This window comes from Natronorubrum marinum (genome assembly GCF_052040125.1).
Lineage (GTDB): Archaea > Halobacteriota > Halobacteria > Halobacteriales > Natrialbaceae > Natronorubrum.
Window position 1 is genome coordinate 1,345,475 of the sequence record NZ_JBPPFV010000001.1, and the last position, 111,610, is coordinate 1,457,084.

Sequence of the window (111,610 nt, forward strand, 5' to 3'; positions counted from 1 at the left end):
CTCGTCCTCGTCGTGGCGGTCTATTCTCGCGAAGCCGACGCGTTCGAACTGAACGAGTTCGTCGGGTTCGAGGCCGGCGACACCGGGTTCGGCGTGGCCCCGGACGTCGCCATCGGGCGTTCGCATGCGGACCGCGACGCTCTCGTCTGCGGGTACCCAGTGGACGACGTCGACGTCGCCCTCGCGAACCACGTCGATGTCCTCGCCCGTGTACTGGAGCACATCCCGCGTGAACTGGAAACAGCCCAGACCCTTGAGCCAGATCCGCTCCTCGCGCTGGGGGAGGTCGTCGTCCTCGAGCATCACGGAGGCTCCGACGGGGATCTCGCGGACGCCGCGCTCCTCGTGGTTGGGATGAAGCGGGGGGTTCGCCTCGTCCGGCGGGCTGCCGCCCAGCGGAACCTGATTGCCGTCGCGGACGAAAAAGCGCCGGTCCGTCTCCTCGTCGATCAGGTCGCGATTGTTCGCGTAGATCGCGCTCATCGCGAGGTCGACGTCGCTGGTCGAGGTGCCGAGTCCGGCCATCGCCTCGACGATGGCGTCGCCGCGAATCCCGCGGCGACGGAGGCTCTTGAGCGTCGGCGCACGGGGATCGTCCCAGCCGTCGAGTTCGCCCTGCTCGATCAGTTCCGAAATCGTCGACGTGCTCATCTTCACGTCGTAGGCGTCGATCTGGACGTGGCCCCAGTGGACCACTTCGGGATAGTCCCAGCCGAAGTAGTCGTAGACGAACTGCTGGCGCTTGGCGGAGTCCTGCAGGTCGATCCCGCGGATGATGTGGGTGACCTCGAGCAGGTGGTCATCGACTCCCGACTGGAAGTCGAGCATCGGCCAGCAGCGGTAGTCGCTGGCCTCCTCGCGCGGGTGGGGCGTGTCGATCATCCGGAAGGCGACCCAGTCGCGCAGTGCGGGGTTCTTGTGCTCGATGTCCGTTTTCACGCGGAGGACCATCTCCCCGCTCTCGTACTCGCCGTCGATCATGGCGTCGAACTCCTCGAGGACGGTCTCTTCGTCCTTGTCGCGGTGTGGACACGGTTCGGCGCTGTTCTTCAGTTCCGAGAACTCCTCGCCGGAACACGAGCAGGTGTACGCGCCGCCCAGATCGATCAACTCGCGGGCGTGCTCGTAGTAGGTCTCGAGGCGGTCGCTGGCCCGATAGGTCGCGTCGGGTTCGAAGCCGAGGTAGTCCAGGTCCTCGAGGATCGCGTCGTAGGCCTCGAGATCCGGTCGTTTCGTCTCGGGGTCGGTGTCGTCGAAGCGGACGCAGAACCAGCCGTCGTACCGTTCCTTGTAGCTGCCGATGACGGCGGGCATCCGGGCGTGGCCGACGTGCCACGGACCGTTGGGGTTCGGCGCGACGCGCATCCGAATCTCGTCGTAGTCGTCCGCGTTCGAGAGGTCGGGCAGGTCGTGTTCGTCTTCCTCGTCCTCGGCCTCGATCTCCGCGAGTTCCTCGGGAGCGAGTTCCTCGAGTCGCTCGCGCTTTTCGTCGTAGGAAAGGTCGTTGACCCGGCCGATGACGCCGCCGGCGATGCCCGGAATCTCGTCGCCGTGCTGGCGAAAGTCCGGGTTGTCGCCCATCAGCGGCCCCATGATCGCACCGACGTCGGCGTCGCTCTCGTGTTTGACCGCGTTCAACAGCGCGTGTTTCTCCGCCTCACGCTCGACACGCTCTCGTAGCTCGTCGTCCATTACCGAGACGTATTCGGTCCCGGCCCAAAACCTCCGCGATGTGCGTTCGGTGTGTCCCCACGATAGGCGTTCGGTGGATTTTCGCGATGATCGTTCGGGATGTCCGGTGATACTGTCGCCACGACCGATTTGATCGAGCAGACGACTTAATCGAGCGGACCCACCCCTCAGTGCCGATGTAAGTCGTGCGAAAACGTACGCTGTGGACAGTTTACCCCGAATATCCGAATTTGTCGATTGCTGCTAGGAGACTGCTTCCAAAGCCTATAAATAACATATCTACGATATCGGTCATACGAGAGTCACGGCAACTGGATTGTGACATCGGTCACAAAGTGTCCACCCGAATCGGGTGCGATCGACCGCTTATCCGTTCCGTCGTGTTCGTTTGTGACTGCGGTTCTGAATCGAGTGTTTCAGCGTTTCTCGTCGACACTCGTGGCCCATTTACACCGGCACTCTGGGGTGGGTGTGTTCCGCAAACGGAATCTACACCGGCACTCCGGGGTGGGTGTGTTCCGCAAACGGAATCTACACCGGCACTCCGGTTAACTTACACTGGCACTGGAGGGTGGACATGATGGGCCCACAAGCTCTGAAGTTTCAATTTACAAAATCTACACCGGCACTCCGGTGTGTTTACACCGGCACCGAGGAGGTAGGGTTAAGTACCGCCTCGAGCAAACTCGACGTATGTCAGGATCTGAGTCCTTCTTCGACAACCAAAATCGTATCTTTGCGAACAAGGACTTACTACGGATCTCGCATCTCGTCGAGGGCGACCGAATCATCGGTCGACAGGACGAACTCAATAGTCTCGCACAGGCGCTCAAAGACGCTGTACAGGGCCAGACCCCGAACCACGTCCTGATCTACGGCAAGACGGGCACGGGAAAATCGCTCTGCTCGAAGTACATCACGAAGGATCTGCGCTCGAGCGCTGCGGAAAACGACGTCTCGATCGGTGTCGCCTACATCGACTGTCTCCAGCACACGACGGAAACCCAGGCCGTTCGGACGATCGCTCGCGAACTCAACAATCAATCTATAACGGGAGTTACGATTCCCGCATCGGGTCTGAGTACGGGCGAGTACTATCGGCGGCTCTGGAACGTCCTCGACAGTCGGTTCGATGTCGGGATCATCATCCTCGACGAAGTGGACAAACTTGGCGACGACAACATCCTGATGCAGCTCTCTCGAGCCGTCGAATCCGGCAAGCTCGAGGACAGCACGCTCGGAATCATCGGGATCAGTAACAAAATCCGGTACAAGGAGGAGCTGAACGAGCGCGTCAAATCCAGCCTGAGCGAGCGGGACTACGTCTTCCCGCCCTACGACGCGAACCAGCTCCGGGCGATCCTCGAGTCACGCAAAGACGCGTTTCAGGACGGCGTGCTCGAGGATTCGGTAATCCCGAGAGTTGCGGCGCTGGCCGCGAAAGAACACGGGGACGCGCGCAAGGCGATCGACATTCTCCGGTACGCCGGCGAGATCGCCGACGAGAACGGCCTCGATACCGTCACCGAAAGCCACGTTAATCAGGCCCACACTCGAGAGGAACAGAACCGGCTGGCAGAACTCATTTCGAAGCAGCCACCACACTCGAAACTGCTCCTCCAGGCGCTCGCGTTTCGGACCCAACAGGCTCCGGAAGACGACCCGGCGGTCCCGACGTCGAACATCTACTCGACGTACGAAGTGCTCTGCCAACAGGAAGGCGCCGATCCGCTTCGAATCCGGCGAGTCCGCGAGTTGCTCAGCGAACTGGCGTTTCTCTCGATTATCGAGCAGACGCGGAAGGGACGCGGCCACGGGAAAGGCGCGCACACGATCCACGAACTAGTCGACGATCCAGAACTGGTCCTCAAAGCCTGCAAATCGGTGTAGCCGTATCCCACTGTACCGACGGCTCGTCGGTCAGTCACACTCACGACGCGAAGTCGGCTGAGAGATACGTCGGCACGTCATCCGGGAGCAAAGCGGCGAAAAACCGATCAGTAGCCGCGTTCGATCAGGTAATCCGCGAGTTCGCAGAGCAGGTGGCGGGCCTCGTTGTCCGGGAGGACCTCGAGTCGCGCTTTGCCCTGATCGACGAGGTCGCGGGCCGTCTCGTTCGCATAACTGATCGAACCGGCCTCCTCGAGTTCGGCGACGGCGTCGTCAATTTCGGCCTCGGTGACGGCGTCGACGTCGTTCGTGTCGACCAGCCCCTCGATGTCGACGCCCTGATCGCGGGCGTGGACGGTGATCAGCGTCTGTTTGTTCTCGACGAGGTCGCTGCCGCGTTGTTTCCCGAGTTTCTCGCTCGGGACGGTCAGATCGAGGACGTCGTCCTGGATCTGGAACGCGCGGCCGATGTCGAGCCCGTAGCCGTAGAGGGCGTCGATGGTCTCGTCGTCGGCGCCGAGCAAGATCGCGGGAAGACACGCCGACGCTGCGTACAGCACGGCCGTCTTCTGTTCGACCATCTCGAGGTACTCCTCGGGCGTAACGTCGGTTCGGTTCTCGAAGGTGACGTCGAGCGACTGGCCCTCACAGATCTTCGTACAGGTCGTCGCGAGGATCCCGAGCGCGTCGACGGTTCGATTGGGTTCCGCACCCGTCTCGAGCATGATCTCGAACGCCTTCGAGTAGAGCGTGTCGCCGGCGAGAATCGCCGTCTCGAGGTCGTACTCCTTGTGGACGGCCGGTACGCCGCGACGGAGGTCGTCGTCGTCCATGATGTCGTCGTGAATCAGCGTGAACGACTGGATAACCTCGACGCTGACGGCGGCGTCCATGAGGTCGATCGTGTCTCGCGGCGGGCCGCTCGAACTATCCGCGGAACGTGGTTCCGCGCGCTCCCCATCGAGCGTGGGAAACGCGCGGTAGTCCTCGCTGAGCGGCTCGGCGTCGACGAGCGCCTCGCCCGTGGCCAGCAGCACCGTCGGTCGGAGCCGCTTCCCGCCGGCGTCGAGCAGGTACCGCGACGCCTCGTAGAGCCGTTCGGGCCGTTGGATCGGTAACTCCTCCGGGATGGCCTCGTTGACCTGCTCGCGGCGCTTCCGAACCGCCTCGAGCACCGCCTCTTCTCGTGCCTCTGGGGTCGTCATATCAGTCGACAAGCTGGATGAGGTTGCCGTTTCGCGTTACGTGAACGTCCCGGCCCATCTGGTAGCCTTCGCTCTCACAGAGGTTGACGTAGCCGGAGAAGCCTTTCAGGTCCTGGTGGGCGGGGATGATGTTCTGTGGCTGGAGTGCGTCGAGCATCTCGTAGTGGCCCTCCTGGTTGAGGTGGCCGGAGACGTGGATATCGTCGTAGATGCGAGCGCCCTGCATGCCGAGCAGTTTCTCGGCCTGGTAGCGCTGGCCCTCGTTGGTCGGCTCCGGAATGACGCGGGCGGAGAAGACCACCTTGTCGCCGTCGTCCAGTTCGTACGGCGTCTCGCCGCGAGCCATTCGGGTGAGCATCGCACGCGGTTCGCCCTGGTGACCGGTGACAACAGGCAGGAAGTTCTCCTTGCCCTCGTTCATGATCCGTTTGAACGTTCGGTCGACGGACTTTCGGTGACCGAACATCCCCAGATCGTCAGGGAAGTCGACGAAGTCGAGTCGCTCGGCCGTTCCGGAGTACTTCTCCATCGAGCGACCGAGGAGGACCGGCTGCCGGCCGATGTCCTTGGCGAACTCGACGAGGCTCGTCACGCGGGCAATGTGGCTCGAGAACGTCGTCGCGACGATCCCACCGTCGTAGTCCTCCATGCTGTAGAGAACGTCCCGAAGGTGCTCGCGCGCGACGTTTTCGCTGGGCGTTCGCCCCTTCTTGTTCGCGTTGGTACAGTCCTCGATGTAACAGAGCACGCCGTTGCCCTCGCGCCCGATTTCACGGAAGCGCTTCATATCGATCGGGTCGCCGATGACCGGCGTGTGGTCCATCCGTTTGTCCAGTCCGTAGACGATGGCTCCTTCGGGCGTGTGGAGGACCGGATTGATCGCGTCGATGATCGAGTGGGTGACGTTGACGAACTCGAGTTCGACGTTGCCGGAGTCGCCGATCGACATCGTCTCGCCGGCGTCCATCTTGATCAGGTCGTTCTCGACGCCGAACTTCTGCTCGCCTTCGATCTGCTGTTTGACGAGTTCGATCGTAAACGGCGTCGCGACGACGGGTGCGTCGTATCGGTGAGCCAGTTTCGAGATGGCGCCGATGTGGTCCAAGTGACCGTGGGTCGGGACGATGGCCTGCACGTCGCCCTCGAGATCGGACATGATTCGGTCGTCCGGAATCGCACCCATGTCGATCAGATCGAGGCTGTGCATCCGTTCGGTTTCGACGTTGTCGTGGATCAGCACCTGCGAGAGGTTCAGACCCATGTCGAAGATAACGACGTCGTCACCGGCGCGGACGGCAGTCATCTGCCGTCCGACTTCTTCGTAGCCGCCAATTGTTGCAATTTCGATTTCCATGGTTCGTTGTACTGAAAGCCGCGTGATGGACTCTCGTCGAAACGGTCCGCGGACTCCCGGTCGTACGGCCCCGGCTTCTTGCAGCGCGTCGGCCATCCCGCTATGCGTACGGGGAGGAGAATCCCCTCCAAACGGCCCATAACACCGCTATGAGCCCCGAACGCACTTGCCCGCGGGTTTCGCTACGTAGCTGTACACACCGGTACGGTATAAACTCCGTGGGTTTTTGCGTCCGCGGCGACGGTGAGGGGAACCAACGAGCGGGCGGCCCTCGACGTCGAACGCAGACGAGGTGTCGGTGCTCCCGATAACTCGACCCGTCTCCGTACGGAGACGAGACGCGGTGGAGTCGTACGACCCCTTCTCGATAGCTATCGATCGTCGTACGAATAGCTATATTTAGAGTAGTGAAAATAATATAAACAGTCATTACTGACTGGGTTGGCGTCACGAGATGCATGGTTGATCAAGACACGGTTGATACTAACAGACACGATTCGTCCGTCTCGAGACGTACCGTCCTCCGATCGTCGGGAGGGATAGTCGCAGGCGCGGGAGCCGTCATCGCGGGGTCGTCGACTGCAGCCGCCGGCGACAAGAAAGACGGGTGCGACAATCCGCCGTGGACGGTTCCACGCGTGACGACTCGCGATCACTTCGACACGTCCGGTGGCGTTCACCTCACCGACGGGAACGACGTTCACAACGTCGAGTACGCCGGCGATGACATCCCCGGCGTCCACGGGGCTGCGAGCGAGGAACTGCTCGTGTTCGTCCACGGCTGGAACAACACCGACGAGGGAGCAGTCTGTACCGTCGGCGACGCGGCGTCGACGTTTACGACCGAAGGCTACCAGCAGCCGGTCGTCGGCTACTCCTGGGACGCGGATCACGGCTGGTACGACGCGACGGAAATCGCCGAGCGAAACGGCGCGAAACTCGCCAACTTCACGTACTCGTACAAAAACGCTAATCCCGGGGTTCGAGTGCGATACGTCGCGCACTCGCTCGGTGCGCGGGTCGTCCTCATGGCGCTGAAGAACCTCCACGCGTGGGACCGCCTCGAGGACGTTACGTCCGTCTCAATTCTGGGCGGAGCGGCCGACGACGAATCGGTTTCGACGGCGGGAACTTACGGCGAGGACATCGCCGCGGCGGCCGGACGGGTCGACAACTACTGGATGGACGACGACGACGTGCTCAACTGGGCCTACGGCGTCGTCGAGTTGGGCGAAGCCATCGGCAACGACGGCTGCGACGGAACCCCGCCGGAGAACTACACGGACCACGACGTCGGCTACGTCTCCGGCCACAGCGGCTACTACGCGGCGGACGGCTGCATCCACGAGGTGATCGCGAACTTCTGACGGGCGCAGTCGAAACCTGCGCCACCGGTACAACCGAGCGCTGTTTACCGCAGATTAATCGATTTTCGTCCCTGCGTCCGACCCGTCGAGAAACGACTCTAATTCCTCGAGTCCGAAAATCGACGCTTCGACCTCGAGATCGAGCAACGCCTGCACCTTCGCGGCCATCCCGCCAGTCACGTCGGTCGCGTCGCTGCCGCCCAGTACGGATGCGACGTCCTCGTAGGCCGAGATTCGATCGATGACCGTCTCGTTCTCGTCGAGCACGCCGGGAACCGTCGAACAGAGGCCGATTCGGTCGGCTGCAAGGTTGTGAGCCGCTTCGGCCACCAGTTCGTCGCCGCTGACGACGGTCGCACCTGCACCGGCGTGTGCGACCATGTCGCCGTGAAGGACCGGAACGAACCCCTCGGCGAGCAGCGTCTCGAGCTGTCCGGTCGGCAACTCGAGTTCGCCGTCGCCGTCGCGATGGGCCGCCGAAAACGGGTGCACCGGGACGGCTTGGACGTCGCGCTCGAGGAGTCGGCGCAGAACGAACTGGTTCAGCGTCTTCATCGCGCCGTGAATCTCGAGCGCCGCGGCGGCGTCGTGCGTTCCGTCGGTCGTACTGACACCGTGCTTGCTGGCGTTGTGGTGGCCGAAACTGCCGCCGCCGTGGACGATCACGAGACCGTCTGCGAGTCCGTCGGTCTCGTTTCGGAGTGCGTCCGCGATCGCATCGGCGGCTCCCTCGATCGCTTCGCCGTCGAGCGTTTCGGGCCGGTCCTTGTCCGTGATGACGCTGCCACCGAGTTTCAGGACGATCATTCGAGGCGCTTCACCCCTGTATCGGCGAGTTCGGCGCGGAAGGCGTCCTCACAGCCCGGCGTGTACGACAGCGCCGTCTCGGTCTCGTCGGTCGGATCGAGCGCGACGATACAGCCGCCGCCGCCCGCGCCCGTCAGCTTCGCACCGTAGGCGCCGGCGTTTCTGGCCGCCCAGACCATCGAATCGAGCGAACGCGAGGAGACGCCCAGCGCGGACAGCAGCCCGTGGTTGAAGTCCATCAGCCGACCGATCTCCTCGACGTCGGCCGCGGCGAGCGCTTGCTCGCCGTTTCGAACGATATCCCCGATCGATTCGACCGTGTCGGCCGCGAACTCGTACTCCTCGCGGAGACCGCGAACGCCCGCGACGAGTTGCCCCGTGTCGCCGGCCCCGCCGTCGAAGCCGACGACGATCGGCAGGTCCGGAGCCTCGAGCGAGCGACAGTCGTCGCCTTCGACGCGGACGGCCCCGCCCGTTGCCGAACAGAACGTATCGGCTCTGGATGCCTGTCCGCCCTGCACCTCGTACTCCGTCTGGTAGGCCCGCTCGGCGAGTTCCTTGGTCTCGAGCGTCGTTCCAAGTTCGCGGGTGCCGGCGTCGATCGCGGCGACGGCGACGGCCGCCGACGAACCCAGCCCCGCACCCAGCGGAATGTCGCTCTCGATCGTCACGTCGAAGCCGACCTCGTCCTCGCCGGTGACATCCCGGACCTGTTCGATCGCGCCGTCGACGTACCCCATCGCCGCGGTGAGTAGCGACTCCCGGACGTCCACGTCGGGCGGTCCGTCGGCCGTCCCGCCGTACTCGACGGTAAAACCGTCCAAACTGAGGTCCTCGGCGTGAATGCGCAGTTTGCTGTCCGTCCGTTGCTCGACGCCGACCCGCGCCCGTACCTCGATGGCACACGGAACTGCAGGCTCGCCGTAGACCACCGCGTGCTCCCCGAATAAGTACACCTTCCCGGGAGCGCTCGAGACTGCCATAGCCGGCCGTTCGCACGACGACGGGTAAAAGCTATCTTCTCGCGGCCGCTCCACCGATCACCTGCGAGCGCGCTCGCTCGGCCGCGGTAGCCGGATTTAAGCCGGTGTCCGCGCTACGCGGTCGTATGTCTCTCGTCCTGCCGAGCGAACTCGTCGTCGATCGGTTTCTCCCGACGATTCGGGCTATGCTCGCGACCCGACTCGCCAACCGCGGCATGACTCAACAGGAGATCGCGGCCAACCTCGGGGTCACCCAGGCCGCCGTCAGCAAGTACGTGGGCGGCGAGAGCGGCGGCGACGACCGCTTTCGGGACCACCCCGAAACCGTCGCCACGGTCGACCGGATCGCCGACGGACTCTCGAGCGACGAGATGGACGGCTACGACGCGCTGGCCGAACTTCTCGCACTCGTCCGCAGTCTCGAGGACCGCGGCCCGATCTGCGAACTCCACGAGGAGGAGATGCCAGCCCTTCGCGGCCTCGGCTGTGATCTCTGCGTTCGCGGACTCGATGCCGACGTCCGGGCCGAACGCGACGTGCTCGCCGACGTGCGGACGGCCGCGCGAACCCTCGCGGCGATTCCCGAGATGGCCGACTACGTGCCGAACGTCGGCACTAACGTCGGGATGTGTCTGCCCGAACCGCGGGACGAAACCGACGTTGCCGCGATTCCGGGGCGGATCTACTCGATGGGTCGGCGGATCGAGATTCCCGCGAATCCCGAATTCGGTGCGTCGAAACACGTCGCCACGGCTCTCCTCGCAGCTAACGCGGTCGATTCCGATGTCCGGGGTGCGATCAACGTCGCGACCGACGAAGGACTTCTCGAGGCCGCCGGAGAACTAGGCCTGGAACCGCTCGAGTTCGACGCCGACTACGAGGAGCGCGGGGTCCACCTCCGGTCGCGTTTCGAGGACCGGGGTGGGGTTCCGCTCGTGGCCTACCACGAGGGGGCGTTCGGTATCGAACCGACGACGTTCGTGTTCGGGTCGACGGCCGGCGACGCAGCCCAACTCGTGGACGAACTGGTCGCGATTGCGTCGTCGTAAGTATTGACCTGGGCTATCGGAACCGAGCCTGTATATTCCCGAATCGATCTCGAGTTCGTCGTTTAGTGGCTCGAGTGCACGTCCCTGCTCTTGCGGATATCCGTCGTTTTATCAGTTGTGACGGATTCTCACTCGTCGCTTGCACCTCGAAACGAGCGTATTCGCCCTCGAGTTCGGTCTCGACGACGAAGATCACGGTGAGTATCTCCGATACCGGTTCGACGAACGCGGTGGGTCCCACGAATCGACTCTCATCGGGGCACGCGTTCGGGGTCGAACCCACGACCGGCGTGTTCGACACGACGGCGGTTGACGCAGTCGAGGTAGTCGATGAACTGCTCGAAACGATTCATCATCGTCATACATATCGTTTAGGCCGACGCTGATCGACAGTTGCGACGGGTTTCGAGGCGGCAGCCAACGACGAGTTTCTGGTACTGTCAGCACGATTGTAACCGTTATAATTATCAGTTAAACAATAACTGGTACAGTTTCGCGAGCAGGTACGATTCTAAGACGCCGATAGTAATCCATGTCAGCTGTATAGAATTATCCGTCTTAGAACGAATGGATATCATCATCACGATCCAGCACGCGGCGAACGTCCACTTCTTCAAGCACGTCGTCCGTGAACTCGAGACCGCGGGACACGACGTGTCCGTGTTCGCCCGCGAAAAAGGAGTTGCTGGACGCCTTCTCGACGCCTACGATATCGATCACGAACTACTCTGTGGGGAACCCGACGGCTGGCTCGGATTGGGACTGACGCAACTATCGTATGAAATACGACTGCTCCGACGGGCGCGCGCTATCGACCCGGCGTACATCGTCAGCAGTCACGGTATCGCCGCGACGCACGTCGCCACGCTGGTCGGCGCGGAGAGCCACGTTTATATCGATACCGAGACGGCGATCAACACTGGTAACCGACTGACCCTCCCGTTCACGGACGCACTCTACACGCCCGAGAGCTTCCGCGAGGAGTACGGCGACGACCACGTCACCTACCTCGGCTACCACGAACTCGCCTATCTCCACCCGGATCGGTTCGAACCCGATCCGTCGGTCCTGCGTCGAAACGGCGTCGATCCCGACGAACGGTACGCGGTCCTCCGGTTCGGCGCGTGGAACGGCAACCACGACGTCGGCAAAGCGGGAATCTCTCCCGAGGGCCGTCGCGAAATCGTCGACCTGCTCGCAGCCGACGGACGGGTGTACGTCTCCGCGGAGGGCGACGGATCGATCCCCAGCGGTGGCGAGTCGCTCCCCGTCCCGCCCGAAGCGTTCCACCACCTGCTCGCGTTCGCCGACATCGTCGTCGGCGAGGTCGCGACGACCACGCTCGAGGCCGGCGTGCTCGGGACGCCAACCGTTCGCATCAGCCCGTTTGCCGGATCGAACGAGATGGGAAAGTTCCGAGAACTCGAGGAACGCGGACTCGTCCAGTCGTTTCACACGACTCACGAAGCGGAGGGAATCGAGGCCATCGAGCGGCTCTCCTGCGATCCGACCGCCGCCGAGACGTGGGCGGACCGACGCGAGACGCTCCTCGAGGAGACGATCGACGTCAGCGGCTACGTGCTCAGTCAGCTTCTCGAGGACGGCAACGAATCGTCTCCGGAAACGGGAACGCGGAGCGAGCCTGAACCAGCAACGGGAGCGCGGATCGGGCCCGATCCAGCAACGGACGAACGCAACGAGCCGATTTCGAACCGATGAGGACGACCATACGCGTCTTGAGTCTCACCACGACCGACTGGCGCAGCTTCTATCAGAGTCAGCTCGCCGCACTCGACTCCGTCGACGTCGAGGTGACGACCCTCCCCGTTCCCGGCGAACACCGCGCACGCGAGGACGACGTCGAGCAGCGGACGCCGGTCGATTACGCCAGCTACCTGCCGCAGGTACTCCGAGAAGCGGGCGACGACTACGACCTCGTCCACGCCAACTACGGACTTACCGTTCCGTTCGCCGTCGCGGCGTCCTCGCTCCCACGAACTGAGTTGCCCGTCGTCTGTACCCTCTGGGGCGGCGAGTACCGCGACAACCCCTACGCGTCGCTCATCGAACGGTTCGCCGCTCGAGCCGACGAGATCGTCGTCCCATCGAACGCGATGGCCGATCGAGTCGACCGGTCCTGTCACGTGATTCCGTTCCCCGTCGACACGGAACAGTTTCGCCCGATCCCGCGGACCGAGGCCCGCGAACGCGTCGGCTGGACGACCGATGAACGGATCGTCCTCTTCCCGTACGCGCCGTCGCGAGAGGAGAAGAACTACCCGCTGGCCAAACGCGTCGTCGACGGACTCGAGGGCGACGTCAGTCTCCGGACCGTCGCCAACGAGCCCTACGAGGACGTGCCGTACTACCTGAACGCCGCCGACGCTGTCCTGCTCACGTCGCGATTCGAGAGCGGCCCGATGACGGTCAAGGAGGCCGCCGCCTGTAACACCCCGGTGGTCTCGCGGGACGTCGGCTTCGCTCGGGAGGTGCTCGCCGACGTCTCTCACTCCGCCGTCGCAACCGACGAGGATGCACTTCGTAACCGGTTAGCCACCGTGCTCGAGACCGCCGAACCCTCGGATGGGAGAGCGCAAATCACCGGGTACGGCACCGACGAGATGGGAGCGCGGCTCCGAGCGATCTACGAGCGCTGTCTCGAGAAGCCGACACCGGGGTAGCGCCTTTCGTTGCTACGGTCGGTTGAGTCCATCGCGACGGCGTGGTCGGTTGACTCTCGACTAATAGCGACGAACCGGCCGACTCAGAAGCCGACGACGACCCGATACGGAATGCCGAGCGCGAAAACCGCGATCAGCGCCGTCGTCGCGAGCACGACCGGGAACGGGATCGTCTTCTCTTCGAAGTCGAACAGCGAATCGAACATACTCTTTCGTTGGAACGGTTCCCACGTAACTCTGTTGTTCGCGAGCGTATCGAATTGGCTTCGCCAAGCCAGGCTGCCGACGAGAACAGTTGGCAGCGCTCCGTCGTCACAGTCGCTCTATCTACGAATCGGCCACCGAAAAACGAACAGTATCCGAATTCGAACGCGTTAGACCATACTCTCGAAGTCCTCGAGCGAGTAGGACGGCTCTGCGCCGCGCTTGTCGAGGACTTCGTTCGCGAGGAGCCAGTAGACGACCGAGAGGGCCTTGCGACCCTTGTTGTTCGTCGGGACGACGAGGTCGACGTTACTGACCTGGTTGTTCGAGTCACACATCGCGATGACCGGGATACCGACCGTGATGGCCTCCTTGACGGCCTGGGCGTCGCCGATCGGGTCCGTGACGACGACCACGTCGGGTTCGATGTAGCCGTCGTACTTGGGGTTGGTCAGCGTGCCCGGGATGAAGCGGCCGGTGCGGGCGCGAGCGCCCACGGCCTCGGCGAACTTCTCCGCCGGGAAGCGACCGTACTGGCGCGAGGACGTGACCAGGATCTGCTCCGGGTCGTAGTTCGCGAGGAAGTCCGCGGCCGTACGGATCCGACCGTCGGTCTTCGAGACGTCCAGCACGTAGAGACCGTCGGTTCGGACGCGGTGGATGAACCGCTCCATGTCCTTGGTCTTCTGCTGGGTACCGATGTGGACGCCGGCACCGAGGTAGTCCTCGACGGGGATGAGGAGGTCGGCCTCCTCGTCGCTCATGACGTCGTCGTCGAGCGTCGGCCCCTTGTCTTCGGGCACCTCGTCGGTCACTGGTTCTGCGTCGGCGTCGGTCTCCTCGACCTCGGCGTCGGCGGGCTGTTCCTCGGCTGGCTCGACGTCTTCCTCGGGATCGGCGGCGGGGCCAGGCCCTTCGGCTGGCTCCTCGTCGATCTCGTCTTCGGCGGCGTCGAGCCCTTCCTGGGTTGCGTCGTTATCTGTCATGTCGCGTCGTCTGCGATTCTGATGAGCTCGTTGAGCTTGGCGGTTCGCTCGCCGCCGACGGCACCCGTTTTGATGTAGGGTGCGTCGGTCGCGACGGCGAGGTGTGCGATCGTCGTGTCCTCGGTCTCGCCCGAGCGGTGGGAGATGACCGAGTCGTAACCGTTCTGGGTCGCGAGTTCGATCGCGTCGAAGGCGTCGGTCAGCGTCCCGATCTGGTTCGGCTTGATCAGGATGCTGTTGGCCGCGTCTCGATCGATACCCTCGATGAGCCGATCCGTGTTCGTGACGAACAGGTCGTCACCACAGATCAGCGTCTGATCGCCGACCTCGTCGGTGAGTTCGGCGAAGGCGTCGTAATCGTTCTCGTCGAGTGGATCCTCGACGTAGACCAGATCGTACTCCCGGACCAGATCGGCGATGTACGCGATCTGTTCGTCCATGTCGCGGCTGACGCCTTCCGACTCGTACTCGTAGGTCTCCGACTCGTCGTCGTACATCTCGGCGGCCGCGACGTCGAGTCCGAAGCCGATACCGAAGCCGACCTCGTCTTCGACCTGCGAGACCGCCTCGTCGACGATCTCGAACGCCTCCTCGTCGTCGATCGACGGCGCCCACGCACCTTCGTCGCCCTTGCCCGATGGAACGCCTCGTTCCTCGAGCAGATCGGCGACCGCGTCGTGGACGGCAGCGTTGGCGAAGACGGCGTCTTCGACGTTCGGGGCCCCGACGGGGGCGACGAGGAACTCCTGAATGTCGGTCGCGTCGGCGGCGTGTTCGCCGCCACCGACGACGTTGCCGAGCGGGATCGGGAAGTTCTCGCCGCGGAACGCACCTCCGAGGTGCTGGAACAGCGGCGCGCCGAGGACGTCGGCACCGGCTTTCGCGGCGGCCATGGAGATGGCGACCGCGCTGTTGGCGCCGATCTCCGAGAAGTCGTCCGTGCCGTCCGCGGCGCGGAGGATCGAATCGACTTCTCGCTGGTTGCCCGCGTAGGCCTCACCGACGAGTCGGGGGACGGCGCGTTCGCGGGCCGCGGCGATCGCCTCGTTGGCGGGTCGCTCGACGGCCTCGTACTCGCCCGTGCTGGCACCGCTGGGTGCTGCAGCGCGACCGAATCCGCCGCTCTCGGTGACGACGTCGGCCTCGACCGTCGGGTTGCCCCGCGAGTCGAGGATGCGACGCAGCCGAACGTCGGTAATGCGCGTCATTTCCGGTCGTACCCCCGCTTGACGGTAAACGGCAGGACGCCGGCATCGTACTCTTCGGCGGCGATGAGGATCGGTTCGGTCTGCTTCGTCTCGATCAACACCGGCGCGCCGTAGGACACCTGCAGCGCTCGCGCGCCGAGGATGCGTGCTTTCTCGTAGCGATTGTGACGTTCCTGTTGCATGTTACTGGTATGGAGAGACGACGTCGACCAGGTCGGTGTGACTGACGAGCATGCGCCGACAGCAGTAGCGGTCGACGCCGAGTTCGTCGAGGACCTTCTCGGGGTCCTCGTCGCCCTCGTTCGCTCGCTCGTCAAACTCCTCCCAGTGTTCGCCGACGACAGTGCCACAGGTGAAACACCGGACCGGTACCATCATGTTTGAATCACCTTAGCGGTAGGACTTCTGGTAGCGAGCCCGAGCGCCGGGGCCGCCCCACTTCTTCGGTTCGGACTGTCGAACGTCGTTGACCAGCAGCGAGCGGTCGAACTCCATGTAGGCGTCGCGGAGCTCCGCGTCGTTGCTGTGCTGGACGATGCCGCGCGCGATGGCGGTGCGGACGGCGTCGGCCTGACCGCTGATCCCGCCACCCTCGACGCGAACGTCGATGTCCATCTCGCTGCGGAGGTCCTCGCCGGCGATGCGGAACGGCTCGAGCATCTTGAGGCGGGACATCTCCGGTTCGACCAGTTCGACCGGCTTGGAGTTGATTCGGACACGACCCTCGCCCTCGCGAACGGTCGCGCGAGCGACGGCGGTCTTCTTCTTTCCACTCGTGTTCGTTACCATGTGACGTTAGCACCGAGTTGATCGGAGACTTCGCCCAGGTGGACGAAGCGGATGTTCGACAGGCGATCCAGCGACGTGTCCTCGAGAATCTCGGCCTCGCGGTCGTCGTCGTCCTCGTAGGGGTTGCCGACGTAGACGCGAACGTTCTCGAGTGCCTCGCGACCGCGCGTCTTCTTGTACGGCAACATCCCGCGAACGGAGCGCTTGAAGATCGTGTCCGGTCGCTTCGGGTAGTAGGGTCCGCGGTCGGAGCCCAGCTGGATGCGCGTGCGGTAGTTCTCGAAGATATCCTCCTTGTCGCCGGTGATGACGGCATCTTCGGCGTTGACGATCGCGATGCGTTCGCCGTCGAGTGCGCGCTGTGCGACCTCGCTGGCGACGCGACCGAGAATGCAGTCGCCGGCGTCGACGACGACGTCCGCGTCGAACTCTGCGATACTCATCGAATCACCCGGACGTTGGATCCTTCGGGGTTCTCTTCGAGCAGTTGCTCGAGCGGTACTGGCTCGCCGACCTGATCGATCTTCGTCTCTGCGGACGAAGAGAAGTTGACGGCGGCCACGGTGACGTTCTTCTGTAGTGCGCCGGAGCCCAGCACTTTGCCGGGAACGACGACAGTCTCTTCTTCGCGTGCGTATCGCTCGATGCGGCCCAGGTTCACCTCTGCGTGGGTGCGTCGGGGCTTCTCGAGTCGATCCGCAACGTCTCGCCAGACGTCGGCGTCCGCTTTGCGGGACGTCGACTTCAGCTCGGCGATGAGATCGTTGAGCCTCGGATTAGTTTTGCTACTCATTGGTTTCCTCCAAATACTGCGGGCTCGAGAGCGAGCACGTGCTCGCGGCCTCGAGCGATCGTGGAATCGATATCGGTTCGATCGGACCGAGCGAGAGGCCGACCGCGATTGGTCGTCTCTCTCCGGATCGATCGACTGCTGAGAAGTGGATGCAGGGAGCAGGATTTGAACCGCCGGGAGACGGTCGGTTTTGCAACCGCTCGACTCCCGTAGCTCAAATCTGTCGTTCCATTTTCACGACTCTTCCGGTCGGTCGAGTCGGAAAAATGCAGGGAGCAGGATTTGAACCTGCGGACTCCTACGAGACAGCGCCCTGAACGCTGCGCCGTTGGCCTGACTTGGCTATCCCTGCTCGCACTTCTGTCTATCCGTCGCCCCTTCAAACCCCTTTCGATTCCAGTGGACGACGCCGCACCAGTCTCGTCGCTCGCGGCGCTGGCGAACGGGCGTGCGTCCGTGTGGGTGTGGGGGCGATGAATCATCGTTACAGCTGTACTGCGTCTTCGAGTTCGGTCGCACGCGCCTCGATCGAGTCGACGGCTCGCGTGACCAGTTCTTCGACCGTAAAGGAGCCGTCCGTCTCCACGCGGAAGACGAAGGCGTTCGGGACGTCCTCGACTTCGACCTGCTTACCGGGGTACCGGTTCGAGAGATCGTGGTCGAACTCGCTGGTCGGCACGAGTTCGCCGTCGTCTTCGATGACACCGCGGACGATCTGTGACTCCTGCTCTTCGAACTCCGGCAGGTCGTCGACGACCGACACGCGCTGGAGGTGTCGGTACCCGACGGCGACACCGCCCTGATGTTTCGCGTGGTTCTTTCCGCGTTCGAGCACGGCGTCGGCCTCGGCCTCGAGGCGCTGGCCGTCTTTGAGCTCGATGATCGGCACGTTGTCGTCCGCGGGCTGGACGAGGTCGTCGCTCGAGACGAGATCGCCCGAGTAGGCGGTGGCCGGCCCTTCGACGTCGATCGAGAGCGTGACGGTGTCGTCCTCGACGAACTCGCCTTCCGGCGGGGTCGTCAGCGGGACGAGCCCGAGTCGGAGCGCGAGTTGCTCGTCGAACATGACTGACGAGTTCTCGACGAACCGGACGGTGTCGATCGCCATCGTGGGGACGTCGGCGACCATCGCGCGACGGATACCGTTGGCGAACGCGGGCGTCACGCCGCGGACGAGGAAGCGTGCGTCACGATCCTCGCGTTCGACGAACTCGACGTCGTACTCTGCTGTCATGGGTTAGTAGCCGCCCTTGCCTTTCGGTGCGCGCGATCCGTCGTGCGGGATCGGCGTGACGTCTTCGATGCGGCCGATCTCGATGCCGGCACGGGCGAGCGCGCGGATCGTCGCCTGTGCACCTGGACCGGGAGACTTCTGTAAGTTACCGCCGGGGCCACGGACCCGAACGTGCAGGCCCGTGATGCCGGCCGCCTTGACCTCTTCGGCGATGGACTCGGCCATCTGCATGGCCGCGTACGGCGACGCCTCGTCGCGGTTCTGTTTGACCGCCGTCCCACCGGAGGACTTGGCGATCGTCTCCGCGCCCGTGAGGTCGGTCACGGTCATGACGGTGTTGTTGAACGATGCGTGTACGTGGGCAACGCCCCACTTGTCGTCGTCCTGGCTCATGTTATTGTCCCTCCGCTCGTTCCGGGTGGAGATCGTCCGCGAGTGGGCTGTTCTCGTCGAACGCGACGAGGTCCTCCTCGTCGACGTCGACGACGTACGACGGGATGCAGTGACGCTGCTCCCCGATCACGATGTGGCCGTGGATGATGAACTGACGCGCCTGCTGTGGCGTGTTCGCCAGTCCCTTGCGGTAGGCGACCGTCTGCAGTCGTCGCTCGAGGACGTCTTCGATCTCGAGCGACAGGATGTCGCCGAGTTCGTCGCCCTCGTCGAGGACGCCGACGCGTTTGAGCCGACCGAGGAACTCCTCGGAGCGGCGGATGACGACCTCGTCGTCCTGGGCCTGGCCGAGCAGCTCTCGAGCCTCGCGCCGGTAGGAGCGAAGTTCGGACTGTGCTCGCCAGAGCTCTTCTTTGTTCGCGAGTCCGTAGCGGTCGAGCAGGGAGTGCTCGGAGGCGATCCGTTCACCCTGATACGGGTGGTTCGGCGTCTCGTACTGTTTGGTGTCGGTTCCGAGCGGCATTATTCGTCATCCTCCTCTTCGGCGGCGGCTTCCTCCGCCTGCTCTTCGCGGATCTCTTCGACGTTGACTCCGATGGTGCCCTCCGTACGACCGGTGGACTTGGTTCGCTGACCGCGAACCTTCTGGCCGCGCTTGTGGCGCGAGCCCTTGTAGGAGTCGATCATCTTCATCCGGTTGATGTCGTGCTGACGGGTCAACTGGAGATCGTTGCCGATCTCGTGGGTCGTTTCCCCGGTGTAGAAGTCCGACTGGCGGTTGGCGAGCCATTCGGGCACTTCGTCAGCGTAGTTCTCTACCTGTTCGACGACGGTCTCGATGACGTCGTCGTCGAGTCGACCGAACGTCGCTGTTCGATCGACACCCGCTTCGTCGGCGATGAGTCGGGCGGTCCGGCGACCGATACCGTTCATCTCCGAGAGCGAGCGCTCGACGGACTTCGTCCCATCGAGGTCGGTCTGACCGATGCGGACGAAGTACCGAAGATCTTCGTCGTCCTGTTGTTCTTGAGGTTCTTCCTCGCTCATGTGTCGTGTATGGTTGTCTGGTCTGCGCGCGTTGCAAACGCAACTGGCGAAAGCGCGCCAGCGTGTGTTGAATACTGACGTCAGTTCGTCAGTATATCCGACGTTGTGGCGGGGATTCGAACCCCGGAGGCTTGACGCCACATGGTTAGCAACCATGCGCCTTGGGCCGCTTGGCTACCACAACACCGTGTCTCTATCATCGCCCTCCCGGACTCGGGGACTGCTCCCCTACACGTATTGCACCCGAATTTACCCCCGACGGGTACTTAAGCGCAACGAAAGGTGGCCGCCGGAAAGCGACGCTCCTCGGCCCGGCCGACTCTCGTTTGCTCGAGTCGCTTTGCGTCCGGAACCGACCGGCCGCAACCGACGGACCTGTCTCGAACCGACCAACCGAACGCGATGAGTCAATTTATTATCATACGGCCGTTAGCTGTCGGCAACTGGTGTCCCGATCGAGCCTCCTCCGTCGAGTAGGCGTCGCAGCCTGTGCGATCGTCGCCATCGCGCTCGTGGCGGCGACCATCCGCTCGCCCCTCGAGACCGGCGGCGACGGCACGGGCGGCGGCAGCGGAGGCGGCGAAGGGGACGGCGTCGGTCAGCCGGCGCCGCCGGAGAGCGCTGTCGACGGGGGTGTGCCGGCGTTTCTCGAGTACTTGATCGTCCTGTTGCTCGTCGTTCTCGCCGTCGCGATCGTCTGGTATCTCCTCGCCCACCGACGCGAGGCGGTCAAGGTGATCGCGATCGGATTGGTCGTTGTCTTGGTCACGGCGGTGCTAGTGTACGCCATGATGGCGGTGCTACCGTTCGCCGCGGGCGAGTTCGAACCGCCGGAGCAGTTCTCGGCTAGCGGGGAGGGCGGAGCGGGCGAGGGCGGCTCGTCCGGGTCCGAAGAGGAAACCCAGATCTCCATCGGGCCAATGGTCGTCCTGCTGACGCTGCTCACGGCCATCTTCCTCGGCGGACTGCTCCTCTCTCGAGATTCCGGCGGGGCCGAAGACCGACGGTCCGGCTCCGGTCTCGGGGACGACGACCCGCGGGTCGACGGGGAGACGACCGCCGCGGTCGCGACGGCCGCGGGAGCGGCGGCCGACCGACTCGAGGAGACCGACGAGTTCGACAACGCCGTCTACCGCGCCTGGCAGGAGATGACCCGGCCACTCGAGGTCGATCGACCCGACTCGAGCACGCCGCGGGAGTTCGCCCGCGCCGCGACCGACGCCGGAATGGACCGTACTGACGTCGACGAACTCACGCGGTTGTTCGAGGACGTCCGGTACGGTGACGCGCCGACCACGCCCGAGCGGGAGGCCCGGGCGATCGAGATGCTCCGCCGGATCGAAGCCGAGTACGCCGACCTATCGGGTGCGGACTCGAGCGACGTGCAGATCGATCCGCAGGCCGCCGAGGAACGTCGATCCCGGGGTGAGGATCGGTGAACGCCGCTCGCATTGCGGTCCTGTTCGGGAGCGTCATGTTCCTCGCGGCGATCGGCGCGGTCGTCGGGGTGTTCGATCTCGGATTCGCGAGCGAGACCATCGTCCTCGTCGGACTCGTCGCGATCGGTATCGGGCTCGTCGGACTCTCCCGCGCGCACGGCGACCACCATCACGCAGGGACGCCCGACCCCGAGCGACGGACCGAGGTCCCGGTCCCCGGTCGATCGCTCACCGACGCAGTCGATTCGTTTCGCGGAATGAATTCGAGCGACATCATCGACAGCAACCGGCTCACTGCCAAGCTCAGGACGGCTGTAATCGCCGCGCTGACACGCTTCGAGGGGCTCTCCGTCGAGGAGGCGGTTCGACGCGTCGAGGACGGTACGTGGACCGACGACCGAACGGCGGCGGCCTTCCTCTCGAAGTCCGAGGAACTCCCGCCGCAGTCGATCCGGGAACGGCTCACGGGTCTCGTCAGCCCGTCCGGCGAAACCAGGTACCAGACCGGTGTCCGACACGCGGTCGCCGCGATCGTCGCCCTCAGCGCCGACCCGTTCGCCGACGGGGGCGACGGCTCGAGCGTCGACTCCGAGAGCCCGACCGCCGAGTTTGGTCGCCCAATCGACGATCGGGACCGATCGTCACTGTCCACGTACGACCGCTGGTCCGTCTCCCACGCTCGGTCGCGGTCGAACCGCCGAACGACGACCGACTCGGTCGAGGGCGTTACGGCCCGTCGCCCTCGCCCGACCGGACACTGGTCCGGCGTCGGTGCCGTCGCGCTCCTCGCAGTCGGCATCGGCGCCATCGCCGAATCCCCGGCCGTCGTCCTCGCCGGCGTCGTCGGCGTCGGCTACGCCGGCTTCGCCCGCGCCGTCGAACCGCCAGCGCTCGACATCTCCCTCGAGCGAACGGTGAGCGACGACGATCCGGAACCCGGCGACGAACTCGAGATCACCCTGACGATCACGAACGAGAGCGGCGCGTTCGTCCCCGACCTGCGACTCGTCGACGGCGTCCCCCCCGGGATGGCGGTCACTGAGGGGACGAGTCGGCTCGGAACCGCGCTGCGACCGAGGGAGTCGGTGACGCTCGAGTACGCCGTCACCGCCCGGCGAGGGAGCCACGCGTTCGATCCCGCACTCGTGGTTACCCGCGACCTCTCTCGGTCGACGGAACGCGAGCAGTTCGTCGGCGCCGAGACGACGATCGTCTGCGAGCCGTCGATGCGTCCGCTGGCGTCGGCGGTGCCGCTCCGGGACGCGACGGCGGCCTACGCCGGTCGAATACGGACTGCAGAGGGTGGTTCCGGAACGACGATCCACTCCGTCCGAGAGTACCGTCGGAGCGACCCGCTCAACCGGATCGATTGGAACCGCCGCGCCAAGACCGGCGACCTCGCGACCCTCGAGTTCCACGAGGAGCGGGCGGCTCGCGTGGTCGTGTTAGTCGACGCGCGGCTGGCCGCCTACCGCGCGCCGCGGCCCGACGCGGCCCACGCCGTCGATCGATCGGTCGACGCGGCAGGTCGGATCGGCGCGTCGTTGCTCGCGACAGGCGAGACGGTCGGTCTCGCGGCCATCGGGCCGGTCGACCGCGATACAACCGGACGGTCGAGGGGGGATCCGTGCTGGCTCGCGCCGGGATCGGGACGCCACCACGAGGTGCAGTTTCGGGAGTCCCTCGCAACCCATCCCCAGTTCGCGACGCTCCCGCCGGACGGCAACTGCCACTGGCGCCGACAGCTCCGGACGATTCGCCGGCGGCTCTCCGGCGACAGTCAGGTCGTCTTCCTGACGCCGCTGTGTGATAACGCGTCCGTCGAGATCGCCCGACAGCTCGAGGCCCACGGCCATCCGGTGACCCTCGTCAGCCCGGATCCGACCGCCGATCGAACGGCCGGACAGCAGCTGTCGCGCGTCGCCCGTCGCGTCCGAACGATAGACCTCCAGCGGGCGGGGATTCCGGTCGTCGACTGGCCCGACGACGAGTCGCTGGATACCGTGTTCGCACGCTATGCGGGTGGTCGTCGATGACCGAGGGCGGAGCCGATGGGGAGGGCAGAGCGGGAGTTACTCGGCGACCCACCGTCCTGCTGAGCATCGCCGCGGCCGTCGCTGCCTCAGTCGGCGTCCTCTCGACCGCCGTCGGCCCGTCCAGTGCGATCACGTTCGGTGCCGTCGGTGCGGTCATCTTCGCCGTCGGACTCGTCCGGTCGCGTCGATCGGCGCTCGACGCCGGCGCGCTCGTCATCTTCGCCGGAATCGTCGTCGGCGGGCTCGAGCAAACGGCGGTCGAACCGACCGTCATCGGGACGGTCGCCGTCGTCGTCGCGTGGGATCTCGGTCACAGCGGCGTCGCCCTCGGAGACCAACTCGGCCGCGAAGCGCGGACGCGCAGACTCGAGACGGTCCACGCCGTCTCGAGTCTCCTAATCGGGCTGTTCGCGGGGATGGTTGGTTACGCAATGTACGTTGCGGGCGGCAGCCAACCGGTCGCCGCGGCCGTGTTGCTGTTGCTCGCCGCGATCCTGCTGGTCGTCGGTCTCGGAAGACGGCGCGACCGCTCTGCCATCGGAAATCGATCGAATCGCTCGCGAAACCGGTAACTCGCTCGAAACGGTAGTCCGGCTCGACGCTCAGATCTCGGCGTACTCGCCGACATACTCGTCGTTGAGCTCCCACTCTCCGTCGCCGTTTCTGACCATGTATTCGCCGTAGTAGGGAACCCGGTTCGCGACGACCTCGCGGAACGCCTCGCGGATCTCGGGTTTGGTCATCTCCCCCATCGGCTTCAGGTCGTCGTTGCGATTAAGACAGCCCTTTAGGTAGCCTTCGTGGGTGACACGGACGCGATGACAGTTCGCACAGAACGTGGCGTTCTCGACTGGATCAACGATTTCGACCATGCCGACGCCGGGTGAATCCGGCGTGAGTTCCTCGATATCCGCCGCGTCGCTGCCACCGACCCAGTAGCGCTTCCGGTCGTGCATCTCGCGGTGTTCGATCTCGACGGCCTGCTCGGCCAGCCAGTCGTGGACGCGCTGGATGTCGATGTTCCACTCCGGTTTGCCCGTCAGTTCGGGCATATACTCGATCAGCTGGAGCTGGAGCCCCTCGTTTTCCGCGACGTGGTCGACCATCTCCGGCACGTAGCCCGCGGTGTGCTCGAAGACGACCATGTTGAGTTTGACCGGATCGAGGCCGGCCTCGAGCGCCGCGTCGACGCCCTCGAGCACCTTGTCGTAGGCCCCGCTCTTGGTCACCGCCGCAAAGTCCTTCGGATCGAGCGCGTCCTGAGAGACGTTGACTCGCTCGAGACCAGCGTCGACGAGGGCCTCGGCGCGACCCGGGAGGAAAGTCCCGTTGGTCGTCAGCGAAGTCTCCATCCCGTCTGGCGTTCGTCGGATGATCTCCTCGAGATCCTGTCGGAGCATCGGTTCGCCGCCGGTGAACTTGACCGCGTCGACGTCGAACTCCGCGGCGACCTCGAGGAAGCGAACGACGTCGTCGGTCGACATCTCGTCGTCCTGCGGATCCATCGGTCCGCGGGTGTCGCCCAGTCCCTCGTTGTGACAGTAGACGCAGTCGAAGTTACACCGATCGGTGAGGGAAACCCGAACCCCGGTTACCTCCCGCCCGAACTCGTCGGTGAGCATACCACCCGATTGCAGGCGGATCCGCTTAAGCACGCTGGGTGTTCTCACGGTCACGCAACCGATTTTGGTTTCATTCGTGACAGAGAGCGGGCTATTTCTCCGTTGCCTCTCAGTTCGGGTCGTCGAGGCGCAATCGATCTCGGTTTCGAATCGATTACTATTTGGGATGGACGTGGTAGTGGCCGCCATGAGTACGATCGCAGAGTTGACGATTCCCGCCGAGGAGTTCGCGCTCAGAGAGTCGCTCGAGGCCACGGATCCCGTCGGTGTCGAGATCGAACGAGTCGTCGCGTACGATCCCGACTACGTCATGCCGTACGTCTGGTTCGACGGCGACGAATCGACCCTCGAGACGCTCGACGACGCGCTTGCGGACGATCCGAGCGTCGACGAGTACGAACTCCTTACCGACCTCGACGACGAACGGCTCTACCGGCTGAACTGGGTGGACGACGTCACCGTCATCATCCACCTGTTGACCGAGGAAAAGGCGACGATCCTGGACGCGAGCGTCGAGGGGACCCACTGGCGGTTCCGAGTGCTCTTCCCCGAACGCGACTCGCTCTCGAGCACCTACGACTTCGCGACCGACCACGGGCTGACCGTCGATATCCGGAAGATCCACCAGCTCGAGGACGACAGGCACGGCCTCTACGGGCTGACCGACGCCCAGTACGAGACGCTGGTCGAAGCGCTCGACCGGGGCTACTACCAGATTCCTCGCGACATGGACATGGAGACGCTATCGGACGAACTCGATATCTCCCATCAGGCGCTCTCCGAACGGCTCCGGCGCGCCCACCAGACCCTCGTCGAGGAGGCCATTGACGTCGGTTCCGGAGACGAACGGTAATCGCATGTTGTCGTCGCTCGAGCGGATTCCAATCGGTCGAGCGTGGCCGGAGGCGGTCGGCACAAGACCTACCCGACCGACCGTCGAACGCTATCGCATGGACGAGGACATGCTTGAGGACCAGCGCCGCCTCGTGGAACTCATCGAAGCGGAGGGCTGGGACGTGACGGATCTCGAGATTTCGGCGTACGACAGCCCGTGGGCCGACGAGGACGATCCCGAGGCGACGGTGACGATCACGGCGCGAAAGCCGTACGAGAGCGAGGACGGTGACGGTAACGCGGACGATGAAGACGACGACAATCCGTTTCGGTTGAAATAACGGGGACGTGCCTTTCGACTGAAGCGATTCGGAGAACGTCGTATCTCCGTTCCGATCCGTCCCTCACACCGTATTCGAAATGAAACTCCTCCTAGTAGGATCTAGTCAGACGACACTCACACACCGTGATCGAAATGAAATCCGGCCGGCGTATCCGGTTTTTGTCTCGTGAGCTGGCATCGATGATGGAAATACCGATTCAGCACGAGACTTCGCGCAATTCATCTCGATTGGGGTGCTCGAACACCGGTCACAGGGCTCCCTATTTCGCTATTGCCGGTCACTCCCCCCTCCATTTCTCCATTTCATTTCGATCACGGTGTGGGACTGGTCCGGTACGGCCAGACGGTCTCTCGCCCTACCGATTTCATTACGACAACGGTGCGCTCATTTCGACCACGGTCCGTTTCGGCTTTCATTTCGCACACAGTGTCTTCATTTCGGAGACGGTGGGCGTCTGAGCTTCATTTCGACAACGGTGTCTTCATTTCGCCGGAAGTCGACTCGCTTCGGGACCGACGCGGCTGCGCCGGATCATTTCGAGTACGGACCCTTCATTACGACCACAGTCCACTCATTTCGAAAAAGGTATTGCAGCTTCGTGAGCAGTGCCGATAATGGATCAGGAGCCATCGACTGCTCGAGGAGACGGGAACGACGATGGGACGACCCACTCCCCCGAGTCGTCCATCGTCGATAGCATCCTCGATGGCGAACGGAAGACCGTCTTCGAGAACAAGCGACTCGTCGACTCGAATACGATCGTCGATCACGATCGGATCTACGGTCGCGACGAACAACTCGCGGCCGAAGCGCGCGCGTTTCGTGACACCCTCGACGGCGAACGCCCCCCGGATCTCTTACTGTACGGTCCGAGCGGTACCGGGAAGAGTCTCACCGTAAAGGCGGTCGCCGAGAAGGTGAAAGAACGCGCCACGCAGAACGAGATCGCCTTCGACTTCGTCGCCGTGAACTTCAAGACGATGGAGTCGCACTCGCTGGATCGCGCCGTCTGGAAACTCGGGCATCAGACCGCGAACAAAGCCGGAGTCGCGTGGGACATCCCGCGAAAAGGCGTCTCCACCGACGCGAAATACGTTCGGTTCTACGAGATCGTCGACCGACATTTCGACGCGCTCGTCTTTGTTCTCGACGAAATCGATGCGCTCACCGGTCGCGTCGGTGAAGACGAGCCCGCGTACTCCCGGTTGCTGTACAGCCTGAGCCGAGTGATGGCCGAACAACACGTGGATACGCTCGTCTCGACGGTCGTGATCACCAACCATCCCAAGTTCCGCGAGAACCTCGATAGCCGGACCGATAGCTCGTACAATCCGACCGGAATCCACTTCTCCGACTACGACGCGACCGAACTCATCGAGATTCTCAACCGTCGACGCGACGCGTTCAAGGAGGGTGCGCTCGACGACGGCGTCATCGAGCTAGTCGCCGCGTACGGGGCGAAAAACGAGGGGGACGCACGGCGGGCGATCGACCTGCTTCGCGACGCGGGCGAAATCGCGAACCGGAACGGGGAGACGAAGGTCACGGAGCAGCACGTGCACGCAGCCAACGATTCGGTCGTAAAAAACCGAGTGCTCGAGATGGTCGGCGGAATGACGCTCCAAAAGAAGCTCTCGCTCTACGCCGCGGCGGTCGTTGCGGACGTGAATAACGGGGCCGCTCCGAGTCCGGCAGTCTACACGCTGTATCGAGAGATCTGTCAGCGAACCGACCGTGACGTCTATACTCAGGAGACGGTCAACAGCCACATCAACAAGGCGGGAACGTACGGCGTTCTCGAGAGCGAGCGAACGAGCGGCGGATTCAAAAGCGGCGTCCACCTCGTGTTCACGTTCACGGAACCGGTCGAGGCCGTCCTCGAGACGCTCGAGGAAGACGATACGTTCGACGAACTCGATCTATCGATCGCTCGCTCGATCGCACGCAACTCGCTCCGCGACTCGTGAGACGATCTGCTGTACCCCTTTCTCGGAGGACCGCAAAGTCACCCTGCGGTCGCTCCGGAACCGACGTACGGCGGTCCGTCTGTGGTGCTCCACGTCGTACCCGACGGTAACTCTCGAGTCGGGGGCAGTAACTCCCGAGTCTAAGCGATGATTCTCGAGTCGGGGGCAGTAACTCCCGAGTCTAAGCGATGATTCTCGAGTCGGGGGCAGTAACTCCCGAGTCTAAGCGATGATTCTCGAGTCGGAGGCAGTTCTCTCGTCCGTATCGAACGAAGAGCGGTCCGACGTTGCCGTCACCCCTTGATGTTACACACGGGGAACGTCCGCGCTACCCTGTCGCCGATGCCGAGCTCGTCCGAGACGCGGACGACCTCGTCGACGTCCTTGTAGACGCCCGGTGCCTCCTCGGCAACCGTCGCGCCCGACTGCGCTTTGACGTAGATCTGGTCCTGGTCCTCGAGGTCCTGCTGGACGTCGCCGCCCCAGAACTCGTTTTTGGCCTGCGTGCGGCTCATCAGCCGCCCCGCGCCGTGGGCCGTCGAGCCGAACGTGAGCTCCATCGAGTTCTCGCCGCCCCGGAGGACGTAGCTGCCGGCGCCCATGCTGCCGGGGATGATGACGGGCTGCCCGACGTCGCGGTAGGCCGCCGGGACTTCGGGGTGGCCTGCGGGAAAGGCCCGCGTTGCGCCCTTGCGGTGGACGTAGAGTTCTCGTTGTTCGCCATCGTCGTTCACAGTGTGCGTCTCCTTCTTCGCGATGTTGTGCGCCACGTCGTACAGCAGCTCCATCTCCATCTCCTGCCACGAGCGGTCGAAGACGCGCTCGAAGACCTCCCGCGTGCGGTGCATGATCAGCTGGCGGTTGACCCACGCGAAGTTGATCGCCGCGTTCATCGCGCCGTAGTAGTCCTCGGCGAGCTGCGAGCCGGCCGGCGCGGCCGCCAGCTCCTTGTCCGGGAGCTGGTCGAGGAGCCCCTGGTGTTGTTTCTCGATCTTGCGCAGGTAGTCGTTACACGTCTGGTGGCCCAGTCCGCGCGAACCGCAGTGAATGAGGACGACGATCTGGTCCTCCTCGAGGCCGTACGCCGCGCCCACGTCGCCGTCGAAGACGTCGGTCACGCGCTGGACCTCGAGGAAGTGATTCCCCGACCCGAGCGAGCCGATCTGGTTCTTCCCGCGGTCCTTGGCCTTCTGACTCACCTTGTCGGGATCCGCGCCCTCGCGCATTCCCTCGTCCTCGCAGTGGAGCAGGTCTTCTTCGACGGCGTGGCCGTTCTCGAGGGCCCAGTCCACCCCGCGAGCGAGGATCTCGTCGACGGTGTCGACGCCGGCTTCGACGATGCCGCCGCCGCCGAGACCCGACGGAACGTTGGTAAATAGCGAGTCGACGAGCTCCCGTTCGTTTCCTTGCAACTCGTCGTAGGTCAGATTCGTCCGCATCATCCGGACGCCGCAATTGATGTCGTAGCCGACCGCTCCCGGTGAAATACAGCCGTTCTCGGCGTCGAGCGCACCGACCCCGCCGACGGGGAAGCCGTAGCCCTGGTGGCCGTCGGGCATACAGATCGCGTAGTTGGTGATTCCGGGTAGATGGGTCGTGTTTGTGATCTGTTCGAGCGTTTTGTCGTCCTGAATCTGCTCGAGGAGCGCTTCGCTCGCGAGCACTCGCGCGGGGACGCGCATGTCGCCCTCCTGTGGGATCTCCCAGACGTACTCACGCACTTGCTCGAGCGTGATGCCGTCGGCGTCGAACGTGGTATTGCTCATACGCACAACTGGACGCCGGACGGTGAAAGAAGTTCGTCTCTGCGGTCGATCGAACAGGGGCAGGTCCGTCAGTCTCCGCCGGTGGGAATCGCCTCGAGTTCGTCGGCGTCGGTCGCGACTCGCTCGAGATGGCCGTCCACGGCGTACGGACCACCGCCAGTGATGAGCAAGACGGAGGCCATCCCGAACAGCGTAACGTGGGCGAGCACGGGATCGTCGGGGAGGGCAAAGAGCGTGAGCGTAAAGACCACGATCGCCGTCCCGGCGCTGGCGCGGGTGAACAGGCCGGCGATCAACGCCAGTCCGAGGGCGACTTCGGCGAGGCCCGCGCCCAGGACCCACAGCTCGGGGCTGGCGGGGACGGTCGCAGCGAGATCGTAGCGATCGACGACCGCGAGCGCGAGGCCCGGCTGAAGGAGCTTCTGCGTCAGGCCGAGATAGACGAACGTCGATCCCAACCCGAGTCGGACGACAGTCGGCAGGTATCGTCGATAGCCGTCGACCCGCTCCTGTAGCGTTCGCGCGCGGTTGGACACCGGATCGACTCGCCCGTAGACGGTCCCCCGCGTCCCCGCGACCCGCTGGAGGACGTGATCGGCGCTCGGCCGGCCGCTCCCGATCAGGGCGACAGCGAGCAGGCCGCCGACGAACTCCAACTGCAGGAGCAGCGTGGGCCAGATCACGACGCCCACGAGATAGGCGGCGAGCGCGACGAGCGCGACGACCCGCGTCGCGAGTCCGAACAGCAGACAGAAGCCCAGCGCCACCTGCAGAATGCGCAGATCGACCTCGAGTGCGGGACTGATGAAGTAGCCCGCGAAGCCGGCACCGATCAGCGGGATTCCCAGCGAGATGCGCAACAGCCAGGGGACGTAGTCGGTGTACTCCCCCATGGCCGTCTGGAACGCGGCAAGGTCGCGCTGGAACGGCCGGAGGCGGAGATAGCCCGCGACGACTGCGACGACGACGAGCGCGCCCGTAAGTAGGGGACCAACGACGAACGGGTCAGTGAGCGTGTCGCCGAAAAACGTCGCGACGTCGACGTCGCGTTCCTCGTCGACGACGTACTCCTCGTGTGCGGTTACCGTTCCGACGGCGATCAGCGTGAAGAAAGCGATACCAGCTGCGAGATGTCTCGACACGCGGCGGCGTCTCTGAACCACTACCAGGCGTACAGCGTCGATCGTGAAAACACGTCTGCTGTTCCCGCGTGCGAAACAATCAGGGACGAGTTCCGGTGCTGTTCGGAGACGGACGAGTTCCAGCGTTGACGGGTTAGACGTCGAAGACGACGTAGGCCTCCCAGCCGCCTTCGTCGGACGCATCGGCATCGACTCGCTCGAGGCGCATCTCCGAGTAGGTCACGGCCTTTACCTCGCGGGCGTCGACCTCGTCCAACGGGACGCCGCGCGTGCTGGCCTCGAGCGTCCACTCGGTCTCACCGTCACCCGATGTGCCGGCTCCCGCACCGTTCTTGGTGGCCGTCTCGATCCGCTCGACGCAGTGGTCGACCGGCAACGCCGCCCGCACGTCCCGTTCGTAGATCAGTTCGTCGAGGTAATCGAACAACAGGGCCTCGCGATTTTCCGCGCTGATGGAGAGCGAAAACCGGTCCCCGACCTCGTCGGGAATCTCGTCGGCCGAGGCGGCCGCGAGCCCGTCGGCGACCGCGGCGAAGACGGCCTCGAGCGTGTCACCGGTCGCGGCGACCGCGACGTCCGCTGTGTGGTCGCGGAGTTCGAATCGTCCGTTCTGTGTTCGTGTCATCGGTTGCTGGCTACGCGTTCGGAGACTGGGATGGTATGCTCGTCGGTCTCGTCGAGAATAGCGCCGAGTTACGATCTCCCCAGCACGTGGTCCCACCGATGCATACTGATCGACGAGCGATCATCCGACCGATTTTCGAATCGAGTCACTCGTTTGCCGGTACGAATCGCCGAGTGCCGGTGGAATTATATTGACGACGCTGGTAGGGTGAAACAGTGAGCGTCAACATCGACAGCTGCGTCGTCACGCCGGGGAGTGACGACTACGTCGACGCAGCCTGGCAGCTCAAAGAGGAGATCAACGAGCGGGAAGGCGTCCTCAAACAGCGCCACGATTTTTTCTCCGACGCGTACCGTCGCTCGACGGTCCACTGTTACGTCCGAGAGGGGCAGCTGATCGGATTTGCGGCTGTTCGACGCGACGGCTACATTCTCTTTCTGGCGGTCTCCCCGGAGCTCCGCGGCGAGGGCATCGGTAAACAGCTCGTCGCCCGCGTGGCCGAAGACCACGACACGATCACCTGTCACGCCCGGACGAGCAACGAGAACGCCCTCCAGTTCTACGAACACCTCGGCTTCGAGATTAAACGCCGCATCGACGACTACTACGAGGACGGCGGCGACGCCTACTACCTAAAACTCGGCTCCGACGTCGGCATTACGGACAAGATTTCGGAACTGATGCGCCGCTAGAGCGGCTGTTTTTCAATCGGTGTAAACTGGAACTCGGTCTCGTATGGGTCCGACAGCGCTCGAGCCGTTCCCGTCCCGGGTCGCGATAGCTTCGACCGTGATGTGCGACGTGAGTCCGGCCATTGAGGGATGGTCAGGAGCAGACTCGTAGCTATCGTTCAGCAGAACGGCCACGAGGACCAAGGCGTATGTCCCGTGCCACCCTAAGACGCACATGACTGAGCACGGAGAAACGCTCGAGGCCGGTTCACTCCAGCGTCGAGGCACCGTCGACTACATGCGGATGGCCGGCCGGCGCAGCATCGTTCACGGACTCGTCGAGGTCGACGTCACCGAGGCGAAACGGCACATTCGCGACCGGAAATCGAACACGGGAGAACGGCTCTCGTTCACGGCGTTTCTCGTGTGGTGTCTGGCTCGATCCATCGACGCCCATCCCCACGTTCAGGCGTACCGGGACTGGCGAGGTCGGACCGTCCAGTTCGACGATGTCGACGTGAACGTCCTCGTCGAACGGCAGATAGACGGCGAGCGGATCGGGGTTCCACACGTCATCAGAGCGGCCGACCGGCGTTCACTGCAGTCTATCCACGACGAGATACGAGCGGCCCAGACGGATCCGACCGACGGACGACGGACGAGAATGGCGTCTCTGGGTCTCCGCCTACCCGGCCCCATTCGGCGGCAGCTGTGGCGCCTTCCGCAGCTGTTTCCACGGCGGTGGAAACGCATCGCGGGCACCGTCGCCGTAACGTCCGTCGGAATGTTCGGTACCGGCGGCTGGGGCATCAGCCCGACGAACTATACCCTCCAGCTCACGGTCGGTGGAATCGAACGGAAGCCGGGGATCGTCGACGACGAAATCGTGCCTCGAGAGTTCTTGAGCCTCACCGTGACGTTCGACCACGACGTCGTCGACGGCGCGCCCGCTGCCCGATTCGTCCGACACTTGACGGAACGCATCGAAGCGGCCGACGGGATCGAAACGGAACTCGAGTCGTCGTGATCGGGATCCCTCGAGCGCGCCTGACGAGCGACCGATATCGACGGGGACCCGAAACCGAGTCGTTGCGGCGTTTCGGTACCGCCGAGATCGATCCGTCACAATTCACGGACCGCAGTTGACTGGCGGCCAGCGAAGCGCGGATCAGTCCGACACGGAGACGCCGCCGAACGCGGCGAAGCCGGTGACCACGAGATCGAGTTCGTCGTGATCGCCCTCACGGCGCGGCCGATCGTCGGCAGCTCCGCCCAGTACCGGGAGGACGTCCATCCGCACGTTCCAGTCGCGGGGAACGATGATATCGACCCCGCCGAACAGCGCGACGGCGTTGATCCGTGCCGGTCGGCTCTCGATCTCCGTATCGCGAAGATCGAGTTCGGTGCCGCCGAAAATGGCCGTCAGATCGGCGCCGGCGAACGTCCTCGAGGTGTTTCGCTTTTCGACGCCGCCGAACGCGGCGAACGCGGACGTGAAGGCATCGTCGGTCGCACGAACTCGCGACCGGAACTGGCCGGTGATGATCGAGAGGCCGAAGGCAATCACGAACACCGGCCAGAAGACGACGACCTGGTCGACGGTCGCGTACTCGAGTGCGACCAGTTGCCACGCACCGGCGACGCCGATCAGGACGACCGGACCGACGACATTTCGAAACCGGCTCAGAACGAGCGCCCAGACGCCGACGACGACGAACAGCGACGGGACGAACACCAGCAGGCTCCCCACCGGCGAGACGCCGGTCGTCTCAAGCAAGAGCAGGACGCCTACTATGACGACTGCGGCTCCGAGGAGAAGCTGGCTTGTCGGGAGTCGACGGGATCGGATTGACGTAGACATACCGTTAGATACGTCGTGAGAGACGATATAGACGGAGTACGTTTCCCTCCCGTCAAGAACCGAGCGTGAGAACGACGCGCCGACAAATGGGGTGCGGGCCACGGTTTCCGCCGGTAGAATCGCTCAGTTCGACGACGCCGCTCGAAATTGCTCGAGAACGTCGACGCGTGTCATCGATCGGCGGTCGCTGGGAGAGCCGTTCGCACCGCCGCCGGCGGATACGTCGATCGAACGGTGAACCGGGACGTTCGATCCGTCACGGGTTACTCCCCGGCCGCGTCGGCGCCGAGCAGGACTCTGAAGGCGACGTACAGGACGACAAACAGTACGGCGAAGACGATCAGTCCCTGAGCGGCCATCCTGAGCCGGCTCTTGCTCCCGGTATCGGATACGGCGTCTACGGCCGATTCGTCGTCCGCAGTCGAGTCGTCGTCACGCCGTTCGTAGAGCGGTTCAGCCGTCGTTTCGTCGATGGCCTCGAGAATTGGCTCTCGGAGCGGCGTTTCCAACCCCGCACGAACCGCTTCAAGAGCGAGCCGCTGAACCAGTTCGTGCTCCAGGTCGACCTCGTCGATCGCGTTCGTCAGTAGTGCGATCATTGACTGTCAGGTTGTACACGGTGTGTCCGGATAACTGTTACAGCGAGTCTCAGCGCGCCGAGAAGCTGTCTCGGTTCGTTACACCTCCTCGATCGTTTCCCCCGTGCCAGCGACCGGTTTGCTCTCGGACGCGATCGTCTCGACGCCAGGGCTGTAGAAGTGAACCGGTTCAGACTCCGGCGTCGAGAAGCCGTTCGCCCGAAAGAGCGCGTCGGCCTCGAGGTCGACGGCGGCGTCGTACAGCGGCCACGGCTCGTGATCGATGGTCGCGTAGCGAAGCGATCCGTCCGGGGCTTCGGTGTAGTAGCGGTAACGCGCCGTGAGAAATGCGGCGAGCGTGTCCGGTTCGGCGGCATACCGGTCGCCGATCGGGCCGTACGCTGCGTCGAACTGAACCGGTCTGGCCCCCGGATGACGACGGCGATTCGTGAATCGAACGCGACCGTTTTCTCCACGAAGATCGATGCTGGCGTAGTAGTATGGCAGGTGGTGAAACACTCGAGCGCCGAGCACCGCGAGGAGTCCGTCCGCGTCGAGGCTGAAGAAGTACACGCCCGGCGTGCCGTCGTGACTCACGTAGGTCCGGAGATTGAGTTCGGGAAGTGGAAGTCCCACGCCGGACGGAAGTCTCCGCGGCCGGACGTCGACGTTCGTGAACGGAACGACCGAGAGCCACGCCCGTCCGTCGTAGGTGTCGAGTGCAAGCCCCTCCGGAAGATGCGACTCGACCGCGGCCGGATCGACCGGCCAGTTAGCGAAGAGCACGTTCCGCCAGCCCATGTGCAGTGATCCGAGCATCGGTTCACGCTAACGGAGGACCACGAGACGGAAATAGGTGCGTTCGGAGTCGCCCATTCGGCAGGATTATACCCCCGCACGCACGACTACCCGAGACGCATGGAGGAGCGAACGAGGGCCTATCTTCGCGGTCGATTTCGCGATCACTACCGGCGGACGGAGATCACGCCGCCGCCCGCGGCCAACGAACGCGAGTGGGGCTACATTCCCTGGACCGAAGGGCCGGATACGACCATGGTCCGCCACCGGTCGCTCCTCGAGTTAGGCGATCTCTCGGAATTTCTCGTCCGCAAACGTCCACAGCACGTCTACTTCTCGGCGGGGCGATTTCGCGATCCCGGTGCCAGTTCGATGCACGCGAAAGACTGGCAGTCCGCGGATCTCGTCTTCGACCTAGACGCGGACCACCTGCCGAGTGTGACCCTCGGCGAGGACTCCTACGCCGAGATGCTTTCGAAGTGTAAGGACGCCCTCTTCCGACTGATCGAGTTTCTCGAGGACGATTTCGGCTTCGACGAACTCGAGTTCGTCTTCTCGGGTGGCCGCGGCTATCACGTCCACGTTCGCGACGAGAACGTGCTCCACCTCGACCGAGAACACCGCCGCGAGATCGTCGACTACGTTCGCGGTATCGGGATGGAGTACGAGGAGTTGATCGAGACCGAGACCGTCGCGGGGCTCGGGCGAAAGACGCCGACGGAGCGACGAACGCTCGAGATCGACGGCGGGTGGGGCAAGCGGACTCACGCCCATCTACTGGACTACATCGACGAATTGCTCGCACTGGACGACGAGGACGCGTTGGCGCGCCTGCAGGAGTTCGACGGCATCGGCGAGGGCAAAGCGCAGGCGACGCTCAACGCGGCCCGCAACAACCGCGAACAGCTCGAGGCCGGCAACGTCACCGTCCACACCGCGGTCTCGCAGTTAGCCGAACGGTTCGCCGCACAGGCGGTCGAGCGCGACAACGCGCCGATCGACGAGCCGGTGACGACCGACACGAACCGGCTCATCCGCCTGCCGGGGAGTCTCCACGGCGGCAGCGGACTGAAAACGCTGCGACTCGAGCGGGACGAAATCGCGGACTTCGACCCCTTAGTCGACGCCGTCCCCGAGACGTTCCGGGGCCACGAGATCACCGTCGACGTGACCCGCGGCGGCGAGGTCGAACTTGGGGGGGATAGTTTTACGGTCACGGAGGGTGACCAGTCACTACCAGAGTACGTTGCCGTGTTCCTGATGGCACGCGGCCGCGCCGAGAAGGAGAAAGAATGAATCTAGACGAGTTGCGTTCGGTCCAGAGCAAGGAGCGCCAGAAAGATAGCCTCCAGAATCTGCGCCCCTCGTTCTATCAGGAGGTCGGCGAGTACATCGCGGATCTCGAGGACGAACGCGACCGCGTCGCCGAACAGGCCGACGACCCCTTTTCGTCGCCCGAAGTGGGGCGACTCACCGACGAGATCGAGACCGCCAAGGACGTCGTGGAAGCCGTCTACGAACGACGAATGGGCAAACTCGTCAAGCAGGCCAGCCTCGCCGCGGCGGGGATGCCGGCCGACGACGACGGGCTGACCGCCGAGGAGGCCGACCTCTTCGAGGACCTCGTGGATCGAATCTCGTCGAACAAAACGCGCGTGCTCGACGTGCTGGAGGGCCTCGAGACCGAGGCTGGGGCCGGTGGCAGCGACGGATCCGATCCCGTGGCCGATGCCAACGCCGGTGTCGACCCCGATCCCGCGACTGTCGAACGCGACCCCACGGCCGTCAATCCGGTCGACGATTCCGGCACGACGGACCCCCAAGCCCCGCCCGAGGACGCGCCACCGGTGCCATCGCAGGATGCGCCGACCGAGGCCGACTCGAGGTCCGAATCCGGCGGGAGCGAGACGGCCGTCGATGGGTCCGACAGCTCGAGCGGCGTCACGCCGGCGGACGTCATGGGCGGCGACGGACCCGAGATTGACGACTCAGCGTCGCCGTCGGAGGGGGCTCCGGCACCGCCGGACGACGTCGATAGCAATTCAGACGGCGACGGGGATGCGAACGATGCCGACGATACCGACGTCGACCGCGTCACCGTCAAAATCACTCGCGATATCGGCTCGATTCTCGGCGTCGACGACCGCGAGTACTCGCTCTCGACGGACGACATCGTCACGCTGCCCGAGCAGAACGCGACGCCGTTGCTCGAGCAGGAAGCCGCCGAATCGCTCGAGTAGCATCTCTGAACCTGTTTAGTCACGAGTATCCGGTCCGCTCGAGCGGGCTGTACACACTGGCTGCGGTGATTTCTACAATCTCTCCAATCGACTTCTCCTCACGGACGCTCCGAGACTTCTGAGCCTGTTCTCACAGAGTTCGTTTATTGATCGCCAAGCGTTCCATCAGTCGCTGATACTGCTGATGAGCTACTGCTGAATAGAAGGCAAAAAGGTGGCACAGATTGGTGACTAATCAGTCTGAAACGACTGGCCAATCCAGATATCGTGACAACTGAAACGATTTACACACTGATCGTACGGTAGTCGTGCGATCAGGTGTGCAGTGACGTTCAGTGGCTACGATAATCTGCAGTAGATTGATCAGATCATCACACCCTATAGGCATGTGAAAAATCCACTGTACAAAAGCAACGTTATTTTTGCACTAACTGAGAATGGTGGCAAGAACTAAGCAAAGATATGGAGTTATAATCAAAGCCTCCCAAACACTCATGCGTTTTCGAAGGAAATCTCACTCGTAATGCCCTTAACACTTGTCGAGGGAGTATTCGTGTTTGCCAGTCTGATCGATGAGGTCTGTGTCTACGCGCTACAATCAACCGGAGCACTTACTCATCCTGCCCGCCGCCGAGTGGTGTCAATGCTCGTTGACCACGATATTTTGCGACAAGAAGAATTGGCAGAGTCTCTCGCTCGGGACGAGACGGTTCCCCAAGACGACCCTACACAGATTGAAATAGCGTTACACCATCACCATCTCCCCATGCTCAGCGAGGAACTGTTTATCGACTACGATTCTCGTAGTGGAGATGCTGTCCTTTGGAAAGATTCTGACGCTGCTACCGAACTGCTTGAGTCCAGTTGAGGGTAGTGGGCAAACGTTCGCTCGACAGATCCTGCAAACACTCGAATCGGGCAAGACCAACATATGAATCATGATCGACCTCCGTTGATCGGGTGATTCAGAACAAGTTGCTTGGAAAACAACGTCCGTTTGCTGTATCCACGCACCATACCGAACGCGAGTATCGATCCGAAACCGGGCCGGCCCTAAACCACAACGCATACATCGACCCTCGCTAACAGACGGCTATGCTCGACGTCGGCGACGAAGCACCCGAGTTCGAACTATCTAACCAGCACGGCGAGACCGTTCGCCGCTCAGATTTCGACGGCGAGCGACTCGTCGTCTACTTCTACCCGCGTGCGAACACCGACGGCTGTACCACCGAGGCCTGCGGGTTCAACGACGCGCTCGCCGAGTTCGACGACCGCGGCGTGAACGTCGTCGGCATCAGCGACGATCCGGTCGAGGATCTCGAGTCGTTCGCCGCGGAGTACGATCTCGAGTACGATCTCCTCTCGGACGAACTCGGGGAGGTCGCGACGCTGTACGACTCCTACGGCGAGAAACAGATGTTCGGTAACACCTTCGACGGCGTCTTCCGCAACACGTACGTCGTCGGCCCGGACGGCTCCATCGAAGCGGTCTACGAGGACGTTACACCCGACGGACACGCCGAAGAGGTTCTCGAGGACCTCGCGGACTCGTCGGCCGAACTCGCGCAGTAACCGACTCGCAAGCTCCGTTCGCGGAGGCTCCCTGACTGACTTCAGCAGCCACTTTGCCGACTGGTCGTCGCTCGAGACCGGTGTCGCCAGTCGTCCTCCGAGACCCGGTCGAACAAGTGAGTTTGACTCGAGTCCATTTCGCCGGAGCCATTGCTCTACGGAGTTCGATTCGTCAGAAAAATCGCACGCGGTAACTGAGAACGTCTCAGTCCGCTCTCGATCGCTCAGGGCCGCCCTTACTGAAAGGTGCGGCCGAGTTGATCCTGTTCTTGAGCCGGTTCGGCCTGCTGGAACTGCTCTTCGATCTCCTCGTAACGCTCGCGCGTCTCGGGAGTCACGCTCGGGAGGACTTCCCTGAGCGCGTGTTCGAAGTGTTCCTTGCTGATGCGGACGTTACCGACGGAGTCGGCCATGTCCTCGGGATCGACGGAGTTGATGAACTCGCGGCTGGCGGCCATCGAGGCTTCGCGGCAGACCGCTTCGATGTCGGCGCCGACGTAGCCTTGCGTCTCGCTTGCGAGCCAGCCGAGGTCGATCGCGTCGGCCAGTGGCTTGTTGCGGGTGTGGACCTCGAAGATCTTCTCGCGCGCCTCCTCGTCGGGAACGGGGACGTGCACGTGACGGTCCAGGCGGCCCGGTCGGAGCAGCGCCTTGTCGATCAGGTCGGGACGGTTGGTCGTCGCGATGACGACGACGTCCTCGAGCTCCTCGAGCCCGTCTAACTCCGTCAGGAGCTGGCTGACGACCCGCTCGCCGACGCCGGAGTCGCTCTGATTCTTCCCGCGTTCGGTAGCGATCGAGTCGATCTCGTCGAAGAAGATCACGGTCGGTGCGTTCGACCGCGCCTTCTCGAAGATCTCGCGGACGCCCTTCTCGGACTCCCCGACGTACTTGTTCAGCAGTTCGGGGCCCTTGATCGAGATGAAGTTCGATTCGGCCTCGTTGGCGACCGCTTTCGCGAGCAGGGTCTTCCCCGTGCCCGGCGGACCGAACATCATGACGCCCTTGGCGGCTTCCATGTCCATGGCTTCGAAGACCTCGGGGTAGTCGAGGGGCCACTGGATCGTCTCGCGGAGGCGTTCTTTGGTATCGCCGAGTCCGCCGACGTCGTTCCAGGTGACGTCGGGAACTTCGACGAAGACCTCGCGCATCGCGGAGGGCTGGATGCCCTTGAGCGCCTCCTTGAAGTCAGCCTTCGTGACCTGCAGCGACTCGAGCACCTCGGCGTCGATCTCGTCTTCCTCTAAGTCGAGGTCGGGACGGATGCGACGCAGCGCGTTCATCGCGCTCTCGCGGGCGAGGCTCTCGAGGTCGGCGCCGACGAAGCCGTGCGTGTTGGACGCGTAGTGGTCCAGATCGACCGAGTCCACGAGCGGCATGCCGCGGGTGTGGACCTGCAGGATCTCCTTGCGGCCGTCCTTGTCCGGGACGCCGATCTCGATCTCGCGGTCGAACCGACCGCCGCGGCGGAGCGCGGGGTCGATGTCGTCGACGCGGTTCGTCGCGGCGATGACGGTGACGCGGCCGCGTTCCTCGAGCCCGTCCATCAGGCTCAGGAGCTGAGCGACCACGCGCCGTTCGACGTCGCCGCCGGCGTCTTCACGTTTTGCGGCGATCGAGTCGAGTTCGTCGATGAAGACGATCGCGGGAGCGTTCTCCTCGGCCTCTTCGAAGACCTCGCGGAGCTTCTCCTCGCTCTCGCCGTAGTACTTCGACATGATCTCCGGTCCGGAGATCGTCTCGAAGTGGGCGTCGATCTCGTTGGCGACGGCCTTGGCCATCAGGGTCTTCCCGGTGCCCGGCGGGCCGTGCAGGAGGACGCCCTTCGGCGGCTCGATCCCTAACTGTTGGAACAGCTCGGGGTGGCGCATCGGCAGTTCGATCATCTCGCGGACCTGGTCGAGTTCGCTGTCCAGGCCACCGATGTCCTCGTAGGTGACGTTCGGAACGCCCTCGGCGGAGCCGCCGGGGCCGCTCGAACTAACCTGTTCGGCGGGCGTCTCGGAGATCTCGATGTTCGTCGAGTCCGTGATGACGACGGTGCCCGACGGCGACGTGCTCGCGATCTTCAGGGGTACCGACTGGCCGGAGCTGGCCATCGGGCCGAAGGAAAGCGAGAACGGGACCGTCTGCCCTTCGGTGACGGCCTGACCGCTCAGCTTGTCGCGGACGAGCGGGCCGATATCCCCGCGAATGCGGAGGTTTTGCGGGAGCGCGACCGTGACCGACTTGGCGGGGTTGACGTCCGCGGGTTCGATCTCGACGCGGTCGTCGATCCCGACGTCGGCCTCCTGTCGGAGGCGACCGTCGATTCGGACGATCCCGCGACCCTCGTCTTCGGGGTAGCCGGGCCACACTCGCGCGACGGCCTGGCTGTCGCCTTTGCCGTCGATGACGATGTAGTCGCCGTTCTCGAGATCGAGTTCGCGCATCGATACGCGGTCGATCGCGGCCAGTCCACGTCCGGCGTCTTTCTGTTTCAGTGGTTTAACTGTGAGTTTCATAGGTCACCTTCTAGCTCGACAGTGAGGACGCCGTTTTTCATAAACATGTGCGCGTCGCCTGCACCGTCGGGAAGATCGAATTCGTACTGCTCGTCGTCGACGACCACGATAACCGTGTCGTCGACGAGGTCAACGGAGGCCTCGGTTTCGCTGGCCCCGAAGTCGACGGCCAGCACCGCGCACTCGTCGTACTGGTACTGGCGTGCTACCTGCCCTTCGTCTCGGGTGAATTGTTCGAGTGTCATGCTTCAACTAACCCAAAGTAAGCGCACAGAGTATATAAATCTTTCGCCCACTAAGGCGTAGACGGGACCGTTTTCAGAGAAAGAGCATTGTTCGTAGTTCACACCGGATTGGGAGCCAGGTCGACCGGTGGGTTCCCTCGAAGAACGGGGCTCGAGCCGATCAGCCTGTGTACGCTCGCGAGTTCGTCCACCGGTCGGTTCCGATTCGGACTCGGAACGATTTGAGCAGGGACTCGTATCGGTTCGACGCTTCTCGAGAATTTAAGCCACCACCCCTCGTTCGAACGAGTATGGAGACGGTAACACACCACGGCCGAGAGACGGCCTACGACGTCGCCGACCGCGGCGGAGACGGCCCGCCGATCTGTTTCGTCCACGGGAGCGGCGGGTCGAGTGACGTCTGGTCCGCCCAGCATCGCCTCGCCGATCGGAATCCCGTCGTCACGCTCGATCTGAGCGGTCACGGCGAATCCGACGATATCGATGCCGAACCCGGCTACACGACGCTTTCCGCGTACGCGGACGACGTGTTGGCCGTCGTCGAGGCGACCGAGAGCAGGGTTCTGGTTGGCAACTCGCTGGGTGGGGCCATCGTCATGCAACTCCTGATCGAGCGCGACCCCGATATCGACGCCGCCGTGCTGGTGGGGACGGGCGCACGACTGGGCGTCCTCGAGGACCTCCTCGACTGGCTGAAAAACGATTTCGAGCGCGCGATCGAGTTCCTCCACGGGCCGGATCGACTCTTTCACGATCCCGACCCGGAACTCCGAGAGGAGTCGATCGACCAACTCCGCGACACCGGCCGGGCCGTCACCCACCGGGATTTCCTGACGTGTCACGAGTTCGATGTCCGGGAGGAGCTGTCGGCGATCGACTGTCCCGTTCTCGCAGTCCACGGCGAGTACGACAAGTTGACGCCGCCGAGATACCACGAGTACCTCGCCGAGGAGATCGACGACGCCTGGATCGCGGCGCTCGAGGACGCTGCACACCTGGCGATGGTCGAGCAACCCGCGGCGTTCAACGCCGCAGTCACCGAGTTTCTGGATATCGTGTCCGAGCACGGTGGAGACACTGTCGAGGAGTGACGCCGGCCGACCGAAGCGACGAGGGCGGTCTGGCGACGGCAGCGTCCCGACACACCGTAGGGAGCAGCGTCCCAACGTCGAGGACGATCCCCTAACTTCTGGGCGACACGAGCGCCACAGCGACGCTCGAACCGTCGCAGTTTAGTAGAGCTCCTCGAGGTCGCTCTCCTCGTGGCTGTGCTCGTCGGCGGGGAACTCTCCGGATTCGACGGCCGAGACGTATTCGTCGACGGCCGACTCCATTTCGGCGCGGACGGCCCCGAACTGTTCGGAGAAGGAGGGGGTCCACTCGCTGATGCCGACGGCGTCGTCGAAGACGAGCACCTGCCCGTCGCAGTGGGGCCCCGCGCCGATGCCGATCGTCGGAATGTCCAGCGCGTCGGAAATCTCGGCCGCCAGGTTCGAGGGGACGTGCTCGAGCACCAGCGAGAACGCGCCCGCCTCCTCGTGCTCGACCGCGAGTTCGAGCATCCGTTCGGCGGCCGCCTGATCGGTTCCCTGTCGGGGGTAGCCGCCGTACTGGTTGACGTGCTGTGGCGTGAGTCCGAGATGGGCCATCACCGGAATGCCAAGCTGGACCATCGTCTCGGTCAGTTCGACGGTGTGGGGACCGCTCTCGAGTTTGACCGCCTCCGCACCCTCCTCTTTGAGCATCCGCCCGGCGTTCTCGAGGCTGTCTTTCTCGTCGACGCCGAAGGAGAGAAACGGCATGTCGGCGACGACCAGCGCGTCTTCGGTCGCGCGCGAGACGGCGCCGACGTGGTGGGCGATCCCGTCGACGGAGACGGGCACCGTCGTCTCGTGGCCGAGCACCACGTTACCGACGCTATCGCCGACGAGAATCACGTCGACGCCGGCGTCGTCGACGATTCCGGCCGTCGGCGCGTCGTAGGCCGTCAGCATCGTGATCGGTTCGTCACCAGCCTTCTCTCTGAGATCCCGCACGGTAGCCATACACACAGATTCGTCGCCGACGATTAAATGCCACCGTTCTTCGACAGGGCCGGCGGGAGGCGGTCGAGATCGCCGTCGGGCCGATCGTTCGCGGGTGGACCTGCGCTCAGTCCCTTAGGAGCGGCCGGCCAAGCGTCGAACACGGAGAGATTAAGAGGGCTGAGTCGTCACTGTCGATCGTGCCAGAACCCGTCGAAACGACCACTCCCGAGGGCGTCGACTACGGCTGGGTGATGCAAGTCACCTTCGTCGCCACGATCCTCGTCGGTGCACCGATCGTCGCCTTGCTCTCGGTGAACGCCGATCTCCCGAGTTGGGGCGCTCGAGCCGAGTTCGCGATTCGCGTCGGAGCCCCGATCTGGTTTCTGACGGCCATCGCCGTCTTCGCGTACGCGAAGCGAACGCAGGAGTAGTCGACGGAGTCGGCCCGCCTCAGACGCCGGCAGGACCGTCGTCTACGAACTCGAACGCGACGCCCGCTCGTTCTGCCGTCAGCCGATCCCGTGGGGAGTCACCGACGAACAGTACCGTTTCCGGCTCCGCTTCGAGCGCCCGGACCGCCTCGAGTAGCGGCTTCGGGTGAGGCTTTTGCGTGGCGACCGTATCACGGCCGACGACGGCGTCGACCGTCTCGAGAAGGTCGTGTGCCTCGAGTGCGATTCGACAGGCCGCCTCGCAGTTGAGCGAGCAGACGCCGACGGGTACCGCTCGCTCGAGTAACTCGTCCGCGTGGGTCAGCCGCGGCGCGGTCTCGGCGCCGGTCCGTTCGTGGGCAGCGATGGCGGACTCGACGTTCGCTTCCAACCCGACGTCGCTCGCGGTTTCGAGTAGTTCCCACAGGTTCTGGCTCGGTGGCTCGACGTCCGCGCGCTCGTAAACCTCGAGGACGTCGGTAGCTACGGCGTCCCAGTTGACGTCGAGGTCGACGAGCGTTCCATCCAGATCGTAGACGACAGCGTCGTACGTGGTCACGACTGGTGATACGGGCGGTAGACGAATAGTGACTTCGGTCGCGAGAGCGGGGTCGGCTACGGACGCCGTTCGAGGACTCGAAATGGTGATTGGCGCCGCAACCGTCGAGCTTCAATTATTAGGACACATATATTACCATAGACATGCTCAAATCTGAAATATTATATAATTATACCGATATCAGTGACACGATGGTAGAGGATACGTCACGACGGAATTTCGTCCGAAATGCAAGCGCAGTGCACTCGCAGTCGGGATGGCCGGACTCGCCGACTGTACGAGCAGTGTCCCGATCGTGGGCGATAGTTCCGATGGTCCGGGAGTGGAAAGCTGGCTTGCTGCGCCTTCGCTTACCGATATCCTCGACGAAGACGAGCTAGCGGAGTACTATGAGAGCCCCCAGTTCGAGGAAGCCGAAGAAGGGACGCGAGCCTTCGAGTACACCGTTCCCGAACCGTTCTTCGACAACACCGGAACCGTCCGTTCACGGGCCGTCTTCTAGACTGACGGCGACGGGTGTTCTCGCGACGGTCCAACGCTGTGATTCGACCGCGACACGACGGTCGAACTGAGCGGCGTGTTTTCCGGTTCTCACACCGTCCCAGTGTGGACGATTCGTCGGGAGCCGGTCGCGGGTCGACGACCGATATGTGCGTTGCAATAACATACAAGAGGGCCAGAAATACTATTTAGATAAACTGTCTTTCCAGACGTGATGGGAGGGAACATTTCACGACGGACGCTTCTTCGAAACGGGGGCATTGGGCTTGTTGCGATGAGCAGTGCAGGACTGGCCGGCTGTACGAGCAGCCTTCCGGTCGTCGGCGACGACAGTGCATCGGGCCCGGCGGTCGACCGCTGGCTCGTCGATCTTTCGTTTTCCGAACTCTTCGACGAGGACGAACTGGCCAACGAGTACAGCGACGCTGAACTCGAGGGGGACGAACGGACCGGGGTCGAGTTCGACACCGTCGTTCCACAGGCGGTCTTCGATAACGAAGAAGAACTCGTTGTCTACTGGCCACTCGAGCAAGGGTCGGAACTCCGGAGCACGGCCGGCGTGGCTGCCACGGATCTCGACTGGCAGCTCACCCAGCGCGTCGAGTGGGAGTACGAGATCAGCTACACGCAGGAAACCTGGGACGGAACCCAGACGTACGAGCACGAGCAAAGCGCATCGATAAATATCGGCACGCTCGCCGGATCGTTCGACCCCGCGGACGTCGAGGAGAGTCTCGAGGACTGGGCCGAGGATCGGTCTGCCGAGGACGAGGCCCTTTCGAGCGAAGGTGAGTACGAAGGGTTCGATCTGTACGCCTTCGAGGGCTCCGCCTTCGGCGTCAGCGAGTCGTACGTCGTCAGAGTTACCGGCAGCCAGCCCCTCGATTCGCTCGAGGCGCTCGAATCGGCGATCAACGTCCAGACGACGTCGGCCGGCGGCCTGTCCGAAACGGACGACGGCAACGCGCTGCTGGCGGAGTTCGAATCGGCTCACCTCGCGAGCGGCGAACTCCACGAGCCGCGGACGGTCGAGTCCGAAATCGAGCGCCAGTACGGCGATATCGACGACATTCCGGAGCACCAGCGCGACGATCTCGAGGCGCGGGTCGAAGACCGACTCGACGACTGGGAGCGGGGACTCGTCGGCTCGGCGAACGCGTACGAGTTCGACGGCGACACGACCGACGTTCACGAGGTCTACCTCTACGAAACCGAGAGCGATGCCGACGCGGGCGAACTCCGCGACCACGTCGAGTCGAACCGCGACATCACCGATCAGTGGGCGACGATCAAAGACCTCTCGATCGACGACGAGGGACGAACGCTCGTCCTGTCCGGACGGGTTCGAACGCGGGCGTTGCTGTGAACGAGAGCCACTGAGCGACACCAACTCGAGCGCCTCGAGTTGCTCGCGCATTCGAACTGCTGTTTTGACGCCGGAGACGTACGCGCCGCCGGTTTTGAACGCGTTTCGAACGTCGAAGATGCGACTCTGACGTTCGCGAGCGCGGCCGTCGTCGCCCTCGTCGTAGGCGTCGTAACAGTCGACGGCGAGCGTCGAGGAGTCGGGCGCGACGTGGCTGTACAACTCTCGGCCGTCAGTTGCCCGGACGGCCGTGCTGGCGGTACTCGCCGCCTCAATCAGTAGCCAACTTCCCCGACGGATCGTCCAGTTGCTCGCTCGCGAGGACGCGGTTCGCGCGGCGAAGCCGTTCGGAGAGCGCCTGATGGGAGATGTCGAGTTTGTCCGCCAATTCCTCGAGCGAGATCTCGCGCGGAACGTCGTAGTAGCCCTGGCGGTAGGCCTCGGAGATGGCCTCCTGTTGGGGTTCGGTCAGTGCGGCCGTCGTCTCGAGATCGTCGTCCTGTCCGGCCTCGACCATCCGGCGGACGTCGACGCGAACGCCCTGATTTTCGATGGCGGAGACGGTCTCGGAAAGCTCCTCGCGCTCGGGAAAGAGCAGTCGGAGCGTCCACTGGCCGTCGGTGACCTGCGCGTCGAGGACGGTGCCGCCGTTGTCGTATACCGATCCGCAGACGGAGCTGACGTCTTCGCCATACTGGAGGCGATAGAACCACTCGTCGTCGTCGGCAGTCTCGAGCAGACACTGGAAGTCGTCGACGGACGGATCCGCGTCGAGCGCCGCCTCGAGGTCCTCGGGATCGTCGGTCGAGAACCAGACGAGGGGCATCGTTCGCGTCGGCCCCTCGGCGACGACGCTCTCGACCCTGAGCGTCAGGTCCGGCAGTCGGTGGAGCGTCTTTGCGAGCGCGAACTCGTCGGTTGACAGCGTGAGCTCTGCAATCGTCGTCATCGGTCGATCACCCCGTACGCCAGGCTCGAGTCCGGTTGATGAACGGGGCGGCTATCGTCGGTAGATCGGGACTCGAATCGTGTCATAGTACCACGCCGATCCGCGCGTCGGGGTGGCGAGCACGTCTCGTCAGCGTTTCGTCGATGAGAGTCGCTGCCCGCCCGTAACACTCCCGCTTGGATCGTGCTACCACTCGATAGCGCGCCGATCCGATTGATGAGCCGGCTTTTGTGTTCCAGCCGTTTAAGACAGCACCTCACGGCCGGCGACGGTCAGTGGGTCGTCAGTGTCGAACCGTCTCAGCGTGGCCCGGGGAGTCGAACTCCGCTCACTCGAGACGGGCCAGCCGGTTCAACGCGTACACCGTCCGGAGAATGTCGACGCTCTTTCCGCGGTCGAAGACGAGTTCGTCCGTCTCGAGGACGTGCTCCAAGGTATCCTGCGAGGCGTGTTCGGGCGCGGCCGCGATGCCCGCGTCGGTCTCGTCGACCCACTGCATGACGCGCAGGTCGCTCTTCGAGTCGCCCATGACGAGACTGAACGGATCGTGGACGTCCAGTACGTCGAGCGCTCGCTCGACGCCGACGACCTTGTTCAGTTCGAGGCTGCCGATCTCGGCCGCGTCGGCCTCGTAGTAGGCGACGTCGATCCGCTCGAGGACGTCCGCGAGCGTGTCAGGAACGTCGTCGGAGTCGAGGTCGGGGTACTCCCCCTCGCTCTCGAGGACGCCCCTGATTTCGGGGTCCTGGTCGGCGTAGAAGGCGCGCGTCCAGTCGACGACGGTCTCGTCGTCGAGCACGACGGTCCCGTTTCCGTCGCCGTTTTCCTCGAGTGCCGTCCCGACGGCGTCGGCGAGCAGGTCGATCAGGTAGACCAGCGCCGTGTCGATGGTCTCTCTGGCCTTCGTCGAGCCAGTCTCGTAGTTGGGCTTCATCGTGACGTTGAACTCGTTGCCCTGCAGGTGACAGCCCCGCCGGAGGTCCTCCGGGGCTTCCGGGAGTACCCGCGAGCGAACGTCGTCGAAGACGTCCCGGATCTCGTCGTCCAGTTCCTCGTAGAGGAGCTGTTTCGTGTCCGCGCCGTGTCCCGGCGTGAAGACGCCCGTCCCGGCCTCGTAGACGATCGAGAGCTCGCCCGAGTGGACGATTTCGCTTCCCAGTCCCTGGATCGCGAACCCTTTGACGTTCTCCAAGGTCTGTCCCGTACAGATGACGATCGGAACGCCGGCCTCGTGGAACTCGGTCAGCTCGTGAAGCGTGTCGCGTGGAATCTCGTTGTCGGTGCCGCCGGCCGACCGCAGCGTCTCGTCGACGTCCAAAACGAGGACGTTCACCGCGCGGCCGTATTTGGCCTCGAGATCCAGCGCCGTGAAGGCCTGATCCCGGTTGGCCCGGGAGGCGACCTCCGCGAACGTCTCGCCGGACGCGAAGTCGGATCGAATTTCGTTCTTCCGGCGCTCGAGTTCCTCGTTCGCCCCCTGCCAGTGCTCTAACGCGACGCGTGAGTCGACCGCCGGGAAGACGTCGACGAACGCCTGATACTCCCGCAACGTTTCCGTATCGTAGCCGTCGTACAGCTGGTAGACGAGATCGTAGCGTTCCATGCGTACAACAGGCAGGAGCAGGCAGATAATCGTTTTCAGTACCAGTCGACTGTCGTCGATCGTGGATCGGGAGCCCGAGGAATCGACCGCTGGCCCGAGACGCGGGGTTCGATGTTCGATCCACGACGATACGTCTATAAAAACGGCGCTCGAAATCACAGGTATATGAAAAACGTCGACGACCTGATCGAGAGCGCAGCCGAGCTCGCAGCGCGCGGGCTTTCGAAGGGTGAGATCGCGGACGAACTGAACGTCTCCCGGGAGACGGCGAGCTGGCTCGTCGAGCGAAGCGGCGCGACGGCCCAGCCCGACGATCGGCCGACTCGGCCGGACGATGGGCCCGCGGGCGGCCCGCAGGACATCCACGTTGACTGGTCCGCGATCGGCCGGGACAGCAAACGGATGGGGGCGATCGCGGAGGCGATGGCCGACATGCTCGCCAAACACGGCGAGGACGTCGATCTGACGATCGGTATCGAGAAAGCCGGCGGCCCCATCGCGACGCTTATCGCGAGCGAGCTCGAGACAGATCTGGGGACGTACACCCCGGCGAAACACCAGTGGGAGGAAGGCGATATCGAGGAACTCGGCGGGACGTTCAGCCGGAACTTCGCGGGCATTCGCGACCGCGAGTGCTACATCGTCGACGACACCATCACCAGCGGGACGACGATGCGCGAGACCATCGAGGCCATCCGCGCCGAGGGCGGGGAACCGCTCGCCTGTGTCGTCCTCGCGGACAAACAGGGACTCGAGGAGCTCGAGGGCGTCCCGGTCTACTCGCTGTTACAGGTCATCAGCGTCGGCAAGGAAGAGTAGTCGAGTCGGACGAAATCGACGTATCAGCCCCTGTCCGCAAGATTCTCGAGAAACCGGTCGAGGGTGGACCGAAGCAGGTAACGACCCATTTTCGAACCCCGTATCGCTCGGCGCCCACTGCGGATTCCGCCTGAACCGGTCGACAGTCGAACCCGTCAGTGAGGCAATCGGAACGTGAGGAGTCCGCGATCACTCTCGCGCCGATGACTGATCGCACTGAGCGGCGCAGTCGCGAAACCGAGGTCGAACTCGACCTCGAGACGGGAGAGCATGAGCTCTGTGCACAGGCCGGCGACGACCAGCACAACGCTACGACATGACCGACGAGTGCCCTATCGAGGTCGTTGAGGGTGATGACGACGCTGACGACGGGAGCGAAGAAGACGACGAAGGCGAGACCGACCACGGGGGCGAAAATGGAACTAGTGACGGCGACAGCAATGGCAACGACGGGAACTGAGCCGCCGGTATCTGAGGACCGACGACGGAACGACAACGACACGGACGGCATCGGTGACGGGGGTCGACATCGACGCGGCTACATTGACACGGACGGCATCGGCGACGGGAACGACATCGATATGGCCGGTACCAATGCCGACGAGTAGTCACACAATTCACCGAGGCGCACTGCTCGCTGCAGGAGCTGGCTTCCGATCGATCGCGCAAAAATGGTGAATTGGTGAGCGGACGAGTTAGCCGTGGATTCCCATCGCTTCGATTTGTTCCTGATAGCGGTTCCGGATGGTGACCTCGGTCACCTGGGCTACGTCGGCGACTTCGCGTTGGGTCTTCTTTTCGTTGCAGAGCAAAGACGCGGCGTAGATCGCGGCGGCGGCGTAGCCGGTCGGTGACTTGCCCGAGAGAAGGCCTTCCTCGGCGGTCTTCTCGATGATTTCGTTGGCCTTGGTCTGGACCTCCTCGGAGAGTTCGAGTTCGGAACAGAAGCGAGGGACGTACTTTTTCGGGTCGACGGGGCGCATCTCGAGACCGAGTTCCTGCGAGATGTACCGATAGGTGCGACCGATTTCTTTGCGTTCGACGCGTGAGACTTCCGAAATCTCCTCGAGACTTCGCGGGATGCCTTCCTTGCGACAGGCGGCGTACAGTGCGGACGTCGCCACACCTTCGATCGATCGGCCGCGGATGAGGTCTTCTTTGAGCGCGCGTCGATAGATGACGGACGCGACCTCGCGGACCGAGCGCGGAACACCCAGTGCGGACGCCATGCGATCGATTTCGCTCAGTGCGAACTGCAGGTTTCGCTCCCCGGCGTCTTTGGTACGGATGCGTTCCTGCCACTTGCGCAGGCGGTGCATCTGACTGCGCTTTTTCGAGGAAATAGACCGGCCGTAGGCGTCTTTGTCCTTCCAGTCGATCGTCGTGGTCAGTCCCTTGTCGTGCATCGTCTGGGTCGTCGGCGCGCCGACGCGGGACTTCTCCTGGCGTTCCTGGTGGTTGAACGCACGCCACTCAGGACCCGGATCGATCTTTTCTTCCTCCACGACGAGCCCACAGTCTTCACAGATGAGCTCACCCCTGTCGGAGTCCTTTACGAGATTGTCCGATTCACACTCGGGGCAGGCACGCACCCCCTCCTGATCCTCGGTCTCGTCCGTCTCACGCGTTCGCTCCCGCTGGCGGGTGGACCGTGTCATCGCACTTTTATAGTAGTATCACCATTATATATAAATCCTTGGGGGGCGGTTTGGTATATCGGCGCTAATCTGCCGAAATAGGCAGATACAGACCTTCAAGATCGTGATTTACGATTCGGAACCGGAAAGACTTTATCCGGTTCTCGACGAGAACAGCCACGAATGCCGGTCATCGAGTGCGACGTCGAGACGGCTCGAGAACGACTCGAGGAAGCGGGTGTGACGGTCGACTCCGGAAATACGGATCACGAGCGCTGGCGTGCGAGCCGCGGCGGCGCGACGGCCGTCGCGTACGACGACAAAGTCGTCATCCAGGGCGGAGATCCGCAGGATATCGAGGCACTGCTGCGCGAGGGCGGCGGCCGCGCACACGCGTACTTCGACGGCGCGTGTCGCGGGAATCCCGGTCCCGCAGCGACCGGCTGGGTGATCGTCAGCGGCGACGGGATCGTCGCCGAAGGGGGCGACCGGATCGGCACCGCGACGAACAATCAGGCCGAGTACGAGGCGCTGATCGCGGCCCTCGAGGCCGCCAGCGACTACGGGTTCGACGAACTCCACGTGCGCGGCGACTCGGAACTCATCGTCAAGCAGGTCCGCGGCGAGTACGACACCAACAACCCCGAACTGCGTGAGAAACGCGTAACCGTCCGCGAACTCCTCGCCGCGTTCGACGAGTGGACCTTAGAGCACGTCCCTCGGGAGGTCAACAACCGCGCGGACGACCTCGCCAACGAGGCGCTGGATCAGGGCTGAGTCGAGCGCGGAGCCGCTATCGAAGCCCGGACCAGCAAGAGAAAAACCCTCGAGCGCGTACCGATCGCTAATGTCCGATTCGAACGACTCACCCGCCGACTCCGGTCGGGAATCCGAGGGGTCCCAGACTGCGAGGGATACTACCGCCGACGAGGAGCTTCCCACCGAAATCGTCGACGAAGCGGAGCGACTCACCCGACTCGAGCGCACCGTCGCCGACGAGGGCGAAGCGCAGGCTCACGCCGAGCGGCGCAACGAACTTCTCGACGAGCACGACTTTACGTATCGAATCCGCGAGGACGACGGCGACGACGTGCTCGTACTCCACCCGGAGGAGTGGCACGACGACGACGCGGGCGTTATCCGAACCGACCGCATCGACGACATCTCGCGAGGCGTCGAGGTGCCGCTCGAAGGGACGGAACAGCCCGACGACTGGGACGCGGTCGAAGCGCACAACCGAGACCTCGTCGGACGCGTCAGCGAGCGCCACGGCGACGTTCACGGAGATAACGCCGCGTTGCTCGCCGATTTCGTGGGGAACCACTACGCGAAACGGATCGAGGATCTGACGGGGACGGAGCTTCAGGAGTTTCGGTCGGAGTACTTCGTGCGAAACGCCTGGCCGTCGGACGCACAACGAGACGCGCTCGAGGAGTCGATCACGCTCGTCTACGAGACGGCCGAGGTATCGGTCCCCGAACGACGGGTCCGATAAAAAACGTCTGGTGGAGTTGGTCGCGCGTTCAGTAGCTGTTCTCGACAATCTCGCTGATCTCCTCGGCGCGGTCGTCGCCGGTGACGACCTTCGAGAGGGTCCACTGGATGCCGTCGAGGACGGCGTCGTAGCCGTCGTCGGTCAGCGAGTACTGGTTCGTTCGCTTGTCCAGTTCGCTCTTCTCGACGAGACCCAGGTCGACGAGTTCGTCGAGGTTGGGGTAGAGACGGCCGTGGTTCACTTCGGTTCCGTAGTACTCCTCGAGTTCGCGCTTGATGGCCAGTCCGTACATCGGCTCTTTCGCGAGGATAACGAGGATGTTGTTCTGGAACGCGGTAAGTTCGCGTGCAATACTCTGATCGCCGCTGATTGATTGTGCCTCTGACATACCTGTGCAAATGTCATCAGACTATTTAAGACTTGTCAACCATTTCTCGGTATCCACCGATCGCCCGCGGGCAGATCGGGTACCGCAACGCCGAATACTGGTGGAATTCGGTCGGATCACGTCTTGATAGTGCCTGATGACCTTCACCTCCAAGGTGACATCGATTACGAAAATACTTTTTGATCGGCCGTGAAGCCTCAGGTACATGGTTAATCTCTGGGAAGACCTCGAGACTGGACCGAATCCGCCAGAAGAGATCTACGCCGTCGTCGAGTGTCTCAAGGGCGAACGCAACAAGTACGAGTACGACAAGGACGTGCCGGGCGTCGTCCTCGACCGCGTGCTTCACAGCAACGTCCACTATCCGAGCGATTACGGCTTCATCCCGCAGTCGTACTACGACGACGAGGATCCCTTCGACGTGCTCGTCCTCGTTGAGGATCAGACGTTCCCCGGCTGCGTCATCGAAGCCCGCCCCGTCGCGCTGATGAAGATGGACGACGACGGCGAGCAGGACGACAAGGTCATCGCCGTCCCGTCCGAGGACCCGCGCTACGATCACATCGAGGACCTCGAGGACATCACCCAACAGCAACTCGACGAGATCGACGAGTTCTTCAAGACCTACAAGAACCTGGAGGAAGGCAAGGAAGTCGAAACCCAGGGCTGGGAGGATAAACAGGCCGCCTACGACGCAATCGAACACGCACAAGACCTCTACGAAGAGAACTTCTAAGAGCCAACTGCTGGCTCGTCACGCGCCGTTTTCCCGACGCGACAGACCCAATCTTCCGCTCTCGCTTTCTCACCGTGGTACAGCGTGTATCGCCACCGTGACACGGCCGTCTTCGTGTCGCCGTTAGTACCGCTCACGTCTCGTTACTGTTCGACTACGTTTACTCTCTCGTGGGCAGGTACACCTCGCAACCCGCGTCGAACGACGGGCCCGTAAGAATACGCTGACGGGCCACCGCTCCGTCGGCACGGTATCTGGTGGATTCACGAGAGTTATGTTCGCCCGTTCGTCTCATGCATTATGAGCATGGGTAATTTTATCCGGCTAACCGCCGTAGCTAGACTCGTTATGGCAGCAACTAACCCGTCCGCACGAACGTCCGCTTCGGCAGACGATGCAGCCGATTCCGGTGCCGGTATGGCCCACCTGACGGTCGTCCCCGCGAACTTCGAGGCGTCCGAGCGGGACGGGGACGAGGACTGAGTTCGTCAGTCGACGAGCGCGCTTCAGCAAGCCCACTCGAGTCGGTCGGAAAGCGCACTCGAACGCGAGAACAGGGAGGAATGTGAATCGATGGCACGCCGTCTCAACACAGTGTCTCGAAACGAACCTTCTTGTATGCGGTCGAACTACGTCCGCCCATGGGTCTGTTCGATCGATTGCGGGGCGACGGAGCTCCCCGAGTCGCATTTATTGGGGTCGACGGCGTGCCGTACAGTCTCCTATCGGAGAACGAGGAACTGTTTCCAAATTTCGCTGCGATTGCCGAGGAGGGGACGGCGGGCGAAATCTCGAGTATCGTCCCACCGGAGTCCAGCGCCTGCTGGCCGTCGCTGACGACCGGGATGAACCCCGGCGAAACGGGCGTGTACGGCTTTCAGGACCGCGAGGTCGGCACCTACGACACCTACGTCCCGATGGGGCGAGAAGTCCAGGCAGACCGCGTCTGGGATCGCGTTCAGGAGGACGGTCGCCGCGCGACCGTGATGAACGTCCCCGTCACCTTCCCGCCGCAGCGCAACGTCCAGCGGATGGTCTCGGGCTTCCTCTCGCCCGGGCTTGACAAGGCAGCGTATCCCGACGACGTCCGTGACTACCTCGAGACGCTCGACTACCGGATCGACGTCAACCCGAAACTCGGCCACCAGGGCGACAAGGCCGAGTTCATTCAGGATGCCCACGAGACGGTCGACGCTCGGTTCGAGGCGTTCGAACACTACATCGAGGAGGACGACTGGGATCTGTTCTTCGGCGTCTTCATGACGACCGACCGGGTTAACCACTTCCTGTTCAAGGACTACGAGCGCGACGGCGAGTACAAAGAGGAGTTCATCGACTTCTATCAGAAGGTCGACGACTACATCGGCCAGCTCCGCGAGGCGCTGCCCGAAGACGTCACCATGATCGTCGCCTCCGACCACGGCTTTACGAGCCTCGACTACGAGGTCCACTTCAACGAGTGGCTCCGAGAGGAGGGTTGGCTCTCCTTCAGTACGGACGAACCGGAAGAACTGGGCGACATCTCCGACGAGACCAAGGCCTACTCGTTCATCCCCGGCCGGTTCTACATCAACCTCGAGGGCCGCGAACCGCGCGGTGCCGTCCCCGAAGAGGAGTACGACGAGGTTCGCGACGAACTTAAGGCCGATATCGAGGCACTCGAGGGGCCCAAGGGCAAGAAGGTCGTCGAGCGCGTCGTCGAGAAGGAAGAGGCGTTCCGCGGCGACCACGACGACATCGCGCCGGATCTGGTCGCGATTCCGAACAAGGGCTTCGACCTCAAATCCGGCTTCAAGGCCGATTCGGACATCTTCACCACCGGACCCCGAAACGGCATGCACAGCTTCGACGACACCTCGCTGTACATCGACCACCCCGAGGCGACGATCGGCGACGCCGACCTCTTCGACATCACGCCAACCATCCTCGATCTGCTGGACGTCGAGTACAGCCGCGGCGAGTTCGACGGCGCGAGTCTCGTCTGAGCGACGTTCCTCGTTAGCGATCGAAACGGTTTTTGTCACTCAAATAGATTGTAACGCGTGAACGACTCGAGAGTCGTCGGTTTCTCGCTCCTCCTCGCCATCGGTTTCGCTGCCGTCGTCAGCGTTGTGACCGAAAGCGTCGCGATTCTTGGCCAGACGCCGATCGGGCTGGCGATCTACCTCGCCGTTGGGATCGGACTGCCCCAGTACGTACTCGCTCGGCGAACCAGGTCTCCGCTTCGACTCGGGCTGGCAGCTCTCGCAATCGGCGGGGCCGCGCTAGCCGTCCTCGTCGGCGCTATGATGGGGTCTCTGACCGAGGAGTGGCGTCTCGGAATCGTTCCGATCCTCTTCCTCGCCGTGTTCGGAATTCTGATCGGCAGCATCGTTCGTGAGTTTCGTACCGGTTTTCGGACGCGGTCGTGACGTGGCCGCACCGGCAGTGATCGAATTCGAGGCCGTTTTCCGGCCCGCAACGAACTGCTGGGCATGGAAGAGATCATCCGCGCCCGCGGCCACGAGCACGTTTCCGCCGAACACTCGAGCACGTTCGAGATCACGACCGACGACTATCTCACGCCCGCGGGGGACTGCATTCTCGCGATCGACGCGGACCGCACACCCGCCGATTTCGATCCCGAGTTCGTCGCGGCCTGCCAGGATTCGGGCGCAACGATCACCGTCACCATCGAAGCTGGTGGGTACACGGATTCGGTAACTGGACGGGGGGATCCCGACCTTGAGTTCACGAACGAGCGCAGCGCGGTGGGGCGAACGAGCGAGTACGTCGACGACCGAACGATCGTCAACGACGCCGAGTTCGCGGCCGATGGATTCGATCGGGACCTCGTCGCCGCGTTAGCCGACGGGGCCGAGGCGACCGTGACGATCAGCGTCGAGTGACGGGAGCGGAATCGTCCGTCGCGGTTTTGATTCGCGAGACCGTACGCGACGGTATGAGCGACGAGCCGGACCTCGAGTCGGATCGCGAACCGTCGATGAATATCAGCGGCGGCGTCGAGGGTGGCGGTATCGCGACCGAGTTCGACCCTGCAACCGCGGACACCCGCGCGGAGGCGGTCGTCGACCGACTGGGCGAACTGTACTGGCAGAAAACCTACGGCGGACAGGACGCGTTCACCTGCCTCGTTCGGACGATACTGAGCCAGAATACCAGCGACAAGGCGAGTCAGCCGGCTCACGACGCGCTGGTCGAACGGTACGATGCCGAGGACGTCGACCTCGCGGCGTCGCTCGCGAACGCGGAGCAAGCCGAACTCGCGGACACGATCAGCGGCGCAGGGCTCTACAACCAGAAATCCGAGACGCTGATCGATACTGCGGAGTGGGTCTTAGCGGAGTTCGGCTCCGCCGTCGCGTTCGACGCCTACGTGAAAGACGAGGAACCCTCGGACGTCCGCGAGACGCTCCTCTCCGTCCGCGGCGTCGGGCCGAAGACCGCGGACTGCGTCCTCCTCTTTGCGGGCGGCCGCGGCGGCGTCTTTCCGGTCGACACCCACGTTCACCGAATCTATCGACGGCTGGGAACCGCCCCCGCAGATGCGGATCACGAGGAAGTTCGCGCCGTCCTCGAGCGCGACGTTCCCGCCGCGAAGTGCGGCTTCGCCCACACGGCGACGATCCAGTTCGGCCGCGAGTACTGCACGGCGCGAAAGCCGGCCTGTCTCGAGGATCCCGACGCCTGCCCGATGGGCGACCTCTGCGATCAGGTCGGCGTCTATCCCGAGACGAACGAGGTCGTCGACCCGGCCGAGGCGCCCGAAGCGAGCGACTGACATCGAGCGAGTGTGGCCACGTTCTGGAGTCGATCCACCCGCTCGGTATCGATCGTCACTCGCCCCGACCACTGCGTTTATACAACCGTATTTTATCTACTGAACTAATGGTTTCATTCACGGCGGCCGAGCGAGACGCGGTCTACAAGACGATCTACGCTCGGCGTGATATCCGCCGATTTCGAGAGGATCCGATTTCGGAGGGCGTCCTCGAGCGTCTGATTCAGGCCGCCCATCACGCCCCGAGCGTCGGCTTCTCCCAGCCGTGGGATCTGATCGTCGTCCGGGACGACGAGACGAAAACCGAAATCGCCGAGATCGCGGATCGGGCCATCGCGGCTGCTCGCGAGGGCTACGAGGAGCCCCGCCGATCCGACTTCGCTGAGTTGAAACTCGAGGGGATCCGCGAGTCGCCGATCAATATCTGCGTGACCTGCGACCCGACCCGGGGGGCACCCCACGTGCTCGGGCGCAGTTCGATGAAGCGCACGGACGTTTACTCGACCTGTCTCGCGGTCCAGAACCTCTGGCTGGCCGCGCGCGCGGAGGGCGTTGGCGTCGGCTGGGTGAGCGTGCTCTATCCGTACGAAGTTCAGGACGTACTGGGGATTCCGCCCCACGTCAAGCCGGTCGCCTACCTCTGTCTGGGCTACCCCGAGGACGGCTTTCCGGACGAACCCGTGCTCCAGCAGGAGGGGTGGCGCGAGCGCCTGGCGGTCGAGGAACTCGTCCACGACGAGCAGTGGGGGGGCGAGCGGACCCACAACGACGACGCGTAACGTGCGTTCGTAACCCGACGAGGACTAGCTCGCGAGCAGGGCGACCGCGAGGATCGCGAAGACAATTCCAAGCAGATCCGTCGGTGCGAGCGACTCGCCGAGGAACACCGCGGCGAGCACAACGGCGACGACGAAGTACATCGCCGAGACGGTCGTGACGATCCCCGCCCGCCCGGCGTTCAGGCCCACGTAGAACGCGACGGCACCGATCCCGGCGAACACCCCCGCAGCGAGCGCGAGCACCACGCCGGTTCGCTCGAACGAAACGGGGTCGTTCAGCGCCGAGACGTAGCCGACGGCCACGGCAACGGCGGCGGAGTAGGAAAGAATCATCGCGAGTTCGGGGTCGATCGTTCGGGTGGCCTCGTTCGCGATCACCGTCCAGACGCCCCAGCTGAGCATTGCGACGACGGCCAGCGAGACGGCGTATCGACTCATGATCGGACGAACGGGATCCGGCTCCGAATAGGCGTCGAAACGGCGCCCGTAACGGCTGTCTGTCGCGGGTTCGGTCGACACTCGCAGGCAACTGCGAACGAGATCTCGGACGTGAGAGACAGTCTCGAGGCGGTTAGAGGAACCGGAACGTCTCGAGGTTCTTCGGCGCGAAGGTGCGCATGTTGTAGTCGTGGTACAGCGCCGAGGAGAGATCCTGCGTGGACCGCTCGTCGCCGTGGACACAGAGGACCTTCTCGGGTCGGGGATTCATCGTCTTGACGAAGTTCTCCAGGCCGGCGCGGTCCGCGTGGCCGGAGAAGCCGTCGACGGTTTCGACGTTCATGTTCAGCGACAGCGTACCGCGGCCGTTGCTGTTCGAGCCCATCGCGCCGACCTCGCTGGTCGGAATCTCGTCCCAGCCGTTCTGGATGCGGCGACCGAGGGTCCCCTGGGCCTGGTAGCCGACGAAGAGGAGCGTCGAGTCCGGGTCGGGACCGAGGTGGCCGAGCCAGGACATGATCGGACCGCCGGTGACCATCCCCGATGTCGAGAGGATGATGCAGGGTTCGCCGTCGGCGACCTCCTGCCGTTCCTCCTCGCCGGCGTCGATGTGGTTGAACTCGTCGGCGAGGAACGGGTTCTCGTCGTCGTGGAAGATCCGATCCCGGAGGTCGTCGCGCAGGTACTCGGGATAGGTCGTGTGGATCGCGGTCGCCTCCCAGATCATCCCGTCGAGGTGGACCGGCATCTCCGGGATGTCGCCGCTGCGCATCGCCTGCTCTAAGACGAGCATGATCTCCTGTGAGCGACCCACCGCGAACGCGGGGATGACGACCTTGCCGCCCCTCTCGTAGGTCTCCGTGATGACCTCCTTGAGCTTTGCTTCGGAGTCTTTCTGATCGGTCTGGTAGTCGTTTCGACCGCCGTAGGTCGACTCGAGGACGAGCGTCTCGACCCGCGGGAAGTCGTTGGTCGCTCCGTTGAACAGCCGCGTGTCCTCGTAGTGAATGTCACCCGAGAAGCAGACGTTGTAGAGCCCGTCGCCGATGTGGAAGTGCGAGACGGCCGAGCCCAGAATGTGGCCGGCATTGTGGAAGGTGAGTTTGACGTCCGGCGCGATGTCGGTGACGTCGCCGTACTCGAGCGGGATGCAGTGTTTGATCGCCTCGCGAACCTGCTCGCTCTCGTACGGCGGGGCGCGGCCTTCCTTGGCCGCGACGTCGAGATAGTCGAGGGTCAAGAGGCCCATCAGGTCTCGCGTGGGTTCGGTACAGTAGATCGGGCCGTCGTAGCCGTATTTGAACAGCAGCGGGATGAACGCGGAGTGGTCAAGGTGGGCGTGGGTGAGCACGACGGCGTCGATGGTCTGGGGACCCGCGCCGAACGCCTCGGGCGCGTGGAGGTACGGCACCTCGCCCTCCGCGCCGGGTTTGTCCCCGCAGTCGATGAGGATGCGCGTCTCGGGGGTCGAGAGGATAAAGGCGGCCCGTCCGACCTCGCGACAGCAGCCGAGCGTGGTGATCCGGACGTACTCGTCGTCGGACATCTCCTCGCGGTGGATCTGTCGGCCGACCTTCTCCAGAATATCCCGCCGCTCGTCGCGTTCCTGTTTGAGGAAACTCCGAACGTTCGAAACCGTCGAGGACTCGATCGGCGGCGTGCGAACGACTTCCGGCGTCCAGCCGACGCTTTTCGTGATCTCGCGAAGCGTCGAGCCGTGACGGCCGATCACCATCCCGGGCTTTTCGGCCTCGATGACGACCTCGCCGGTATCGGCGTGGAAGTCCAGGTCCGTGACGCCCGCCTCCTCGGGAATGACGTTCATGATCTGCTCGCGGGCCTCGTCGGGCCGCGAGAGGACGCTCGGGTCCGGACGAACGGTGATCCGCTTTCGGAGTTTGCTCGCGAGTTTCCGAATGAGGTCGCCCTGTTGGGCGAACTTCTTCGGATCGCGGGTGTAGACCACCAGTTCGGGGCCTTCGTACTTCACCGAGGAGACCGAGATATCGGTCGGTAACTCGCTCGTGATCTCTGCTTTCAAATCGTCGAGTTGCTGCTCTACAGTACTCATAATCGCCAATTGTGGCTTGCGTGAACTCGCCGCCGGGGAACGGACGTCAAGCAGGATACGTGGAGTCGGGATCCGGACCTCGAGTCGGCGGCCGCGCGAGAACCGCTACGCACCGGCCGTATCCTCGTCGAGAGCCGTGGGTCTGAAACAACGTCGGTCGTCTGCAGTCCAGTATCCCGGATCATCGCGTTGTACCGTGCTGTGACAAACACGCTCCCAGAACGGTTGTCCTGGTTCGTGCGGGAAGATTCCAGGGAGAACCCGCTTATTCGACGCTATTCTTTGCGTCGTATATAAGCCTTCGCAAAACCCAGGGCCGTTCGGCACGAACGGGGGGTATGCACCTGACACCGGAACGCGTCGCAAACGAACGTGACTGGGTCGCTGAACGGGTCGAAACGATCGTTCCGATCATCAACGGCGTCCGCGACGATCTCGCCGAGACCTTCGATACCGACGTCGACCACGTTACCGACGGTCAGTATCTCGAGGAAGTCGACGTCGTCTTCGCGGACGGCGATCTGGCGGTCAACGTCGCCGCCATGGTCGCGATTCTTCGCGATCTCGACGTCGAGGGCGACTATCCCGGCTTCGTCGTCGACGAGATCCTCGGCCGAGAGCTCGCCGCGACGATCGCCGGGACGCAACCGTTGCGGACGCTCGGCGAGGCGACCTTTCACTACGCCGATCTGCAGGTCCACGGCGACGGCGACGAGAACGCGGGGGTCGACGACTGCGAGGCCGCGCTCGCGGCCGGCTTTCAGGAGCGAATTCCGGGCTGGAACTGGACCGAACGCGAGAGTCCGTTCAGCGTCGAGTGATCAACCCGACTCTTCGTCGTCCGTGGCGTCGCTATCCGATCCGTCATCGGACCCCTCGTCCGCGTCGTCCGAACCCTCATCGTTCGTGTCATTGGACTCCTGGTCCGCGTCGTCCGAACCCTCATCGTTCGTGTCATTGGACTCCTGGTCCGCGTCGTCGCTGTCCGAATCCTCGTCCACGTCCTCGTCGGGCTCGGGTTCGGGCTGGGGTTCGGTACCGGCTTCTTCCTGTGCCTGAAGTGCTGCTTCGTACTCTTCGCCGGGAAGCAACGCCTCGACGTCGTTGCTCCGGAGCAGGCCGATCAGGCCGTCGTCCGATCCGGTGAGCAAGAACGCGCCGTGCTCGCCGATCGCCGCCTCGACCGAGATGTCGGTGTCGGCCATCTCGCCTTCGAACTCGATCGACCGCGACACGAACAGTTCCTGCTGTCGTTCTCGCATCTCGCGCTGGGCCTCCTCCCGTTCGATCTCACCCTCCTCGACCTCGGTCGTAACGTTCTGTTGAACCTCCATCAACGCCTCGTCGGAGGGCTGGACGACCGCCGTGATCCCCTCCGACGGATCGATATCGGGCTCTGCATCGGCGTTGAGTTCGCTCTCCGATTCCGAAAAAATGCTCGCACAGCCGGCGATCGATGCAGTCGCACCGCCAGCGGATAACTGCAGCACGCGGCGTCGGGTTGGATCGGATGTCATCGTATCCGGCTTCCGGGACGTGCGCGAATAAACCCTCGTGATCCTCGACGCGACGCGCTTCCAACACGACTCGGTCGATAGGGGGCGAGCGATCCCGTCCGCTCCCGGTCCGGACGCCTTTTAGTCGTGCGAGAGCTACGTCGTCGTAGTGACATCCGGGACACCGACGACGCAGGCTTCGCAGGCGGTCACCCTCGAGCAGCCCACCCTCGAGGCGGCCTGCGAGGCCATCGCCGACGGTCTCGACCGAGGGGCTCTCGTAACAATCTTCGGTCGCTGCACGGTCGACTACGACGGACGCGCCTCGAGCACGCTCGAGGCCGGCGACCGTCACGTCATGCTCAAACCCGACGGTGCGGCGCTGGTCCACACCGACGAGGGCCAACAGCCGGTCAACTGGCAGCCGCCGGGCTGTGACCACGACGTCCGCTGCGATAGCGGGGCCGGCGGCGAGAGCGATCCCGAACTGATCCTCGAGAGCGTCCGCTCGACGCCGGACGAGCGACTGTGCGTTCGCTTCGAGGAGGTCCTGCAGGTCTCGACGTTCTCCGGCGCCGACGAGACCGAACTCGCGGTCTCGGGGACCGAGGAGGACCTCCGCCAGCGGATTCTCGAGGATCCCGCCCTGCTCGAGACCGGCTTCACCCCGCTCGCGACGGAACGCGACACGCCCGCAGGAGCCATCGACATCTACGGCGAGGACGCGGCGGGACGAAACGTCGTCGTCGAACTCAAACGCCGCCGCGTCGGGCCGGACGCGGTGAGCCAGTTGCGCCGGTACGTCGACGCCCTGGAGCGGGATCTCCACGCCGACGCCGACGTCCGCGGGATTCTGGTCGCGCCGTCGGTGACCGACCGCGCCGACCGCCTACTCGTGGATCACGGCCTCGAGTTCGTCCCGCTCGAGCCGACCGGCGAATGACCGCGCGTAGACTCTATCATAGCCATCCCGTTTTGCACCATGCAATTCTCCCGATGAGACGGAACGTGGGTGACTGAAGCAAAACGATTCCTGCGACCGTGGCAACATGGAACTGCCACTCTTCTCCCCAACTGATTCACCTGAGTTATCTGCTCACTCCTCGATTGGTTTCCTCTCGTTAATAAATAAAACAACACCACATCCGAGAAGAAAAACACCGAGTAGAAGGTGGAACCAGCCATCAGGAAAGGCCTCTGATACGCCAAGAAACACATCCAAAAAGAGCAATGCACTGATCGAGAGGAGGGTTATTACCTCTACGTTACGTTGGTTCGAAACCATGTGTTAGAATTATAACTAATAGATGATAAGTCTGTACACTGTATAGAGCGAGCGTTACCGGCCCGACGTCGGGCGTCTCGAGGATTGCCATCGTACAGTCGGTTCTCATCCGGCTCGCTCTCGAGGCGCCTCGAACCCCCATTCAACCGTTGAGGTGGAACGTCTCTATGCAGATACCATGACGGTTTCTCCCCGACTCGACGATAAGTCACCTCTCGCAATCGGACCAGCAAAGCGACACCACCGTCCTCGAGCGGACGGACGAGGCCGAACCGGCCGCGGAGTCGGACGTCACCACCCGTCCGCCGTTCCGCTTCGGGCTCATCCTGCGTGGTTGGATCCTCGCGTTCACCGCCGTCGACAACCTCCGATAACTCGAGGGGTGAATCGATTACGCCGACGGCAAGAACGCGCCGCTGCCCGGCGTGTCGGTGCGGACGATCAGCAGGAACCACCTGCTGGCCGGCATCGGGACCGCACTCTGGCGAGTTCCGGCGGCGGCAGCCGCGGGGGTCGCCAGCTTCCTCATCGACATCACGCCGATAAAACTGATCGCCGCGGATTCGCCTTCTCGACGCTGTCGTCTCTCGTCTCTGCTCACTCCTCGAGCAGTTGCTTCAGCCGATCCAACTCCGTCAGCGCCTCGACGGGCGTGAGATGCGCGAGGTCGAGCGCCCGGAGTTCGGCGGCGACGTCTGTCGGCACGTCTCCGCCGTCGGCAGTCGCCGTAGCCGTCCTCGGCGCCTCGTCGGTCGCCTCCGCGTCGGTTGGCCCGTCGTTATCGTCCGTACTCCCGTCACTGGCCGCGTCTACGACAAGTTCTCGCGAGCGCTCGACCACGTCCGCCGGAACGCCCGCGGCCGTCGCGACCTCAACCCCGTAGGAGCCCGTCGCCGCCCCTGGCGTGATATCGTGGTAGAAGACGACCTCGCCATCGATCTGATCGACCTCGAAGTGGAGCGTGAAGGCGGCCTCGAGGTCGTCCGCCAACTCGGTCAGCGGATGGTGGTGCGTCGCGAACAGCGCCGTCGAACCGACGGCGTCGTGGAGGTGTTCGGTGATCGCCTGCGCGATGGCGAGGCCGTCGGCCGTCGACGTCCCCCGCCCCACCTCGTCCAGCAGGACCAGCGAGTGCTCGTCGGCCTCGCGCAGGATGGTCGCGAGTTCGTCCATCTCGACCATGAACGTCGAGCGACCGCCCGCGATGTCGTCGCTGGCACCGACGCGGGTGAAGATCCGGTCGACTGGGGTGAGTCGTGCCGATTTCGCGGGGACAAAGCTCCCGACCTGTGCGAGCAGGGCGATCTGGGCTACCTGCCGCATGTAGGTCGACTTCCCCGACATGTTGGGCCCCGTGATGACCGCCAGTCGCTGGTCGTTCGTGAGCCGGGCGTCGTTCGGAACGAACGACTCCTGGGTGCGCTCGACGACGGGGTGACGGCCGCCGTCGATATCGATCTCGAGGCCCGCTCGGTCGTCGCGCTCGAGGATCTCGGGCCGGCAGTAGTCGTACTGCGCGGCGACGGTCGCGAGCGAGACGAGCGCATCGAGGGTCGCAACCGCCTCGGCCAGTTGCTGTACGCGTTCGACCTCCTCGCCGATCTCGCGACGGACCGCACAGAACAGTTCGTACTCGCGCTCGTCGGCGCGCTCCTCGGCGCCGACGATCTGATCTTCCCGCTGTTTGAGCTCCGGCGTGACGAACCGCTCGGAGTTTTTGAGCGTCTGCCGGCGCTGGTAGTCCTCGGGAACCGACTCGAGGTTCGGGTTCGTTACCTCGATGTAATAGCCGTGGACCGAGTTGTAGCCGACCTTCAGCGAGTCGATCCCGGTGCGCTCGCGTTCGCCGTCCTCCAGGTCGTCGATCCACTGTTTGCCGTCGCGTGCGGTCGCGCGAAGATCGTCCAGTCCATCGTCGTATCCCTCGGCGATGATGTCGCCCTCGGTGATCTCGATCGGCGGATCGGAGACGATCGCGTCCTCGATCAATTCGCGGACGTCGACGAGCGGATCGAGGTTCTCGTGGAGCGCTTGCAGCCGCGTACAGTCGGCGTCGGCGATCTCCTCGCGAATTTCGGGGACGACGGCCAGCGTGTCGCGAAGCGAGCGCAGATCACGTGCGTTCGCCCGCTCGCGAGAGATGCGACCGATCAGTCGCTCGAGGTCGTAGACGTTCCGGAGCCGGTCGTGCAGTGACTCTCGCGTTTGCACGTCGGCCGTCAGTTCCTCGACGGCGTCCAACCGCGCCTCGATTCGGTCGGGCTCGAGCAGCGGCCGTCGAATCCAGTCGCGGAGCGTTCGGCCGCCCAGCGCACAGGCGGTCTCGTCCAGCACGCCGACGAGCGTCGCCTCCTCGCGGCCCTCCACCGCTCGCGGCTCGAACAGTTCGAGGCTGCGCATGGCGACCGCATCGAGCAGGAGGTACTCGCGGGGATCGTAGCGCGTGAGGTGGGTGATGTACTCGAGGCGGTTGCGGTCCGGATCGTCGGCGTTGGCGTCCGCGTCGCGTTCCGCGCCGTTTCCGTCGGCTTCGTCGTCCTCGAGCGTCGTATCTCGCTCGCCCTCGTGCTCGCCGCCGCGGACGTACTCGGCGTAGGCGAGCGCCGCGCCACAGGCCCGAATTTCGGCGTCGCTCGCGAGCAAGGCGTCCGGGTTCCGGAAGTACCGCGAGACGGTCTCGCCCGCCCGCTCGCGGTCGAACGCCGTCGCGTCGTAGGGCGTCACCATACAGCGCTCGGCGAAGAGATCGGCCGGCGCGTTCGGGCCGACGACGGCCTCGGCGGGATCGAATCGGCTCACCTCGTCGGCGATGGCCTCGCTCGAGGTCGAACTCGTCGCGAGGAAGTCGCCGGTCGAGACGTCGAGCAGGGCGAGCGCGAGTTCGGGTTCGTCGCCGCTCTCCGCACCGGAGCCGCGCCCGCGAGCTACCGCGGCGACGAAGTTGTTGTCGTCGCTCGCGAGCAGTTCGTCCTCGGTGAGCGTGCCGGGCGTGACTACGCGCGTGACCGCACGCTCGACGACGCCCGGCGACTCGCCGGGCTCTTCGACCTGATCCGCCACGGCGACCCGGTAGCCGGCCTCGAGCAACGTCTCGACGTACGATTCGGCGTTGTCGATCGGGATGCCGGCCATCGGATACTCGCCGGTGCTGTCCTCGCGGCTCGTGAGGGCGATCTCGAGCAGTCTCGCGGTCCGCTCGGCGGCGCCGCAGAACGTTTCGTAGAAGTCCCCCACCTGAAAGAGGACGATCGCGTCGTCGTAGCGCGCACAGAGGTCGTGGTACTGCGCCATCATCGGCGTCAGCTCGTCGCGTTTCTCGGCCATCGCCTCGGGAGGGCCAAGCGCCGGATCCATACCCGAAATCCGGCTTCGAACGCGGAAATAGCTTGCTGGATCGACCGCGGTCGGTCGTCCCCAACTACTGTACGGAACGAGATAGTCACGAAAGCGGAAAACACGTATTACGGTCGGCATCCGAGGGGAAGGTGACTGGCATGTCCGCCCGTTCGTCCAACGCGAGTCGGCTGCTCGCCTGTCTCGTCGCCGTTTTGCTCGTCGGCGCCGGGATCGCCGGCGCTGCGGCAGCGGTCGCGCCGGCAAGCGGGGCGACGGAACTGGTTCGGACGGAAAGTCGCTCGAGGAGTCGACCATCGATCACCTCTCGGCGCTCGAGGCGGCCGGGCTGGTCGTTCGGGAGCGGGACGGCCGACCGGTGCTGAACGAACTCGCGGCGGCGGTCGAGAACGCGCTTCGAAATACCGACTCTTCGCTCGAGCAAGATTCGACGGAGTCGTCGTCGGCACCTGCGGACGGCTGACGACTCGTTCGAGCCGCGTTTGCCGATGGCCTGATAGTGGGAGGCGGTATCGGCAACTGGCATCCAAACGCATCCGACCAGGGGTTAGATTTTGGGGGCGTCAACGTATCCGAAACCGGCTGGGTCGCTGAATCAGCGAACCGGAATCAATGATCTAAACGCGGTGCATTCGCCAATTTGTCAATACACTTATACTGTGGGAGGCAGTGGATTCTAGTATGAGAGGGGGGACGATTCGGATACTGATCGTCGCTACGGAGCCGACCGAAACGGCGACTAACCTCGAAACGGAAACCGATCGATTCGTTGTCGAGACCGCGACGAGTGTCAGCAACGGATTCGACCGCCTCACGAACGCCGATATCGACTGCATCGTCAGCGCACACGAGACGCCGGAGATCGATGCGGTCGAATTTCTCGACGCCGTCCGAGCCGAGTACGGTGAGTTGCCGTTCGTTCTGTACACAGAGAGCGAAGGCGAGGCGGGTGCCAGCACCATAATCTCCCCTGACGTCACCGAGACCTCCCGGGGAAACGACGGCTGGAGCGCGACGCTGGCGACTCGAATCGTCGCCGCCGTCGACGACCAGACGACGGACAGCGAGTCCACCCTGAAAGCCCTTCACGACGCCGCGACGACGCTCCAATCTGAAGAGAATGTGACGAGGGTCTGTGAGCGAACGGTCGCCGCAGCGGCGGACATTCTCGAGTTCTACAGGTGCAGCGTCATGCTACGCGAGGGCGAGTGGCTCGTCCCCTACGCCGTCTCGGCGGGCGCCCAGTCAGTCGGGAGTCGACGGATACGAATCGATCAGGGACTCGCGGGAAAAACGTTTCAGCGCGGCGAGTCGTTCGTCGTAAGCGACGTCGATCCCGACGACGAAACAGGTCCGACGAAGGAGTCCTACCGCTCCGCAATCAGCGTCCCGATCGGTGACCGGGGCGTCTTTCGGGCGGTGAGTACCGTCCCAAACACCTTCGACGCAGAGGACATCGAACTCGCGGAGCTTCTCGTCAGCCACATGGCGAGCGCCGTCGGGCAACTCGAACGTGAGGCGATTCTCAAACGGCAGAACGAACGACTTGACGCGTTCGCGAGCATCATCAGCCACGACCTCCGGAATCCGCTGAACATTGCCGGAGGGCGGCTCGCACTGGCTCGGGAGGTATCCGACAACGAGCACCTCGAGGATATCGCCGTGGCGCTCGATCGGATGGACACACTGGTCAACGACGTGCTGGCGCTCTCTCGACAGGGCGAGATCGTTCGCGATCCGGAATGCGTCTCGCTCTCGGAACTGAGCGAAATTAGTTGGGAAGCCGTCGCTACCGCCGAAGCGACGCTCGAGGTGGATACCGACCGAGCGATCTGGGCCGACAGATCCCGGCTCCAGGCGATGCTCGAAAATCTGTTTCACAACGCCGTCGAGCATAATTCGACGAACCCCGCTTCGCAGGCTCAGCGGAACAACGCCGAACATGGTAGCGACGACGTAACGGTTACCGTCGGTGCGCTTGAAAACGGAACCGGCTTCTACGTCGAAGACGACGGCGTGGGGATCCCCGAAGCCGATCGGGGGTCGGTCTTCGAGAGCGGCTACTCGACCGCCCCGGCGGGTGTCGGGCTCGGTCTCGCGATCGTCAGCGAGATCGCTGAGGCCCACGGCTGGGACCGTGCCGTGACTGCGAGCGCAGCCGGCGGTGCGCGGTTCGAACTCTCCGGCGTGGAGTGGGTGGATGCCGAGTCCCCCGCCGACGGCTACTCATCGGATCCGTCGATCTCGAAGTAACGGTCGGCGTGTGCCCGACAGCCCGGATTGAACGGCGCGTCACAGGACGGGCAGCGATGGTCGGCCTCGAGGTACTCCGGAACGGTGAGTTTGGTCTCACAGACGCCACAGAGTACCGAGTGCTCGGTAAAACGCTCGCGGGGCCACGGGACCGCCTGGTGGTCCGTCGTTTCCTCGTGACATCGGTAGCAGGGATAGTACCCCTTACAGCAGTCGAATCTGAACGCGACGACGTCCCGGTCGGTGTGATAGTGGGCACACCGGGTCTCCGAGTCGACGTCGACGCCGTGAACGGATGGGGTAGTCACGGGTAGTAATCGAACCCACGTGCGGAGGGTTCCTCAGCGTTGCGCCCCTCGATGGCGTGAGCTATGTCCTGAAGACATCAATGAACCCCATGCGACTATAGAAAATCCGGCGGGACTGAACGCGACTCCGTCAAAAAATACCGACGGACCGGTGACGACTCGAGCGGTACCCGTGGCTCGAGCGGCCACGAGGCCGCAAGCAGGGCGTAGGAACCGTCGCGGCGAACGAAGATCGTTACTCGAACGTGGCCGTATCGCCCCGACGATACCGGTCGAGACGTCGGTAGCCGTGGACGGTCGCGTTTTCGTTGAGTTCGATCTCGTAGCGTCCGACGATGTCCTGCGTGTCGGGGACGGCCCGTCGTTCGATGACTTCGACGACCGCGCGCCAGCCGTCGTCGGACGGGGTGATTTCGCTGACCGCATCGAACTCCCTGCCGATGAGTTCGCCCGCCGTCGATTCGACGGTGCGTCGAACCGCGAGGACGCCGGCGATTTCGTCGTGGTCGGTCTCGACGTCGACGTCGACGTCGTCGGGATCGGTCTTCTCGTCGGCGGTCATGTCGACCGTCCCTAACTCTTGACTCTCGGCCTCCTGCTCGGATCCCTCATCGCTCTCTGCTTCCTGTTCTTGCTCGTCCTGTTCGTCCTGCTCTGTCTCGGCTGTCTGACTGTCGCTCACAGTTTGATCACTCTCGTCGTGTTGGTAGCAAAACCCGTCGTCCCGGGCCGGCCGTGAACAGCGCTCGCCGTCCTCGGTGAGCGCCTTACACTGGTCCGTCGATTGGTGGGTGTCGGCTTCGGCCATTGGCGTGTGGTGAACCTATTCTCGGTTTCGTGTCTGGTGTCGGGGTCGTCGATCGGTCAAAGCGCTTCGGCGATCTGCGATCGGAGCTGTTCGACGTCATCCGGGCCTTCGCCGGCGATCTTCGGCGCCAGCACGTCCATGAAGACCTCCGTCAGTAACTCGTCTTTGAACTCGCCGTTCTCGCTGCCGTCGTCGAACACCGTGAGCCCCTTCGCGGCCGTAATCGCCGCTCGCGTGCCGACCACGATATCGAGTTCGTCGCGCAGCGCTCGCGTCGTCTCGACGATCGTCTCGACGTCCTCCGCGGAGAGGTCGACGTGCGAGTTGACGATCTCGCGTTCGGTCTCCGCGTCGTAGTAGTCGATGTGGACGCCGACGAACCGATCGAGCAGCGCGTCCTGTTGGCGGTGGACGCCCGCGTACTCGACGTCGTTCGAGGTCAGGATCATCCGGAACTCGGGGTGGACGTCGATCGATCGATCCGCACCTTTCTTGCCCGGTCGCTCGAGGACGCCCTCCTCGAGCACCGAGAGCAAGACGTTGTGGGCGGAAGGATCGCTGCGCGAGAACTCGTTGTAGACGAGCGTCGCGCCCTCTCTGACGGCCACCGAGAGCGGGTTGTCGACCCACCGCTCTCTGACGATCTCCGTCTGTTTGCTCACGCCGCTGACGAAGCGATCGTCCTCCTTGTAGCGCTCTCCGCCGGCGTTCGCGCCGACGAGCGCGGCCGTGTCGACGGATTCGTCACCGTTGATCCAGACGACCGGCCGACCGCGTTCGGCGGCAGCCGACAGGGCAAGCGCCGTCTTCCCACAGCCGGTCGGGCCGATCAGGTGGACCGGCTGATCCGCCTGGAGCCAGCCGTTGATTCGGCCCCGCAACGATGCGACGGCATCCGTCTCGACGAACGGCTCGGGCGCGACTTCGTCGGGGTCGGACAGCGGGCTGTCGCCGTTTTTCTTCCCCGCGCTCGACGATTTGCGGGCGAGTTCTTTCTTCGCGCGTCGTCCCTCCTTGCTCGATTGGCTGCTCGCGATCTTTCGTCCTCTGACCTTGCGCTTGCGCGAAGAATTGTCGGCCATGAAGTGTTATTCGGCGGACTGTGGTGACGATTCCGGACGCGGTTCGACCTCGAGCTCCTCTAACTCTTCTAAGTCGCCCTCCGCCGTCGCCTGCTCAATTTTTGCGATCTCCTCCGCGTAGTGCAGGAAGGTGTCGACGGAGGCGACCACGACGCGGGCCTCAATCGTCAGCAGTTCGATTCCGACGACCGACACGCGAGCCCAGACGTCGATGACGACGCCCTTGTCGAGGATGCGGTCCAGTACCTCTGCGAGACTCGAAGAGTCGGGTCTTCGGCCTGATGATGCTGCCATGATACGGTCACAGGTTCACGCCGACTTCGTAACACGGCTTGCACTGCGACTGCAAGCCAGTTCACCGAATTCGCGGACGAAACCGGACGAACCCTCCGCTACCGGACTCGACGTCGAATCGGGTAGAGACGGCTCTCGTGTCTGCTGCGTTCTCGCGTCGGTCGTCGACTGCAACTGCAAGCACCACGATAACCCGTCCGAGCGTCGAATCTCAGGTGACGAGTTCCTCGGCTACCCGCGGGTGACCGCCGTTCGCGTTCGACTGGTGCTGTGTTCGGGTCCGTCGCGAGTAGTCGAATTCCGTTCCCATGATATCCCGATCGATCCGTCTCGAGACCGGTGACGAATCACGCCCGCGCCTGCGGGCACGAGTATCGAGCGACAGCCGTGGGGCACCGAACGCCGGCCGGCGGGTGATCGAGCGATGACCAACCGATACGTCTACGGCGTGATGAACGACGATCCCGTCGAGTTCGAGACCGACGCCGTCGGCGGGGCGGACCGCGTTTACACGGTCTCCCATCGTCGACTCAACGCCGTCGTCTCCGACATCGACACGACTAGCCCGGAAGAGACCGACGAGGACGCCCAGCGACACGACGACGTGCTCCGGGAGATCATGGAGCGCGACGGCGGCCGGGCGATCGTCCCGATGCAGTTCGGGATGGCCTTCGAGAGCGATCGAGCGCTGAAAAACGTCCTTCGCGGCGCCAGACCGGCGTTCCGCCGCGCACTGAACGACGTCGAGGGCCGGATCGAACTCGGCCTCAAGATCGTCCGTGAGGAGGACGCCGACGTCGACGACGACGCGGTCGAGGAAGCCGTCGCGGACGAACTCGAGTCCATCGCCGCCCAGTCGGTCCCGAACGATCTGTTCAGCGATCGGCTCGTGCTCAATCGCTCGTACCTCGTCGAGCGCGAGGACCGCGAGGCGTTCGACGACGCCGTCGCCGAACTCGAAGAACAGTACGACGACCTCATGTTCCGGTACACGGGGCCGTTCGCACCGTACAGCTTCGTCGATGTCAAGATCGGCGCCCAACAGTAACCATGTTCATCCTCGATGACCTCCTGATTCGACCGTTCGTCGGCATCGTCGACACGCTGCACACGATGGCGCTCAGCGAGCTGTACGACATCGAGGCTCTCGAGGACGAACTCAAGGAGAACCAGTTGCTGTACGAACTCGGCGAACGCTCCGAGGAGGAGTACCAGCGTCGAAAGGAAGAGATCGAAGCGGAGATCGAGATCGCCCGCGACGTCCACGAACGGCTCGCGAGCGGCCGCGTGGAGGTAAAATCGTAATGACTGAAGAGGACACCGATCCGGACGACCGACGCGACGAATCGAGCGACGAGTACGACGAGGCCGTCAACGACGCAAATTCCGCCGACGAGGGTGCCGACGCCATCGATGACGACGACTCGACGGACGTCCCGATCGACGACTCGCCTTCGAGCGACGAGTCCACGCCCGACCAGGAGCCGAGCGACCGACGGCCCGACGATCGAGAATCGGACGAGTCGGAGATCGGCGTCTCGGTGTCCGGAACGGACGCCGGAGCCGGGGCTGGCGATTCGGAGGCAGACGATGGGGGAACGCACTGGCTCTCGAGCCTGCTGTCCGCCCTCGAGTCGCTCGACAGCGGTTCGACGTCGGGTCGACGCCGGACCGACCGAACGATCCTCGATTACGACATTTCGATCCGGTCGGGAGACGAGGTCAGCGACGAGTCGCGGTTCGAACGGACGTCGTTCACCGATACGAAGTCCGGCGACGGGAATCGACGCTCCGACGGGGACGCCGGTCGGTCCCGAAAGCGGCGTCGGCCATCGTCCTCCTCCGAGGAGCACCTAACGACCCGCCGGTACGACGACGAACTGCTCGTCACCGCCGACGTGGCCGGCACCGATCCGGACGACGTTACCGTCGGCTTCGACGACTCGACGCTCGTCGTCGCCGTCTCGGGGAGCGAACTCGATCGGGTCGACGTCCCCTGGCGGGATCGAGCGGCCGAGGCGACGATCAAGAACGGCGTTCTCACCGTGCTGATCGAGCCGACAACCGACGAAGCTGCGAGTACGGAGACCGAGGGAGGGGACGGTGATGAGTGACGAGACCGACGGCTTCGATTCCCTCCTCGACGAGGCGGAAGACGCCCTCGGCAACGCCGACGAACTGCTCGGCGGCGTCGAGAACATCGACGAACTCGACGACAGTGCGCTCGAGTCCGTGGTCGGTGACGTCGAGACGCTCGTAACCGTCGTGAGAGAGACCGAGGAGTTGCTCGAGGCGATCGATCTCACCGACCTTCCCGACGCCGTCGACGGCGGCGAACTGCTCGAGGCGATCGAGGTCGGCGAGATCCACGAGATACTCGCGGACGAAGACCAGGGTGCGAGCGACCTCGTCAACTTTACGCAGCTGTTCCGGGCGATCGACCTGCTGAACGCCTGGGACGCCACCGATCTCTCCGATCTGTGGCAGGAGAAACGCGAACTCCAGGACGCGGTCGACGAGCTCGGAGACGGCGAGGACGCCGGGATGGTCGAGGACGCGATCTCGGACGTTACCGATGGCGACGACGACGGCGACTTGATCGGTGGCGACGAGGAGGACGTGATCGAGATGGACGCGGGCGACGCGAAGGAGGCGCTCGGCGATATCGACGTCGCGGAGGATCCCGAGGCCTACCAGGTCGCGATCCAGGAGCAGGCGATGAAGGGGATCGACGCCTTCCGCTCGGCGCTGCTCGAGACCCACGAGAAGTTCGAAGAGCTGTACGAGATGAACCGCGAGAAGATGCGCCGGCAGGATACGAGCACGAACTCGCGGAACCCGACCGCGGCGTCGACGATCCAGACCGATCGCCGCGACCTCGGCGGCGGCGCTCGCTACTCGACGGTCCCACAGGAGGTCAAACTCTCGACGGCCCCGACGCGCAAGCGAATCTACGGCCGCCGGTTCGAGATCGAGCGGGAGAAACAGCGGAGAGCTAACAATGAGTGATCTACCACAGCGCACGACCGGACGACGCGGGGTGAGCCAGACGACCGATTCGAACGCGAACGCGGAATCGACCGGCTGTGGAGGTGAGACCCATGGTTGACGACTTCCAGCCGAGTCGACAGAAGGCCGACCTCGCCGAGGTCGTCGAGATGCTGCTCGACAAGGGGATCGTCATCAACGCGGACATCGCCGTCTCGATCGGCGACACCCAACTGCTCGGCGTGCAGGTCAGAGCCGCTATCGCTTCGTTCGAGACCGCGGCGAAGTACGGGCTCGAGTTCCCCGAGGGAACCGACATGCGCCGCGTCGCTGCTGCAGTCGACGAACCCGAGTTGGCCGAAACGGATCGACCGAAGATACCGGTTGATCCGACACGCGGCGTCAACATCACTGCCGACGACCGGTACGCAGACGAGACGCGCGAGGAGTTCTCGGACGAGGCGGGCGACGGCGAGGATGCGGGCTCGAGCGAGGGAGACGGGAACGATGAGAGCGACGAGCAGTCCGACCGCGGGACCGAACACGTCGGCGCGCGGCCGGACCCGGAGCGGCCGACGAGCGGCGGGTTCGATCTGCTCAGCGACGATGCAGAGGAGAACGAACCGGAGTCCGGCGACGCCGACGAAGAGACCGGTAACGACGACGCTGAGGGCGAGGAAACTGAGGACGCCGAAACGGCGGACGCGGAGGCCGAGGACGCATGAAACAGATCGACGTCGGCGACGGTGAGGACGCACGCCAAGGGCTGGTCACGCTCGTCATCACGGTCGTCGAGATCCTGATCGACGCCTTAGAGCGCGAAGCGGTTCGGCGCATGGAGTCGGGCAACCTCTCCGACGAGGAGATCGAACGGCTCGGCCAGCAACTCGCCGCCATCGAGGCCGAGATCGAACAGCTCAAAGACGACGAGGGGATCGAGGAGGGCGTCGACGACCTCCGCGGCGACTTAGACGGGCTGGTCAACGACGCAATTGAACAGCTCCATGGCGATCACACCGTCGCGAACAAACCCGGCTACTCCGTGTTCGGGGGTGACGAACAGTGAGCTCCGATCGCGCGTCCGATCGGCTCGAGGAACTCGAGGATGTCGACGGCGTCGACAGCTTCGACGCCTTCGAAACCGGCGACTCGGACGACGTGGAGACGGCCGTCGACGACGATGTTATTCCCGATTTCGACGACGGGCGATACCTCTACTGCATCGTGCGGGTCGACGATGACGACGAGGTCGAGACGTTCGAGACCACCGGCGTCGACGGCGAACCCGTCTCTGTCGTGGTCGAGGACGGCATCGGCGCGGTCGTCCACGCCTGCGACGGCATCTACGACTCGGGGAACCTCACGCAAGTCAGGCGCTGGCTCGTCCGCCACCAGACGGTGGTCGACGAGACCGGCGAGGCCTTCGGCACGCCGATCCCGTTCCAGTTCGATACGATCCTCCGGAGCGACGACGAGGGCGTCCGCGAGTGGCTCCGCGAGGAGTCCGAGACGCTCGAGCGCGCGCTTACGGGATTGGCGGATCACTGGGAGTACCGCGTCGAGGTCGTCGAAACCGACCCCATCAGCGACGACGCGCTGATCGAGCGCGACGAACGGCTGGCCGAACTCGACGCCAAGATCGGTGATTCCGGGGAGGGGACAGCGTTCCTCCTCGAGAAGAAGTTCGATCAGCGGCTCGCGGAACTGCGGGCGGCCCGCCGCGAGTCGATTACGGGTGACCTGCAGGCGCGACTCGACGAGCACGCCCGAGAGGTACACCAACTCGAGCGGTCGCCGAGCGCGTCGCTCTCCGACGAGGTCGCCGGGGACGCGAGCGACGGCGAGACGCTCTGTCGGCTCACCCTGCTCGCTCACGAGGGCGACGAGGGAGCCGTCGGCTCGGTGCTCGACGGCGTGGCCGCGAACGACGGCATCGAGGTCAGGTTCACTGGCCCGTGGCCGCCGTACACGTTCGCGCCGGAACTGGGCGGTGACTCCGAGTCGGCGGACCAGTCCCGATCATGAGACCGCAAAAGAACGAAGAGACACTCGTCGACGTCCTCGACGTCCTACTCAGGGACGGGGCTGTCCTCCGTGCGGACGTCGTCATCTCGGTCGCGGAGATTCCGCTCGTCGGACTCAAGCTCACGGCCGCCCTCGCGGGCATGGAGACGATGAACGAGTACGGCCTCTTCGAGCAATGGGATATCGAACGCCGACAGACGGCGGTCACCCGTCGACAGCACAGACAACCGGGTCAACGAGAAAAACGCGCCCGGCGGCTGGAAGAACGGGAGCGAGAGCGAAGCCGCGAGTTCGAGGGTCTCGACGAGATCACGGTCGACGACGAACAGGATCGGGACTGATCGCCGAACGGGTCCGATTCGGCGTGTGCTGTCGACGGACGATCATTGATCTCTCAGTGCGCTCGACTTGCCACTCGAGTCGGTGACTCCGATCGTCGACACGCGAACACAGAACGAGACGTTCGAACCGGGCCGCTGTCCGTCGAACGAGACCGCACCAGTCCGTCGTGCTGTCAGGCGAACTTCGGTCGTTCCGTCGTGAGTTCGACGTCGCCGGTGACGGTTTCTTCGCTGTGGTCCTCGTCGTAAATGTACTGTCCGGTCGCCCCGCAGAGCGTGCACTCGTAGGTTTCGGAGATCTCGTTGATCATTTCGCCGTCTTCGAAGTAGACGCGGCTCTGCGTGATCTGCAAGAATTGGGCGGTCTCGCAGTTACTGCAGGTGATCATACTCGACCGAAAGCGAGGACCAGTTGTAGTTATCCGGCTTGTAACGGAAAGCCCCGACCCGCTATGCGTTTCTTACCCAACGTTCATCGACGGACCAACCGCCGGCGTTCGTCCCGATCGATTCCGTCCTCGCGACGACGTCACGTGCGAGAGTAAATAGCACATAACCGCACGACTGCGTCGGACTGGACTCGAGTTTTCGGAACCGGAGTAGCTGCCGGTAAACGTCGTGCGATTCGAGAGCCGACCGCGTTATTCGGACACTTCTCGCGGTCGATTCTGCATCCGATTCGGGTCGAATCGGTCGCGGGGACGAGTCGCCCGACCGTCGCCGTTCGGCGACGTCGGTACCGCGGTGATCCCCGCGATATCGACTTCAGTTCTCGAGCGAGACCGACACTCGATCGCCGGTTCGGGCCGCTTCGTAGGCCGCCTCCGTGAGCGCTGTCACCCGGAGGGCGTCTCGAGCCGTTGCCGGTGGCTCCTCGCCCGTCCGAACGCTCTCGAGGAAGGCGTCGGCGCGGTTCCGTTCGGTTCGAACGTCGATGTAGGGGTCGTACTCCCCCGCGTCGGAATCGATCTCCGTGACCGTTCGCGAGCCCCACTGGCGACCCTCGAGGTAGACCGCCCCCTCGTCGTCCCAGAGGTGGATGTGTTCGCGGACCGACGGAGCGTCGCCGTTGAACGAGAAGGTCCCGGTCGCCCCGTTCTCGAATCGGACGTCGAGGTGTGCTCGTTCGTCGATCCGTCCTGCCTCGTCGTGAAACTCCATACTCGCGGCGACGGATTCGGGCTCGAGACCCGTCGTCCAGAGCACGCCATCGAGGACGTGGCTGCCGGTATCGTAGAGGAAGCCGCCGCCGGAGAGGTCGGGATCGAGCCGCCACGTTCCCGTCGAGTCGTCGATCCAGTCCTGCGTGATGGAGGCCGTTAGCCAGTTCGGTGAACTGTCGAGAAACCGCTCTCTGGCGGTTCGAAACGCCGTCTGGAGGTGGCGCTGGTAGCCGACCATCAGCGTCTGCTCGCTCCGTTCGGCGCGCTCGGTGAGGTCGCGAGCGTGCTCGAGGTCGGTTGCGAGCGGTTTGTCGCAGTAGACGTGATAGCCGTGTTCGAGTGCGGCAACGACCTGTTCGTAGTGGAGGGTGTGGGGCGTGCCGACGAGCACGGCGTCTATCGCCCCGTCCTCGAGCATCGTCGCGTAGTCGGTGTACCGGCCGTCGCTCGGGACGCCGAACTCGGTTCCCGTCTCCGCGAGTCGATCCGTATCGAGGTCACAGAGGGCTCGGACGGTCGCGTCCGGGTGCCGGTGAAGCTGTCCGCCGACGGTCGTGCCGATGTATCCGAGTCCGACGATACCGATTCGAAGCGGGGACGAAGCCTGATCGTCGCGCATGCCCCAGCAGATGGGCTACAGTACCATCCCTCTGGGGGTCGTCACAGGCAAGCATCCGCGGCTCGAGCGAGTAGCGGCGATAGAACGCGACGAGGATTCGGGTTTGTCGACCGAAGGCAGTGCCAACCGCGCCGAAGGGGGACGTTGTACGACGGTATCCGGTGCCTGTCGTCGTTTCGCCCCCGCTACTGGGACGCAAGTGGCTGCATAACAATGGGTCGGACTTGCAATGTACTGGTTGCGGGGATGCAAGGCCCCGCCGGGTACACGCTCCAACAGACGACGCGCTGACCAGCCGATTGCGTGTTCGTGCCCGGATCGCTCGAACGTGGACTCGCCCCCGCTTCGAGTTAGCTCATGTCTCTCACGCCGGGGCGGGCTCCCGCCCCCGCCCGGGTTTTCGACCCTGACTCGCCGCCAAACCGCGGTTGCGGACCCTGTCAAGGCGAGTCGGGATTCGATCCGAAGCTACTCCTCCCAGCGTTCAGCGACGCAAAAGCGGATTCGCGATCGAAAACTGTCGCCGCCGCGGCGTCTCAGAACTCCGTAACGACGGGAATGCCGACCGTCTCGTAGTCGTCCATCGAGGCCAACGTCTCCGGGAGTTCGTCGAGACTCAGGGTCTCGCCGATAATTTTGCCCGGCTCGAGAGTTCCCTTCGCGATCAGTCGGAACAGTTCCTCGTAGCGGACCAGCGGCATGCCGAAGGAGCCGTGGAAGTCGATCTCCTGCATCGTCATGACGTCGACGGGCAGATCGATCTGGCCCTGCTCCTCGCCGGTCGTCAAGCCGACCTGAACGTGGCTGCCCCGCGTTCCGAGGCTGTTGACCGAGTTTTGGCAGGTCTCCGCGATACCGAGCGCGTCGATCGAGACGTCCGCACCGCCACCGGTCAGCGTCTTGATCTCCTGTGGCGCGCTGTCGACGTCGGCCCCGTTGACCGTTTCGACGGCGCCGAGCTCCTCAGCGCGCTCGAGTTTGGAGTCGAGTACGTCGACGGCGATCGGATGGGCGCCCAGCGCCTGTGCGATGTGGATCGCCGAGAGACCGACGCCGCCACAGCCGTGGACGGCGACCCAGTCGCCGGGCCGGAGGTCGGCGCGGTCGGCTAACGCGTGGTAGGCCGTCATGAACCGGCAGCCGAGGCCGGCCATCTCGGTGAAGTCGACTTCGTCGGGCAGTTTGACGCAGTTGAAGTCGGCTTCGCGGACCGCGAAGGCCTCGGCGAACGCGCCCTGGGAGTACTCCGAGAGACCGAGCGGCAGGACCGTCTCGCAGTTGTTCGCTCGCCCCTCGCGACAGTGTGGACAGGTGCCGTCGCCGAGGTGGAAGGGGACGGCGACCCGGTCGCCCGTCTCGAGCGTCTCGACGTCGTCGCCGACTTTGGAGACGATTCCGGCGGGCTCGTGACCGAGAATCTGCCCCTCCGGGACGCCCGCTCCGATCCAGCTCCAGTCGCCCTGCCAGGCGTGCCAGTCGCTGCGGCAGACGCCGCAGGCTTCGGTCTCGACGACGACCTGATCCGGGGCCGGCTCCGGATACGACACGTCTTCGATCTCGAGCGGTTCTCCGTGCTCCTGGATTACGGCTGCTCGCATACGTTCACGGTTCTTCCTGATAGTACAAAAGTGTACGACATATGATTCGACGGATCAGACGCGACAATCCGCGCTCGACCGTCTGAAACAGTTGTAAACGCAAGTTCAGTTTTCGAGGGGACGTTCGTTTGGCACTCACGACACACGTTGCGAACGACCGATGGGAGACGATCAATTCGACCCTCGGCCGTCTCTCGCGGAGTCAGTAGCGATTCGACAGCGCAATTTGGCGTATTTAGAATATGATCGGAAAATATATACCTATATAGAAATAGGTTCTGCACCCTCAGATATAAGTTGGCAGTAGAGGAACGCTATATTGGTAAAATGCAATAGTAGCTATTAGAGAAGTATTTCGGAAGTATCGGGGGCGGAGTATCAGGATACTCGGCGAATTGGCCACACTAGTCGGTAGAGCGCCATATTCGATTGAATCTCTCTCGTAACTGCTTTTCGGCCATATTTATTTGATATCTGTCTATTATGGAAAGTAGTCGGAAAACAATTATATTTGACAGCGTGAGAGGGTTCGATAGCGTTCAGCTAGCAGCGACGACAATCCGAACGCACCGACCCGTGTGAGGCAGTACAGTTCGATGGTTGTAATACCGCGTTGAGCGTTCGTGAACGACCGATGAGTCGGACGATTTGGGGAGTCCGATGGATCTTCGGCACGCCCGAACGGGCCGTCTACGGTGTTCGATTCGTGGGTGGTGGGTGAGCTTAGAAGTACAACTGACTGATCTTGTCCGCCGTCCGCAGTGCGAGCGCCTGTCCGGTGTTGGTCGGGTTCGGGCCGCCGATGCCGTTTGCCATGGCGGAGTGGTCGCCCACGAACAGTCGGTCGACGTTGTAGGCCTCGGCGTTCTCGTCGACGACTTTCCCCATTCGCATAGAGGATTGCATGTGGAGGAACAGCGGCGGCCAGTCACACCGGTGGACGTGCTCCGCGCCGGCCTCCTTGTGAATGCGTGCGGCGATTCGCGAGAGTTCGTCGCGCTTCGCGTCGTCGTCGGGGTGGGGCTCCCACTTGACTTCGGGAACCGCACCGTGTTCGTCCGCGAAGGTGCTGTCCAGCGAGACGCCGTTGTCCTGTCGCGGCAGGTCGTCGGTCAGGATCAGCAGGGCCTTCGTGTTCCGGTAGTCGGCCATTCGGCGTTTGAGTTCCTCGCCGACGACATAGCCGCGACTGTCCCACGGTTCGTCGTCGTCGACCTCGACGTCGAAGCTGTAGCCCGCCTGACTGAACAGGTAGTTGGCGAAGGAGACGAGACCGGGCGACATCCCGATGTCTTCCATCCCGCCGACGCCGGGTTTGTCGAACCTGACGGCGGAGTTCTGCCCGACGAACGGATCCATGTTCGGTTGGCCGTTGATGTCTTCGATCGTATCGTCGTCGTAGACGCCGACGATCCAGTCGAACCAGTGGGTCGTGAGCCCTTTCCCGACCCAGCCGTCGTCCGGCAACCCGGAGTTGAGCCAGAGCCGTGGGGACTCGATACAGCCCGCTGCGAGAACCGTGACGTCCGCTTCGACGGTCACAGTGGACCCGGACCAGGTGTCGCGGAACTCGACGCCCGTCGCCTCGAGGCTGCCGGCGCCCTCTTTCGTCTTGATGTCCGTGACGTAGGCGTTCGGGCGGATCGCGACGTTACCGACCTCGTCGTTTTTGTTGGCGTCGAGCGCTCGAGGGACCCAACTGGTGTTGCTCGACTTTCGCGCTTTCTCCCGGACCGGCGCGTCTTCCGGCGTCGGTCCGCCCTGGAAGTGGTCTGCGGCGAGCGAATCGCCGCGGAACCCGTCGTCCCAACTGAACGAGCCGTCGTAGTTCGAGTTGAGATCGCTCGGCGGCTCCTCGATTGCGTTCGGCTGCGGCCGCCACCCGGTTTCGGTGACGTTCAGCGTATCGAGTCGGTCGTAGCCCGCCCCTTCGGCTCCCTCGATGAAGACCTCCTCTTTGTGTCATCGGGGCCTGCTGGGTGCTCGTCACCGCCTCGTTGAGCTGGTAGTACGGGACGAGTTCCTCGTAGTCGATCGGCCAGTGTGGCTGTTCGTCGAAGGCGTACGGATACCCGCGAGGGTGGTTTCCGAAGTAGTGGGTCGACGTTCCGCCGACGGCGGATACCTGCCAGAGGAACGCGTTCTGCGGAACGTTTCGGAACCACGGCGCTCGAGAGTGATCCGCGGGACCGACGCGGAGGTAGCCAGCCGTCGGATCGTTTGCGCCGGCCTCGAGAACGGTAAACTGCTCGTCGAGTAGTTTGCCGTCCAAATCGTCCGGGTCGGTGCTGACTGTCCCACCGGCGTGTGCGTGCGGTTTCGGCCACTTCTCGTTCCCGTGCCACGCGCCGCCCTCGAGAATCAGGACGTCGAGGCCGTGCTCCCGTGCGAGCCGCGACGCGGTTGCCGGGCCGTCCGCGCCAGCGCCGATGATAACGACATCTGGATCATTCATTGCGTGTCACCTCCGATTCCGTCGATAACGTCGTCACCTTTGAGATCATCGTCGAGGTCCAGGTCGTCCGCGTCGGGGTCGTCGAAGCTACCCGGAACAGCGTGTCGCCAGTCGGCCGCGTGACCCGGCTGCGGGCCGGGGTACTCCGTCTGCGTTCGGCTCTGCACTTCGGCCGGCGGCACGTTCAGTGCTCGTTCCGTCGGCGTGTTCGTCTTGGTGTCTTCGTAGCCCGACCACTCCGTGTAGTAGCCGAAGCCGTGGAGCCCGTTGACGGCCATCACGACGAATTTGAGGATGCCAACGTCGGTGACGATCGGCTCGAGAAAGCCGTCGAGTCGATCGATCGAGCCGCCGTCGACGATGCTCCAGAGACAGCGTAGTCGGTCTTCGCGGGAAAGTTGGACGAATGTTCCGCCGCCCGGGAATGCCTCGTCTCCGCGGTCGATCGCGTCCTCGTTTTTCCCGAGCAGGATGAACTCCGTCGCAGCGATATCGAAAACGATCGGGAACAGTTCGGCGTACGGGTAGTTTTGAACGACCGTGTCGACGGTTCCGTTTGCCGTCTCGACGAACACGTCGAAATCGACGGGGCCGGTTTCGTCTTCATCCAGCGTGTTTTCGATCGTAATCTCGAGAGCCTCGAGGGTACCAAAATCGAGCACTTCTTCGAAGTGGTCTCGGGTAATCTCGTCCGGATCTCCGAGAAGCCCCCCGAGGAGTTCGTCACTGATACCCTCGAGAATACCGGTAACGTCGTCGACGAGGCCGTTGATATCGTCGAGCAACGCGTCAAGGACCCTCGTGTCGATACCGTCGACCTCAAGCAGCGCATCGAGGTCGGAGTCCTCGTTCGCCGGAACGAGACCGAGTTCCAACTGCTCCGGCGAGGGCGCATTTTCGGTCACCGGGTCGATTTCACCGGTGTTGGCAAGCGTCTCGAGTCGAATCTCGTGGAAGTGATCGAAGTCCCAGATGAGGAACTTCTCGAGTTCGACCTCGAGCCCGCCGGGGACGTGCTCCGGACCGAGCTCGTCCTCGAGCTGTGGCGTTTCGGGGATGATCGCGTCGACGACGGCGCGATACGTGTCGCGGGTGTGTGGATCTGTGGGAATCTCTTCCGTCAGTGCCTCCTCCGCCTGTGCAACTGTTGCACCGGACATGGACACTGCGGCAAGACCGCCGAGGCCTTGCATAACTGTGCGTCTCGAGACGTGGCTGTTGCTATTCTCTGACATGGGGCATTCTACCGTGGAACGCAGTTTGACAAATCAGAAGGTCACATATAATAGTTCGTGTTACTATCAAAATATTACGTGTTTTTGTTAGTGATAGTAATAGCTGGGGTGAATTATCCGGGCTGGAGTCAGCTCTCCGAGAGCGCGCAGTATTGTCGTTGCTTGGACGGTGCCTGATTCCGGACGCCGCTCGCAAAAAATACGGTCGGGCGGTACTCAGTTCCGATCCGGCGCGGCGTCTTCGGGCACCTGGCCCTCGACGAGCGACTGATCCGCGTACTCCTCGCGGATATCCTTCTTCGAGAACTTGCCCGTCGCCGTCTTCGGCACCTCCTCGATGAACTCGACCTCGTCCGGCAGCCACCACTTGGGGTACTCGTCGGCGAGCATCTCGTTGATCTCGGGAACGAGTTGGTCCCGGTCGGCGTCGTCACCGGGAACGACGAACGCGACCGGTCGCTCCTGCCAGCGCTCGTGGGGGACGCCGACGACGGCCGCCTCGGCGACGTCGTCGTGGGCCATGATCGCGTTCTCGAGTTCGACCGACGAGATCCACTCGCCGCCCGACTTGATCACGTCCTTCTCCCGGTCGACGATCTGGATGTAACCGTCCTCGTCGACGGTGACGACGTCGCCGGTCTTGAGCCACCCGTCTTCGAAGTCCTCCTCGTTGGCCTCCGGGCGCTTGAAGTACGCCTTCGTGACCCACGGACCGCGAATCCAGAGTTCGCCGAACTCCTCGCCGTCCCAGGCGATTTCCTCGTCGCTCTCGTCGATCACCTTGAACTCGAGGCCGGGGACCATCAGTCCCTGTTTGCCGCGTTTCTCGAGTTGGGTGTCGTAATCCGCGTCCTGGAGATCGGATTTGAGGTGGGAGACCGAACCGATCGGGGACATCTCGGTCATCCCCCATGCGTGGAGCACTTCGACGCCCTTTGTGTCGAACCACTCGATCATCGATTTCGGCGCCGCCGAGCCGCCGACGATCACGGTATCGAGCGTCGAGAGGTCGACCTCGTGCTCCGAGCAGTACTCCATCAGCCCGAGCCAGACGGTGGGGACGCCGGCGCTGATCGTCACGCCCTCGTTTTCGATGAGGCTCGCGATATCTTCGGGCTCCGGCGAGGGGCCCGGGTAGACGTGTTTCGAGCCGCCTGCGGTCGCCGTAAACGGCATTCCCCAGGCGTTGACGTGGAACATCGGAACGACGGGCATTACGACGTCGTCGTCGGCCATCGGAATCCCCTGCGGGGTCAGCGTCGCCATCGTGTGGCTCCAGAGCATCTGTTGGGTGTACTCGACGCCCTTCGGGTTCCCGGTGGTTCCCGAGGTGTAACACATCCCCGCCGGCTGCTCCTCATCGACGTCGGGCCAGTCGTAGTCGGTGTCTTGGCCGTCGATGAACGACTCGTACGGCGTCGCCTCGAGGTGATCGGACTCCTCGCTCCCCATGACGACGAAGTCGACGTCCGCGAACTCGTCGTCGGCGTCGGCGACCGCGCTCGCGAGTTTCGGTGCGAGCGACTGATCGACGAAGATCAGCTGATCGTCGGCGTTGTCGACGATATACTGAATGTGCGCGTCGGGGAGCAATGGATTGATCGTGTGCAGCTGTGCGCCGATCGACGGCACGGCGAAGTACGTCTCGAAGTGACGGGAGTGGTTCCAGCAGAACGTCCCCACGCGCTCGCCCTCCTCGATGCCGTGCTCGTCGAGAGCGTTGGCGAGCTGGCTCGTCCGGTCCTCGTACTCGCTGTAGGTGTATCGCTGCATTCCGTCGTGATTTCGGGAGACGATCTCCGTGTCGGGATACAGGTTGGCTGCACGCCACAGAAACGGTCGAAGTGTTTGATCTGTTCCAGCAGGCATCTCCACTCGATTAAAGACACATTCGAGATATTATTCTTTTTATAATAATATCGACATTGTACCGTATTACTTCTCCGTATCGTGCGTTCTATGTCGGGTTACTGCCTCGAGTTCGGACCCGACTGCTCACTCGTTCCGACGACGGGCGTCCCACATCGTCGAACAAGCCTAAGTAGCTGACTGTCGTAGAAACCGTATGGACGATCCCAGCGTTTCGATCAACTCGGTCAAGCGATCGTACGAGATCGTAGACGCGATCCGTGAACGCGGATGGGCGGGCGTTACCGAACTCGCCGAGGCGCTCGACCGACCGAAGAGTACCGTTCACAACCACGTACAGACGCTCGAACGACTCGGCTACGTCGTCAACGCGGACGGACAGTACCGGCTCAGTACGAAGTACTTTCACATCGGTTGGGAGTCACGCAGCAATCACGAGGTGTTCGTCCACGGCTTCGAACCGGCTAAACGGCTCGAGCGGGAGACCAACAGGTACGTCCAACTCGTCGTCGAAGAGAACGGAATGGGCTCGATCCTGTTTGCAACGCACTGGGCGCAGGACGATTACGCATCGACGACGGGTCGGCTCTCACCGACGCGAGCGTACCTACACAGCAACGCACCGGGCAAAGCGATTCTCGCCAACCTCCCATCCGAACGGCTCTCGTCGATTATCGACCGACACGGTCTGCCGAAGCGAACCGACCGCACGATCGTCGACGAGAGCTCGCTTCAGTCCGAACTGGCCGCGGTGCGAGAGCGAGGGTTCGCCGTCGATCGGGGCGAGATGATCGACGGAAGCGCAGGAGTGGGAGCGGCCATCGCGACCGACGAAGGGGTCTTCGGTGCTATCGCCGCGTACGGGCCGACCAACGAAATGCGCGAAGAAATCGAATCGGGAACGCTCGTCTCTCGCGTCCGCGAATACGCCGATGCGATCCGGGCAGACGTCGTGTTCGATTCGACCGAGTAATGCCCTCGGTCGAAGCCAGTGCGGCGATTCGGCCGGTTTCGTCTCCGTCCCACATCGTGGAACGACAATTGTTACGATCGGCATCGACTCCGCTCTCACCGCTTTTGCCCGGTTCCATCGGTCCATACGTGCGCCCGTCTCCGCCCCTCTCGAGGCCGTCCGACAATGTGGGACGACCGTTCACGAACACCTGTCAGCTGGTTATAAAAAGTACAATACGCAATCGCGGCGAGACGAACGTATGAACTTCGCAAACCACGTCGACTTCGCTGCACAAAACGTTCCCACCAGGCCGGCAATCGGCGATGCGAACGGTCTCCGTACCTACGGCGAACTCGCCGCGGAGACCGACCGGATGGCGAACGCCCTGAAGTCGCTCGGTACCGACCCCGGCGATACGCTCGCGATTTGCCTCGAGAACCGACTCGAGTTGCTGATCAGCTATCTCGGGGCGATGAAGCGCGGGGTGATTCCCGTGCCGGTCAACACGCAGTTCAACGACCGACAGATCGAGTACGTCCTCGAGACGAGCGACGCGTCGGCGCTCGTGACGGACGGCCGGTGGGCGGGAGTCGCGGAGACGGTCGAATCACCGATAACGGTCGATGGCTCCGTCGGCCACCGATTCGAGCCTCTGCTCGAGGACGCCGACGACGAGTATGAGCTGTATCCGCGTCGGAACGAAGAGACAGCCGAAATCCTCTACACTAGCGGCACCACGGGCCGACCGAAAGGCGTTCGACACACCCACGGAAATCTCGATGCCAACGCACAGGGAATCCGAAAGTACATGGACTGGACGCGCCGCGAGGTCGGACTGACCGTGTGTCAGTGTTTCCACGTGATCGGACTCAACGTCACGACGACACCGTTGCTGGTCGCCGAAGCCGAGAACCGGGTACTGCCGGAGTGGGATCCCGAAGCGGTGCTCGAGGCGATCGAGACACATCGGGTCACCTATACGTTCTTCACGCCCGGCATGATCATCGATCTCCTCGATCACGACGGCGTAGAACGGTACGATCTCTCGTCGCTCGATCGGGTCGGGGTCGGTGGCTCTCCGATGCCCAGAGAGCGGTTGGACGATGCCGAACGGACCCTCGGCTGTCCGGTGTTGGAAGGGTACGGTATGACCGAAACGACGCCGCTGGCCGCGTTCAACCCGGTCGGAATCGATAGGCGAAAGCCCGGGAGCGTCGGACCGCCCGCGGAGGAGGTCGTCGAACTTCGTATCGAGGATTTGGATACTGAAGCGGTCGTCGCGGCTGGCGAGCGTGGTGAACTCCTCTGGCGCGGCGATACCGTGACGCCGGGGTACGTGCAGTTTCAGGGGGACGGTCAGCGGTTCGTCGAGCGGGACGGGAAAACCTGGTTGCGTTCGGGCGATATCGGCCGGCTAGACGATGACGGCTACCTCTACGTCGTCGATCGGCGCGAGGACATGTTTACGACCGGTTGTGCCAACGTGTTCCCGCGAGAGATCGAGGACGTGCTGTACCAGATCGATCAGGTCGCGGAAGCCGCGATCATTGACGTTACGGACGATCTTCGGGGGGCAGTCGTTACGGCAGTGATCAAACGGAACGATACAGACCTCACCGCGGAACGCGTGAAAGAAACGTGTCGAGCGAATCTCGACGATCACGAAGTCCCTCAGCGGATCGAATTCGTCGGCGACATTCCGCGAACGGCGACCGGTAAAATCGATCGAATCGAACTCCGCGACACGTTCTAAGCCGCGACGTCCCGCCGACGAGCATCGACGAGGCCGCGATCAAACCGTTCTGCGGCGTTCGTTCGTCGACGGAGTCGACGGAGCCGGGAGCGCTAAATTACATCCATATGGATGTAATACGTGCGCGTCGACTTTCGTACCGTTGCAATCGTTCCGTCGTCGGTAGTCAATCGATATTCAGCCGAGGCGAACGCGTCGAGAATGCCGATACCTGCCGATTAGACGGGTTTTTCGTCCATATACGGCGCCTCTTCGCTCAACGAGTCGTTCTGTCACGCTGAATCTCTTCGCACGGCACAGCAGCGTAACCCCGTGTTTCGTAACGGTCTGCGACAGTGCGAGCCGAACGAGTCGTCGTCCTGCTACCACGCTTGAGCCATGATCGTGAGGTTTCACGACGGGGGTGAGAGTACTCGGAAGCGTCGTTCGGGACGATCAGGTCGAACGCGGTGTTCCGGCTGGCTGAATTGCTTTCCTCCGGTGAAAATCACAGTTATTGGGGCCATCTGGCGTTGTGTAACCGGAAATATTCGTTTGGAACGCTCATAGGTCTTTCAGTCGTACCGAACGGGCTCACTCCTCGAGTTTGAACTTCTGGATTTTGCCGCTGGTCGTCCGCGGCAGTTCGTCGATAAACTCGACCTCCCGCGGGTGTTTGTAGGCGGCGACCCGTTCGAGGAAGTAGTCCTTGATCTCCTCCTCGGTGACGTCGACGCCGGCTTCGATATCGGGTGCGGGGACGACGAACGCCTTCGGCACCTCGTTTCGCCGGTCGTCCGGAATGCCGACGACGGCGCCCTCGGCGACGGCCTCGTGTTCCGCCAGAAGTTCCTCGAGTTCGCTGGGGTAGACGTTGTAACCGGCGGTGTTAATCATGTGCTTTTTCCGGTCGACGATCTCGTAGTAGTTCTCTGCGTCCCGGCGAGCGATATCCCCGGTCCGGAAGTAGCCGTGTTCCGTGAAGGCCCGGTCGGTTGCGTCGGACATGTTGTGATAGCCGTCCGTCACCTGCGGTCCGCGCACGACGAGTTCCCCCTCTTCGCCCGGCGGGACTTCCTCGCCGGAGCTATCGACGATCTTGCAGTCGGTCTGTCGGGTGGGCTGGCCGATCGTCCCGTGACGCAAGCCGAACGTCGAACTCCCCTGGGTGTGGGTCGCGCCGTGGGTTTCGGTGAGCCCGTACCCCTCGGTCATCTCGACGCCGGCAACGTCCTCGAACTCCTGTTGAACCGCGACGGACATCTTCGCGCCGCCCTCGCCCGCGGACTCGAGACAGGTCAGATCGTACTCGCCGAACTCGTCGCTGTTGACCATGTCGACGTACATCGCGGTGACGCCGACGTAGTGGGTGATCCCCTCCGCCTCGATGAGCGCCATCGCCGCGTCGGGGTCCCAGTTCGCCGCGCTTCGGAGGAAGACGCTGCCGCCGCGAAGCAGGGGCTGCCACGCGGTGTGCGTAAAGCCGGTGATGTGGTACAGCGGGAGCCAGACGAGGCTGCGGACGTCCTCGTCGTCGAGCTCGCTCGGCTGTGAGAGCACCGAAAACATCTGGGCGCGGAAGTTGCGGTGGGTGAGCCGAACGCCCTTCGGTTTTCCCGTCGTCCCGGAGGTGTACGGTAGGAGCGCCAGGTCGTCGTCCGCGCGCTCGACGAACGTCTCCTCGCCGCGAACGTCCGAGAACATCTCGACGCCCTCCTCGGTGCTTCCCACGCCGATCACGACGGGGTCCCAGTCGATCTCCTCGAGGGCCTCCTGTAGGTACGGTAACAGCGCTGCGTGGGTCAGGACCGCCGTCGCCTGCGTATCCTCGAGCTGGTAGGCCAGTTCTCGCCGCCGATACTGCGGATTGACCGGTGAGACCGCGACACCCGCTTTGAACGCTCCGAGAGCGCCGATCAGGTACGGCGGACAGTTCGGCAGGTACTGGAGCATCACGTCGCCGGGTTCGATTCCGAGGTCGGCCAGCCCCCCGGCGAACTGCGCGCTCTCCGCGCGAAGTTCCTCGTGTGTCAGTTGCGTCCCGTGATACTCGATGGCCGTCGCCGAGCCGTGGTGGCGCGCGGTTTCGTCGTGCAATCGAGCAGCATTCCCCGCTGTCGCCTCTTCGCGAACGTCTTCCAGATCCATGTTCTCACGTAACACTGTGTGGTACTAAAACGTATCCCGTGTGATCGGTCTCGAAACGGGCGGGGCGGTGCTCGGTTCAGTATCGTCGAAATATGCTGTTCCGAGAGTTATACGGCAGGAATCGTCAGTCACGAATCGAGTATGCGACGCTTTTCGGTCCGTCTGAGACTCCCGGTCAGCCGATTGCCACCGCGTTGGGAGATTTGATTTCACAACGTTGTATCTGACCGCTTTGTTGTACATTTACAATGTTGTGTGTCTATTCCCCGGTATGGAGTACCACGACTCCGAGAAAGCGACGGAGGTCGCCGGGCGGGTAGAGGCGTTCATGGACGACGTCGTCATCCCGCGCGAGCGCGAGGCGCTCGCCACGGGCGAGCAGATCACGATGGACGAGATCCACGACTTCTGGGACCAGGCGAAAGAGCGCGATCTGTTCGCACCCCAGGTGCCCGAGGAGTACGGCGGGCAAGGCCTGGACTTCAGCGACATGCTGCCATCGTTCGAGCAGGTCGGCCGCTCGCTCATCGGTGCACTCGCCATCCGCGCGAACGCGCCCCAGGAGGGGAACATGCACACCTTGGAGATGGTCGGCTCCGAGCAACAGAAAGAGGAGATCCTCCGACCGCTCGTCCAGGGTGAGATCACGACTGGGTTCGCGATGACCGAGCCGAAACAGGGCGGCGGCTCGGACCCCAAGATGCTACAGAGCACCGCCGTCAAGGACGGCGACGAGTGGGTCATCAACGCCCACAAGTGGTGGACCTCCGACGGCCTGGACGCCGACTACTATCTGGCGATGGTGCGGACCGACCTCGACGCGCACCCCTACTCGGGGACGTCGATCATCCTCGTTCCGTCCGACGCAGACGGTGTCGAAGTCGTCCGAAATATCCCTCACGTCGGCGGCCACGGCATCACCGAACGCGAGGGCGGCCACGCCGAGGTGAAGTTTAACAATGTCCGTGTCCCCGTCGAGAACACGGTCGGCGAGGAGAACGAAGGGTTCCAGATCGCCCAGATGCGCCTCGGCGGCGGACGGCTCACCCACTGTATGCGTTACTCCGGGATGGCCGAGCGCTCGCTCGAGGTCGCCAAGGCCTACCTCGCCGAGCGCGAGGCCTTCGGCACGACGCTCGAGGAGAAGCAGGCGCTGCGCCACCGCATCGCCGACGCCGAAACCCGACTCCACGCCGCTCGCTGTATGGTCCGCCACGCCGCGCGGGAACTCGACCGCAGCGACGCGCGCATCGAGGTCGCGATGTCGAAGATGTTCACGGCGAACGTGACGAACGAGACGATCGACCTCGCGCTCCAGTGTCTGGGCGGCAACGGCATCGGGAAGGACCTCCCGATCGCGCACTTCTACGAGAACGTCCGCGCGTTCCGGATCGTCGACGGGGCCGACGAGGTCCACCGCCGCTCGATCGCCCGCTGGGCCTTCGAGGACGTCGATGAAGCCGAGGTCGAGAACGCGCTGCAGTTCGACGAAGACCTGCGTATCGACGCACTCGACGAGTAGGCTCTCGACCGTAAGACCCGCATTTTCACGCTTCTGACGGCCGTTTCCGAACCGGGCTCTGTCACGCGTTCGCTCAACGGACCGACGTCTCGTCTTCTGGCGAGTCTAGACGCTCTCGAGGAGTCGATACCGCTAAATATTTTCCAACTAATGCGAACGGACACCTATACATTTACATTGCTGTGTTCGGTTGTGGATGATATGGAGTATCACGACTCGGAGAAAGCGACGAAGGTTGCCGGACGGGTAGAGGCGTTCATGGATGATGTCGTCATCCCGCGCGAGCGCGAGGCGCTCGCCACGGGCGAGCAGATCACGATGGACGAGATCCACGAGATGTGGGAGATGGCCAAGGAACGCGACCTGTTCGCGCCTCAAGTCCCCGAGGAGTACGGCGGACAGGGACTGGACTTCAGCGACATGCTCCCCTCGTTCGAACAGGTCGGCCGCTCGCTCATCGGTGCGCTGGCGATCCGAGCCAACGCGCCACAGGAAGGGAACATGCACACCTTGGAGATGGTCGGCACCGAAGCACAGAAAGAGGAGTGGCTCCGACCGCTCGTCCAAGGTGAGATTCAGACGGCGTTCGCGATGACCGAGCCGAAACAGGGCGGTGGCTCGGACCCCAAGATGCTCCAGAGCACCGCCGTCAAAGACGGCGACGAGTGGGTCATCAACGCCCACAAGTGGTGGACCTCCGACGGCCTGGACGCCGACTACTATCTGGCGATGGTGCGGACCGACCTCGACGCGCATCCCTACTCGGGAACGTCGATCATCATGGTCCCGGCCGACGCCGACGGCGTCGAAGTCGTCCGCAACATCCCCCACCTCGGCGGGCACGGCATCACCGAACGCGAGGGCGGTCACGCCGAAGTGAAGTTCGACAACGTTCGCGTCCCCGTCGAGAACACCATCGGTGAGGAGAACGAGGGGTTCCAGATCGCCCAGATGCGACTCGGCGGCGGGCGACTCACCCACTGTATGCGTTACTCCGGGATGGCCGAGCGCTCGCTCGAGGTCGCCAAGGCCTACCTCGCCGAGCGTGAGGCCTTCGGCACGACGCTCGAGGAAAAGCAGGCACTCCGCCATCGGATCGCCGACGCCGAAACCCGACTCCACGCCGCTCGCTGTATGGTCCGCCACGCGGCACGCGAACTGGATCGTAGCGACGCGCGCATCGAAGTCGCGATGTCGAAGATGTTCGCGGCGAACGTCACCAACGAGGCCATCGACCTCGCCGTGCAGTGTTGTGGCGGCAACGGTATCGGGAAGGACCTCCCGATCGCGTACTTTTACGAAGCCGTCCGCCGGTTCCGGATCGTCGATGGGGCCGACGAGGTCCACCGCCGCTCGATCGCCCGCTGGGCGTTCGAGGACGTCGACGAGAGCGAAGTCGAGAACGCGCTGCAGTTCGACGAGGACTTGCGCATCGACGAACTGGACGAGTAAGGGAGGTACCACTTTCTGTATTATTTTTCGGCCACTCATAGCCCAGCGTTGCGAGTTGACTAACCGGCGGTGTGGTGGCGCGCGCTGTCGCCCGTTCGAACGACAGTGAGGCCGAGCGACGATATCGTGCGAGGGGCGAGCGACCGAGCGGCGTGAGGGAGCGAGTCGGTTGGGGAGGGAGAGGCCGCTCAGTGGTGCCCGGTAGCAGCGTGCTCTCCCGTTCGAAAACGGGTCCCGTTCCCAACAACCAATCCTGTCCGACAACCGAGTCCGGCTCTCGTCTACAAAAAATCGTCTCCCAGATGACTCAGACCCGTTCTATAATCGTCGCAACGCCCTGTCCGAAGCCAATGCACATCGTCGAGAGCGCGCGGTCCTGTCCGGTGCGCTCGAGTTCGTGCGCTAGCTTCGTCATGAGCATCGCGCCGGTCGCGCCCAGCGGGTGGCCGTGAGCGATCGCACCACCGTTGACGTTCACGTCTTCCCAGGAGACGCCGGTCTCCTCGAGCCAGGCCGCGACGACCGCGGCGAACGCCTCGTTGACCTCGAAGAGGTCGATGTCCGCGAGTTCGAGGTCGGTTTTCTCGAGCACCTGCTCTGTCGCCGGGATCGGTCCGGTGAGCATCGTGACGGGATCGACGCCGACGACCTCCGTCTGGACGATCCGGGCCATCGGCTCCCAGCCGTGTTCCTCGGCGGCTTCCTCGCTGGCGACCAGCAGGGCCGACGAGCCGTCGACGATTCCGGAAGCGTTGCCGGGATGGTGCCGGCCGTTGCCCTCCTCGCGGAAGGAAAGCGGGAGGGTCGACAGCGTCTCGAGGTCGGTCTCGGGCCGCGGGTGTTCGTCCTGTTCAACGGTGATGGGCTCGCCGTCCAACGCCGTCTCGACGGGAACGACCTGATCGTCGTACCGGCCGTCTTCCCAGGCCTCGCCCCAGCGGCGCTGTGAGTCGACCGCGATCTCGTCGAGTTCCTCGCGGGAGAAGCCGTACTCCTCGGCGATCCGTTCGGCACCCTCGCCCTGGTGGGTCAGCTCGTCGAAGTGCTCGAAATAAGTGTCCGTGACGGCGCTCGTGCCGTCCACGCCGTCGGCTCCGTCGGATCCCATCGGGACGCGGGTCATGTGCTCGACGCCGCCGGCGATCAGCACGTCGTGCTGGCCGGCCATGACGTTCGCCGCGGCGAAGTTGAGTGCCTGCTGGCCGGAACCACACATTCGGTTGAGCTGGACGCCCGGAACGATATCCCCCCAGCCGGCGACCATCGGGGCGAGCCGACCGATGTTGAGCCCCTGCTCGTCGATCGGCGTCACGCAGCCGTAGATGACGTCCTCGATCGTCTCGGGCTCGAAGTCGTTGCGCGCTCGGAGCGCCTCGAGCGGTTTCGCCGCCAGATCTTGCGGATGGGTGTCGCGGAACGAGCCGTCTCGCTTGCCGAAGGGCGTTCGAACCGCGTCGACGATGACTGCCTCGTGCATGGTATAGATCGACTACCACGGCGAGCCTGAAAACGGTTCTGTCCGGTCGGGACCGAAACGGCTCCGTCCGGCGAGGTACGGTCGACGTACTCCGTCCGGCGAGGTACGGTCGATCCACTGCCGTCCCGCTTGACTTACGTCGACTCGTAGTATCGAACCCCGTCCTCGAGCCGCGATCGAACCGTCCCTTCGCGCTCGAGATACTCGAGCGCGCCGACGAGTTCGGGCAGCACCCGCGCCCGTTCGCTGAAGCTGTCGGTCAACTCGTCCGCGAGGTCCGTCGCGGTGGTAGTCCCGTCGCGACCCGCGAGGGAATCGGCGCAGCCGTCGATCCGGTCCTCGAGGTCCGCGATCGACCGCTCGACGGTTTCGTGATAGCTCTCGTGAACCGGGCCGTGGCCGGGATAGACGCGGTCGAAGTCGTAGCGTTGCAGTCGCTCGAGCGCGTCGATGAAGGCGAGAAGACAGTCGCTGACGCCGTCGTCGAAGTTGACGTGAATCGCCGCCGCGCGGAACGGCTCGACGGCCATGTCGCCGGCGAAGACGACCCGTTCGTCGCCGAGCGTCGTCCCGTAACAGTGGTGGGTGACGTGGTGGCCCGGCGTGTAGATGGGGTCGAACTCCTGTTTCCCGACGCGTATCGGCTCGTCGCCGTCGACCCAGACGTCGACCGCCTCGAGCGCCAGGGCGTCGCGATTCGATTCGTGGGCCTCGACCAGCCGGTCGACCGCGGAGTCGATGTACGTCGGGTCGACCCCCGATTCGGCCAGATTCCGCCTCGTCGCGGCTTCGACGGTCTCGAGATCCCGCGCGAAGCGCTCTCGGATCCGTGTCGGCGCGTAAACGGTCGGATCGCCGGCCTCGCACAGCGTTTCGATCTGCCCGACGTGGTCCGTATGCGAGTGGGTGAGCAGCAGATGGTCGACATCTTCCGGGACGTAGCCGTAGCTGTCGAGCCCGTCGATCAGCTCCGCTCGGCCCTGCTCGCCGGCCATTCCGGCGTCGATCAGGATCGGTTCGTCACCGTCGAGGAGATACGCCGCCGCGTGGCCCGGCGGCCAGTCGACGGTGAACTCGAGGCGGTGTGCGCGTGACTGATCGTTCGGCGAGTCCGGTCGATTCGTCCGTGACACAAACTCCCATACGGATGCCATCACTGATACGCTTTGTGACCCGGCAAGCCGTACGTGACGCTGGGGCCGTCTCCGGCATTGGCCGTCGCTCCGATTCGTGTACTTATTTGGTGATCGGTCGTGAGTATCCGCCATGGACGACACCCTCGATACGGTCCTGGTAGAGTTCGACGATGAAACCGGCGTCGGCACGCTCACGATGAACCGGCCGGACGCGCTCAACGCGCTCAGCGGACAGCTCAGAGACGATATCGTCGCCGGTCTGCAACAACTCGAGGCCGAGAACGACGATACCGAGGGCATCGCCCTGCGAGCCGTCGTCCTCGAGGGCGCCGGCGAGAAGGCCTTCTGTGCCGGCGCGGACATCGGCGGCTTCTCGGACGAGTCGGCGGGCGGGAGCTCCGCGCCTTCGCACTACGATTTTGTCCGCGAGTTCCCGGTACCCGTCGTCGCCAAGATCGACGGCTACTGTCTGGGCGGCGGCCTCGAGACCGCGCTCGCGTGTGACTTCCGACTGGCGAGTGCGGGCAGCACGTTCGGCTTTCCGGAGGTCAACCTCGGCATCCTCCCCGGTGCCGGCGGCGTGCAGTACGTTTCGAAACTCGCCGGCCCGTCCGTCGCGAAGGAACTCGCGATGTTCGGGAACCACATCTCGGCCGAGCGCGCCGCCGAGGAAGGCATCATCAACCACGTCTACGACGAGGACGCGTTCGACGACGAGGTCGAGGCGTTCGTCACCGAACTCGCCGGGCAGGCCCCGCTCTCGATTCAGGCGATCAAGAAATCCGCCGATATGGCGGTTCATTCGGGACTCGAGGAAGGGATCGCCTACGACGGTCAGCTCTTCGCGGAGCTCTTGAAGACCGAAGACCACGCGGAAGGTGCCGCCGCGTTCGGCGAGGATCGCGAGCCCGAGTTCCAGGGCAAGTAACTGCTCGAGCGGCGTTTTTTGGATCGCTTCGGACGATAACCGGAACACTTCTGCCGGACCGAATCACGTGCGATGGCGCGCGCTATCGATCGTCCTTCGCTCTCGCTCATCCCTCGGACGTCGTGACGCTGCGCCTCACTGTTCGTTCGTCACAGCCCAGCGCGCGCCACCGCACGTGGACTGGTCAGTGTAGCGGATATGACGTCCGCGCTCGAGCGTCTCATCGACGCCGTCAGCACCCGTCCCGAAAAGCAATTCGAGCGTCTCATCGACGCCGTCAGCACCCGTCCCGAAAAGCAATTCGAGCGTCTCATCGACGCCGTCAGCACCCGTCCCGAAAAGCAATTCGAGCGTCTAGTCCCACTCCTCGCCGATGCCGCGCAGCGAGAACGGCCCGACGGGGAGGTTGTACCCCTCCTCGAGCGCCGTGTCGACTTGATCCTCAGTCGCGATTCCCTCGTCGACGATCTTCTGGGCCTCAGCGCGCATCGCGGCGTGGCACCGATTCGCGATGAAGCCGTAGGAGCCCGGATCGTCGTCGATGGTGACCCGCGTCTTGTCGAGTTCGTCGACCAGTTCCTCGGCGCGCTCGACCACTGCCTCGTCCGTTTCGGGCGCTTTCACGACCTCGACCATCGACATGATTGGGACCGGGTTGAAAAAGTGCATCACGGCCACGCGCGAGGGATCCGAGACGGCGTTCGCGATCGAGGTCACCGAGAAGCCGCTCGTGTTCGAGTACAGCGGCTGATCGTCGGTGACCGCGTCCAGGTCGCGGAAGACTTGCCCCTTGATCGAGAGCGTCTCGGTGACGGCCTCGATGACGAACTCGGTGCCGTCGGTGGCTTCCTCGAGATCCGTCGTGAACGTCAGTCGCTCGAGCGTCTCCGCCTTCTCGTCCTCGGAGAGGTAGCCCCCCTCGACGGCGTCGTTTAACCCGTAGTTCCCGTCGACGATGCGTTCTTCGGCCTCGGCGGCCAGTTCCTCGTTGATCTCCCGGACGCGAACGTCGTAGCCGTTGCGGGCGAGTACCTGCGCGATTCCAGCACCCATGATGCCGCCGCCGACGACGGCTGCTGCTTGTTGTGCCATGTCCACAACCTCCACAGTAGCAGTGTTAACGGTTTCGAATGGATGCCGCGGTTCCCACGAGCGGCGAGCGGGAAGTCCGCACCGAATCCGACGGTCGAAACTCGGGTGTATCAGTCCGCCTTCACCGTGCCGGTCGTGACCTCTGGGTTCCGAAGTAGCGGAATGGAGACGACCAGCAGGCAACTGAACACGAGCGCGGCACAGAGCGCGTAGGTCCACCGGAAGCCGATCGCGTCGACGGCCGGCAGCGCGACGAGGGGGCCGAGACTCAGTCCGATATCGCCCATTACGTTGTAGACGCCGCCCATCCGACCGAGTTCGTCGCCAGGTGTCAGATCTCCCAGAATCGCCATGAGCGCGGGTGCGGCCGCCCCCATCCCGAGGCCAATGAGGAAGATCGCCCCGAACAGGGCCTCGAGCGTGGGCACGTACGCGATAATCAGGAAGCCGACGCTCATCGCACAGAACGCGGGCAGCGTCAGCAGCGTCCGGTCGCTGACGCGGTCCGAGACCCGGCCCATGATCACCGTCGTCGCTCCGGACGTGAGCACGCCGACGGCCATGACGACGCCGCTGACGCCCGCCGCCTCGAGCAGGGAGATCTCGAGGCCGAAATCGTTCGCGAACCGCGCGAGCGTCGCGAGGATGACCCCGCCCCAGAGGAACTGGAGGGTAAAGTTGCCGAAGCCGATCACGAGCACAGCGGGACGACCGCGGAGCAGCGTCGGGAGCTCCCGCAGCTTCGCGGAGTCGGTGTCGGCCCCGCCGTGGACGTCGGGGAGGACGAGCGTCGCGACGGTGCCGGCGATCAGCGCGAGGATCCCGGCGGCGAGGAACGCGATCTCCATGCTCGCGATGTCGGTCAGCACCCCGCCGAGGATGAGTCCGGCCGGGAAGCCGAGCGACTGCCCGCCGCGCAGGTAGCCGACCCAGCGGCCGCGATTGCTCGACGTCGTGACGTAGGTGATCGTCGCGAACGCGCCGATGAAGACGAACGCGCTGCCGATCCCCCAGAACAGCCTCGAGAGGACGAAGACGAGCCCCGGCAGCGAGACCTGTCCGAAAAGCGGGATCGTTCCGAGCACGACCTCCGGAACGTACAGCCCGAGGATGTAGCCGAACGGCGCGAGCGCCTGTGTGAAGAGCCCGAGGATCATCGGCGTGCGCGCGCCGACGCGGTCGATGATCGTCCCGGCCGGCGTGTTCATGAACAGCCGCGCGATGCGGTTGGCCGAGAGGATCACGCTGAGCATCAGCGTCGAGATGATCAGCCGCTCGTCGAGCAGCGGCAGCGTTGGGAAGGCGACGCCGGTGGCGACGCCACCGAAGAAGATCCCGGCGATGACCGCGAGAGCGATGGTCCTGATCTCGCCGGGCGAGTACGTGTCGTCGTCGGTCATCGGGTTCGGTTCACCGTTTCGGTCTCGCTGTGTTCAAGGTTGTGTTCGATCGGCGCGACGATTGCCGGTTCTCGCTGCCGTCCCGCGGATTTTCGCGGTCGTTGTTGGCAGGTTTCGATCCGATTTTCTCTCCGGAGCCGACGCACGGCCGTGCGTGATACCACGTCGTGTCGCCGCAATCGGTGTCGCCTCAGTCTGTATCGTAGCACGGGTGATGCCTCAATCTGTATTGTAGCACGGATATCGCCTCAGTCCGTGTCGTAGGTCTCCCGAAACTCCGCTCGAAGGATCGCCTTTCGGATCTTGCCGCTCCCGGTCTTGGGCAACTCCTCGCGAACCTCGACGTACCGCGGGTGTTTGTACGGTGCGAGTTCGCCGAGGACGTAGGATTCGACCTCGTCCGCATCGAGCGACGCACCCTCTGTCGGGACGACCGCCGCGGCGACGGTCTCTCCCCGGCGCTCGTCGGGGACGCCGAAGACCGCGGCCTCGAGTACCGTCGGATGATCGTAGAGGGCGTTCTCGATTTCGCGGGGGTAGACGTTGTACCCCGCCGTGAGGATCATCTCCTTTTCGCGGCCCGTGACGTAGTAGTAGTTGTCCGCGTCCCGAGAGCCGATGTCGCCGCTCCGGAAGAATCCGTCTTCGGTGAACGCCGCCTCGTTGGCCTCGGGGTTCTCGTAGTAGCCCTTCATCACCTGCGGGCCGGCGATGAGGATCTCGCCCTCCTCTCCGGCGCCGACCTCCTCGCCGTCCTCGTCGACGATTTTCGAGCGCGTGTGGCCGACGGGCTGGCCGACGCTGCCCGGCCGATTCCCGAGCGTCGACCAGCGAACCGTGTGAGATGTCGCGGTCGTCTCCGTGAGGCCGTACCCCTCCGAGAGCGAGACGCCGAAGGTCTCCTCGAACTCCCGCTGGACCGGCTTCGGCAGTTTGTCACCGCCCTGTCCGGCCCGTTCCAGCGCCTCGAGGTCGTACTCGTCCGGATCGTAGGCCTCGAGCAGATCGTTGAACATGGTCGCGACGCCGACGAACGCGGGGATATCGTGTTTTCCGACGAGTTCGAGCACCCGTTCGGGATCCCACTGATCGGGCCGCATGAGGTGCAGCGTCCGACCGGCACACAGCGAGGCCATCATCTGGAGCAGCCCCGTGATGTGGTACATCGGGAGGATGATCAGCCCGTCGCCCTGAATGGGGCTCGCGCTGTAACTCGAGACGCTCTGGGCGATCTGTACCCGGAAGTTGCGATGGGTGAGCAGGACGCCTTTCGGATTCCCCGTCGTCCCCGAGGTGTACGGCTGGAGCAGCACGTCGTCGTCCGATCGGTCGACGAGGTCGCCGTCACCGCCGGAGACGGAATCGGCGAGCGCCGGGAGCGACGCGTGACTGCTGTCGGCGCTCGTGCTGACGATTTCGGCCTCGAGGTCCGCGACCGCACTCACGACGTGCTCGCCGGCCTCGCCCGCGACGACGACGGCCGCCGCGTCGGCGTGGTCGACCTGGTACTCGATTTCGCGCCGTCGATAGGCCGGATTCAGCGGACTGGCGACGATACCGCCCCGACAGCACGCCCAGACGACCGCACAGAACGCGATGCCGTTTGGGATGTAGACGCAAACGCGGTCGTCGGACTCGAGTCCGAGCGCTCCGAACCCGCGCGTGTACCGTTCGACGAGATCGGCGAACGCCTGGTAGGTGACCGTTTCCCCGTCGTGTTCGATCGCGATCTCATCGGGCTGTTCGGCGACCGCTCTGTCCAGTAGTCGGGCGACGTTCCCGTCGTACGGCGACTCGAGGAGCGTCTCCGCTGGAACCAGCTCGAGGTCCTCCATATGACCGCTGATTTGTCGATAACACTGAAAAACATATGGGTTCTGGTAACATGGGACGATCTAAGGGTCGAGTACGGACTCGATCGACTCACTCCGACAGTCGGGGTCTGCCCTTGATCGTCATCGTCTCGCCGACGATGTACGACGAGGCGGGGCTCGCGAGGAACTGCGCGAGGTCGGCGACCTCCTCGGGGGTACCGATCGTTCGATCGGCGGTCGTCCGGTCGATCTCTGCGGCGTCGTCCTCGACGCCCATCTGGGACTTGACTCCCTCCGTCGCGACCAGACCGGGCGCGATGCAGTTGACCCAGACGTCGTCTTCAGCCCAGTCGGCGGCGAGCGACGACGTGAAGTTGATGACCGCGGCTTTCGCGGCGCCGTAGGGACTCATCCGCCGCGAGCCGCGCTGGCCAGCGACGCTTGCGATGTTGATGATCTTCCCCCCGCCGTTCTCACGCATGTACGCCCCCGCGGCCTGACAGCCGTGAAACGTGCCGTGGAGGTTGATGTCCACGATGGTCTTCCAGCCGTTCTCGCTGATCTCCGCCACCGGTGCCTGAAAGCTCGCGCCCGCGTTGTTGATGAACACGTCGAGCGAGCCGAACTCCTCGACAGTGCGCTCGACCAACTCGTCGACCGACTCGCGGTCCCGGACGTCGCACTCGAAGGCCAACGCCTCCCCGTCGGCCTCGCTCTCGTTGATTCCGTCCGCGACTGGCTGGACGTTCTCCTGTTCTCGAGACGTGACGACCACGTTCGCGCCGTCGTCGGCGAACCGTTCGACCATCGATTTCCCGAGGCCGCTCGAGGAGCCGGTGACGACCGCCGCCCGTCCCTCGAGGCTGAACTGGCTGGTCGTCATCTGGCGGTCCTCTCGGTCGGGCGGGAGCGTTTCGACTCCCGCGTGGTGATTGCTGACATAGTGCAACAGTCGGTTCGACGATCCGCCACATAAGTCGTTCGACCGGTCATGTCCTCGAGAGTCGGGTGCGGACCGTCTGTGTTCGCCGTCCGAGCGCAGGGTGAAACCGAGATCACCCGCGAGGAATACAATTATGCGTGCCGTCGAGAAACCACTTCGGCATGGAACGAACCCGGATCGAGGCCCTGTCCCGAACGCGGCCGACGGATCGTCAGCGCAGATTACCGCAGCGCTCGCTCGCTCGAGGTGTCGCCCGTGCCGAATAAGCCGCTGGCCGACCTCGAGGCGATGGTCGGCGATTCGAAGGTCACCGTCGAAAGGTTCCGGATCGAGGCCGGGAAGGTCGAGGAGTTCGCGCGCTCGATCACGGAGTCCGATCCGGTGTTTCGAGCCGCGGACGTCGCGCACAAGCGGGGATTCGACCGCACTCCCGCGCCGCTGACGTACCCCCGCGTGAGTCGGTTCCCTCGATACCGGCCCGAGGATATCGAGATGTACGGCTTCGACCTCGGCTTCCAGCCCGAGTACGTCCTCCACGGCGAACAGGCCTACGAGTACGAACGTCCGCTGCAGGTCGGCGACGTGTTGACAGGGACGACGACGCTCGCCAAGGTCTTCCAACGCGAAGGCGGCCGCGGCGGGACGATGACGTTCGCCGTCTACGAGACCGAATACCGGGACGAGAACGACGATCTCGTGCTCACCGACCGCGCGACCGCCATCGAGACGTCCGGGGCCGTCAAAGACGATGCGACCGACGGCGAGGGGGCGGACGAGCCGAGCGACGCCGACGAGGCTGACGCCGTCGCGAACGGCGGACGGGTTCCGGAGCCCGAATCGCTCGAGACGGTTTCATCCGTCAGAGAGGTCGGCGTCGGCGATACCGGCCCGACGGTCGTCGTCGAGGACCTCGAGCGCAAGCACTTCGTCAAGTACGCGGGTGCCAGCGGGGACTTCAATCCTATCCACTACGACGAGCCCTACGCCCGCGCGGCGGGCAACGAGAGCGTCTTCGGCCAGGGCATGTTCACGGCCGGCGTCGCCTCCCGGGTCGTCACCGACTGGTTCGGCCTCGAGTCGATCGACTCCTTCGGCGTGCGGTTCCAGTCGCAGGTCTTCCCCGGCGACGCTATCGTCGCGACCGGCGAGATCGTCGACGGCGAGTCCGACGACGGTGTCGTCGAAGTGGATCTTGAGGCGACGAACCAACACGGCGAGACGCTGCTGACCGGGTCGGCGACGGCGACGCTACGGGACGGCGACTGAGCGATACCCATCTTTCTACCCGCTACAGCATCTCGAGATAGCGACGTGCAGTGGCGCGCGCTGTCGACACTCCCGAGCAGAGCGAGGGGGTGTCGTCGATGTCGTGCGAGGGATGAGTGAAGGAGCACAGCGACTGAGCGAATCGGCTGGGGAGGACGTGGAAATCCTCGTCGCCAGCGTGAGTAGCGTTCTCGACTCCGCTACTCTCGAAATCACACACTCAAGCAGCACCACTTGCCCTCCCGAAAGCTGTAAAACGGTGTTTCGGGCTGTGCGAGTCACCTACCGAGGAACGAAGACGGGCAGCGCAGCCTCGTCGGAGACCTGCCAGAACGTGACCTCGAGCGCCATCCCAATCTCCACACTCTCTGGGTCACAATCCACCAGCGCCAGCAACCGCGGCCCCGCCTCGAGGTCGACCGCCGCGACGACGTACGGCGTCCGATCCCCGAAACCGGGCTCGCCCGGGACGTGACACACGGTGTACGTGTACACTTCGCCAACGCCCGAACTCGTCTCGAACGGCGGATCGACGGCTCCACAGCCCGTACAGACGGCCCGCGGGTACAACTGGGCGGTCCCACACGCCTCGCACTGTTGGTACACCAACTCGCCCTCGAGCGTCGCCGCCCAGAACTCGGCGTTCGCACCGGTCGGAATCGGGACCGGACCCTCCCAGGAGTCGCGCCGATCCTCGACACCCGCCGATTCAGGTCCCGTCATGCTCCCCTCCGGAGGACGACGGTGCTACTCGAGGACAACACGCCACCGGTGCCGTGGGCCACGGCCACCTCCGCTCCCTCGACCTGACGATCGCCCGTATAGTCGCCCCGCAACTGCCGGACGGCCTCGATAAGGACGAAGACGCCGAAGTGGCCCGGATGACAGTACGAGAGCCCGCCGCCCTGGGTGTTCATCGGCAACTCGCCGCCCGGTGCGGTCGTTCCGCCTTCGACGAACGACCCGCCCTCGCCTTTCTCGCAGAAGCCCAGATCCTCGAGGGTCACAAGCGCCGTATAGGTAAACGAGTCGTAGAGCTGGGCCACGTCCACGTCCGCGGGCGTAATTCCGGCTTCGTCGAACGCCTTTGGCCCGGTCACTGCAGCCCCGGTCGTCGTCATATCCGGCATCTCGCTGATGTCCTGGCGGTGCGTACTCGTCGAGGCCACGCCCGCAACCGAGATCTCCGGCACGCCGATCTCGCGGGCCTTCGCGTCCGAAACCAGCACGACTGCCCCGCCGCCGTCGGAGACGAGACAGCAGTCGAGTAAGTTGAACGGCTCGGCGACCGGCCGGGACTCGAGGACATCGTCGACCGTGATTTCCTCCTGGTGGGTCGCCTTGGGATTCATCGACGCCCACTCGCGAGTCGAGACCGCGATTTCGGCGAGTTGCGCCTCCGTCGTGCCGTACTCGTGCATGTGCCGTTTCGCGGCCATCGCGTACGCGCCCGGCGGGCGGAACAGCCCCGTCGGCCGGACGAAGCCGTCGACGGGGTGGGTGACCTCGAGCGACCGATCCCGCCCCGGACCGGTCTTCCGCGTCGAGCCGTAGGCGATCACGACGACGTCCGCCCGGCCGCGAGCCATCGCGTCGCCGACGTGGCCGCAGAACTGTTCGAACGACGAGCCGCCGATTTCGGTCCCCTCGAGCAGCGACGGCTCCTCGAGGTCGAGATACTCCGACAGCACGAGCGCGGGCATATAGTCGTCGCCGCCCGCGACGGCGACGCCGTCGACGTCCGAGAGCGAGAGTCCGGCGTCCTCGAGCGCTCGAACCGTCGCGATGCCGGCGTTGTCGAGCCAGTTCCGATCAGGCGTCTCCCCGAGGTCGCTCTCGGCGACGCCGGCGACGATCGGCTCAGCCATGGCAGTGCCTCCGGACGGCGAATGCGGTCATACCCTGCGTTTTTCCGACAGTCGCTAAATAGGTTGCGGTGGTTTGACACGGTGAACGATGGCATAGGCCGTATCGGCCGAGTTTCGGGCGTCCTTTCGACCAGGTGATTCGATCGAAACGGCCGTCGGACCCAGTTGATTCGCCAGCACGCAAACCATTTCGACGGTATCGTCGAGGGGGCACAAAAGGCCGGCGAACTGCCGGCCGAGTAGGCCGTCGACTTCCGTCAGTTCTCTCCGTCGCGAGCGCGGTGTTCCTCGCCGGCGTCTCGCTGGAGTTGGGCGGGTGCTCGCGATCATCCTCGGCTGGGCAGTCCTCGCCTACTCGGCGTACCGGTACCGCCTCCGCTCGTTCCGTGAGAAGAGGGGTGTCGACCTCGAACGGCGGATGACGTCGCACCGCGACTACGAGGAGGAATGCGCTCAGTCCGGCCTCGTGACTGTCGGACGGACGAAGCCCGCTCGGTTCCTGACGAATCGTTCCCGCCGTCAGCCGAGGACCGACGGTCGCGGTTTCCTCTACGTCACTAGTACCCACAGCTATTTACGTTCGGCCGGTAACAACCGTTACATATGAGTGGAGATACGACGCGACGGACCTCGGAAGGCGGCGGTCTGAAAAACATTCGCGAGGCGTCGGACGCGGTGGAGAAGTCGTCGACGTCGATCGCCGTCGAGAAAGTCCGTGAACGGTGGCGAACCGCCGGCGCTATCGTCGTGCTCGCGGTTACCAGCGTTTTGCTGGTTCAAGTAGACGGGTACCTATCGATCGACGCACAGGTGTTCGGCGGGATCACCATCCTCATGTTGATCTACTTCCTCGCGACGCTCCGATCGGACGTCAGGATGGAGTGACCGAAAGCCGACCCCCGGCGACGGTGGAGGGGCAGGTATTTGGTACACCCTGGTGAATGTTTCCGCCATGAACGGCGGGGCGGTGACACCGTGATCGACTGGAAGCTAGACGGGTTTCTCCCGACCCAGCGGCAACCGGCACCGGCACCGGAGACCGCTGGCGACCGCGACGTGTTGCTCGCCCGCGGCGGTGCGGCAGCGATCGACCTGTTCGTCTGTTACGTCCTGATCGAATTGCCGTTGATTTACGTGTTGGGTACGGTGTTCGGCGAGACCTACGAGGCGCTCGGGGGGTACGCCGTCGCCCTGTCGCTACTCGCGCTCCTGCCGCTTTTCGCCTCGTACTCGTTCGTCCTCGAGTGGCGCTACGGCCGGACGCCGGGGAAAGTCAATCGCGGCCTGCTGGTCGTCATGGCGGACGGCCGTCCGTGTACGTACCGTGCCAGCGCCGTGCGAAACCTCCTCCTGTACGTCGATCTGATCGGCGTTCCGCCGCTCGTGATCGGCTTCCTGACAGCTCTCGCGACCGACGGCCGTCGTCTCGGCGACCACGCCGCCGGGACGGTCGTCGTTCGCTCGACGGCGCCGACGGATCGCGACGGAGCGGTCTCGGCCGACGTGGACGCGAGTGCGGCCGCTCGGGCCGATGGAAAACGTGAGAACTGATCGGGGTTTAGGCGAGCCGGACGCCGGTGTCGGCGTCGTACAGCTGGATGCTGTCCGTCTGGAAGACGAGTCCGTACTCCTCGCGGTTGCCCTCGAAGTCCGGGTCGGTGACGACGATGACCTCGCCGAACTCGGTCTCGAAGAAGCTGTGCGTCGCGTCGCCCAGCGGCTCGTCTAGCAGGTGCGTCGCCGGGATGCCGGCCTCGGGGTCGTCGCTGACGCTGATGTACTGCGGCCGGAGTCCGACGCTGACGTCGTCGCCGTCCCAGCCCTCGAGGCCGTCGCGGGCGACCTGGTACTTGTAGTCGCCGACCACCAGCTCGGCGGTCCCGTTGATGGCCCTGACGTTCCCATCGAAGAACTGCGTCGACGGCTGGCCGATGAACTGGCTGACGAACCGCGAGTTCGGTTCGTCGTAAATCTCCTTCGGCGGGGCGACCTGCGCGAGTTCGCCGTCGTTGATGACCGCGACGCGGTCGGACATCGTCATCGCCTCCTCCTGGTCGTGGGTCACGTACAGCGTCGGACAGCCGATCTCGTCGGTCACCTTCTCGATGACCGGACGCAGCTCGGCCTTGAGCTTGGCGTCGAGGTCCGACATGGGTTCGTCGAACAGGAAGACCTCCGGGTCGCGCACGAGCGACCGGCCGAGCGCGACGCGCTGTTGCTGTCCGCCCGAGAGGTCGGCGGGCATCTTCTTCAGTTGATCGGTGATCTGGAGCAGCTCCGCAGCCTCCTCGACGCGAGCGATGCGCTCTTCCTGCGAGAAGCCGACGATCTTGAGACCGTAAGCCATGTTCTCCTGGACGCTCATGTGCGGGTACAGCGCGATGTCCTGAAAGAGCAACGCGATGTTGCGCTCCTGTACTGGCTTGTCCGTCACGTCGCGGTCTCCGAATTTGATCGTGCCGCTCGTCGGCACGTTCAGTCCCGCGACACAGCGGAGCGTCGTCGTCTTGCCGCAGCCCGACGGGCCCACCAGTGTCACGAACTCGTCGTCCTCGATGGTCAGGTTTACGTCGTCTACTGCGACGATTTTGTTGCCCGATTCCTCGTACACTTTGGTCAGGTTCTGAATCTTGATATCTGGCATGTGTTGTTGTGTCTCGTGGATAGTGATTAAAAGTCTGTGCGCGCTCTCAGAGGGCTCTGACCTGGAATCCCTTCAGCAGGTAGCTCTGCATGAAGTAGGCGAAGATCAGCGGTGGCAGCGTCATGGCCAGCGAGATCGCCATCAGGTAGGCGTCCGGCAGGAACTGAGCCTGCCCCATCGCCCGGAGGATACCGGGTGCGAACGTCGTCGTCTCGGTCGACGGCAGGAGAATCTGCGCGAACGTGAAGTCGTTCCAGGCGAGCGCGAAGGCGAACAGGGCCGCGGCGATGATCGCCGGTCTGCACTGGGGAACGACGACGTCGCGAAAGCCCCGCCAGCGCGAGGCGCCGTCGACCCATGCGGCCTCCTCGTGGGCCGCCGGGATCGTCATGATGTACTTCCACATCAGCCACACCGCGAAGGGCATCGAGACGGCCGACAGTGCGATGATGAGCCCGACGCGAGTTCCGAGCAGCCCGATGGACCGCCAGATCTGGTAGAGCGGAATGCCGATGACGATGGGGCTGAAGAGGTACCCGATCAGGAGGATTCGTGCGAAGTTCTCCTTATGAGGGAAGTCCAGCCGCGCGAGGCCGTAGCCGGCGATCAGCGAGACGATGACGACCGTGACGATGGTGCCGATCGCCACCACGACCGTATTGAACATGTAGGTGTACATCTCCGGCTGTAACAGGACCGAGAAGTTACTGACCGTGAATATATCGGGCGTGGGGAAGACCGTGACGGTGTCCTCGACGGTCCTGTACTCGGTGAACGCGAGCTGGGTCATCCAGTAGATCGGCCAGGCGCCGACGAGCACGATGATCGCGGTGCTGACGAGCTTTAGCGTCTCGAAGACTGTACTTTCGCCGTCGTATGAGAGGCCGAATACGCCTCCCGGTGGTTCGCTCTGACTCATGTTGTCGTTTCCACCTCCTCGCTCGGATTGAAGAGTTTGAAGTAGACGATCGCCGACGCCAGCAGGAACAGGAACATGACGATGGCGATCGCGTTGGCGAGCCCGTAGGCCTGATTGGTGTAGACGGTCTTGTAGGCCAGCACGGGCAGCGTGGTCGTGGCGTTACCGGGGCCGCCCTGCGTGAGCTGCCAGATGATGTCGAACTTGTTGAACATGAAGATCGACCGGAGCAGAACGACGACCAGGACGATCCCCATGAGACGCGGCAGCGTGATGTCCCGAAACATCTGCCATCGGTTCGCGCCGCACACTTTCGCGGCCTCGTAGAACCGGTCGGGAATCGCGCGCAGCTGTGCGAGCGTGAAGATAGTGACGAAAACGGCGAACTTCCAGCTGCCGATGAGGATCAGCAGTGGCATGGCCCAGTCCCGCGATCCCAGCGGGGCCTCGCGGGCCTCCCACAGGCCGAACCACTCGGCACCCATCATCTGGAACACGCCGCCGGCCGGGTCGAACACCCGCAGCGCAACCAGCGAGACGATGATCGTCGGGATCAGATAGGCGGTAAAGACCACCGCGGTGAGGAGCTTCTGGCCGCGGGTGATGCGGTTGAGCACGAGTGCCATCCAGAGACCGACGGCGAGCTGAATGAGCGTGCTGCCGACCATGTAGACGATCCCCCGCCACAGCGAGCCCCAGAACGTGGCAATGTTCATGACCTCTCGATAGTTGTCGAGGCCGACCCACTCCCACTCAGGGTTGAGCGTGTGAACGTCGTGTAACGATGCCCAGAACGCGAAGGCGATCGGGAACACCGCGATGAGTACGTACAGTACGACGACGGGGAGAACGGTACCGACGCCGACCACGGTCTCCCGTTCCACAGGCAAGTCTTCCCACGGGATATACTCCCTGCGGGGTCGAATCGTTTCTCCAGTTTCACCGGCCATATCTAGGTATCCTCCACATCCATGTATGTTAATCTCACGGTCATCGGTAAACAATCCGTTCAGCGCTGAACGCGATCAAATTAGGGTCCGTCGCGTCTGAAGGCGACTATCCAAACTGCTCTTGGGCGTTCTCGAACTCCTCTTCGAGTCGTCCGTATCCCCACTCGTAGGCCTCGTCGACGGTCATTGAGTCGGTGACGACGTTGTTAACCATTTCACCGTAGAACCACTGGCGTTGCATGTACAGCGATTCGGGCGAGGAGATGTTGGCCTCGTCGACGCTCCCGAAGTGGTTGCCCCAGATTTCGTCCTGGCAGTACTGGAGCTTCTCAAGTAGGTGGGGATGGGCCTGGAAGATGTCCTGGTTCTGGAACTCGTCGGACTCGATTACGTCGGCGTAGGTCGGCAGGAACCGACCCGGATCCGCCTCGTAGAACCGCACGGTCCGCTCCATGTTGTCGGCGTAGAGCCACTCGAACCACTCCTTGGCGCCCGACGTGTTGTCGCCGCCCGAGAAGATGTGGTAGCCGTCGGGCGCCGGGGAACTCAGCCAGTTCTCGTCTTTGTCGATCTCGTCCCAGGTCGGGTACGCCCTGACCTGGGTGGCCTCGGCCAAGCCGCGCAGGGCGCCGCTGTCCTCGGCCTCCGCCGTGAGCGCGGTGACACCGACCGGCCAGGCGTT

115 protein-coding genes and 2 tRNA genes (2 of these 117 cut by a window edge) are annotated in these 111,610 nt (G+C 63.7%); 53 read left to right on the top strand and 64 right to left on the bottom strand.

Going from position 1 to position 111,610, the window contains the following annotated elements; translation table 11 throughout:
* Positions 1-1,692, bottom strand: partial view of a glutamate--tRNA ligase gene (locus ACSFC5_RS06615; RefSeq protein WP_440764439.1) — the 5' portion only. Its footprint begins 27 nt before the window's first position; the window shows 1,692 of its 1,719 coding nt (coding positions 1-1,692); it begins with the start codon at positions 1,690-1,692; its stop codon lies beyond the left edge, outside the window.
* Between the two features lie 693 nt (positions 1,693-2,385).
* On the opposite strand from ACSFC5_RS06615, the gene ACSFC5_RS06620 reads away from it, so the two are divergent.
* On the top strand, positions 2,386-3,582 hold the full coding sequence (locus tag ACSFC5_RS06620; protein WP_440764440.1) for a Cdc6/Cdc18 family protein: 1,197 nt from the start codon (positions 2,386-2,388) through the stop codon (positions 3,580-3,582).
* Between the two features lie 107 nt (positions 3,583-3,689).
* Here the strand turns inward: ACSFC5_RS06620 and idsA3 are convergent, their stop codons facing one another.
* Together idsA3 and ACSFC5_RS06630 are read right to left on the bottom strand one after the other, a co-directional pair.
* On the bottom strand, positions 3,690-4,787 hold the full coding sequence (gene idsA3, locus ACSFC5_RS06625) for a geranylfarnesyl diphosphate synthase (RefSeq protein WP_440764441.1): 1,098 nt from the start codon (positions 4,785-4,787) through the stop codon (positions 3,690-3,692).
* Position 4,788: 1 nt separating this feature from the next.
* Complete coding sequence (locus tag ACSFC5_RS06630; RefSeq protein WP_440764442.1) at positions 4,789-6,141, bottom strand: RNase J family beta-CASP ribonuclease; 1,353 nt, start codon at positions 6,139-6,141, stop codon at positions 4,789-4,791.
* Positions 6,142-6,599: 458 nt separating this feature from the next.
* Between ACSFC5_RS06630 and ACSFC5_RS06635 the strand changes: the two genes are divergently transcribed.
* On the top strand, positions 6,600-7,508 hold the full coding sequence (locus ACSFC5_RS06635) for a DUF726 domain-containing protein (protein WP_440764443.1): 909 nt from the start codon (positions 6,600-6,602) through the stop codon (positions 7,506-7,508).
* A 54-nt stretch (positions 7,509-7,562) separates the two neighbouring features.
* On the opposite strand, the gene ACSFC5_RS06640 is transcribed toward ACSFC5_RS06635, so the two are convergent.
* Positions 7,563-8,315, bottom strand: coding sequence for an isopentenyl phosphate kinase (locus ACSFC5_RS06640; RefSeq protein WP_440764444.1), 753 nt, complete (start codon positions 8,313-8,315; stop codon positions 7,563-7,565).
* A complete protein-coding gene (mvk, locus tag ACSFC5_RS06645; RefSeq protein WP_440764445.1) occupies positions 8,312-9,298 on the bottom strand; it encodes a mevalonate kinase in 987 nt (328 codons plus the stop codon). The genes ACSFC5_RS06640 and mvk overlap by 4 nt, the downstream gene beginning before the upstream one ends.
* A 125-nt stretch (positions 9,299-9,423) precedes the next feature.
* Here mvk and ACSFC5_RS06650 point away from each other — a divergent pair, with 125 nt between their 5' ends.
* The 3 genes from ACSFC5_RS06650 to ACSFC5_RS06660 all read left to right on the top strand — a co-directional run bounded on the left by ACSFC5_RS06650 (position 9,424) and on the right by ACSFC5_RS06660 (position 13,028).
* The gene (locus tag ACSFC5_RS06650) at positions 9,424-10,347 is read left to right on the top strand and encodes a thiamine-phosphate synthase family protein (protein WP_440764446.1); all 924 of its coding nucleotides are present in this window, start codon (positions 9,424-9,426) and stop codon (positions 10,345-10,347) included.
* Positions 10,348-10,914: 567 nt separating this feature from the next.
* On the top strand, positions 10,915-12,066 hold the full coding sequence (locus ACSFC5_RS06655) for a DUF354 domain-containing protein (RefSeq protein ID WP_440764447.1): 1,152 nt from the start codon (positions 10,915-10,917) through the stop codon (positions 12,064-12,066).
* Positions 12,063-13,028, top strand: a complete 966-nt coding sequence (locus ACSFC5_RS06660) for a glycosyltransferase family 4 protein (RefSeq protein ID WP_440764448.1) — start codon at positions 12,063-12,065, stop codon at positions 13,026-13,028. The genes ACSFC5_RS06655 and ACSFC5_RS06660 overlap by 4 nt, the downstream gene beginning before the upstream one ends.
* Positions 13,029-13,111: 83 nt before the next feature.
* Here the strand turns inward: ACSFC5_RS06660 and ACSFC5_RS06665 are convergent, their stop codons facing one another.
* The 14 genes from ACSFC5_RS06665 to ACSFC5_RS06730 all read right to left on the bottom strand — a co-directional run bounded on the left by ACSFC5_RS06665 (position 13,112) and on the right by ACSFC5_RS06730 (position 19,866).
* The gene (locus tag ACSFC5_RS06665; protein WP_440764449.1) at positions 13,112-13,234 is read right to left on the bottom strand and encodes a hypothetical protein; all 123 of its coding nucleotides are present in this window, start codon (positions 13,232-13,234) and stop codon (positions 13,112-13,114) included.
* Between the two features lie 168 nt (positions 13,235-13,402).
* Positions 13,403-14,218: a 30S ribosomal protein S2 gene (gene rpsB / locus ACSFC5_RS06670; RefSeq protein WP_440764450.1), complete on the bottom strand. Its 816-nt coding sequence runs from the start codon at positions 14,216-14,218 to the stop codon at positions 13,403-13,405.
* Positions 14,215-15,426 (bottom strand): phosphopyruvate hydratase, encoded by a 1,212-nt coding sequence (gene eno / locus ACSFC5_RS06675; protein ID WP_440764451.1) that lies wholly within the window; start codon positions 15,424-15,426, stop codon positions 14,215-14,217. Before eno ends, rpsB begins: the two co-directional genes overlap by 4 nt.
* A complete protein-coding gene (locus ACSFC5_RS06680) occupies positions 15,423-15,608 on the bottom strand; it encodes a DNA-directed RNA polymerase subunit K (RefSeq protein WP_006088592.1) in 186 nt (61 codons plus the stop codon). The genes eno and ACSFC5_RS06680 overlap by 4 nt, the downstream gene beginning before the upstream one ends.
* A gap of 1 nt (position 15,609) precedes the next feature.
* On the bottom strand, positions 15,610-15,804 hold the full coding sequence (locus tag ACSFC5_RS06685) for a DNA-directed RNA polymerase subunit N (protein ID WP_004213962.1): 195 nt from the start codon (positions 15,802-15,804) through the stop codon (positions 15,610-15,612).
* Between the two features lie 12 nt (positions 15,805-15,816).
* Complete coding sequence (locus tag ACSFC5_RS06690; RefSeq protein WP_090303602.1) at positions 15,817-16,215, bottom strand: 30S ribosomal protein S9; 399 nt, start codon at positions 16,213-16,215, stop codon at positions 15,817-15,819.
* Positions 16,209-16,658, bottom strand: a complete 450-nt coding sequence (locus ACSFC5_RS06695) for a 50S ribosomal protein L13 (protein ID WP_090303603.1) — start codon at positions 16,656-16,658, stop codon at positions 16,209-16,211. Before ACSFC5_RS06695 ends, ACSFC5_RS06690 begins: the two co-directional genes overlap by 7 nt.
* Positions 16,655-17,008: a 50S ribosomal protein L18e gene (locus tag ACSFC5_RS06700; protein ID WP_006088589.1), complete on the bottom strand. Its 354-nt coding sequence runs from the start codon at positions 17,006-17,008 to the stop codon at positions 16,655-16,657. The genes ACSFC5_RS06695 and ACSFC5_RS06700 overlap by 4 nt, the downstream gene beginning before the upstream one ends.
* A 267-nt stretch (positions 17,009-17,275) precedes the next feature.
* Positions 17,276-17,360, bottom strand: a tRNA-Leu gene (locus tag ACSFC5_RS06705).
* Between the two features lie 132 nt (positions 17,361-17,492).
* Positions 17,493-18,242, bottom strand: a complete 750-nt coding sequence (locus ACSFC5_RS06710) for a DNA-directed RNA polymerase subunit D (RefSeq protein WP_090303604.1) — start codon at positions 18,240-18,242, stop codon at positions 17,493-17,495.
* Between the two features lie 3 nt (positions 18,243-18,245).
* Positions 18,246-18,635 carry a 30S ribosomal protein S11 gene (locus tag ACSFC5_RS06715; RefSeq protein WP_006088586.1) on the bottom strand — a complete coding sequence of 130 codons (390 nt, stop codon included), beginning with the start codon at positions 18,633-18,635 and terminating at the stop codon, positions 18,246-18,248.
* 1 nt (position 18,636) lies between these two features.
* Positions 18,637-19,158, bottom strand: coding sequence for a 30S ribosomal protein S4 (locus ACSFC5_RS06720; RefSeq protein WP_090303605.1), 522 nt, complete (start codon positions 19,156-19,158; stop codon positions 18,637-18,639).
* Positions 19,158-19,682, bottom strand: a complete 525-nt coding sequence (locus tag ACSFC5_RS06725; RefSeq protein WP_006088584.1) for a 30S ribosomal protein S13 — start codon at positions 19,680-19,682, stop codon at positions 19,158-19,160. The genes ACSFC5_RS06720 and ACSFC5_RS06725 overlap by 1 nt, the downstream gene beginning before the upstream one ends.
* A 101-nt stretch (positions 19,683-19,783) precedes the next feature.
* Positions 19,784-19,866: transfer RNA gene (locus ACSFC5_RS06730), tRNA-Ser, on the bottom strand.
* A 262-nt stretch (positions 19,867-20,128) separates the two neighbouring features.
* Between ACSFC5_RS06730 and ACSFC5_RS06735 the strand changes: the two genes are divergently transcribed.
* Genes ACSFC5_RS06735 through ACSFC5_RS06745 form a run of 3 tightly spaced genes read left to right on the top strand, consistent with a single transcriptional unit; the run spans position 20,129 to position 23,729 of the window.
* Positions 20,129-21,121: a DUF4129 domain-containing protein gene (locus tag ACSFC5_RS06735; protein ID WP_440764452.1), complete on the top strand. Its 993-nt coding sequence runs from the start codon at positions 20,129-20,131 to the stop codon at positions 21,119-21,121.
* Entirely contained in the window at positions 21,118-23,157 is a 2,040-nt protein-coding gene (locus ACSFC5_RS06740) for a DUF58 domain-containing protein (protein WP_440764453.1), read from the top strand. The genes ACSFC5_RS06735 and ACSFC5_RS06740 overlap by 4 nt, the downstream gene beginning before the upstream one ends.
* The gene (locus ACSFC5_RS06745) at positions 23,154-23,729 is read left to right on the top strand and encodes a DUF7519 family protein (protein ID WP_440764454.1); all 576 of its coding nucleotides are present in this window, start codon (positions 23,154-23,156) and stop codon (positions 23,727-23,729) included. The genes ACSFC5_RS06740 and ACSFC5_RS06745 overlap by 4 nt, the downstream gene beginning before the upstream one ends.
* 30 nt (positions 23,730-23,759) lie before the next feature.
* Here the strand turns inward: ACSFC5_RS06745 and moaA are convergent, their stop codons facing one another.
* A complete protein-coding gene (gene moaA / locus ACSFC5_RS06750; RefSeq protein ID WP_440764455.1) occupies positions 23,760-24,779 on the bottom strand; it encodes a GTP 3',8-cyclase MoaA in 1,020 nt (339 codons plus the stop codon).
* 187 nt (positions 24,780-24,966) lie between these two features.
* Here moaA and ACSFC5_RS06755 point away from each other — a divergent pair, with 187 nt between their 5' ends.
* From ACSFC5_RS06755 to ACSFC5_RS06765, 3 genes are all read left to right on the top strand, one after another.
* The gene (locus ACSFC5_RS06755; protein ID WP_440764456.1) at positions 24,967-25,632 is read left to right on the top strand and encodes a helix-turn-helix domain-containing protein; all 666 of its coding nucleotides are present in this window, start codon (positions 24,967-24,969) and stop codon (positions 25,630-25,632) included.
* 97 nt (positions 25,633-25,729) lie between these two features.
* Positions 25,730-25,954, top strand: coding sequence for a hypothetical protein (locus ACSFC5_RS06760; protein ID WP_440764457.1), 225 nt, complete (start codon positions 25,730-25,732; stop codon positions 25,952-25,954).
* A 617-nt stretch (positions 25,955-26,571) separates the two neighbouring features.
* The gene (locus tag ACSFC5_RS06765) at positions 26,572-27,924 is read left to right on the top strand and encodes a Cdc6/Cdc18 family protein (protein ID WP_440764458.1); all 1,353 of its coding nucleotides are present in this window, start codon (positions 26,572-26,574) and stop codon (positions 27,922-27,924) included.
* 293 nt (positions 27,925-28,217) lie between these two features.
* On the opposite strand, the gene ACSFC5_RS06770 is transcribed toward ACSFC5_RS06765, so the two are convergent.
* The 3 genes from ACSFC5_RS06770 to ACSFC5_RS06780 form a co-directional block, all read right to left on the bottom strand.
* On the bottom strand, positions 28,218-29,690 hold the full coding sequence (locus ACSFC5_RS06770; protein ID WP_440764459.1) for an RtcB family protein: 1,473 nt from the start codon (positions 29,688-29,690) through the stop codon (positions 28,218-28,220).
* 68 nt (positions 29,691-29,758) lie between these two features.
* The gene (locus ACSFC5_RS06775; protein ID WP_440764460.1) at positions 29,759-30,832 is read right to left on the bottom strand and encodes a DoxX family protein; all 1,074 of its coding nucleotides are present in this window, start codon (positions 30,830-30,832) and stop codon (positions 29,759-29,761) included.
* A gap of 133 nt (positions 30,833-30,965) precedes the next feature.
* Positions 30,966-31,457: an archease gene (locus ACSFC5_RS06780; RefSeq protein WP_440764461.1), complete on the bottom strand. Its 492-nt coding sequence runs from the start codon at positions 31,455-31,457 to the stop codon at positions 30,966-30,968.
* Between the two features lie 215 nt (positions 31,458-31,672).
* Here ACSFC5_RS06780 and ACSFC5_RS06785 point away from each other — a divergent pair, with 215 nt between their 5' ends.
* Together ACSFC5_RS06785 and ACSFC5_RS06790 are read left to right on the top strand one after the other, a co-directional pair.
* Entirely contained in the window at positions 31,673-32,149 is a 477-nt protein-coding gene (locus ACSFC5_RS06785; RefSeq protein WP_440764462.1) for a GNAT family N-acetyltransferase, read from the top strand.
* Positions 32,150-32,363: 214 nt separating this feature from the next.
* A complete protein-coding gene (locus tag ACSFC5_RS06790; RefSeq protein ID WP_440764463.1) occupies positions 32,364-33,155 on the top strand; it encodes a 2-oxo acid dehydrogenase subunit E2 in 792 nt (263 codons plus the stop codon).
* A 141-nt stretch (positions 33,156-33,296) separates the two neighbouring features.
* On the opposite strand, the gene ACSFC5_RS06795 is transcribed toward ACSFC5_RS06790, so the two are convergent.
* The 3 genes from ACSFC5_RS06795 to ACSFC5_RS06805 form a co-directional block, all read right to left on the bottom strand.
* Positions 33,297-33,989 (bottom strand): LiaF transmembrane domain-containing protein, encoded by a 693-nt coding sequence (locus ACSFC5_RS06795; RefSeq protein WP_440764464.1) that lies wholly within the window; start codon positions 33,987-33,989, stop codon positions 33,297-33,299.
* A 263-nt stretch (positions 33,990-34,252) separates the two neighbouring features.
* Positions 34,253-34,588 (bottom strand): hypothetical protein, encoded by a 336-nt coding sequence (locus tag ACSFC5_RS06800; RefSeq protein ID WP_440764465.1) that lies wholly within the window; start codon positions 34,586-34,588, stop codon positions 34,253-34,255.
* A gap of 78 nt (positions 34,589-34,666) precedes the next feature.
* The gene (locus ACSFC5_RS06805) at positions 34,667-35,386 is read right to left on the bottom strand and encodes a YqjF family protein (protein WP_440764466.1); all 720 of its coding nucleotides are present in this window, start codon (positions 35,384-35,386) and stop codon (positions 34,667-34,669) included.
* Between the two features lie 99 nt (positions 35,387-35,485).
* Here ACSFC5_RS06805 and priS point away from each other — a divergent pair, with 99 nt between their 5' ends.
* The 4 genes from priS to bcp all read left to right on the top strand — a co-directional run bounded on the left by priS (position 35,486) and on the right by bcp (position 39,180).
* A complete protein-coding gene (priS, locus tag ACSFC5_RS06810) occupies positions 35,486-36,661 on the top strand; it encodes a DNA primase small subunit PriS (protein WP_440764467.1) in 1,176 nt (391 codons plus the stop codon).
* Positions 36,658-37,605, top strand: a complete 948-nt coding sequence (locus tag ACSFC5_RS06815; RefSeq protein WP_440764468.1) for a hypothetical protein — start codon at positions 36,658-36,660, stop codon at positions 37,603-37,605. The genes priS and ACSFC5_RS06815 overlap by 4 nt, the downstream gene beginning before the upstream one ends.
* Before the next feature lie 523 nt (positions 37,606-38,128).
* On the top strand, positions 38,129-38,473 hold the full coding sequence (locus tag ACSFC5_RS06820; RefSeq protein WP_440764469.1) for a DUF7344 domain-containing protein: 345 nt from the start codon (positions 38,129-38,131) through the stop codon (positions 38,471-38,473).
* A 227-nt stretch (positions 38,474-38,700) separates the two neighbouring features.
* On the top strand, positions 38,701-39,180 hold the full coding sequence (bcp, locus tag ACSFC5_RS06825; RefSeq protein ID WP_440764470.1) for a thioredoxin-dependent thiol peroxidase: 480 nt from the start codon (positions 38,701-38,703) through the stop codon (positions 39,178-39,180).
* A 236-nt stretch (positions 39,181-39,416) separates the two neighbouring features.
* Here bcp and ACSFC5_RS06830 read toward each other — a convergent pair whose 3' ends face one another.
* Both ACSFC5_RS06830 and ACSFC5_RS06835 read right to left on the bottom strand, forming a co-directional pair.
* Complete coding sequence (locus ACSFC5_RS06830) at positions 39,417-41,684, bottom strand: CDC48 family AAA ATPase (RefSeq protein WP_440764471.1); 2,268 nt, start codon at positions 41,682-41,684, stop codon at positions 39,417-39,419.
* Positions 41,681-41,929: a DUF7127 family protein gene (locus ACSFC5_RS06835; RefSeq protein WP_440764472.1), complete on the bottom strand. Its 249-nt coding sequence runs from the start codon at positions 41,927-41,929 to the stop codon at positions 41,681-41,683. The genes ACSFC5_RS06830 and ACSFC5_RS06835 overlap by 4 nt, the downstream gene beginning before the upstream one ends.
* Positions 41,930-42,219: 290 nt before the next feature.
* Between ACSFC5_RS06835 and ACSFC5_RS06840 the strand changes: the two genes are divergently transcribed.
* Positions 42,220-43,020 (top strand): alpha/beta fold hydrolase, encoded by an 801-nt coding sequence (locus ACSFC5_RS06840; RefSeq protein ID WP_440764473.1) that lies wholly within the window; start codon positions 42,220-42,222, stop codon positions 43,018-43,020.
* Positions 43,021-43,161: 141 nt separating this feature from the next.
* Here ACSFC5_RS06840 and panB read toward each other — a convergent pair whose 3' ends face one another.
* Entirely contained in the window at positions 43,162-43,974 is an 813-nt protein-coding gene (gene panB, locus ACSFC5_RS06845; RefSeq protein WP_440764474.1) for a 3-methyl-2-oxobutanoate hydroxymethyltransferase, read from the bottom strand.
* A 179-nt stretch (positions 43,975-44,153) separates the two neighbouring features.
* Between panB and ACSFC5_RS06850 the strand changes: the two genes are divergently transcribed.
* On the top strand, positions 44,154-44,387 hold the full coding sequence (locus ACSFC5_RS06850; protein WP_440764475.1) for a DUF5822 domain-containing protein: 234 nt from the start codon (positions 44,154-44,156) through the stop codon (positions 44,385-44,387).
* Positions 44,388-44,406: 19 nt separating this feature from the next.
* Here the strand turns inward: ACSFC5_RS06850 and ACSFC5_RS06855 are convergent, their stop codons facing one another.
* Positions 44,407-44,946, bottom strand: a complete 540-nt coding sequence (locus tag ACSFC5_RS06855) for an HAD family hydrolase (RefSeq protein ID WP_440764476.1) — start codon at positions 44,944-44,946, stop codon at positions 44,407-44,409.
* A 322-nt stretch (positions 44,947-45,268) separates the two neighbouring features.
* Between ACSFC5_RS06855 and ACSFC5_RS06860 the strand changes: the two genes are divergently transcribed.
* Positions 45,269-45,448 (top strand): hypothetical protein, encoded by a 180-nt coding sequence (locus ACSFC5_RS06860; RefSeq protein WP_440764477.1) that lies wholly within the window; start codon positions 45,269-45,271, stop codon positions 45,446-45,448.
* A gap of 273 nt (positions 45,449-45,721) precedes the next feature.
* Complete coding sequence (locus ACSFC5_RS06865; RefSeq protein WP_440764478.1) at positions 45,722-46,813, top strand: hypothetical protein; 1,092 nt, start codon at positions 45,722-45,724, stop codon at positions 46,811-46,813.
* 271 nt (positions 46,814-47,084) lie between these two features.
* Here the strand turns inward: ACSFC5_RS06865 and ACSFC5_RS06870 are convergent, their stop codons facing one another.
* Entirely contained in the window at positions 47,085-47,762 is a 678-nt protein-coding gene (locus ACSFC5_RS06870) for a helix-turn-helix domain-containing protein (RefSeq protein WP_440764479.1), read from the bottom strand.
* Between the two features lie 328 nt (positions 47,763-48,090).
* On the bottom strand, positions 48,091-49,365 hold the full coding sequence (locus tag ACSFC5_RS06875; RefSeq protein WP_440764480.1) for an HAD family hydrolase: 1,275 nt from the start codon (positions 49,363-49,365) through the stop codon (positions 48,091-48,093).
* Between the two features lie 165 nt (positions 49,366-49,530).
* Here ACSFC5_RS06875 and gfcR point away from each other — a divergent pair, with 165 nt between their 5' ends.
* The 3 genes from gfcR (at position 49,531) to ACSFC5_RS06890 (ending at position 50,792) form a co-directional block, all read left to right on the top strand.
* Positions 49,531-50,184 carry a transcriptional regulator GfcR gene (gfcR, locus tag ACSFC5_RS06880; RefSeq protein ID WP_440764481.1) on the top strand — a complete coding sequence of 218 codons (654 nt, stop codon included), beginning with the start codon at positions 49,531-49,533 and terminating at the stop codon, positions 50,182-50,184.
* Between the two features lie 316 nt (positions 50,185-50,500).
* Positions 50,501-50,644 carry a hypothetical protein gene (locus tag ACSFC5_RS06885; protein ID WP_440764482.1) on the top strand — a complete coding sequence of 48 codons (144 nt, stop codon included), beginning with the start codon at positions 50,501-50,503 and terminating at the stop codon, positions 50,642-50,644.
* Entirely contained in the window at positions 50,625-50,792 is a 168-nt protein-coding gene (locus ACSFC5_RS06890) for a hypothetical protein (RefSeq protein ID WP_440764483.1), read from the top strand. The genes ACSFC5_RS06885 and ACSFC5_RS06890 overlap by 20 nt, the downstream gene beginning before the upstream one ends.
* 87 nt (positions 50,793-50,879) lie before the next feature.
* On the opposite strand, the gene ACSFC5_RS06895 is transcribed toward ACSFC5_RS06890, so the two are convergent.
* Positions 50,880-51,842, bottom strand: coding sequence for a transcription initiation factor IIB (locus tag ACSFC5_RS06895; protein ID WP_006108914.1), 963 nt, complete (start codon positions 51,840-51,842; stop codon positions 50,880-50,882).
* A gap of 162 nt (positions 51,843-52,004) precedes the next feature.
* Between ACSFC5_RS06895 and rnhA the strand changes: the two genes are divergently transcribed.
* Together rnhA and ACSFC5_RS06905 are read left to right on the top strand one after the other, a co-directional pair.
* Positions 52,005-52,598, top strand: a complete 594-nt coding sequence (gene rnhA / locus ACSFC5_RS06900) for a ribonuclease HI (protein WP_440764484.1) — start codon at positions 52,005-52,007, stop codon at positions 52,596-52,598.
* Between the two features lie 70 nt (positions 52,599-52,668).
* A complete protein-coding gene (locus ACSFC5_RS06905; RefSeq protein WP_440764485.1) occupies positions 52,669-53,316 on the top strand; it encodes a DUF7108 family protein in 648 nt (215 codons plus the stop codon).
* A gap of 28 nt (positions 53,317-53,344) precedes the next feature.
* On the opposite strand, the gene ACSFC5_RS06910 is transcribed toward ACSFC5_RS06905, so the two are convergent.
* Entirely contained in the window at positions 53,345-53,704 is a 360-nt protein-coding gene (locus tag ACSFC5_RS06910; protein ID WP_006088545.1) for a PadR family transcriptional regulator, read from the bottom strand.
* Positions 53,705-53,909: 205 nt separating this feature from the next.
* On the opposite strand from ACSFC5_RS06910, the gene ACSFC5_RS06915 reads away from it, so the two are divergent.
* The 7 genes from ACSFC5_RS06915 (at position 53,910) to bluB (ending at position 59,000) form a co-directional block, all read left to right on the top strand.
* Positions 53,910-54,440: an inorganic diphosphatase gene (locus ACSFC5_RS06915; protein ID WP_440764486.1), complete on the top strand. Its 531-nt coding sequence runs from the start codon at positions 53,910-53,912 to the stop codon at positions 54,438-54,440.
* Positions 54,441-54,788: 348 nt separating this feature from the next.
* Positions 54,789-54,923, top strand: a complete 135-nt coding sequence (locus ACSFC5_RS06920) for a hypothetical protein (protein WP_440764487.1) — start codon at positions 54,789-54,791, stop codon at positions 54,921-54,923.
* A gap of 158 nt (positions 54,924-55,081) precedes the next feature.
* Positions 55,082-56,425: an alkaline phosphatase family protein gene (locus tag ACSFC5_RS06925; protein ID WP_440764488.1), complete on the top strand. Its 1,344-nt coding sequence runs from the start codon at positions 55,082-55,084 to the stop codon at positions 56,423-56,425.
* 57 nt (positions 56,426-56,482) lie between these two features.
* Positions 56,483-56,851: a hypothetical protein gene (locus ACSFC5_RS06930; RefSeq protein ID WP_440764489.1), complete on the top strand. Its 369-nt coding sequence runs from the start codon at positions 56,483-56,485 to the stop codon at positions 56,849-56,851.
* Positions 56,852-56,914: 63 nt separating this feature from the next.
* Positions 56,915-57,328, top strand: a complete 414-nt coding sequence (locus tag ACSFC5_RS06935; RefSeq protein ID WP_440764490.1) for a DUF371 domain-containing protein — start codon at positions 56,915-56,917, stop codon at positions 57,326-57,328.
* A 53-nt stretch (positions 57,329-57,381) separates the two neighbouring features.
* Positions 57,382-58,221, top strand: a complete 840-nt coding sequence (locus ACSFC5_RS06940; RefSeq protein ID WP_440764491.1) for an endonuclease III domain-containing protein — start codon at positions 57,382-57,384, stop codon at positions 58,219-58,221.
* 107 nt (positions 58,222-58,328) lie between these two features.
* Positions 58,329-59,000 (top strand): 5,6-dimethylbenzimidazole synthase, encoded by a 672-nt coding sequence (gene bluB, locus ACSFC5_RS06945; protein WP_440764492.1) that lies wholly within the window; start codon positions 58,329-58,331, stop codon positions 58,998-59,000.
* 24 nt (positions 59,001-59,024) lie between these two features.
* On the opposite strand, the gene ACSFC5_RS06950 is transcribed toward bluB, so the two are convergent.
* A complete protein-coding gene (locus ACSFC5_RS06950) occupies positions 59,025-59,438 on the bottom strand; it encodes an EamA family transporter (protein ID WP_440764493.1) in 414 nt (137 codons plus the stop codon).
* 133 nt (positions 59,439-59,571) lie between these two features.
* The gene (locus tag ACSFC5_RS06955; RefSeq protein WP_440764494.1) at positions 59,572-61,509 is read right to left on the bottom strand and encodes a beta-CASP ribonuclease aCPSF1; all 1,938 of its coding nucleotides are present in this window, start codon (positions 61,507-61,509) and stop codon (positions 59,572-59,574) included.
* A gap of 338 nt (positions 61,510-61,847) precedes the next feature.
* On the opposite strand from ACSFC5_RS06955, the gene ACSFC5_RS06960 reads away from it, so the two are divergent.
* Positions 61,848-62,330, top strand: coding sequence for a DUF7984 family protein (locus ACSFC5_RS06960; RefSeq protein ID WP_440764495.1), 483 nt, complete (start codon positions 61,848-61,850; stop codon positions 62,328-62,330).
* On the opposite strand, the gene ACSFC5_RS06965 is transcribed toward ACSFC5_RS06960, so the two are convergent.
* Positions 62,331-63,026, bottom strand: a complete 696-nt coding sequence (locus ACSFC5_RS06965) for a hypothetical protein (protein ID WP_440764496.1) — start codon at positions 63,024-63,026, stop codon at positions 62,331-62,333.
* A gap of 148 nt (positions 63,027-63,174) precedes the next feature.
* On the opposite strand from ACSFC5_RS06965, the gene nucS reads away from it, so the two are divergent.
* Positions 63,175-63,948 carry an endonuclease NucS gene (nucS, locus tag ACSFC5_RS06970; RefSeq protein ID WP_440764497.1) on the top strand — a complete coding sequence of 258 codons (774 nt, stop codon included), beginning with the start codon at positions 63,175-63,177 and terminating at the stop codon, positions 63,946-63,948.
* 153 nt (positions 63,949-64,101) lie between these two features.
* On the opposite strand, the gene ACSFC5_RS06975 is transcribed toward nucS, so the two are convergent.
* The 4 genes from ACSFC5_RS06975 to ACSFC5_RS06990 all read right to left on the bottom strand — a co-directional run bounded on the left by ACSFC5_RS06975 (position 64,102) and on the right by ACSFC5_RS06990 (position 68,170).
* Positions 64,102-64,290 (bottom strand): hypothetical protein, encoded by a 189-nt coding sequence (locus ACSFC5_RS06975; protein ID WP_440764498.1) that lies wholly within the window; start codon positions 64,288-64,290, stop codon positions 64,102-64,104.
* Positions 64,291-64,681: 391 nt separating this feature from the next.
* Entirely contained in the window at positions 64,682-64,825 is a 144-nt protein-coding gene (locus tag ACSFC5_RS06980) for a hypothetical protein (protein ID WP_440764499.1), read from the bottom strand.
* Between the two features lie 62 nt (positions 64,826-64,887).
* Positions 64,888-67,644 carry a DNA mismatch repair protein MutS gene (gene mutS / locus ACSFC5_RS06985; protein ID WP_440764500.1) on the bottom strand — a complete coding sequence of 919 codons (2,757 nt, stop codon included), beginning with the start codon at positions 67,642-67,644 and terminating at the stop codon, positions 64,888-64,890.
* An 85-nt stretch (positions 67,645-67,729) separates the two neighbouring features.
* The gene (locus ACSFC5_RS06990; protein WP_440764501.1) at positions 67,730-68,170 is read right to left on the bottom strand and encodes a hypothetical protein; all 441 of its coding nucleotides are present in this window, start codon (positions 68,168-68,170) and stop codon (positions 67,730-67,732) included.
* Positions 68,171-68,325: 155 nt separating this feature from the next.
* Here ACSFC5_RS06990 and ACSFC5_RS06995 point away from each other — a divergent pair, with 155 nt between their 5' ends.
* Positions 68,326-69,897, top strand: coding sequence for a GAF domain-containing sensor histidine kinase (locus ACSFC5_RS06995; protein ID WP_440764502.1), 1,572 nt, complete (start codon positions 68,326-68,328; stop codon positions 69,895-69,897).
* On the opposite strand, the gene ACSFC5_RS07000 is transcribed toward ACSFC5_RS06995, so the two are convergent.
* From ACSFC5_RS07000 to gvpA, 4 genes are all read right to left on the bottom strand, one after another.
* Complete coding sequence (locus tag ACSFC5_RS07000; protein WP_440764503.1) at positions 69,867-70,205, bottom strand: CHY zinc finger protein; 339 nt, start codon at positions 70,203-70,205, stop codon at positions 69,867-69,869. The genes ACSFC5_RS06995 and ACSFC5_RS07000 overlap by 31 nt on opposite strands.
* Positions 70,206-70,440: 235 nt before the next feature.
* Complete coding sequence (gvpO, locus tag ACSFC5_RS07005) at positions 70,441-71,013, bottom strand: gas vesicle protein GvpO, halophile-type (RefSeq protein WP_440764504.1); 573 nt, start codon at positions 71,011-71,013, stop codon at positions 70,441-70,443.
* Positions 71,014-71,069: 56 nt separating this feature from the next.
* The gene (gene gvpN, locus ACSFC5_RS07010; protein ID WP_440764505.1) at positions 71,070-72,095 is read right to left on the bottom strand and encodes a gas vesicle protein GvpN; all 1,026 of its coding nucleotides are present in this window, start codon (positions 72,093-72,095) and stop codon (positions 71,070-71,072) included.
* 6 nt (positions 72,096-72,101) lie between these two features.
* Complete coding sequence (gvpA, locus tag ACSFC5_RS07015; RefSeq protein ID WP_436344290.1) at positions 72,102-72,389, bottom strand: gas vesicle protein GvpA; 288 nt, start codon at positions 72,387-72,389, stop codon at positions 72,102-72,104.
* A 424-nt stretch (positions 72,390-72,813) separates the two neighbouring features.
* Here gvpA and ACSFC5_RS07020 point away from each other — a divergent pair, with 424 nt between their 5' ends.
* From ACSFC5_RS07020 to gvpM, 8 genes are all read left to right on the top strand, one after another.
* The gene (locus ACSFC5_RS07020; protein ID WP_440764506.1) at positions 72,814-73,437 is read left to right on the top strand and encodes a GvpL/GvpF family gas vesicle protein; all 624 of its coding nucleotides are present in this window, start codon (positions 72,814-72,816) and stop codon (positions 73,435-73,437) included.
* Positions 73,438-73,439: 2 nt separating this feature from the next.
* Entirely contained in the window at positions 73,440-73,694 is a 255-nt protein-coding gene (gene gvpF, locus ACSFC5_RS07025) for a gas vesicle protein GvpF (protein WP_440764507.1), read from the top strand.
* Positions 73,694-74,503 (top strand): Hsp20/alpha crystallin family protein, encoded by an 810-nt coding sequence (locus ACSFC5_RS07030; protein ID WP_440764508.1) that lies wholly within the window; start codon positions 73,694-73,696, stop codon positions 74,501-74,503. Before gvpF ends, ACSFC5_RS07030 begins: the two co-directional genes overlap by 1 nt.
* Positions 74,496-75,398 (top strand): hypothetical protein, encoded by a 903-nt coding sequence (locus ACSFC5_RS07035; RefSeq protein WP_440764509.1) that lies wholly within the window; start codon positions 74,496-74,498, stop codon positions 75,396-75,398. The genes ACSFC5_RS07030 and ACSFC5_RS07035 overlap by 8 nt, the downstream gene beginning before the upstream one ends.
* Before the next feature lie 92 nt (positions 75,399-75,490).
* Positions 75,491-76,102, top strand: a complete 612-nt coding sequence (gvpJ, locus tag ACSFC5_RS07040) for a gas vesicle protein GvpJ (protein ID WP_440764510.1) — start codon at positions 75,491-75,493, stop codon at positions 76,100-76,102.
* Positions 76,099-76,443 (top strand): gas vesicle protein K, encoded by a 345-nt coding sequence (locus ACSFC5_RS07045; RefSeq protein WP_006088508.1) that lies wholly within the window; start codon positions 76,099-76,101, stop codon positions 76,441-76,443. Before gvpJ ends, ACSFC5_RS07045 begins: the two co-directional genes overlap by 4 nt.
* Entirely contained in the window at positions 76,440-77,402 is a 963-nt protein-coding gene (gvpL, locus tag ACSFC5_RS07050) for a gas vesicle protein GvpL (RefSeq protein ID WP_440764511.1), read from the top strand. Before ACSFC5_RS07045 ends, gvpL begins: the two co-directional genes overlap by 4 nt.
* Complete coding sequence (gene gvpM, locus ACSFC5_RS07055) at positions 77,399-77,743, top strand: gas vesicle protein GvpM (RefSeq protein WP_440764512.1); 345 nt, start codon at positions 77,399-77,401, stop codon at positions 77,741-77,743. The genes gvpL and gvpM overlap by 4 nt, the downstream gene beginning before the upstream one ends.
* A 173-nt stretch (positions 77,744-77,916) precedes the next feature.
* Here the strand turns inward: gvpM and ACSFC5_RS07060 are convergent, their stop codons facing one another.
* The 6 genes from ACSFC5_RS07060 to ACSFC5_RS07085 form a co-directional block, all read right to left on the bottom strand.
* Positions 77,917-78,132 carry a hypothetical protein gene (locus ACSFC5_RS07060; RefSeq protein WP_440764513.1) on the bottom strand — a complete coding sequence of 72 codons (216 nt, stop codon included), beginning with the start codon at positions 78,130-78,132 and terminating at the stop codon, positions 77,917-77,919.
* Positions 78,133-78,508: 376 nt separating this feature from the next.
* Positions 78,509-79,525: a Gfo/Idh/MocA family protein gene (locus tag ACSFC5_RS07065; protein ID WP_440764514.1), complete on the bottom strand. Its 1,017-nt coding sequence runs from the start codon at positions 79,523-79,525 to the stop codon at positions 78,509-78,511.
* Positions 79,526-80,061: 536 nt separating this feature from the next.
* Positions 80,062-81,123 (bottom strand): zinc-dependent alcohol dehydrogenase family protein, encoded by a 1,062-nt coding sequence (locus ACSFC5_RS07070; RefSeq protein ID WP_440764515.1) that lies wholly within the window; start codon positions 81,121-81,123, stop codon positions 80,062-80,064.
* A 723-nt stretch (positions 81,124-81,846) separates the two neighbouring features.
* Positions 81,847-83,067 carry a GMC oxidoreductase gene (locus tag ACSFC5_RS07075; protein ID WP_440765031.1) on the bottom strand — a complete coding sequence of 407 codons (1,221 nt, stop codon included), beginning with the start codon at positions 83,065-83,067 and terminating at the stop codon, positions 81,847-81,849.
* Positions 83,068-83,574: 507 nt separating this feature from the next.
* A complete protein-coding gene (locus ACSFC5_RS07080) occupies positions 83,575-84,738 on the bottom strand; it encodes a hypothetical protein (protein ID WP_440764516.1) in 1,164 nt (387 codons plus the stop codon).
* Positions 84,739-85,029: 291 nt separating this feature from the next.
* A complete protein-coding gene (locus tag ACSFC5_RS07085; protein ID WP_440764517.1) occupies positions 85,030-86,682 on the bottom strand; it encodes a long-chain fatty acid--CoA ligase in 1,653 nt (550 codons plus the stop codon).
* Positions 86,683-86,878: 196 nt separating this feature from the next.
* On the opposite strand from ACSFC5_RS07085, the gene ACSFC5_RS07090 reads away from it, so the two are divergent.
* Together ACSFC5_RS07090 and ACSFC5_RS07095 are read left to right on the top strand one after the other, a co-directional pair.
* Complete coding sequence (locus ACSFC5_RS07090) at positions 86,879-87,655, top strand: IclR family transcriptional regulator (RefSeq protein ID WP_440764518.1); 777 nt, start codon at positions 86,879-86,881, stop codon at positions 87,653-87,655.
* Between the two features lie 241 nt (positions 87,656-87,896).
* Positions 87,897-89,390 carry a class I adenylate-forming enzyme family protein gene (locus tag ACSFC5_RS07095; protein ID WP_440764519.1) on the top strand — a complete coding sequence of 498 codons (1,494 nt, stop codon included), beginning with the start codon at positions 87,897-87,899 and terminating at the stop codon, positions 89,388-89,390.
* A 573-nt stretch (positions 89,391-89,963) separates the two neighbouring features.
* Here ACSFC5_RS07095 and ACSFC5_RS07100 read toward each other — a convergent pair.
* Positions 89,964-91,517, bottom strand: a complete 1,554-nt coding sequence (locus ACSFC5_RS07100; RefSeq protein WP_440764520.1) for a class I adenylate-forming enzyme family protein — start codon at positions 91,515-91,517, stop codon at positions 89,964-89,966.
* 271 nt (positions 91,518-91,788) lie between these two features.
* Between ACSFC5_RS07100 and ACSFC5_RS07105 the strand changes: the two genes are divergently transcribed.
* Together ACSFC5_RS07105 and ACSFC5_RS07110 are read left to right on the top strand one after the other, a co-directional pair.
* Positions 91,789-93,039, top strand: coding sequence for an acyl-CoA dehydrogenase family protein (locus ACSFC5_RS07105; RefSeq protein ID WP_440764521.1), 1,251 nt, complete (start codon positions 91,789-91,791; stop codon positions 93,037-93,039).
* 201 nt (positions 93,040-93,240) lie between these two features.
* On the top strand, positions 93,241-94,491 hold the full coding sequence (locus tag ACSFC5_RS07110; RefSeq protein ID WP_440764522.1) for an acyl-CoA dehydrogenase family protein: 1,251 nt from the start codon (positions 93,241-93,243) through the stop codon (positions 94,489-94,491).
* 307 nt (positions 94,492-94,798) lie between these two features.
* Here the strand turns inward: ACSFC5_RS07110 and ACSFC5_RS07115 are convergent, their stop codons facing one another.
* Entirely contained in the window at positions 94,799-95,968 is a 1,170-nt protein-coding gene (locus tag ACSFC5_RS07115; protein ID WP_440764523.1) for a thiolase family protein, read from the bottom strand.
* A 134-nt stretch (positions 95,969-96,102) separates the two neighbouring features.
* A complete protein-coding gene (locus tag ACSFC5_RS07120) occupies positions 96,103-97,101 on the bottom strand; it encodes an MBL fold metallo-hydrolase (protein WP_440764524.1) in 999 nt (332 codons plus the stop codon).
* Positions 97,102-97,234: 133 nt separating this feature from the next.
* Between ACSFC5_RS07120 and ACSFC5_RS07125 the strand changes: the two genes are divergently transcribed.
* On the top strand, positions 97,235-98,032 hold the full coding sequence (locus ACSFC5_RS07125; protein ID WP_440764525.1) for an enoyl-CoA hydratase/isomerase family protein: 798 nt from the start codon (positions 97,235-97,237) through the stop codon (positions 98,030-98,032).
* Positions 98,033-98,386: 354 nt separating this feature from the next.
* Here ACSFC5_RS07125 and ACSFC5_RS07130 read toward each other — a convergent pair whose 3' ends face one another.
* The 4 genes from ACSFC5_RS07130 to ACSFC5_RS07145 form a co-directional block, all read right to left on the bottom strand.
* Positions 98,387-99,124 carry a 3-hydroxyacyl-CoA dehydrogenase family protein gene (locus ACSFC5_RS07130; RefSeq protein ID WP_440764526.1) on the bottom strand — a complete coding sequence of 246 codons (738 nt, stop codon included), beginning with the start codon at positions 99,122-99,124 and terminating at the stop codon, positions 98,387-98,389.
* 110 nt (positions 99,125-99,234) lie between these two features.
* A complete protein-coding gene (locus ACSFC5_RS07135) occupies positions 99,235-100,524 on the bottom strand; it encodes an MFS transporter (RefSeq protein ID WP_440764527.1) in 1,290 nt (429 codons plus the stop codon).
* A 248-nt stretch (positions 100,525-100,772) separates the two neighbouring features.
* Positions 100,773-102,359, bottom strand: a complete 1,587-nt coding sequence (locus ACSFC5_RS07140; RefSeq protein WP_440764528.1) for a class I adenylate-forming enzyme family protein — start codon at positions 102,357-102,359, stop codon at positions 100,773-100,775.
* Positions 102,360-102,447: 88 nt separating this feature from the next.
* Positions 102,448-103,221 (bottom strand): SDR family NAD(P)-dependent oxidoreductase, encoded by a 774-nt coding sequence (locus ACSFC5_RS07145; protein WP_440764529.1) that lies wholly within the window; start codon positions 103,219-103,221, stop codon positions 102,448-102,450.
* A gap of 315 nt (positions 103,222-103,536) precedes the next feature.
* Here ACSFC5_RS07145 and ACSFC5_RS07150 point away from each other — a divergent pair, with 315 nt between their 5' ends.
* Entirely contained in the window at positions 103,537-104,547 is a 1,011-nt protein-coding gene (locus ACSFC5_RS07150) for an FAS1-like dehydratase domain-containing protein (protein ID WP_440764530.1), read from the top strand.
* A 282-nt stretch (positions 104,548-104,829) separates the two neighbouring features.
* Here the strand turns inward: ACSFC5_RS07150 and ACSFC5_RS07155 are convergent, their stop codons facing one another.
* Positions 104,830-105,270: a Zn-ribbon domain-containing OB-fold protein gene (locus ACSFC5_RS07155; protein ID WP_440764531.1), complete on the bottom strand. Its 441-nt coding sequence runs from the start codon at positions 105,268-105,270 to the stop codon at positions 104,830-104,832.
* Positions 105,267-106,415 (bottom strand): acetyl-CoA acetyltransferase, encoded by a 1,149-nt coding sequence (locus tag ACSFC5_RS07160; RefSeq protein ID WP_440764532.1) that lies wholly within the window; start codon positions 106,413-106,415, stop codon positions 105,267-105,269. Before ACSFC5_RS07160 ends, ACSFC5_RS07155 begins: the two co-directional genes overlap by 4 nt.
* A 316-nt stretch (positions 106,416-106,731) precedes the next feature.
* Here ACSFC5_RS07160 and ACSFC5_RS07165 point away from each other — a divergent pair, with 316 nt between their 5' ends.
* The 3 genes from ACSFC5_RS07165 to ACSFC5_RS07175 all read left to right on the top strand — a co-directional run bounded on the left by ACSFC5_RS07165 (position 106,732) and on the right by ACSFC5_RS07175 (position 107,966).
* Positions 106,732-107,022, top strand: coding sequence for a hypothetical protein (locus ACSFC5_RS07165; RefSeq protein ID WP_440764533.1), 291 nt, complete (start codon positions 106,732-106,734; stop codon positions 107,020-107,022).
* The gene (locus ACSFC5_RS07170; RefSeq protein ID WP_440764534.1) at positions 107,019-107,300 is read left to right on the top strand and encodes a hypothetical protein; all 282 of its coding nucleotides are present in this window, start codon (positions 107,019-107,021) and stop codon (positions 107,298-107,300) included. The genes ACSFC5_RS07165 and ACSFC5_RS07170 overlap by 4 nt, the downstream gene beginning before the upstream one ends.
* 90 nt (positions 107,301-107,390) lie before the next feature.
* Positions 107,391-107,966, top strand: coding sequence for an RDD family protein (locus tag ACSFC5_RS07175; RefSeq protein ID WP_440764535.1), 576 nt, complete (start codon positions 107,391-107,393; stop codon positions 107,964-107,966).
* Between the two features lie 7 nt (positions 107,967-107,973).
* Here the strand turns inward: ACSFC5_RS07175 and ACSFC5_RS07180 are convergent, their stop codons facing one another.
* From ACSFC5_RS07180 to ACSFC5_RS07195, 4 genes are all read right to left on the bottom strand, one after another.
* On the bottom strand, positions 107,974-109,059 hold the full coding sequence (locus tag ACSFC5_RS07180) for an ABC transporter ATP-binding protein (RefSeq protein ID WP_440764536.1): 1,086 nt from the start codon (positions 109,057-109,059) through the stop codon (positions 107,974-107,976).
* 46 nt (positions 109,060-109,105) lie between these two features.
* Positions 109,106-109,978: a carbohydrate ABC transporter permease gene (locus ACSFC5_RS07185; protein WP_440764537.1), complete on the bottom strand. Its 873-nt coding sequence runs from the start codon at positions 109,976-109,978 to the stop codon at positions 109,106-109,108.
* The gene (locus tag ACSFC5_RS07190; RefSeq protein ID WP_440764538.1) at positions 109,975-110,928 is read right to left on the bottom strand and encodes a carbohydrate ABC transporter permease; all 954 of its coding nucleotides are present in this window, start codon (positions 110,926-110,928) and stop codon (positions 109,975-109,977) included. Before ACSFC5_RS07190 ends, ACSFC5_RS07185 begins: the two co-directional genes overlap by 4 nt.
* A 106-nt stretch (positions 110,929-111,034) precedes the next feature.
* On the bottom strand, positions 111,035-111,610 hold the 3' portion of the coding sequence (locus ACSFC5_RS07195; protein ID WP_440764539.1) for an ABC transporter substrate-binding protein. The gene runs 768 nt beyond the window's last position; 576 of the gene's 1,344 nt are visible here — the last part of the coding sequence; its start codon lies beyond the right edge, outside the window; its stop codon occupies positions 111,035-111,037.

Bases quoted from the DNA above. Each gene is read 5' to 3' on its own strand.
- ACSFC5_RS06620 (WP_440764440.1), top strand. From the start codon at position 2,386: ATGTCAGGATCTGAGTCCTTCTTCGACAACCAAAATCGTATCTTTGCG.
- idsA3 (WP_440764441.1), bottom strand. From the start codon at position 4,787: ATGACGACCCCAGAGGCACGAGAAGAGGCGGTGCTCGAGGCGGTTCGG.
- ACSFC5_RS06630 (WP_440764442.1), bottom strand. From the start codon at position 6,141: ATGGAAATCGAAATTGCAACAATTGGCGGCTACGAAGAAGTCGGACGG.
- ACSFC5_RS06635 (WP_440764443.1), top strand. From the start codon at position 6,600: ATGGTTGATCAAGACACGGTTGATACTAACAGACACGATTCGTCCGTC.
- ACSFC5_RS06640 (WP_440764444.1), bottom strand. From the start codon at position 8,315: ATGATCGTCCTGAAACTCGGTGGCAGCGTCATCACGGACAAGGACCGG.
- mvk (WP_440764445.1), bottom strand. From the start codon at position 9,298: ATGGCAGTCTCGAGCGCTCCCGGGAAGGTGTACTTATTCGGGGAGCAC.
- ACSFC5_RS06650 (WP_440764446.1), top strand. From the start codon at position 9,424: ATGTCTCTCGTCCTGCCGAGCGAACTCGTCGTCGATCGGTTTCTCCCG.
- ACSFC5_RS06655 (WP_440764447.1), top strand. From the start codon at position 10,915: ATGGATATCATCATCACGATCCAGCACGCGGCGAACGTCCACTTCTTC.
- ACSFC5_RS06660 (WP_440764448.1), top strand. From the start codon at position 12,063: ATGAGGACGACCATACGCGTCTTGAGTCTCACCACGACCGACTGGCGC.
- ACSFC5_RS06665 (WP_440764449.1), bottom strand. From the start codon at position 13,234: ATGTTCGATTCGCTGTTCGACTTCGAAGAGAAGACGATCCCGTTCCCG.
- rpsB (WP_440764450.1), bottom strand. From the start codon at position 14,218: ATGACAGATAACGACGCAACCCAGGAAGGGCTCGACGCCGCCGAAGAC.
- eno (WP_440764451.1), bottom strand. From the start codon at position 15,426: ATGACGCGCATTACCGACGTTCGGCTGCGTCGCATCCTCGACTCGCGG.
- ACSFC5_RS06680 (WP_006088592.1), bottom strand. From the start codon at position 15,608: ATGCAACAGGAACGTCACAATCGCTACGAGAAAGCACGCATCCTCGGC.
- ACSFC5_RS06685 (WP_004213962.1), bottom strand. From the start codon at position 15,804: ATGATGGTACCGGTCCGGTGTTTCACCTGTGGCACTGTCGTCGGCGAA.
- ACSFC5_RS06690 (WP_090303602.1), bottom strand. From the start codon at position 16,215: ATGGTAACGAACACGAGTGGAAAGAAGAAGACCGCCGTCGCTCGCGCG.
- ACSFC5_RS06695 (WP_090303603.1), bottom strand. From the start codon at position 16,658: ATGAGTATCGCAGAGTTCGACGCGGACGTCGTCGTCGACGCCGGCGAC.
- ACSFC5_RS06700 (WP_006088589.1), bottom strand. From the start codon at position 17,008: ATGAGTAGCAAAACTAATCCGAGGCTCAACGATCTCATCGCCGAGCTG.
- ACSFC5_RS06710 (WP_090303604.1), bottom strand. From the start codon at position 18,242: ATGACAGCAGAGTACGACGTCGAGTTCGTCGAACGCGAGGATCGTGAC.
- ACSFC5_RS06715 (WP_006088586.1), bottom strand. From the start codon at position 18,635: ATGAGCCAGGACGACGACAAGTGGGGCGTTGCCCACGTACACGCATCG.
- ACSFC5_RS06720 (WP_090303605.1), bottom strand. From the start codon at position 19,158: ATGCCGCTCGGAACCGACACCAAACAGTACGAGACGCCGAACCACCCG.
- ACSFC5_RS06725 (WP_006088584.1), bottom strand. From the start codon at position 19,682: ATGAGCGAGGAAGAACCTCAAGAACAACAGGACGACGAAGATCTTCGG.
- ACSFC5_RS06745 (WP_440764454.1), top strand. From the start codon at position 23,154: ATGACCGAGGGCGGAGCCGATGGGGAGGGCAGAGCGGGAGTTACTCGG.
- moaA (WP_440764455.1), bottom strand. From the start codon at position 24,779: ATGCTCACCGACGAGTTCGGGCGGGAGGTAACCGGGGTTCGGGTTTCC.
- ACSFC5_RS06755 (WP_440764456.1), top strand. From the start codon at position 24,967: ATGAGTACGATCGCAGAGTTGACGATTCCCGCCGAGGAGTTCGCGCTC.
- ACSFC5_RS06760 (WP_440764457.1), top strand. From the start codon at position 25,730: ATGGACGAGGACATGCTTGAGGACCAGCGCCGCCTCGTGGAACTCATC.
- ACSFC5_RS06765 (WP_440764458.1), top strand. From the start codon at position 26,572: ATGGATCAGGAGCCATCGACTGCTCGAGGAGACGGGAACGACGATGGG.
- ACSFC5_RS06770 (WP_440764459.1), bottom strand. From the start codon at position 29,690: ATGAGCAATACCACGTTCGACGCCGACGGCATCACGCTCGAGCAAGTG.
- ACSFC5_RS06780 (WP_440764461.1), bottom strand. From the start codon at position 31,457: ATGACACGAACACAGAACGGACGATTCGAACTCCGCGACCACACAGCG.
- ACSFC5_RS06790 (WP_440764463.1), top strand. From the start codon at position 32,364: ATGACTGAGCACGGAGAAACGCTCGAGGCCGGTTCACTCCAGCGTCGA.
- ACSFC5_RS06795 (WP_440764464.1), bottom strand. From the start codon at position 33,989: ATGTCTACGTCAATCCGATCCCGTCGACTCCCGACAAGCCAGCTTCTC.
- ACSFC5_RS06800 (WP_440764465.1), bottom strand. From the start codon at position 34,588: ATGATCGCACTACTGACGAACGCGATCGACGAGGTCGACCTGGAGCAC.
- ACSFC5_RS06805 (WP_440764466.1), bottom strand. From the start codon at position 35,386: ATGCTCGGATCACTGCACATGGGCTGGCGGAACGTGCTCTTCGCTAAC.
- priS (WP_440764467.1), top strand. From the start codon at position 35,486: ATGGAGGAGCGAACGAGGGCCTATCTTCGCGGTCGATTTCGCGATCAC.
- ACSFC5_RS06815 (WP_440764468.1), top strand. From the start codon at position 36,658: ATGAATCTAGACGAGTTGCGTTCGGTCCAGAGCAAGGAGCGCCAGAAA.
- ACSFC5_RS06820 (WP_440764469.1), top strand. From the start codon at position 38,129: ATGCCCTTAACACTTGTCGAGGGAGTATTCGTGTTTGCCAGTCTGATC.
- bcp (WP_440764470.1), top strand. From the start codon at position 38,701: ATGCTCGACGTCGGCGACGAAGCACCCGAGTTCGAACTATCTAACCAG.
- ACSFC5_RS06830 (WP_440764471.1), bottom strand. From the start codon at position 41,684: ATGAAACTCACAGTTAAACCACTGAAACAGAAAGACGCCGGACGTGGA.
- ACSFC5_RS06835 (WP_440764472.1), bottom strand. From the start codon at position 41,929: ATGACACTCGAACAATTCACCCGAGACGAAGGGCAGGTAGCACGCCAG.
- ACSFC5_RS06840 (WP_440764473.1), top strand. From the start codon at position 42,220: ATGGAGACGGTAACACACCACGGCCGAGAGACGGCCTACGACGTCGCC.
- panB (WP_440764474.1), bottom strand. From the start codon at position 43,974: ATGGCTACCGTGCGGGATCTCAGAGAGAAGGCTGGTGACGAACCGATC.
- ACSFC5_RS06865 (WP_440764478.1), top strand. From the start codon at position 45,722: ATGAGCAGTGCAGGACTGGCCGGCTGTACGAGCAGCCTTCCGGTCGTC.
- ACSFC5_RS06870 (WP_440764479.1), bottom strand. From the start codon at position 47,762: ATGACGACGATTGCAGAGCTCACGCTGTCAACCGACGAGTTCGCGCTC.
- ACSFC5_RS06875 (WP_440764480.1), bottom strand. From the start codon at position 49,365: ATGGAACGCTACGATCTCGTCTACCAGCTGTACGACGGCTACGATACG.
- gfcR (WP_440764481.1), top strand. From the start codon at position 49,531: ATGAAAAACGTCGACGACCTGATCGAGAGCGCAGCCGAGCTCGCAGCG.
- ACSFC5_RS06885 (WP_440764482.1), top strand. From the start codon at position 50,501: ATGACCGACGAGTGCCCTATCGAGGTCGTTGAGGGTGATGACGACGCT.
- ACSFC5_RS06890 (WP_440764483.1), top strand. From the start codon at position 50,625: ATGGCAACGACGGGAACTGAGCCGCCGGTATCTGAGGACCGACGACGG.
- ACSFC5_RS06895 (WP_006108914.1), bottom strand. From the start codon at position 51,842: ATGACACGGTCCACCCGCCAGCGGGAGCGAACGCGTGAGACGGACGAG.
- rnhA (WP_440764484.1), top strand. From the start codon at position 52,005: ATGCCGGTCATCGAGTGCGACGTCGAGACGGCTCGAGAACGACTCGAG.
- ACSFC5_RS06905 (WP_440764485.1), top strand. From the start codon at position 52,669: ATGTCCGATTCGAACGACTCACCCGCCGACTCCGGTCGGGAATCCGAG.
- ACSFC5_RS06910 (WP_006088545.1), bottom strand. From the start codon at position 53,704: ATGTCAGAGGCACAATCAATCAGCGGCGATCAGAGTATTGCACGCGAA.
- ACSFC5_RS06915 (WP_440764486.1), top strand. From the start codon at position 53,910: ATGGTTAATCTCTGGGAAGACCTCGAGACTGGACCGAATCCGCCAGAA.
- ACSFC5_RS06920 (WP_440764487.1), top strand. From the start codon at position 54,789: ATGGCAGCAACTAACCCGTCCGCACGAACGTCCGCTTCGGCAGACGAT.
- ACSFC5_RS06925 (WP_440764488.1), top strand. From the start codon at position 55,082: ATGGGTCTGTTCGATCGATTGCGGGGCGACGGAGCTCCCCGAGTCGCA.
- ACSFC5_RS06935 (WP_440764490.1), top strand. From the start codon at position 56,915: ATGGAAGAGATCATCCGCGCCCGCGGCCACGAGCACGTTTCCGCCGAA.
- ACSFC5_RS06940 (WP_440764491.1), top strand. From the start codon at position 57,382: ATGAGCGACGAGCCGGACCTCGAGTCGGATCGCGAACCGTCGATGAAT.
- bluB (WP_440764492.1), top strand. From the start codon at position 58,329: ATGGTTTCATTCACGGCGGCCGAGCGAGACGCGGTCTACAAGACGATC.
- ACSFC5_RS06950 (WP_440764493.1), bottom strand. From the start codon at position 59,438: ATGAGTCGATACGCCGTCTCGCTGGCCGTCGTCGCAATGCTCAGCTGG.
- ACSFC5_RS06955 (WP_440764494.1), bottom strand. From the start codon at position 61,509: ATGAGTACTGTAGAGCAGCAACTCGACGATTTGAAAGCAGAGATCACG.
- ACSFC5_RS06960 (WP_440764495.1), top strand. From the start codon at position 61,848: ATGCACCTGACACCGGAACGCGTCGCAAACGAACGTGACTGGGTCGCT.
- ACSFC5_RS06965 (WP_440764496.1), bottom strand. From the start codon at position 63,026: ATGACATCCGATCCAACCCGACGCCGCGTGCTGCAGTTATCCGCTGGC.
- ACSFC5_RS06975 (WP_440764498.1), bottom strand. From the start codon at position 64,290: ATGGTTTCGAACCAACGTAACGTAGAGGTAATAACCCTCCTCTCGATC.
- ACSFC5_RS06980 (WP_440764499.1), bottom strand. From the start codon at position 64,825: ATGTCGATGAGGAAGCTGGCGACCCCCGCGGCTGCCGCCGCCGGAACT.
- mutS (WP_440764500.1), bottom strand. From the start codon at position 67,644: ATGGATCCGGCGCTTGGCCCTCCCGAGGCGATGGCCGAGAAACGCGAC.
- ACSFC5_RS06990 (WP_440764501.1), bottom strand. From the start codon at position 68,170: ATGCCAGTTGCCGATACCGCCTCCCACTATCAGGCCATCGGCAAACGC.
- ACSFC5_RS06995 (WP_440764502.1), top strand. From the start codon at position 68,326: ATGAGAGGGGGGACGATTCGGATACTGATCGTCGCTACGGAGCCGACC.
- gvpO (WP_440764504.1), bottom strand. From the start codon at position 71,013: ATGGCCGAAGCCGACACCCACCAATCGACGGACCAGTGTAAGGCGCTC.
- gvpN (WP_440764505.1), bottom strand. From the start codon at position 72,095: ATGGCCGACAATTCTTCGCGCAAGCGCAAGGTCAGAGGACGAAAGATC.
- gvpA (WP_436344290.1), bottom strand. From the start codon at position 72,389: ATGGCAGCATCATCAGGCCGAAGACCCGACTCTTCGAGTCTCGCAGAG.
- ACSFC5_RS07020 (WP_440764506.1), top strand. From the start codon at position 72,814: ATGACCAACCGATACGTCTACGGCGTGATGAACGACGATCCCGTCGAG.
- gvpF (WP_440764507.1), top strand. From the start codon at position 73,440: ATGTTCATCCTCGATGACCTCCTGATTCGACCGTTCGTCGGCATCGTC.
- ACSFC5_RS07030 (WP_440764508.1), top strand. From the start codon at position 73,694: ATGACTGAAGAGGACACCGATCCGGACGACCGACGCGACGAATCGAGC.
- ACSFC5_RS07035 (WP_440764509.1), top strand. From the start codon at position 74,496: ATGAGTGACGAGACCGACGGCTTCGATTCCCTCCTCGACGAGGCGGAA.
- gvpJ (WP_440764510.1), top strand. From the start codon at position 75,491: ATGGTTGACGACTTCCAGCCGAGTCGACAGAAGGCCGACCTCGCCGAG.
- ACSFC5_RS07045 (WP_006088508.1), top strand. From the start codon at position 76,099: ATGAAACAGATCGACGTCGGCGACGGTGAGGACGCACGCCAAGGGCTG.
- gvpM (WP_440764512.1), top strand. From the start codon at position 77,399: ATGAGACCGCAAAAGAACGAAGAGACACTCGTCGACGTCCTCGACGTC.
- ACSFC5_RS07060 (WP_440764513.1), bottom strand. From the start codon at position 78,132: ATGATCACCTGCAGTAACTGCGAGACCGCCCAATTCTTGCAGATCACG.
- ACSFC5_RS07065 (WP_440764514.1), bottom strand. From the start codon at position 79,525: ATGCGCGACGATCAGGCTTCGTCCCCGCTTCGAATCGGTATCGTCGGA.
- ACSFC5_RS07070 (WP_440764515.1), bottom strand. From the start codon at position 81,123: ATGCGAGCAGCCGTAATCCAGGAGCACGGAGAACCGCTCGAGATCGAA.
- ACSFC5_RS07080 (WP_440764516.1), bottom strand. From the start codon at position 84,738: ATGTCCGGTGCAACAGTTGCACAGGCGGAGGAGGCACTGACGGAAGAG.
- ACSFC5_RS07085 (WP_440764517.1), bottom strand. From the start codon at position 86,682: ATGCCTGCTGGAACAGATCAAACACTTCGACCGTTTCTGTGGCGTGCA.
- ACSFC5_RS07090 (WP_440764518.1), top strand. From the start codon at position 86,879: ATGGACGATCCCAGCGTTTCGATCAACTCGGTCAAGCGATCGTACGAG.
- ACSFC5_RS07095 (WP_440764519.1), top strand. From the start codon at position 87,897: ATGAACTTCGCAAACCACGTCGACTTCGCTGCACAAAACGTTCCCACC.
- ACSFC5_RS07100 (WP_440764520.1), bottom strand. From the start codon at position 91,517: ATGGATCTGGAAGACGTTCGCGAAGAGGCGACAGCGGGGAATGCTGCT.
- ACSFC5_RS07105 (WP_440764521.1), top strand. From the start codon at position 91,789: ATGGAGTACCACGACTCCGAGAAAGCGACGGAGGTCGCCGGGCGGGTA.
- ACSFC5_RS07110 (WP_440764522.1), top strand. From the start codon at position 93,241: ATGGAGTATCACGACTCGGAGAAAGCGACGAAGGTTGCCGGACGGGTA.
- ACSFC5_RS07115 (WP_440764523.1), bottom strand. From the start codon at position 95,968: ATGCACGAGGCAGTCATCGTCGACGCGGTTCGAACGCCCTTCGGCAAG.
- ACSFC5_RS07125 (WP_440764525.1), top strand. From the start codon at position 97,235: ATGGACGACACCCTCGATACGGTCCTGGTAGAGTTCGACGATGAAACC.
- ACSFC5_RS07130 (WP_440764526.1), bottom strand. From the start codon at position 99,124: ATGGCACAACAAGCAGCAGCCGTCGTCGGCGGCGGCATCATGGGTGCT.
- ACSFC5_RS07135 (WP_440764527.1), bottom strand. From the start codon at position 100,524: ATGACCGACGACGACACGTACTCGCCCGGCGAGATCAGGACCATCGCT.
- ACSFC5_RS07140 (WP_440764528.1), bottom strand. From the start codon at position 102,359: ATGGAGGACCTCGAGCTGGTTCCAGCGGAGACGCTCCTCGAGTCGCCG.
- ACSFC5_RS07145 (WP_440764529.1), bottom strand. From the start codon at position 103,221: ATGACGACCAGCCAGTTCAGCCTCGAGGGACGGGCGGCGGTCGTCACC.
- ACSFC5_RS07155 (WP_440764531.1), bottom strand. From the start codon at position 105,270: ATGACGGGACCTGAATCGGCGGGTGTCGAGGATCGGCGCGACTCCTGG.
- ACSFC5_RS07160 (WP_440764532.1), bottom strand. From the start codon at position 106,415: ATGGCTGAGCCGATCGTCGCCGGCGTCGCCGAGAGCGACCTCGGGGAG.
- ACSFC5_RS07170 (WP_440764534.1), top strand. From the start codon at position 107,019: ATGAGTGGAGATACGACGCGACGGACCTCGGAAGGCGGCGGTCTGAAA.
- ACSFC5_RS07180 (WP_440764536.1), bottom strand. From the start codon at position 109,059: ATGCCAGATATCAAGATTCAGAACCTGACCAAAGTGTACGAGGAATCG.
- ACSFC5_RS07185 (WP_440764537.1), bottom strand. From the start codon at position 109,978: ATGAGTCAGAGCGAACCACCGGGAGGCGTATTCGGCCTCTCATACGAC.
- ACSFC5_RS07190 (WP_440764538.1), bottom strand. From the start codon at position 110,928: ATGGCCGGTGAAACTGGAGAAACGATTCGACCCCGCAGGGAGTATATC.